General features: G+C 38.6%; 92 protein-coding genes, 2 tRNA genes and 2 pseudogenes (1 of these 96 running past the window's edge). 14 read left to right on the top strand and 82 right to left on the bottom strand.

Annotation, left to right across the window (positions count from 1 at the left end; genetic code table 11):
* From SCALIN_RS20665 to SCALIN_RS20470, 40 genes are all read right to left on the bottom strand, one after another.
* Positions 1-1,130 carry the 5' portion of a heparinase II/III family protein gene (locus SCALIN_RS20665; RefSeq protein ID WP_133112122.1) on the bottom strand. Its footprint begins 700 nt before the window's first position, so the window shows 1,130 of its 1,830 coding nt (coding positions 1-1,130); its start codon is at positions 1,128-1,130; its stop codon lies off the left edge, out of view.
* Positions 1,131-1,147: 17 nt separating this feature from the next.
* The gene (gene asnB, locus SCALIN_RS20660) at positions 1,148-3,022 is read right to left on the bottom strand and encodes an asparagine synthase (glutamine-hydrolyzing) (protein WP_096896328.1); all 1,875 of its coding nucleotides are present in this window, start codon (positions 3,020-3,022) and stop codon (positions 1,148-1,150) included.
* 43 nt (positions 3,023-3,065) lie between these two features.
* Positions 3,066-4,163 carry a glycosyltransferase gene (locus SCALIN_RS20655; RefSeq protein ID WP_096896327.1) on the bottom strand — a complete coding sequence of 366 codons (1,098 nt, stop codon included), beginning with the start codon at positions 4,161-4,163 and terminating at the stop codon, positions 3,066-3,068.
* Between the two features lie 2 nt (positions 4,164-4,165).
* Positions 4,166-6,049 carry an asparagine synthase (glutamine-hydrolyzing) gene (gene asnB, locus SCALIN_RS20650; protein WP_096896326.1) on the bottom strand — a complete coding sequence of 628 codons (1,884 nt, stop codon included), beginning with the start codon at positions 6,047-6,049 and terminating at the stop codon, positions 4,166-4,168.
* Between the two features lie 173 nt (positions 6,050-6,222).
* Positions 6,223-6,699, bottom strand: a complete 477-nt coding sequence (locus SCALIN_RS20645; RefSeq protein WP_096896325.1) for a serine O-acetyltransferase — start codon at positions 6,697-6,699, stop codon at positions 6,223-6,225.
* 140 nt (positions 6,700-6,839) lie between these two features.
* Positions 6,840-7,349: a YdcF family protein gene (locus SCALIN_RS20640; RefSeq protein WP_162532449.1), complete on the bottom strand. Its 510-nt coding sequence runs from the start codon at positions 7,347-7,349 to the stop codon at positions 6,840-6,842.
* 337 nt (positions 7,350-7,686) lie between these two features.
* Complete coding sequence (locus SCALIN_RS20635) at positions 7,687-8,838, bottom strand: glycosyltransferase family 4 protein (protein ID WP_096896323.1); 1,152 nt, start codon at positions 8,836-8,838, stop codon at positions 7,687-7,689.
* A 118-nt stretch (positions 8,839-8,956) separates the two neighbouring features.
* On the bottom strand, positions 8,957-10,414 hold the full coding sequence (locus SCALIN_RS20630; protein WP_096896322.1) for a hypothetical protein: 1,458 nt from the start codon (positions 10,412-10,414) through the stop codon (positions 8,957-8,959).
* 1 nt (position 10,415) lies between these two features.
* The gene (locus SCALIN_RS20625; protein WP_096896321.1) at positions 10,416-11,498 is read right to left on the bottom strand and encodes a glycosyltransferase; all 1,083 of its coding nucleotides are present in this window, start codon (positions 11,496-11,498) and stop codon (positions 10,416-10,418) included.
* 57 nt (positions 11,499-11,555) lie between these two features.
* Positions 11,556-12,425: an SDR family oxidoreductase gene (locus tag SCALIN_RS20620; protein WP_096896320.1), complete on the bottom strand. Its 870-nt coding sequence runs from the start codon at positions 12,423-12,425 to the stop codon at positions 11,556-11,558.
* Between the two features lie 10 nt (positions 12,426-12,435).
* Positions 12,436-12,885, bottom strand: coding sequence for a dTDP-4-dehydrorhamnose 3,5-epimerase family protein (locus SCALIN_RS20615; RefSeq protein WP_096896319.1), 450 nt, complete (start codon positions 12,883-12,885; stop codon positions 12,436-12,438).
* Positions 12,886-12,903: 18 nt separating this feature from the next.
* Positions 12,904-13,911, bottom strand: a complete 1,008-nt coding sequence (locus SCALIN_RS20610; RefSeq protein ID WP_096896318.1) for a GDP-mannose 4,6-dehydratase — start codon at positions 13,909-13,911, stop codon at positions 12,904-12,906.
* Positions 13,908-14,684, bottom strand: coding sequence for a glucose-1-phosphate cytidylyltransferase (gene rfbF, locus SCALIN_RS20605; RefSeq protein WP_096896317.1), 777 nt, complete (start codon positions 14,682-14,684; stop codon positions 13,908-13,910). Before rfbF ends, SCALIN_RS20610 begins: the two co-directional genes overlap by 4 nt.
* Positions 14,685-14,706: 22 nt before the next feature.
* A complete protein-coding gene (locus SCALIN_RS20600) occupies positions 14,707-15,951 on the bottom strand; it encodes an alkaline phosphatase family protein (RefSeq protein WP_096896316.1) in 1,245 nt (414 codons plus the stop codon).
* A gap of 1 nt (position 15,952) precedes the next feature.
* Positions 15,953-17,026 carry a nucleotidyltransferase domain-containing protein gene (locus SCALIN_RS20595; RefSeq protein WP_096896315.1) on the bottom strand — a complete coding sequence of 358 codons (1,074 nt, stop codon included), beginning with the start codon at positions 17,024-17,026 and terminating at the stop codon, positions 15,953-15,955.
* A gap of 3 nt (positions 17,027-17,029) precedes the next feature.
* Positions 17,030-18,523: an oligosaccharide flippase family protein gene (locus SCALIN_RS20590; RefSeq protein ID WP_096896314.1), complete on the bottom strand. Its 1,494-nt coding sequence runs from the start codon at positions 18,521-18,523 to the stop codon at positions 17,030-17,032.
* A 79-nt stretch (positions 18,524-18,602) separates the two neighbouring features.
* Complete coding sequence (locus SCALIN_RS20585; protein ID WP_096896313.1) at positions 18,603-19,466, bottom strand: class I SAM-dependent methyltransferase; 864 nt, start codon at positions 19,464-19,466, stop codon at positions 18,603-18,605.
* A 35-nt stretch (positions 19,467-19,501) separates the two neighbouring features.
* On the bottom strand, positions 19,502-20,152 hold the full coding sequence (gene udk / locus SCALIN_RS20580; RefSeq protein WP_162532448.1) for a uridine kinase: 651 nt from the start codon (positions 20,150-20,152) through the stop codon (positions 19,502-19,504).
* A gap of 90 nt (positions 20,153-20,242) precedes the next feature.
* Positions 20,243-22,063 (bottom strand): LIC12162 family transferase, encoded by a 1,821-nt coding sequence (locus SCALIN_RS20575; protein WP_162532447.1) that lies wholly within the window; start codon positions 22,061-22,063, stop codon positions 20,243-20,245.
* Between the two features lie 3 nt (positions 22,064-22,066).
* On the bottom strand, positions 22,067-23,068 hold the full coding sequence (locus tag SCALIN_RS20570) for a PseG/SpsG family protein (RefSeq protein ID WP_096896310.1): 1,002 nt from the start codon (positions 23,066-23,068) through the stop codon (positions 22,067-22,069).
* A gap of 2 nt (positions 23,069-23,070) precedes the next feature.
* Entirely contained in the window at positions 23,071-24,081 is a 1,011-nt protein-coding gene (locus SCALIN_RS20565; RefSeq protein ID WP_096896309.1) for an N-acetylneuraminate synthase family protein, read from the bottom strand.
* A gap of 108 nt (positions 24,082-24,189) precedes the next feature.
* Entirely contained in the window at positions 24,190-25,530 is a 1,341-nt protein-coding gene (locus tag SCALIN_RS20560) for a B12-binding domain-containing radical SAM protein (protein ID WP_096896308.1), read from the bottom strand.
* Positions 25,531-25,890: 360 nt separating this feature from the next.
* Positions 25,891-26,904, bottom strand: a complete 1,014-nt coding sequence (locus SCALIN_RS20555) for a radical SAM/SPASM domain-containing protein (RefSeq protein WP_096896307.1) — start codon at positions 26,902-26,904, stop codon at positions 25,891-25,893.
* 15 nt (positions 26,905-26,919) lie between these two features.
* The gene (locus SCALIN_RS20550; protein ID WP_261341061.1) at positions 26,920-27,597 is read right to left on the bottom strand and encodes a cytidylyltransferase domain-containing protein; all 678 of its coding nucleotides are present in this window, start codon (positions 27,595-27,597) and stop codon (positions 26,920-26,922) included.
* A gap of 13 nt (positions 27,598-27,610) precedes the next feature.
* Complete coding sequence (locus SCALIN_RS20545; protein WP_096896305.1) at positions 27,611-28,909, bottom strand: aspartate aminotransferase family protein; 1,299 nt, start codon at positions 28,907-28,909, stop codon at positions 27,611-27,613.
* Positions 28,910-28,923: 14 nt separating this feature from the next.
* Entirely contained in the window at positions 28,924-29,928 is a 1,005-nt protein-coding gene (locus SCALIN_RS20540) for a radical SAM/SPASM domain-containing protein (protein ID WP_096896304.1), read from the bottom strand.
* A 12-nt stretch (positions 29,929-29,940) separates the two neighbouring features.
* The gene (locus SCALIN_RS20535) at positions 29,941-31,638 is read right to left on the bottom strand and encodes a carbamoyltransferase family protein (RefSeq protein WP_096896303.1); all 1,698 of its coding nucleotides are present in this window, start codon (positions 31,636-31,638) and stop codon (positions 29,941-29,943) included.
* A 17-nt stretch (positions 31,639-31,655) separates the two neighbouring features.
* Positions 31,656-32,351 (bottom strand): WbqC family protein, encoded by a 696-nt coding sequence (locus tag SCALIN_RS20530; protein ID WP_096896302.1) that lies wholly within the window; start codon positions 32,349-32,351, stop codon positions 31,656-31,658.
* Between the two features lie 12 nt (positions 32,352-32,363).
* Positions 32,364-32,993, bottom strand: coding sequence for a PIG-L deacetylase family protein (locus tag SCALIN_RS20525; protein ID WP_096896301.1), 630 nt, complete (start codon positions 32,991-32,993; stop codon positions 32,364-32,366).
* A 346-nt stretch (positions 32,994-33,339) separates the two neighbouring features.
* Positions 33,340-33,693: a MarR family EPS-associated transcriptional regulator gene (locus SCALIN_RS20520; protein ID WP_096896300.1), complete on the bottom strand. Its 354-nt coding sequence runs from the start codon at positions 33,691-33,693 to the stop codon at positions 33,340-33,342.
* Positions 33,694-34,108: 415 nt separating this feature from the next.
* Positions 34,109-35,110: an NAD-dependent epimerase gene (locus SCALIN_RS20515; protein ID WP_096896299.1), complete on the bottom strand. Its 1,002-nt coding sequence runs from the start codon at positions 35,108-35,110 to the stop codon at positions 34,109-34,111.
* A gap of 459 nt (positions 35,111-35,569) precedes the next feature.
* The gene (locus tag SCALIN_RS20510) at positions 35,570-36,724 is read right to left on the bottom strand and encodes a tetratricopeptide repeat protein (protein ID WP_096896298.1); all 1,155 of its coding nucleotides are present in this window, start codon (positions 36,722-36,724) and stop codon (positions 35,570-35,572) included.
* Positions 36,725-36,788: 64 nt separating this feature from the next.
* A complete protein-coding gene (locus SCALIN_RS20505; RefSeq protein ID WP_096896297.1) occupies positions 36,789-38,330 on the bottom strand; it encodes an O-antigen ligase family protein in 1,542 nt (513 codons plus the stop codon).
* A 163-nt stretch (positions 38,331-38,493) separates the two neighbouring features.
* Positions 38,494-40,701, bottom strand: coding sequence for a GumC family protein (locus SCALIN_RS20500; RefSeq protein ID WP_096896296.1), 2,208 nt, complete (start codon positions 40,699-40,701; stop codon positions 38,494-38,496).
* 248 nt (positions 40,702-40,949) lie between these two features.
* Positions 40,950-42,101 carry a polysaccharide biosynthesis/export family protein gene (locus tag SCALIN_RS20495; RefSeq protein WP_096896295.1) on the bottom strand — a complete coding sequence of 384 codons (1,152 nt, stop codon included), beginning with the start codon at positions 42,099-42,101 and terminating at the stop codon, positions 40,950-40,952.
* Positions 42,101-43,543 (bottom strand): tetratricopeptide repeat protein, encoded by a 1,443-nt coding sequence (locus SCALIN_RS20490; protein ID WP_162532445.1) that lies wholly within the window; start codon positions 43,541-43,543, stop codon positions 42,101-42,103. Before SCALIN_RS20490 ends, SCALIN_RS20495 begins: the two co-directional genes overlap by 1 nt.
* Before the next feature lie 76 nt (positions 43,544-43,619).
* Positions 43,620-45,572 carry a hypothetical protein gene (locus SCALIN_RS20485; protein WP_096896293.1) on the bottom strand — a complete coding sequence of 651 codons (1,953 nt, stop codon included), beginning with the start codon at positions 45,570-45,572 and terminating at the stop codon, positions 43,620-43,622.
* 85 nt (positions 45,573-45,657) lie between these two features.
* Entirely contained in the window at positions 45,658-46,182 is a 525-nt protein-coding gene (locus tag SCALIN_RS20480) for a hypothetical protein (protein WP_133112120.1), read from the bottom strand.
* Between the two features lie 296 nt (positions 46,183-46,478).
* Positions 46,479-46,988, bottom strand: a complete 510-nt coding sequence (locus SCALIN_RS20475; protein ID WP_162532444.1) for a carboxypeptidase-like regulatory domain-containing protein — start codon at positions 46,986-46,988, stop codon at positions 46,479-46,481.
* A gap of 757 nt (positions 46,989-47,745) precedes the next feature.
* The gene (locus tag SCALIN_RS20470) at positions 47,746-48,234 is read right to left on the bottom strand and encodes a UpxY family transcription antiterminator (RefSeq protein ID WP_096896290.1); all 489 of its coding nucleotides are present in this window, start codon (positions 48,232-48,234) and stop codon (positions 47,746-47,748) included.
* A gap of 171 nt (positions 48,235-48,405) precedes the next feature.
* Between SCALIN_RS20470 and SCALIN_RS20465 the strand changes: the two genes are divergently transcribed.
* The 6 genes and pseudogenes from SCALIN_RS20465 (at position 48,406) to SCALIN_RS20435 (ending at position 52,014) form a co-directional block, all read left to right on the top strand.
* A tRNA-Arg gene (locus tag SCALIN_RS20465) sits at positions 48,406-48,482 on the top strand.
* Between the two features lie 210 nt (positions 48,483-48,692).
* A pseudogene (locus SCALIN_RS24230) lies at positions 48,693-48,918 on the top strand (aquaporin); the annotation flags it as partial.
* A gap of 174 nt (positions 48,919-49,092) precedes the next feature.
* Positions 49,093-49,770, top strand: coding sequence for an SOS response-associated peptidase (locus SCALIN_RS20455; RefSeq protein ID WP_162532443.1), 678 nt, complete (start codon positions 49,093-49,095; stop codon positions 49,768-49,770).
* 3 nt (positions 49,771-49,773) lie between these two features.
* Complete coding sequence (locus tag SCALIN_RS20450) at positions 49,774-50,196, top strand: LexA family protein (RefSeq protein ID WP_096896288.1); 423 nt, start codon at positions 49,774-49,776, stop codon at positions 50,194-50,196.
* Positions 50,193-51,479: a Y-family DNA polymerase gene (locus SCALIN_RS20445; protein WP_096896287.1), complete on the top strand. Its 1,287-nt coding sequence runs from the start codon at positions 50,193-50,195 to the stop codon at positions 51,477-51,479. Before SCALIN_RS20450 ends, SCALIN_RS20445 begins: the two co-directional genes overlap by 4 nt.
* Before the next feature lie 461 nt (positions 51,480-51,940).
* Positions 51,941-52,014: transfer RNA gene (locus SCALIN_RS20435), tRNA-Lys, on the top strand.
* On the opposite strand, the gene SCALIN_RS24225 is transcribed toward SCALIN_RS20435, so the two are convergent.
* A complete protein-coding gene (locus SCALIN_RS24225) occupies positions 51,980-52,222 on the bottom strand; it encodes a hypothetical protein (RefSeq protein WP_420885451.1) in 243 nt (80 codons plus the stop codon). The genes SCALIN_RS20435 and SCALIN_RS24225 overlap by 35 nt on opposite strands.
* Between SCALIN_RS24225 and SCALIN_RS22920 the strand changes: the two genes are divergently transcribed.
* Positions 52,136-52,414, top strand: coding sequence for a hypothetical protein (locus SCALIN_RS22920; protein WP_203415596.1), 279 nt, complete (start codon positions 52,136-52,138; stop codon positions 52,412-52,414). The genes SCALIN_RS24225 and SCALIN_RS22920 overlap by 87 nt on opposite strands.
* Before the next feature lie 204 nt (positions 52,415-52,618).
* Positions 52,619-55,237 carry an adenosylcobalamin-dependent ribonucleoside-diphosphate reductase gene (locus SCALIN_RS20425; protein WP_096896285.1) on the top strand — a complete coding sequence of 873 codons (2,619 nt, stop codon included), beginning with the start codon at positions 52,619-52,621 and terminating at the stop codon, positions 55,235-55,237.
* Between the two features lie 564 nt (positions 55,238-55,801).
* Here the strand turns inward: SCALIN_RS20425 and SCALIN_RS22465 are convergent.
* On the bottom strand, positions 55,802-55,951 hold the full coding sequence (locus tag SCALIN_RS22465) for a hypothetical protein (protein ID WP_162532442.1): 150 nt from the start codon (positions 55,949-55,951) through the stop codon (positions 55,802-55,804).
* Positions 55,952-56,087: 136 nt separating this feature from the next.
* Here SCALIN_RS22465 and SCALIN_RS24220 point away from each other — a divergent pair.
* Positions 56,088-56,315: pseudogene (locus tag SCALIN_RS24220) on the top strand (IS1634 family transposase); the annotation flags it as partial.
* Positions 56,316-56,518: 203 nt separating this feature from the next.
* On the opposite strand, the gene SCALIN_RS20415 reads toward SCALIN_RS24220, so the two are convergent.
* The 26 genes from SCALIN_RS20415 to SCALIN_RS20285 form a co-directional block, all read right to left on the bottom strand.
* On the bottom strand, positions 56,519-57,769 hold the full coding sequence (locus SCALIN_RS20415; protein ID WP_096896283.1) for a tetratricopeptide repeat protein: 1,251 nt from the start codon (positions 57,767-57,769) through the stop codon (positions 56,519-56,521).
* Positions 57,770-57,854: 85 nt separating this feature from the next.
* On the bottom strand, positions 57,855-59,075 hold the full coding sequence (locus SCALIN_RS20410; RefSeq protein ID WP_096896282.1) for a tetratricopeptide repeat protein: 1,221 nt from the start codon (positions 59,073-59,075) through the stop codon (positions 57,855-57,857).
* 229 nt (positions 59,076-59,304) lie between these two features.
* Positions 59,305-61,050: a hydrazine dehydrogenase gene (hdh, locus tag SCALIN_RS20405; RefSeq protein WP_096896281.1), complete on the bottom strand. Its 1,746-nt coding sequence runs from the start codon at positions 61,048-61,050 to the stop codon at positions 59,305-59,307.
* Positions 61,051-61,429: 379 nt separating this feature from the next.
* Positions 61,430-63,118 (bottom strand): cytochrome b N-terminal domain-containing protein, encoded by a 1,689-nt coding sequence (locus tag SCALIN_RS20400; protein ID WP_096896280.1) that lies wholly within the window; start codon positions 63,116-63,118, stop codon positions 61,430-61,432.
* Positions 63,119-63,164: 46 nt separating this feature from the next.
* Entirely contained in the window at positions 63,165-63,719 is a 555-nt protein-coding gene (locus tag SCALIN_RS20395; protein ID WP_096896279.1) for a Rieske (2Fe-2S) protein, read from the bottom strand.
* A 281-nt stretch (positions 63,720-64,000) separates the two neighbouring features.
* Positions 64,001-64,810 carry a tryptophan synthase subunit alpha gene (trpA, locus tag SCALIN_RS20390; protein WP_096896278.1) on the bottom strand — a complete coding sequence of 270 codons (810 nt, stop codon included), beginning with the start codon at positions 64,808-64,810 and terminating at the stop codon, positions 64,001-64,003.
* 25 nt (positions 64,811-64,835) lie between these two features.
* Positions 64,836-66,068, bottom strand: coding sequence for a tryptophan synthase subunit beta (gene trpB / locus SCALIN_RS20385; RefSeq protein WP_096896390.1), 1,233 nt, complete (start codon positions 66,066-66,068; stop codon positions 64,836-64,838).
* A gap of 100 nt (positions 66,069-66,168) precedes the next feature.
* The gene (locus SCALIN_RS20380) at positions 66,169-67,740 is read right to left on the bottom strand and encodes a multiheme c-type cytochrome (protein WP_133112118.1); all 1,572 of its coding nucleotides are present in this window, start codon (positions 67,738-67,740) and stop codon (positions 66,169-66,171) included.
* Positions 67,741-68,109: 369 nt separating this feature from the next.
* Positions 68,110-70,533: a hydrazine synthase subunit alpha gene (gene hzsA, locus SCALIN_RS20375; protein ID WP_096896276.1), complete on the bottom strand. Its 2,424-nt coding sequence runs from the start codon at positions 70,531-70,533 to the stop codon at positions 68,110-68,112.
* A gap of 120 nt (positions 70,534-70,653) precedes the next feature.
* Positions 70,654-72,726 (bottom strand): hydrazine synthase subunit beta-gamma fusion subunit, encoded by a 2,073-nt coding sequence (hzsBC, locus tag SCALIN_RS23645; protein WP_096896275.1) that lies wholly within the window; start codon positions 72,724-72,726, stop codon positions 70,654-70,656.
* Positions 72,727-72,765: 39 nt separating this feature from the next.
* On the bottom strand, positions 72,766-73,344 hold the full coding sequence (locus SCALIN_RS20365; RefSeq protein ID WP_133112116.1) for a hypothetical protein: 579 nt from the start codon (positions 73,342-73,344) through the stop codon (positions 72,766-72,768).
* 262 nt (positions 73,345-73,606) lie between these two features.
* Positions 73,607-74,983: a sigma-54-dependent transcriptional regulator gene (locus tag SCALIN_RS20360; RefSeq protein WP_162532441.1), complete on the bottom strand. Its 1,377-nt coding sequence runs from the start codon at positions 74,981-74,983 to the stop codon at positions 73,607-73,609.
* 58 nt (positions 74,984-75,041) lie between these two features.
* Positions 75,042-75,950 (bottom strand): formate dehydrogenase subunit gamma, encoded by a 909-nt coding sequence (locus SCALIN_RS20355; RefSeq protein WP_096896272.1) that lies wholly within the window; start codon positions 75,948-75,950, stop codon positions 75,042-75,044.
* Positions 75,943-77,049 (bottom strand): hypothetical protein, encoded by a 1,107-nt coding sequence (locus SCALIN_RS20350; RefSeq protein ID WP_096896271.1) that lies wholly within the window; start codon positions 77,047-77,049, stop codon positions 75,943-75,945. The genes SCALIN_RS20355 and SCALIN_RS20350 overlap by 8 nt, the downstream gene beginning before the upstream one ends.
* Positions 77,050-77,182: 133 nt before the next feature.
* Positions 77,183-77,929: a multiheme c-type cytochrome gene (locus tag SCALIN_RS20345; RefSeq protein ID WP_096896270.1), complete on the bottom strand. Its 747-nt coding sequence runs from the start codon at positions 77,927-77,929 to the stop codon at positions 77,183-77,185.
* Between the two features lie 365 nt (positions 77,930-78,294).
* Positions 78,295-79,641 carry an acetyl-CoA carboxylase biotin carboxylase subunit gene (gene accC / locus SCALIN_RS20340; RefSeq protein WP_096896269.1) on the bottom strand — a complete coding sequence of 449 codons (1,347 nt, stop codon included), beginning with the start codon at positions 79,639-79,641 and terminating at the stop codon, positions 78,295-78,297.
* A gap of 326 nt (positions 79,642-79,967) precedes the next feature.
* A complete protein-coding gene (gene accB / locus SCALIN_RS20335) occupies positions 79,968-80,423 on the bottom strand; it encodes an acetyl-CoA carboxylase biotin carboxyl carrier protein (RefSeq protein ID WP_096896268.1) in 456 nt (151 codons plus the stop codon).
* A gap of 3 nt (positions 80,424-80,426) precedes the next feature.
* Entirely contained in the window at positions 80,427-80,954 is a 528-nt protein-coding gene (locus SCALIN_RS20330; protein ID WP_096896267.1) for a TIGR00725 family protein, read from the bottom strand.
* A complete protein-coding gene (locus SCALIN_RS20325; protein ID WP_096896266.1) occupies positions 80,954-82,486 on the bottom strand; it encodes a tetratricopeptide repeat protein in 1,533 nt (510 codons plus the stop codon). Before SCALIN_RS20325 ends, SCALIN_RS20330 begins: the two co-directional genes overlap by 1 nt.
* A gap of 453 nt (positions 82,487-82,939) precedes the next feature.
* The gene (locus SCALIN_RS20315; RefSeq protein ID WP_096896264.1) at positions 82,940-84,403 is read right to left on the bottom strand and encodes an aldehyde dehydrogenase family protein; all 1,464 of its coding nucleotides are present in this window, start codon (positions 84,401-84,403) and stop codon (positions 82,940-82,942) included.
* A gap of 349 nt (positions 84,404-84,752) precedes the next feature.
* Positions 84,753-85,661: a VWA domain-containing protein gene (locus SCALIN_RS20310; protein WP_162532440.1), complete on the bottom strand. Its 909-nt coding sequence runs from the start codon at positions 85,659-85,661 to the stop codon at positions 84,753-84,755.
* Positions 85,662-85,874: 213 nt separating this feature from the next.
* On the bottom strand, positions 85,875-86,459 hold the full coding sequence (locus SCALIN_RS23250; RefSeq protein ID WP_096896262.1) for a hypothetical protein: 585 nt from the start codon (positions 86,457-86,459) through the stop codon (positions 85,875-85,877).
* A gap of 232 nt (positions 86,460-86,691) precedes the next feature.
* Positions 86,692-87,714 carry a vWA domain-containing protein gene (locus SCALIN_RS20300; RefSeq protein WP_096896261.1) on the bottom strand — a complete coding sequence of 341 codons (1,023 nt, stop codon included), beginning with the start codon at positions 87,712-87,714 and terminating at the stop codon, positions 86,692-86,694.
* Positions 87,715-87,893: 179 nt separating this feature from the next.
* Positions 87,894-89,303: a hypothetical protein gene (locus tag SCALIN_RS20295; RefSeq protein WP_096896260.1), complete on the bottom strand. Its 1,410-nt coding sequence runs from the start codon at positions 89,301-89,303 to the stop codon at positions 87,894-87,896.
* Positions 89,300-90,154: a DUF58 domain-containing protein gene (locus tag SCALIN_RS20290; RefSeq protein ID WP_096896259.1), complete on the bottom strand. Its 855-nt coding sequence runs from the start codon at positions 90,152-90,154 to the stop codon at positions 89,300-89,302. The genes SCALIN_RS20295 and SCALIN_RS20290 overlap by 4 nt, the downstream gene beginning before the upstream one ends.
* A 170-nt stretch (positions 90,155-90,324) precedes the next feature.
* Positions 90,325-91,341: an AAA family ATPase gene (locus tag SCALIN_RS20285; RefSeq protein WP_230406670.1), complete on the bottom strand. Its 1,017-nt coding sequence runs from the start codon at positions 91,339-91,341 to the stop codon at positions 90,325-90,327.
* A 729-nt stretch (positions 91,342-92,070) separates the two neighbouring features.
* Here SCALIN_RS20285 and mtnP point away from each other — a divergent pair.
* A complete protein-coding gene (gene mtnP, locus SCALIN_RS20275; protein WP_096896257.1) occupies positions 92,071-92,931 on the top strand; it encodes an S-methyl-5'-thioadenosine phosphorylase in 861 nt (286 codons plus the stop codon).
* Positions 92,932-93,347: 416 nt separating this feature from the next.
* Here mtnP and SCALIN_RS20270 read toward each other — a convergent pair whose 3' ends face one another.
* From SCALIN_RS20270 to purH, 5 genes are all read right to left on the bottom strand, one after another.
* Positions 93,348-93,608 (bottom strand): SemiSWEET family sugar transporter, encoded by a 261-nt coding sequence (locus SCALIN_RS20270; RefSeq protein WP_203415595.1) that lies wholly within the window; start codon positions 93,606-93,608, stop codon positions 93,348-93,350.
* 266 nt (positions 93,609-93,874) lie between these two features.
* Complete coding sequence (locus SCALIN_RS20260) at positions 93,875-94,063, bottom strand: addiction module toxin, HicA family (protein ID WP_096896256.1); 189 nt, start codon at positions 94,061-94,063, stop codon at positions 93,875-93,877.
* Positions 94,064-94,299: 236 nt separating this feature from the next.
* Entirely contained in the window at positions 94,300-96,621 is a 2,322-nt protein-coding gene (locus tag SCALIN_RS20255; RefSeq protein WP_096896255.1) for a nitric-oxide reductase large subunit, read from the bottom strand.
* A gap of 456 nt (positions 96,622-97,077) precedes the next feature.
* Positions 97,078-97,899 carry a 3D domain-containing protein gene (locus tag SCALIN_RS20250; RefSeq protein ID WP_096896254.1) on the bottom strand — a complete coding sequence of 274 codons (822 nt, stop codon included), beginning with the start codon at positions 97,897-97,899 and terminating at the stop codon, positions 97,078-97,080.
* Positions 97,900-98,074: 175 nt separating this feature from the next.
* Entirely contained in the window at positions 98,075-99,646 is a 1,572-nt protein-coding gene (gene purH / locus SCALIN_RS20245) for a bifunctional phosphoribosylaminoimidazolecarboxamide formyltransferase/IMP cyclohydrolase (RefSeq protein WP_096896253.1), read from the bottom strand.
* A gap of 412 nt (positions 99,647-100,058) precedes the next feature.
* Between purH and ppdK the strand changes: the two genes are divergently transcribed.
* Both ppdK and SCALIN_RS20235 read left to right on the top strand, forming a co-directional pair.
* Positions 100,059-102,812 carry a pyruvate, phosphate dikinase gene (gene ppdK, locus SCALIN_RS20240; RefSeq protein WP_096896252.1) on the top strand — a complete coding sequence of 918 codons (2,754 nt, stop codon included), beginning with the start codon at positions 100,059-100,061 and terminating at the stop codon, positions 102,810-102,812.
* Between the two features lies 1 nt (position 102,813).
* A complete protein-coding gene (locus SCALIN_RS20235) occupies positions 102,814-105,153 on the top strand; it encodes a tetratricopeptide repeat protein (RefSeq protein WP_096896251.1) in 2,340 nt (779 codons plus the stop codon).
* 134 nt (positions 105,154-105,287) lie between these two features.
* Here SCALIN_RS20235 and SCALIN_RS20230 read toward each other — a convergent pair whose 3' ends face one another.
* From SCALIN_RS20230 to SCALIN_RS20205, 6 genes are all read right to left on the bottom strand, one after another.
* Positions 105,288-106,073, bottom strand: coding sequence for an ElyC/SanA/YdcF family protein (locus SCALIN_RS20230; RefSeq protein ID WP_096896250.1), 786 nt, complete (start codon positions 106,071-106,073; stop codon positions 105,288-105,290).
* 141 nt (positions 106,074-106,214) lie between these two features.
* Complete coding sequence (nifU, locus tag SCALIN_RS20225; protein ID WP_096896387.1) at positions 106,215-106,589, bottom strand: Fe-S cluster assembly scaffold protein NifU; 375 nt, start codon at positions 106,587-106,589, stop codon at positions 106,215-106,217.
* A gap of 91 nt (positions 106,590-106,680) precedes the next feature.
* Positions 106,681-107,415 carry a hypothetical protein gene (locus tag SCALIN_RS20220; protein ID WP_096896249.1) on the bottom strand — a complete coding sequence of 245 codons (735 nt, stop codon included), beginning with the start codon at positions 107,413-107,415 and terminating at the stop codon, positions 106,681-106,683.
* A gap of 20 nt (positions 107,416-107,435) precedes the next feature.
* The gene (hisJ, locus tag SCALIN_RS20215) at positions 107,436-108,254 is read right to left on the bottom strand and encodes a histidinol-phosphatase HisJ (RefSeq protein ID WP_096896248.1); all 819 of its coding nucleotides are present in this window, start codon (positions 108,252-108,254) and stop codon (positions 107,436-107,438) included.
* Between the two features lie 49 nt (positions 108,255-108,303).
* Positions 108,304-108,492: a hypothetical protein gene (locus SCALIN_RS20210; RefSeq protein WP_096896247.1), complete on the bottom strand. Its 189-nt coding sequence runs from the start codon at positions 108,490-108,492 to the stop codon at positions 108,304-108,306.
* 989 nt (positions 108,493-109,481) lie between these two features.
* A complete protein-coding gene (locus SCALIN_RS20205) occupies positions 109,482-110,153 on the bottom strand; it encodes a PEP-CTERM sorting domain-containing protein (protein ID WP_096896246.1) in 672 nt (223 codons plus the stop codon).
* A gap of 955 nt (positions 110,154-111,108) precedes the next feature.
* Between SCALIN_RS20205 and aepX the strand changes: the two genes are divergently transcribed.
* Positions 111,109-112,716 (top strand): phosphoenolpyruvate mutase, encoded by a 1,608-nt coding sequence (gene aepX, locus SCALIN_RS20200; protein WP_096896245.1) that lies wholly within the window; start codon positions 111,109-111,111, stop codon positions 112,714-112,716.
* Positions 112,717-112,718: 2 nt separating this feature from the next.
* Here the strand turns inward: aepX and SCALIN_RS20195 are convergent, their stop codons facing one another.
* From SCALIN_RS20195 to SCALIN_RS20185, 3 genes are all read right to left on the bottom strand, one after another.
* Positions 112,719-113,243 (bottom strand): TlpA family protein disulfide reductase, encoded by a 525-nt coding sequence (locus SCALIN_RS20195; protein WP_096896244.1) that lies wholly within the window; start codon positions 113,241-113,243, stop codon positions 112,719-112,721.
* Between the two features lie 73 nt (positions 113,244-113,316).
* Positions 113,317-113,739, bottom strand: a complete 423-nt coding sequence (locus SCALIN_RS20190; RefSeq protein ID WP_096896386.1) for a Fur family transcriptional regulator — start codon at positions 113,737-113,739, stop codon at positions 113,317-113,319.
* Between the two features lie 81 nt (positions 113,740-113,820).
* Complete coding sequence (locus SCALIN_RS20185; RefSeq protein ID WP_096896243.1) at positions 113,821-114,069, bottom strand: hypothetical protein; 249 nt, start codon at positions 114,067-114,069, stop codon at positions 113,821-113,823.
* A 326-nt stretch (positions 114,070-114,395) separates the two neighbouring features.
* Between SCALIN_RS20185 and SCALIN_RS20180 the strand changes: the two genes are divergently transcribed.
* On the top strand, positions 114,396-115,061 hold the full coding sequence (locus SCALIN_RS20180) for a LexA family transcriptional regulator (RefSeq protein WP_096896242.1): 666 nt from the start codon (positions 114,396-114,398) through the stop codon (positions 115,059-115,061).
* The last annotated feature ends 282 nt before the right edge of the window (positions 115,062-115,343 follow it).

Genomic DNA, 115,343 nt, shown 5'->3' with positions numbered 1-115,343 from the left:
AGATCAAGTAAAGGATGGGTAACCTCTTCTACCCATATTGCTCTCTTTAAGAATAAAGCCGAAGCTAATTGTAGACTTGGTCTAAAATCTCTATAAGGTGTTCCGTCAAGATTGAACAGGTGGGTACCATCATTAGATCCCAGGTTTGGAGCATCACCACTTTGAATATCCATCATTCCATAAAACCATTTAACCGCCAATTTTGCTCGACTGTAATATGTGTCACTGAATTCAGAAATTTTGAGTCGAGAGCGCATCAATTCCGTCAAAGACAAAACATCCAGTATCGAACGATGATAGGTCACTGAATGCATGGAAAAGCTGCCGTCTGCTAATATCAGGTGTGCAACTCGATTCTCCAACCGATACCGCCCCTTGCGTGCCCACTTGCTTCCTTGTTCTATTTGCTCCCTGTTCCCATTCTTAGACAAATAGTGTCCAACAATAAACAGTGTCGCTGCTTCACTGATACCGTGATTGTTATCCTGCGCCATGGCATAATAGACAGTCGGTACTATTCTTTGCAAATGGATATAAAGTAACTTTAAAAAAGCCGGATGCGGTGGATCTTCAAAAACACGATTAATAGCCAATGCACCCACCAGCAAATTAAGACAACGCAATGAGGCCTCCTGCCCGCACTTCCAGTTAATTCCCCCATTCACTGGGTTACGGATAGCCCAGTCCCGCAACCAGAACTCTAATCTTTTCAAAGATTCGGTATCACCTTGTTGATAAGCCCACGCCATTTTCGGCAACCAATCAAAACGCGAAGCCTCCCAAACTGTTTTAATATCACCCAGTTCCGGTACAAAGTCCGGTATATCTGACCAATGGCAGCTAACATTCTCATATCTCGAACCACTCCAGGGATTGACAAACCAATCTGGCGGTGATGATACTTCCATTTTATGATATAAAAAATAATACAACAATACACTTTTATCGGTTAGCATTGCTTCATCACTATAGAGTGATCCTTCCAGTGGCAAGCCAATCAAAAGCCGATATCGATAATAGCCAATTCGTTTAAGAACACGATAAACGAGTACAATGACAATATTTATTAAGCCAAGTCGAAAAAATGTAAGTAACTTAATTCTGAGCTTTTTAATTCGTACCTTACTCACTTTTTTTGGTCAATTATTTATACGGTGCTATCGATATATTGGTGATTAACCTGTAGCCATATTTCAAGAGCCATAGGATTAAATATTTCTCTATACCAAACGTTACCTTTATGATCTTTTTGCTGACAGTAATCCACATATTTCTGAAGTAATGCCTCTCTATTAATAATCTGGTACTTAAATATTAAGGCATCTTCTGAAAACAACTTCAGTATTTCCTCTTTTAATTCTTTTTTTAGCCACTGTTCCTGAGGTATGACAAATCCTTGTTTATCCCTGCGCCATGTGATTTGTTTAGGTAAGATGTTTTCAATTGCCTTCCTGAAAACATACTTAGTCCAACCATTTTTGAGCTTATAAGCAGTTGGTAGATTAACAAACAACTCCATCAGACGATAATCGAGAAAGGGCAATCTTATTTCACGAGACCAGGCCATAGACATTCTGTCTTCATAATGCGTTAAAAAAGGCACTGAGTATTTTCTCAAATCATCAGCCTGGCGTTCCTGCATCGTTTGTTTGCCAGTCAAGCCCAATTGTTTATAATGATAAGATTTTAACTTACTTCCACGAATATCAATATCTTTTTTATGCCAAAGCGAAGGTAAGTAACGCTTTGCTTCTTGAAAATTAAATTGTGTAATGACACTGCGGTTCAATAGGAATCCTGTAATTACCAGGATGACTTTGAAATATTTTTTAGTTCTAAGCAAAAACTGTAAATAAAACCCAAGATACTTTTTGTATCCGCATAGTAATTCATCAGCCCCCTGCCCACTTAGAATAACCGTTATTCCTAATTCACTGGCTTTTTTCATTAGCAAATAATGAGCAACATTAGAAAAACTCCCTAATGGTGAATCATTATTCCAAGTCGCTTTTTTCATAAGAGTCATTGTGTCTTTAGGATTCCATCCCAGTTGAACCTTGTAAACCTTGTTCTGTAGATGCTCAGCCATGATGTCTATAAACTCAGACTCATCGTGATCTGAGCCTGGAGAGACAACTGATAAGATATTTAACTGCTGCTCTTCAGCCAAGAAATTTTTCATGACGGCGGAAATGGCCGATGAATCAACACCGCCTGATAATGTAACCCCAACAGGCACATCACTGCGCATCCTTAGCATTATTGCATCGAAAAATAGCGATTTAGAACGGGCTTCAATACCTGACAAATCAGATGACAATTTTGCATCAAGTACATCCCAGTATTTTATTAGATTTATATTAAGGTCAGAACCGGACAAATCAATTTCAGCAAAATGTCCTGCTGGAATGATGTTTATGCCTTCAAAAAATGTTTGATCTGTTGAGCCTTGTAATGATTGACAAATATATTCGCTAATAACCTCAAGATTAATGGCAAACGTTGAACCAATCCCCTTTAGAATACCTTTTATTTCTGAAGAAAAATAAATACCGCTATCTTGAATAGTATAATAGAGTGGCTTTATTCCTGCCCGATCTCTAGCAAGATAAAGTTTTTTTTCATCAGTATTGAGCCATGCAAAAGCCCACATTCCATTAAATTGATTTAGCGCCGTTTGAATCCCAAATTTCTCCAGAATCTGAATTACTATTTCAGTATCAGTCGAACTTTTAGCGGTGAAATCCAGAGACGTTTTTTTTAACTCTTTATAATTGTAGACCTCTCCATTGTAAACTATTACAGTTTTAGATGATGCGGACCACATTGGTTGTTTCCCTGATTCGCTTAGATCCAGAATAGACAAACGTTGATGTCCGAGACCGATTAACCAGTCACCAACACCAACAATTTCTCTCCCTTGATAGTCTGGTCCCCTATGTATTTGAGCCGTTTCTGATTTCTTCAAAAATTCAGAAATAAAACTTTGATTATTTGAAATAGCGCCAGATATTCCACACATATATCACCACATTAATTTCTTTAAGGTCCCCAAAAAAAAATAACTATATTTTTTTATTAACGATAGCATTTAGGCAGTGTTTTACATAGCGTTTGTTCCAAATTTTATTATCAAACCGAGATGCGGTTTTTATGGCTTCCATTTTTAATTTTTGAAAAAACACACGGTCGTTAACTAAACGTAACATGCTTTGACACAATAATGGTATGTCCTTTGGAGGAACGAGAATGCCATTAGATTCATGAGTTATAATCTCCGGTATTGATCTCCACAGGGTAGAAATTACAGGAACTCCACATACTAACGCTTCAAGGATAACGCCTGGATAACCTTCACCTTCATAATAAGTTGGAAGTAAGAGCGTATCGTATTCTTGCAGGGTCTCATAAATTTGATCATAGGGAACAATTCCTTTATATGTAATAATAGGATTGGCATCAAAGTCAGCCAAAGTGATGTTGCCCACCAGTGGTCCAAATAAATGGATTTCAACACTTGTTGGGTCACATTTTTTAGATGCTTCAATAATTTCAAAAATACCTTTTTTACTATCAATTCGCCCAATATAAATGAAGCGGAATTTTTGGAAATATTTCGGTTCGCTCCCGATTTCCTGTATAACCCTGCTGTTAGAAAACCAATGAATCTTAGCTTCAGGAAATTTCACACTGAAATAATCAGTTAGTAGTTTTGTTTGTAGGAGTATGTTGCCACTATGAAAAAGTCTACGTAAAAAAGCTTGTTTTAAAATACCACAATTTTCCCAATATATATCCAGAGAACCACCAAACACTCTAAAAAGAATTGGTATATTAAACAATTTACAGACATAAGATATCAGTGTGCCAAAAACGAGAAACCCCTCATTAGAAAGATTCAGAGCAACAACATCGACTAATGGAATTTTGACAACACTTCTTATTAGACACGACATTCCAATCACAAAATTAGCAAGTAGACTTTTCTGCTGCGATCTAGAAACATTTATAACAAAAGTATTAATAGAGGTATCACTGGAAATACCCTCTACTAATTCATAGAACGAAGTAGTCGTGCCACCAACCGGAGGTGGCAAAGGCCCTACAAGTAATATCCGTGTACAGGGTTTAATTCCAATATTCTCCTTTGATTTTAAAGACATAGTTAAAATCTATTTTTATTAGCCCAAATAGAAATATTTAGAACTTTCCAGAGCAGGAATTCATGATTCCTTCGTCCTTCACAATGTTCTCTATGCAAAAACTTTATGTTATCATAATCAAGCAGTCCGGATCCTTTTTTTTGTAATTCTTCAATTCTTTCAATAAAATATTTCTTAAGGGATGTTTTTAACCAATACCCAAAAGGAACGCTAAAACCAACTTTAGGCCCATAAAGAATCTCATCAGGGACTAAACCACTTAAAGCTTTTTTTAGTAAAAATTTCTTCTTTGACTTTTTAATTCTAATTTTACCGGGAAGCGGCAATATATAGTCAACTAAATCGTGATCAAGAAAAGGCACCCGCACTTCAATACTGAACGCCATTGTAGCTCTGTCAACTTTTTCAAGAAAAATATCTGGTAGAATTATTTGTGTGTCTGTCATTAACATCTCATGAACAGGATCAAGCCCAGAAAACCGTTCATGACACCGCCTGTAACGAAGAAACGGATCCCCCATGGATACAAGTTTTCTTGACTCTTTTGAGAATATTTTTAATGGATTATTTTGTACATCTTCAACTGTCAATAAAAGAGCCATCTGCACGGCAAAGTCATTCTCACTTAAGGCATTTAAGTATCTACGTCTAGAATAATAAGAGCCTTTTTTTTGACGAATGTTGTTAAGAAAAGTTACCATCTTAATAAATGGTTGCCAAAGAGCACGCCAATAAAGCGTATTATAACGTCTATAGCCACCAAATATTTCATCACCCCCATCCCCCTGAAGAATAACCTTCGAAGAACCATTTACTTTGCCACATATTAAGTAAAGAGGAATATTTGCTGCATCAGAAAAAGGGAGATCATGATGGTCTATTAGTGTCTCAATAATATGCGGCACATCCTGCCCGCTGATATGAATTTCTTGATGGTTTGTTTTATAGCGCTCTGCGATTAATCTGGCTTTAGGTAATTCATTAATACCATTTTCATAATCAAAACCCGCGGAATATGTGTTAATTACTCCAGCGTAATGTCGTGAAGCAAAGGCGGTAATGGCTGAAGAATCAATCCCTCCGGAAAGAAAAATACCGACCGGCACATCACTGACAAGTTGCCTTTTCACTGCCGATTCCAGCAGATCACGAGTTGTATTAATAAGTTCATATTCAGTTTGTAATGGCGCTTCAGGCCCCAAGAGCATTTCTGGCTTCCAGTAAAAGTATTGCGAGCCCTCCCCAGTCCTCAAGTTAATCTTGTAATAACTCCCCGGCAAAAGTTTTTTTACGTTCTTAAATAATGTTCTTTCTCCTAAAGTATTTCCGTAGTAGAGCCACTCGTGAAGCGCTTCATAATTTAATTCAAGAGATAACAGAAGGCACTTTTTGATCGCTTTAATTTCTGACGAAAAAACTAAAGTGTGTTTATCTTCATATATATAAAGTGGTTTAATCCCAAAGCGATCTCTGACTAGATACAAGAGTTGTTGTTTTTCATCGAGAATTGCAAAAGCAAACATTCCATTGAAGCAAGCAAATGCCTTTTCCCCCCATTTACAATATGCTCGCAAAACGACTTCCGTATCCGTCTCCGAACGATAGGAGTTTGAGGCAATTTGAGTTTTTATTTCCTTATAATTATAAATTTCTCCGTTGTAGACAATGTGATTAGGAACATTGATATCTGTCATTGGCTGATGACCTGAACGAGAAATATCAAGGATACTCAACCTTGCATGTCCTAAAAGAGTTCTATCTATAGCAAGTTCACCATGATCATCTGGTCCCCGGTGATTAATAGTTTTCAACGCAGAATTGAAACGGTGTCTAGTCGCTTCGTCAATGTTGTACTTCTTATTTAACATACCAAGTATGCCGCACATACATGTAACTCCTTTAATATACTTTTACATTCTCTCATTATAATTTTTAAAGAGATATATGTATTCGCGAGATCATAATAGAAAAATGGGAACATCCCGGCCTTGTACATATTTTTTCTGCATAATTAGAACTACAAGGCGCCACTTATCAATCTGGCATTACAAAAAAACTACTATGTATTTCTCCTCTTCTGCCGGTGATAAAGAAAACTGTTTATGTCAATTTCTTCTTTTAGAACCTTGGCGGGTACTCCTCCAACAACGCAACCAGAGGAAACATCCTTGACTACGACTGCATTAGCGGCCACCAAGCACCCCTTTCCTAAACGAATTGGACCAAGTATCTTAGCGCCAGCACCGATGTAGACATCGTCTTCAATAACAGGATCTCCAGCCTCTGTAGCATTGCCGCCAACAACTACGCCAGATCCTAATTCAACATTATTACCAATAATTGCTTTTGAACCAATCACTACACCTAACCCACCATAGCCAAGACTGGTATTCTTTCCAATTATTGCCGTTGCAGGACACCAGCAGGAAAATAAAAGACGAACGGTCATAGTAATCACTATTGGAATTATGGGTACGCGCCTTTTATAAAAAAAATGTGCTAAACGGTAATAGCTTAGAGGGTTTCTTAAGTTCATAGTTTTCAACTAGCGCGCAGATACAATAAATTGCTTAAATTGGTATAAGTCTAATGATAACAACAAACTGATTAGTTAATGCATAGGTGCTATAAATAGGCTTCTTTTTATTGAGGCGATGCCCCAAACCCCAATGTTTTTTAGAAATTTTCTGTAACAAATTTGTAACGATACAGTAATATTTTTAACCCTTCTGAAACTACATTTAATAAACTACCCTCATCTTTCCACCACTTACCAGGGTTAAACGGATCGTAAGGATCAGATAGAACAGAAATTTCCACATCTGTATCTTTAAATATCTCCTGGAATGTGAATTTTGCCCTGCGGGAATGTACAGGAGAAGTAACCACCAGCAGTTTATTAAAGCTATTACTCTGCCAGTACTTTTGGAGAGTGAGGGCCTCTTCTAAAGTGGAAGTCAGCCATTTACCAATTACACCTATCCTGTGATCTTCGACACCTTTTACAATAAGCAATTTACGCATTACATCTTTATTTAGAGGGAATTCTACCCCAGCCTCTTCAAGTATCTTACTGTTAAAAGGTATTTCAGCCCAGGTTATCAGGATTTGTGCCTTTGGGTAACGGTGAGCAAGCTCAGCAGTATACACTACTCGCCCAAAATCACCTGAGAGGTTGAGAATCACATCAACTTCACCTGTAGGCTGTTTATTAACTACTAAAAAAAAGGAAATGTATAAAACAGGGAGAAGCAAAATAAAATTATGCTAATTATAAAAAACGTAAGAAAATAAAAATACTTTTTTCTATTCATACTTCTATTATCGACACACCTCAAGCCTTTCATTTTAATATTTACCAGAACCAAGTATGTTGTAAAGAATCAGATTTACCACAGCGACACCCTTAAAAGATTATGTACTTTTTTAACGAACAAAATCATAATGGTATCAAAGAAATGAATGGTGTCTTATGCAGAGAGTACTAAACAGGAATGAGTATACCAGTGTCGTAATCTCTTCATCAAAAATCACCAGTAAGCATATTTTCAAAAAGTGTAATCATTTCTTTAGTTCGCCGTTCCACTCGAAATTCCTCTGCCCGTATACGTCCTTTTGAAATAGCGTTCTCCATTGCTTCCGGAGTTCTTTGTAGTACTTCGAGAACTGCCTTACGTAACGTGTCAGGGCAATCAGGGGGGACCATTATCGAATCAGTCTCCTTCAGCACTTCTGGAATTCCATCAACATTGCTACTCACTACTTGCAACCCAGTTGCCATTGCTTCAACAAGAACAAGACCAAAGCCTTCAGTTTGAGCAGGATGCACAAGAATATCGGATGATGCCATTAATCTCGCCGTGTCTTTACGAAATCCAAGAAACTTTACACGCTTTTGTACTCCAGCATCTTCTGTTTTCTTTTTTATGAGTTTAACTAATTCATCAGAGCCACATACATTCAAATAGGAAAGACCTATATATAAAAGATAACAATCATTTTCTTGCAAAAGTGGACAGACTGCTTCAAAAAGCGTATCAATACCTTTTTCCTTTACCAACCGTCCAACATAGATAATAATTCTTCCTTGATCTGATATTTCTAATTCCTGGCGTACATCACTTCTTGCCGAACTCACTTCAAAGTACTCCCGGGAAATACCGTTATAAATAGTCCGGCAGTACGACAGAGATGTATTAAAATAGCTGATCCATCTGCCCGTAACAAAATTTGATATACCATAAAAACGAATCTGAGAGTTGCAACGAACAGAAAATCGCCAAAAGCGGTGGTATAGTGAATTCTCACGATCTTTGCTATATACACAGTGCAAACCGACTAAATGCTTAGTTCGCTGTCCCCATGTGGCCCAAGCCGCAAGAACTGTCGGAGAAATATTGGAAGTTTCAATAATGTCATACTTTTCCTCACGCAGTAAGTTCCTGAGTTGTACTATCGCAGGGATCATACTAATAATCGGCGGATGGATTCTCAACCCGAGGAAAAACACTCTACGAATACCTCTTGCCAAGAGGGAAGTCTTTATCTCTTTTACACCATATAGATCCTCAGTATACATACTCAGAATATCAGCATGGATCCCGAGGTGATTCAACTCTTCTGCCAGTTCCACAGCAAGGCGCTCTGCACCATTAAGTTGATAAAACTGTGTCACAAAAATTAAAACTTTGATCGTGATTTCACCTTAATAGAAAACATAAAACGAATTTAAAATATTATTAACAATTATTGAAATTCCTATACATCAACAGCCAAACTTTATGCGAATAGTTTTACAATTTTAGTAATAACCACCCCACATGCACCAATATTACAATAGCATACCACATAAGTGAAATTTTACGTAATAACCGCAAAGTACCGGTTTCTCTTATGTCAGGTAATACCGCAAGAATTAATAAAGCTGGGAGAAATGGCACAAAATGTCGTTGCTCCAATGATGTAGCAACCACTGACAAGATTCCAACTAATGAATAAATAGCAAGATAAAACAGAGAATCAGCAATTTGATTTTTTTGGCGACCATACATTCTATGGAACACCATGAATATTCCGCCAATAACTAAAGGCATAATTATTATCTGGTAGATGCCATTAAAATTTTTTATTAAATGATACTCACTTGCGCCAAACTTAAGTGAACACCAAATTGGGATGGGACTTATGGCCATCGTGGCACAGCCAAGCACTAACTTTATTGGTAAAGGTTGGTTCACAACCAATTTCATTCCTAGTGAATCTTCCGTTGCATGATCTTTTATATGCTCTAAGTAATTCTCACTTACCTGCGATTTGTAATTTAGCGAAATATCAGAAAATTGACGTATATAGCCAAATCCAAGCAAAATACCAAGAGTTATAACGATTACGAAAACAGGTTTTTGGAATTTCGAATCCATATGCCGTATCCTAACAATAACTGACATCATAAAAAATAATCCAAACAGAACTACGGCCTTCTGTCGAAGATAAAAGGTTGCGTAACTTGCAATTCCTGTAATGACTATGCCGAAAATAAAATTTTTTACAGACGGCCTATTCATCCAGACAACCCATCTCCATAGAACCATAACATTTATAAACAAGATAAAGCAATCACGTATTAAGATAGCACCAAAAAGCCAGAACAGACCACAACATGATACCAGGATACTAAGACGCCTCAGTCTCAAGTGATCATTTCCAAATACCTCCCTGGCTACAGCCACGGTTGTAGCACCAGACAAGCCTACAACAAAAGCATTACAAAGGACTCCCGTATAAAGCCCAAACTTCATCCCAAGCAACCATGCCAAGGCATAAATTCTCTGCCAAATTAAAATAGCCAGGGGAGAATTAAAATTAACAGGTATATCCTGCATAGTTGTAAAAGGGGGCGATTCCGAAATGAGCGGGAAAAAAGAGTTTGCGGCGTCACGCGTAGATTGCAATTCACCGAAAGTGATTAATGAGTAATTTTGTGCCACACCTGCCACTAAGACACAAACACTAAAAGACAAAAGAAATGAACGTAATTCGTATTCTCCTTTTGAAAAAACCATAGCACATACAATCAGCCCAAAAACCACAAACAAAAAGACAGCCAGGAAAGGAGCATATGTTTCGTTTGCAATACTAAGCAGATAACTGCCGATTAGTAGAAGGGGTAACCAGAATATACTCGTAGCGATTATATCGGAAAACAGAAAACGGTGTGACGATAATGGTAAATCTTGTTTATTCAGGTACATATTACTTCTCATTAACAAATGCCTTTAGAACTTTAAAGTCTGTAGTCATAGGAGGAATAATTTTCATGTTACGATACAGCCAAGGGCTGATAAGAGATCCAAAAAAATAGAGAATATTATAGCTAAAGCAAAACAGAATATGTGCAAAAAAACCTCTGAAAAAGCCGTAATTCCCTATAAGTCCTTTCGCTATCGCACGATTAAGAGGGCGAAAATATAAGCGCCGGATAACGGCAAATGTCGTAAGCGCTAACGGAAGACTTAAGATCCCTGGTGCAAACCAGACAATACATAACAAAAGAGGAAAAATGGTCATGAGGAACTGTTCTAAGAAAAGGAACACCACCTTCCAATGCATTTTAGATTTTGAAGCTTTGGCACACAAGTTTGACAAAATAGCAGACTTCCATTCGGTACGCACACTTTTTATTACCGTATCAGGACGCTCATGAAGGACAACTGCCTCTGGAGCAGGAGCATAAGAAAAACGGCCACAAATCCTTTCATGTAATGTAGACTCATCGCCGCGTGCAACAAAGTTTTCATAAAATCCCCCGACTTTATCAAATATCTCCTTGCGGAACGCCATATTACACCCAACGAAATGCCCTTCGAAAATGTGTGGACCAAAGAACTGCCGGTTGCGAGTACGTTGCAGGAACCTGGCTACGCTAGAATCTATATTGAGGAGATTGATCCGCCCTCCCACATAATCAGCTCCTGAGCGCAAAGGTTTCACAAGTTCCTCAATCCAGGTTGGCTCCGGCACAGCATCACCATCGATATAAGCGATAAAATTTCCGCTCGCATTACGAATTCCTATATTTCTGGATACCGACAGATTTACGTGTTCAATGCAGAGCATACGCATATTCGGAGAATTCGGAGGCAAAGAGCGAATATACGCCTCACCTATTTCCCGGGTACGATCCTTTGAAGCATTTTCAATGATCAGAATTTCGTATCCATCATTCGGATATGTTTGATTTAAGAGCCCGTCAAGGCACATCCGAAGATATTTTTCTTCATTAAAAACACAGACAACAACTGAAATAAATAAGTGTGGAAAAATGTTCTTGTCCAATTGTATCTAATTTTCCAAAATATCTACCGAAACAATAACGGTTAATAGTGTTTTATTTTATAATATTTTGTTCTTAATCAAATGCACGTAGCGAGCCAGCGCCTCTTTCCACGGTTCCAGCAGGGGCACTCCGACGTAAGACAAATTGTAACTCGTCAGAATTTCGCAATCCGGCACATTGGCCTTGCGTGGAAAATGGCTGGAGTCCACCTCTTCCACCGGGACATCCAGACCGAATGCATGGAGTATCTCCCGCACATACTCCGCGCGCGAGCACCCACCTTGATTCGATACATGATACACGCCGTACTGGTCAGCATCCAAAAGAGACAGGAGGGTTTCACCCACGTCAAAGGTATATGTAGGCGACCCGTATTTGTCGCCTGCACTATGCATCACATCCGTTTGTAGCGCCTCTCGATAGCGCGCAACAATAAAATTCCGCGCGTGATGCACCTCCCCTCCATACAACCAGCCCAGGCGTAAAATGTAGTGCTTGTCACAAATACGAGACACATACTTTTCCCCCGCGTATTTAGAGCGAGCATAAGAGGTTTTCAGCACAACCGGGTCGTATTCATGGTAAGCACATATCGTGTCACCAAAAATCCCACAAGTACTAATCTGTATAAGTGTAGCTCCAAAATGCTGGCATGTCTCGGCAAGCAATTTTGGTCCCCAGGCATTGATCGCATACGCAGTCTGCGGTACATCCTCACATGGTTCGACATGCAAACAGGGTGTATTTATCACCACATCCGGGCGTTCAGGGCTCTGAAAAAATGCCTGTACCTGATCGCGACAGGTGATATCCAGCTCATGCCGATCCACAGATCGAACATCAAACGGCTTATCCAAAAAGAACGCCGCAAGATCAGTTGCCAACATGCCACGCCCACCTGTAATCAGAATTTTTCGTTTATGCATTCATAGTTTCCTATCTATGTTTCAAAGCCCAGTCATATGGAATACTCGGATCAAAAGGGTCCAGCCGTTCCATCTCGTCCGGCGAGTGCGGTACTGTAGCACAGTTAGCCACAATGGATTGTTTTCCCCCGTAACCTTTAAAGCCATTATATACCCCGGTTGGTACACGCACCAGGCAGTAGTTGTCTTCCCCCATGAACACTTCCTGCAGTTCACCCCTGGTAGGAGAATTCTCTCGAATATCGTACAGGACAAATTTGATCATACCAGATACAACTGCATAATTCAGGACCTGTTTGTGATGCAGGTGCCAGGCCTTAATCGAACCCGGATAGACTACAGAAAAATAAATCTCACCAAATTGCTCAAAGTGTGGGGCGTCCGCTCGCAGCATGTGCATGATTTTGCCACGCTCATCGCAAATCTGTCTCAAAGGATGGATTTGTACGCCATCAATCATCTATATCTCTCCTTCTGATTAAGCCTCGGTTTGTAAATAAGATTCATACCATTCAATGGTTTCCCGCATACCGGCTTCCAGGGAAAACTGAGGAGTCCATTGCAGGGTTTCCCTGGCACGTGTAGAATCCAGAAACTGGGATTTGATCTCACAACTTACTTTGTCACGAATATCCAGTTCGATATCCGTTTGGTGCATCAACTTCTGAATCAGATCTACGATCTCCAGTACATTCATGGGGCGCTCCAGGCTGAAATTGAAGGCATTTCCCCGAACCTGTGGATCCTGGATACACTCTGCCAGTCGCATATAAGCTCGGCTGATATCCTTCACATACACATAGTCACGTATGAATTTCCCGTTGCTGCGAATCACTGGACTTTCTCTTGCCAGCAGGGCACGAATCGTCCCAGGTACTATACGGCTCCAGTTCAGATCTCCACCACCAAAAATATTGCCACATCGCGCAATGGCGAGCGGCAGATCGTACGTGTTCACATATGCCTGGGAGATCAAATCCGTGCAACTTTTTGACACGTCATAGGGATGCCGACCTATTAGAGGCATGTCTTCATTGTAGGGGAGGTGCGGCTGATCTCCGTATGCTTTGTCACTCGAAGCTATCACTACTTGCCGAATAAGGTTACCGTAAACACGACACGCTTCCAGAACGTTGTATGTACCTCGAATATTCGCTTCCATACAGGCCAGGGGAGAGCGTAGCGCCGTACCAACGATGGTCATAGCCGCCAGGTGAAAAACAGTATTCACCTCGTGTTCGTTAATAGCGCGTTCCACCGTGTCGTAGTCTTCAATCCTGCCATTTACAATAGTGGTCTTGTGGTAGTCACCAGACCGGAAAAACTCAGTCTGGTAATCACTGTCACGCACTAAGGCAATTACTCGTGCGCCCGCTGTTAACAAGTCTTTCACCAACCAGGATCCAACCATACCGGTAGCACCCGTGATCAAAGCTGTTCGATCCTTCCAAAAAGAACAGTCCAGTCTGATGGATTGTTCACTCATTTCCATACCCTCCACTCCGCCTGCCCCTTGTTCCACATAACATTCAGTTCAATACTGTCGCGGTAGGTATCCATACAGTGCCAGAACCCCTCATGGCGATACATAGACAGTTGACTATCAGCAGCCAGTTTTTCGAGTGGTTCTTTTTCCAAGTCACACTCAGGGTCATCAGACAGATACTCCAAAAACTCAGGTTCAAAGACAAAGTAACCAGCATTAATATAGCCAGCAAGAATTGGTTTTTCCTTCCAAGACAGGACGCGACCATCGACATCTGCATCGACTGAGCCAAATCGGGACGGCATATGTACTCCGGTAAAAGTACCAATCGTACCCGCTTTTTTATGAAATGCCAGAAGTTCTTCGATATTGATATTGCCAACACCATCCCCATAAGTCACCATAAAAGGTTCGCCATCCAGATGGTGTTTGATGCGGGCGATGCGAGCACCCTTGAGCGTTTCTTCTCCAGTATCAGCCATAGTCACTTTCCAATCCATAATGCCCTCTTTCAAATGATCGGTAATTTGCCCTGTACCAAGTTGAATAGTAAAATCGTTGTGTAGGTGCTTAAACTGAAGAAAGTATTCCTTGATACAGAAACTCTTGTAACCCAGGGAAAGGACAAAATCGTCACAACCATAGTACGAATACCCGCGCATAATATGCCACAAAATGGGTTTTCCTCCGATCTCCACCATCGGTTTTGGCCGGTATTCAGTTTCTTCTCGTAAGCGTGTTCCCTTGCCACCACACAATATAACAACTTTCATCTTCTTCTCCTCTATAATATTATCATACTCCTACACTCTGTCTTAACAATTCAAACACCGTAGACAACGGTAGTGTTGGATAGGTTTTGAGTGCCACTCCTTCTCCCCAACGGATACATACGCCCTGACTTTTTTGAATGTGCGGGTTATAGCCATGCATACCCTTGCAAGGTGCAATACGATGAAAAAAGTCTGGAAAAACCAGCACACCTGGATTTGCCAACCAGAGATGATCTCCATAACGTCGATCAGGCCACGGCACATGGTAGCATTCGGCAGTTCCAACATCCATCCATGTTCCATAAGCTGAAAAACCTGAAACATTCTGTAGCAGCCCGGGCAACGTTTTTCGAGCCATATCGTTCATCGCCCATAAACGCACCATAGTAGAATCCAAAAAATACAAAACATCCTTTCCCTTTTTCAGGCGAGCAGAATGTAAGATATTTTCGATTTCACTTTCTGCATTGAAACGCTCTGTCACAGTCAGCATACCATGATCCCCGACGAAAAGAAATCGATTCTTGGAAGAAGCTGCCTCCGCTTGTCCGACAAATTGTTCCAGCATTTGGTCCATATCCAGAAGTATTGTACGGAATTCTATACTTTCCGGACCGTAAAGGTGTCCATACGTATCGGGGATGGAGACATAGACAAGGTAAAGGTCCTTCTTGCCCTCACCCAGATCTCTGACTACTGCATCCAATCGTTCCTGGTCAGAAGCATATGGCGTGGCAAGCCCCAGCGCAGTGAATGAGTCGTAGAAGTATGTCTTCCCTGCCTCGGTCAAGAGGGTAAAAATGGAAGGTCTCGAAAACGCGTTGGTCCATCGCAGATCCATACGGTCTTCAGTCAGCGCAAAATAACGAAGCCAGGTAAATGGAATCAAAAATGATGGCATTATGATACCTTGCTGTCGAAAATACCACTGTACATATGAGCGTAGTCGCTTTTGGATTTTGTTACCAAAAGTTTGAGGAACAAATTTTAAAAGAAAAAGAACTACCTGCTCTGCAAAATGCAAAAAAGAGAGACCCTTGGCAGTTGCGTAAGGACTGTTCAGCGTATCAAAACCGATAGCGGTGAAAAAACCTGACTCGTCTCCTCTCATTCCGGTTAGTATCTCCGTACGCTCACAGAATCCAAGGCTCTGCACAACTCTCTCGTAGTGTTCACCTTCATGTGCACACTTCCAGAGAAAGGGAGTTGTTTCTTTTGAAAGATAGTCACAACGGAATGCATCGAGCAACAAAAGAATAGTAGACATTTTATGCCTCCATCCTCAAGCGTACCGCTTGAAGTCGTGCCTCATCCCAATTCATTTCAGTTGACAATTGAGGATCCACTGTCCGCAGCAAAGCTATACCGCGATTAAGGTTTTTTATAATAATATTTTCAGGGTTCCAGGCGGCAGCAATATAACATTGCGCTATTTGTATGGAAATTTGCCTCTCTACCTGCCATCCACAATAACGAACAAACCAATACAACCGCTTCATAAATGAAAGAGGTTGCCATTTCATGCAGAACTCAATATCTTGAGGGTCATTAAGATTCTTGCAAAAGTGCAGGCTCAGGGAGTTATACATTTCTATGAAGTAGTGATAGTGAACAGATTGGTACATCCTGCGTATTTCCTGTGAACTCATTTCTGACGACTGAGGTCGAAGTTTTTCCTCAAGTGCCCAGCGGCCCAGCACAAGAAATTCTTTTTTTTCAGGATAAAGCTCGTTTACCTTTTCGACACGTTTACAGTAACTGGCATCGTAAGCGCCTTTAGCCAAGAGCAGCACATCAACTATTGCCAGGATAGCTTTGGCCATTTGATTACGAAAAAAACGGGATGTTTCCCCCCTAAGGTTTTGGTCAAGCCCATTCTTGTCCAACGAGCCAAGTAAAGTATATAGTCGAGTAAAGAAGAGGATCTGAGCTTCTTTCATTGGAAGCGCAGAGGCTTTTATTTCTGGAATAAGGTCAAGTACCATTTGATCCCCATAAATAACTTTTGAAGCATATTTAAAATCATAATTCAAGATACTGGGACAAAAACACCTCATTTCCTCTGGTGAAAACTGTCCCAAATCAATCCAGTTAATCCCCACCTTACGGGCTAGTCTTTCCTTCACTTTCTTTACATCCCCTGGCAAAGCTTTCCGATTTGCAACAATACAAATATCATAATCGTTATATGGATGCCAACTGCCATGTTGATCCTGATACATACTCCCCTCATCCCTGCCGAAACTACCATAAAGTATAATGGACTGGAGATCAGGAAGTAGATTTATACATGCTTTTATGATATAACCCATGTGTTTGTTAAGGACTTGATCATATAACAATTTCTATATTCCTTTAGTCTTGCCAGTAGTATATTTGGCAAATTGTGTTTTGTATTGTAGCAACAATTGAGAAATCTTCCGTATCTCACGTTCCTCAAGTACCCGGAAGAGCAACAATCCAACCAACACAATCAATGGCAGCATTCCCATACGAATAGTGAGTGTCCATAAGTCTGAATTGAATTCCACATGTGATAATCCAACATATGCAAGCACAAAGATTATCAGGATCTTGATCAGGCGACCGTACTGGTATGGAATGGGATACAAACGTTTTGATACTATAAAACAAATCGAGAGTTGCAAGAAGTAGGCCATCATAGTAGAGAATGCAGCTCCTTTAATTCCGTATCTCGGGATAAGTAACAAGCATAACCCTATATTAAGGGCTGCGGCAGAACCGTCAATGAGCGGGAGATACTTAGTTTTCTTCATAAATGCAATTCCCTGAACATTGAAATAATACATCGCTCTGATGACAACACCAATAATTATAAAACCCACTACGGAGCCTGCTGCAAAGTAGTCAGGTGTTGTTACAAGGTGAAGTACAGGATAGGCGGCAAGCGATAGTGCTACTCCAATTCCCATTACAACAAACAGAAAATAAGTGCCGACTAACGAAAACAGTTCAATGCCCTCCTCCGTTTCCGCCTTTTTATAGAAAAATGGCTGCCATGCTGTCAAAATGGCAACCACAAAGAGATCCAGGATAAGGCCAAACTTGAAGCCCAATCCGAACAGACCTACTGCTTCAAGAGATATCAACCATTGTATAATCAAGATGCTGGACAAAGAGAGAAACCACATCGAAAGTCCGCTTGGAATTAATGGGAGTCCGAAAGAAAGATATTTTTTCAAATAGTGAAAATTAAGGTTCATTTTAATTTGTCTTAAAGCAATTACCACATAGAGTATTGCAAAAATCGCAGAATTTAACATTAGAGCGAAAAACTGCCCCTTTGCTCCAAGATGTAAGACAACAACAAACAAAATGATTAACGAAGTAACGGAAAGGAATTGAAGAAATTGAATAGTAGAAAAGGTGATGGCCTTACCACGGATGCGTAATAAAGCCATAGGGACAACGTTGGTTGACTCAATAGCTACAGTGGCAATCACCAGAAACGCAAAAGGAAATATAGGAACGGAGGGGAAAACAAACTTCCATGTGAACGGACTTATAAAAGCCAGTAATACTGTAATGCCTAAGGCCATAAGAACAAGAAACACCCAAGCTGTACCGTGTGCAATCCTGCGCTCTTCATCACTGTGAAGCTCTGCATCATATCGCATAACTGCACCGCTGAGACCAAAATTATAAAAATACATCAATATCGCTGAGAACGACGCAAGGGTATTAATAATGCCATAATCCGATACTGTTAATACGCGAGTGTATACAGGGATAAGGATAATCCCCAATGACCTTATCAGCATTTGCCCGGAACCATAGGCAATGGTTTGTTTTATTAAACTCAGAATATCTTTGAACATTATGTTTCTTTATCCTGTTTTGATGAACTGCGTCAAAGCACGTCTACTCTAATAATTACTACTGAATAGCAGATATGGTCTAATCTACGTAATTTATATTTAGCTTCTCTAATTCAGCCGTACGATGTTGGTGGTCTATAGCCGCATTGTATCGAAATTTACTTTCTTCCACTTTCCTGGCTTCAATGACTAAACCAACAGCAAAAAGAGATGGGTATCGCTTCCAAAGATGAAATATTTTGTTACTCTTGGATAAGACATTGACAGGCGTTGGGCGTACAGCATGAAGGAGTTTTCTAAAACTGAGTTTTCGGTCCCTCTTCTGTTGGATAGTTTCTGTGCTGACAACTGTCTTCATTACTCCTTTGATTCTAATATGTCCAAATCCAGTTAACTGCATCATCTTCATAATCTGACGTTCACAATAATAACGAATATGTTCATCTACTATCATCCCATTACCATGAAAATCTGAAACCCCACCAGTAACCAGGTGATAATATCTATAGTAAAAGTAACCACTATTTGGTATCGTGACAACAATCTTACCATTCTTCTCAAGTACCCGATTTAGTTCTGCAAGTGCATGTACCGGATCAAAAAGGTGCTCTAAAACTTCAACAGCCATACATCCCTCAAATGAATTACTTTCCCAAGGCAAATTTTCACTATCGATGTTAACGACCCTTAAATCTACTTTGCCTGAAGCATGAACTTCTTTTTTTGCAATTTTAATGGCTTCTGCAGAGATGTCAGCACCTGCCTTCTGAGCAGATGAAGCCCTATTTAATAAAACACCGCAACCACACCCTAATTCGAGAAGAGATCTGCAATTCCCTACATATTCGATTGCCAACAAATCACGGTCTCTTATCTCCAACGTACGATTGGATTCTGCGCTTTTATGCCATTCATCATAAAATTTTTCAATACTATTTGTCATGATTGTTTAACTCCATTTATCTTGTCTATTGATTTCTAAATAGATCCTTCATTTGAAATAGCATTTATAGCCTGCAGCATCTGCCTTACAGACTCCTGCACTGGCATATCACCATGCAGAGAGAGATCCGCATGGTATTGTGTAGGTGCAATGTATTTTTCATACATAGGTAATACCGTCTTATAATACTGCTTTTTTACACTTAGATAAGAACGACCGCGGTATTGAACATCACGTTTAATTCGCCTTTGTAAGCAAATAACTGAATCTAAATTAATGAAAACCTTTAAATCATATAGTTTACTGATTTCAGACCAATACAGTGCAAAAAGGCCATCAACCAGAATCACCTTCCCCCTTGCTTGAATCTCTTCCCTGGAAACGGAGCGAGTATGAGTATGGAAATCATACAAAGGCATATAAACTACACCACCAGAAATGAGCACCTCCAGGTGCTCTCTAAACAACTCATAGTCGATGGCATCCGGATGGTCAAAGTTGGACCTATGACGTTCATTTAAGGACAAATAAGAGAGGTCCCTGTAGTAACAATCCATTGGAATGATCAAACAATGCTCAGCGGTTAACTGTGCACGCAAATGGTAACAAAGATGTCCTTTACCGGAACATGATCCTCCGGCAACTCCAACAACGCATAATATTTTTTCATTGTTTAAAATCTTCAAAATATGGCCTCAAGATAAATTAAAACAGTGTCGTCCGATTAGGTTGTAAGGATAAAAGAAACCACCAGATATAAGAAACAATTTATTCGGTTAACGTTTTTTCAGAGAATCTTCTCTATTTATATAACCCGGATTGTTAAGAATATTCTTAAATGTATCCACCCACTTTCCAAAACAATCTTTATCTATCATACATTGGGAGTTAATGAATTCCTTACGCGCCTGCTGTCGGTCTTTATGCATCCACCATCCCTTAACATCATCCCAGATCAAGTTTACCTTACTTGCTGCCTCTTTCGGATCATAAAAAAGAATCCCTGACTGAATTAAAATGTCGAAACTCCTTTCCGCACCTTTCCGGTTTGCATATTGGTTGTCCCAGAAAATTATTGTTGGTGTATTTACCACGAGGGCTTCCATAAAACTTGTGCCCTGATGATCACATATATACAGTTTGACACTTTTCAGCAACTCTATTAGTTTACCTTTTTGATTAATCTCTATTTCAGGATATTTTTTTATTAAATCCAGCTCCTTCTCCAACCAACCATACTGGTTGAAGTGTGGGCGATATAACAAATGCATTCGAACATCAGTGTCAAGACTTGAAATAAAAATTTTTTTGAAATCAAGGTACTTATATATCATGTGTGGCATACCAGGGTATTCTTGAAACCTCATAACATGCTTTGAAGTTGAATTTGACACAAATAAAGCCATTTCACTCTTTTGCTTATATGTATCCATCACCTTTGAATGTAGAGGTTGAGGAAGAGGCACTGTCTTTGCGCCTGGATAATGCGTATCCCTCCATCCCCAGGTAATGTAAAAATCGCACTGTCTCCGTTCCCAACACTCTACAAACACATTATTAAGTTGACCATATCCACCGCCATGTTGCTGAAAAACGATTCTCGCACCTTTGAGCCTGCCCAAAGATGCAGCATATTGAAAGACAATGCTAGACAACATAATGTTTCTTGAATGGTAAACTTTATAATTACTATACTTCTCAGCAGCATCTATGTATGAAAAACAATCTTCAAGAAAAATACGGGGCATAAGCAATGGCAGTAGACTGACAAGAATTTTTTCAAATCCATCTTCTGCTGTAATCGATAATAACTCTGCTCTATTCACAGATTTTGACTGTGTTTTTATTTTTCCACATACATGAAAATAAGATGCCTTCAATTTAATGGCAAATCCTATATTTGCAAAACCACTAAAAACAGGTTGATCAATTAAAACCATTTCACCCCTAATGACCCTTGACGGAAGAAGGCAAAGACATTTATTTATTGTTAAATTAACAATTTTGCTTAAAGTTGTTTTTAAAAAGACATTGTTCCTCTTACCTCCGCTATTCAAATCAGGATTAAGGCAATCTTCAAATCCTGCAACGGTAATACCCAGCTCTTTTGCTATTAAACCGTAAAGAGCAGAAACCTGCCGTTCGTCCTTCAAATATTCATAAGGAAATTTTGGAAAAGAGTCAAATGGTGTAATTTTAGTATTACAAGTCAGAAGTGTTATATTATCCCTACCATACCTCTTGATAGCACATTCAATTCTGTTATATTGATCATAAAGAATTTGTATGTAATAAAACAGCCAGGATCCAATAGGTAACTCCCAGAATCCAGCACCGTAATTCTGCCCATGAATCGTCTCTAATCTCTTGCCAATCTCCAAGGAAATATTCCAGTAAATTTTTTCAAGGTACACATGGACATCTACCAAGCTTTCATTGCTACTCCAAACTTCCGGCAAGACTTCAAAATCCCGAATTTTTAATCTTCTCTTTACAGCGTCAGTTATGCAAGCTTGTGAAAGAAAAACAACCTTGCGGTCAATACGGCCCTTGGGCAGGAGTGAGGTTCCACTAAGATAGTATTTCTTACAAATCACTATTTAATTTAGTAAATTCAAAATTCTCTCAAGGCCATGACTATCAACCAGACGTCGACTCGTTTTAAAAATTGATCTACGAAGATTTTTGTTTTCAGTATATATTCTCATGGCATTCATTATTTTTTCAGGGCTGGAAACATCCCAGAGACCAATATCAAAACTGCCTGTTAACCGTTCGTATTCTATAGATCTTAAAGCCTCAAATTCTATAGTAGGCACTACTATTAAAGGTCGCCCTAAACCAGCACATTCATATAACGTACGACCGGCAGCAGTAATAACAACATCTTGTTGACTTAGAAGTTCAATAAAATTGTCAGGATTTTTATAAATTTTTATATTTTTAAAATTTACAGTAAGATTAGAAACTTGTTCTTCATCAGTAAAAGCCGGCCCCATTACAACATGAACATTATAAGCGGTTAAACATTCTGTTAAGGAACTCAGGATCTTCAATGTTAATCCTGCCGGATCGGAACCACCCATTGTAATCATTACCTCTTTTACATTATCTCTTATGGGTATAATTTCAGGTAAACTCTCCGTAAAGAAAAACTTTGGACCCAGACATAATTTTGTACGATTAGTTAAATGAGGATACTTGGTAAATTCCTTAACAAAAGAATCGTTAATCAAAATATCAGGTACCCCTGTACAATTACCCAGAATATCAAAAACAACAGTTTGAACATGCCTCTCTCGTGTATAGTCAAAAAACATGTTATATTTAATTGAACGAAGATCAAAAACGACTTGTTTTGGAGAGTATTTTTCTAGAAAATTAATTAATGAATTATCGCTATCATCATCTACACCTATAGTTTCAACTTCATAACCTTGCTGTTTAACAAAGAAAACACCGTCCTGGTAATTTTTCATAATATAGATAATCTTGTTTTTTCTTGCCAAAACGGAAGCAAGAATAAGAGACCTATAAATATGACCAAAAGAGATTCCCCAAACCTTGCCACCATCTACTCTAAATAGTATGGTTTCTTTCATATTTAGTAAACATCCTTAAGGCTTATAGGATGCATTTTAGCAATATCTCCTTTTAACCTTCTCCCTCCTATATAAGGCCAATCAGTAACGCAGCTACCTTCTGTAGAAGGAGCATAAAACAGTACATTTTCTTTCTCTAAAACAGTTCCGGACTTCAGATTGGAAGCCGCATAAATTCCCCTACGTTTATATCGACGAGGTTCAAGCTCTTCTGGAGCAGGTTCCTTGCGACCATGCCCCATAGCACATTCTATGTCGCGAATATTGGAAACCAATATCTTCAGGTCAACAGGATCCACCGAGCACTTTTGATCAGGTCCAGGTAGTTTTCTGTCAATAGTAAAATGTTTTTCAATAATATTTGCCCCTAAAGCCACTGCGGCAAGAGGTATATGAATACCCTCCGTATGATCGGAAAAACCAACCGGGCAATTCAATATTTTTTTCATAGTTTGAATTGCTGATAAATTGCACGATTCCGGAAGTGACGGGTAACATGACACACAGTGCAGAACAATATAGTCATTATTTCCAGCCTCTTCAACCCACCTCACAGTGCGCAATACTTCTTCCATAGTGCTCATTCCAGAAGAAAGGATAATCGGTATTTCCAGGGACGCAGACTTCTGCACTAATTCCTTATAATTAAAATCCATGGCCGCAATTTTTATTAAGACAGGTTTCTGTTTTTTTATAAACTCCAGACTTAGGAATTCTTCAGGCGTCGAAAAGAGATTAATACCATTCTGCCCGGCAAAATCCCATATCTCCAGTTCCTTTTCATGGGGAAGCTCCGCATTAATGTCGTAATTAAATCCGGGGTGGCTTGGATGGAGAAATTTTTCAGTAATGAATGTTTGAATTTTAACTGCATCAGCACCTGATTCCCATGCCGCCGCAACCATCTCTTTTGCGAGGCTGACATCGCCGTTGTGATTAATTCCAATCTCAGCAATGACATAAACTGGATGGCAATCTCCTATTATTTTATTTCCTATATGTATAGATTTCATTGTGTAACTATCAATAATAAAGGTAAGATTGGATATTGTCTTAGTGGAACCCGCTGGATTGAATGATAATTATGCTTTTTTAGAAAATCAATAACTGATGTTAATTCTTCAATCATTATTATTTGCCTTATTTACACTTCCTGCATTGCTAATCATTTCAGTCCACTTAATTAGCTGATCGTCTGTGTAGTCTGTAAGATTAGTATATGGATACACATAAACTGGTCCCAGATTATCACAGTATTCGTCTTCATTTGTTATCAACCCCTTGGACCTCGCGATCTCATAAAGCACCGTGTCAGGAAAGAGAGTTAAAATCCCCGCATTTATATTTTTTACGCCAACATCCTGGATAAACTCTAAAGACTGTTCAATTGTTTTGTGTGATTCACTTGGCATACCAATTATAAAAGATGCATGTGTATCGAGTTCTGAAGGAAGCATTTTCAGATTTGCTCTGGCTCGATCCAGGTTAAGCTTCTTGTCCATTTCCTTGTGAATTAACATTGATCCAGATTCTATACCAAAAGAGATATCATATAAACCTACTTCTACCAGTGCAGATGCTAAGGAAGGATCTAAACGATCAGCTCTACCCTGAAATCGCCACTTAAATTTAATATCGCACTCTTTTAAAACATTATAGAATTCCCATATTTGTTTCTCTGTATTAAGAAAATTGTCATCTACAAAATTAAATCGATTTACTCCGTAAGATTTGTAGAAATCAATCATCTCATTTAATACGGATTCTGCGGACTTCATTGTAATTTTCCTGCCAAAAACAAGCTTACAATATACACAACTCCCAAAACAACCACGACTTGTACAAAGTTCCCAACAACGATTTGTTGAATTTACGTAATCAACATATGTCTGTGTTTCAAACAAATCATACGCAAGATATGGCTGATTATCTAAATTCTTTAATCGTGACCGAGCATCTGTCTGAATAATTCTCTGCCCACGCTTGAAACATATACCCTTGACCTTGGATAGGTCATCATTCGAATCAAGACATGCCATCAAATCTATAATTGTGTCTTCTCCTTCTCCAATCACGCAAATAACTTGTTCATCATCACCTTTAGTATTTTTTAATATCAGGTGAGGTATTGTAGAAGCCATCGGCCCACCAATAATAATCTTGCATGAAGAAAACGTTTCATTATGATTATTAATAAATTTTTTAAGATAACGATACTGATAGTTCCCTAAAAAAAGAGATAAAAGCACGCAATCAACTGAATGGTCAGAGATAAAAGCAAATACATCTTCGTCTTTTAAATTTGCAACATAATTATCAATTGTAAAAAGATTGTCATTTCTGTGTTTCTTAATCTCTGCCGCAATGATTGCCAAACCTGTTGGAAATTGAAGTGGTTTCATGTTTTCTTGAGTGTGGTCTTCACCATAGTCCCAATGCAAATTTGCAAATAAAATATTCACAATCCTTCTCCTCCCGATTTAATGCTTATCTGCTCAGTAGTCAGCTTGTAACATTGTTGATAGAAAAGGACAACCATTGTTTTTCCTTTTGATTGAATCTGTCTATACATTCCCATCATCCTTACAGGCTTATTTTAACAGCCTGACCGCTATATATGCTCTTTTGTTAAAATGTTGAATCAGTCTCGATTAAATTTGTAACCGTAAATTCAATAGTATTTATTTAAAGGATTTTTCAAAATACCAAGATATAAACCCGGCAAATATTATCACCACTGTAATAGAAAAACCAGGTTTCTTTCACCCTGCATTATGGTCGACACTCATATTCTCAAGCAAATTTCCGAACAAAAGGGTTGCCTATTGTTCACCCTCCGGTTTGTTACCAATCTGTTCTGTGGATGGTCTATGACACCTTTTACAACAAGGAATAGACATTCTTTTCCTGTTTCTCTGTATCTGCCTATAGTTCTCCATCTTCCTTCCTTCCCAAACTTCTTTAATAGTTTGTTTTCTTAAATCTCCTATAGCTGTAGCACCATTCCAGTCTGATATACATAGAGGTATTTCCCCATTCCACATAATGGTTATACGCTGCCAGGGGTATTGACAGATAAAATCATTATCCTGAGGTACATCACTCAATGAGTAGTCATTCTCTGGGTCGAAATCAATTTTGTCTGTAAAATCTTTGAAATGATTATAATAGGCTGTTGGGTCTTGTTTTATATACGTCCAGATAGCCTGAATTTTTATACGAGGAAACCCACCACCAATACGATTTTTAAGATTATAAAAATCTCGAAGTTTTTCTGTAATTTCTTCATATGTGTTCGGTTTACGTAACTTATTATAATGCTCTTCCAAACCATCAACCGATACGGTAATGTAATCCAAACCAGCCCTTATCAAGCCCTCTGTAAGATCACCTTCAAGCAATCGTCCATTTGATATAAACGACACCTCTTTAATGCCCTTTTTTTTAGCGTATTCAACCATCTTAACGAGATTAGGATTAAGTGTAGACTCTCCCCTCCAACTTAGTCTTATTGAATACAAACCATTATCGGCGCACTCATCAATCCCCTTTTTATAAAGATCAAATTCCATATCACCATAATTTTTCTTATCAATATGGGGCCTGAAGCACATCGGACATTTCAAGTTACAATTAAAACTTGCTTCAAAATCTACATGAAGTGGAAATGGAGAAACGTAAGACCATTTGGGATAACTAAACCACTGAAAACGATTGACACAGTAGTCCGCAAAATGACGTCTGCGCTCATCCCATAGACGCTCACGTTCATATGAATCAAGAGAAAATTGATGATGATTAATTTTCATTTCCTTTTGAGCTTCATTTATACTCATAAAATCTGTCCTTTATTATTTGATTAGTACGTTAATCAATTCTTTAAATGTAAACTGAAACGGTAACCCTTTTTCCTTAAAAAAAGAGCGAATCTGCTCTAATTCCTGATGCGTGTCGACAGAAAGTTTAAAACGGGAGTAATCCACTCCTAAATTGTGATTATAGTAACGAATTCTATATTGGGATGGTCGATCTAAGAAAAAATAATTAATATGTTCACGTTCCTTCTGTTTCGCCGCATTTCTGGCAGCATCCTCCAGTATTTCCCGGCTGAAGATCTCCACATCCATGCCCTCTGGAAAATTTGTAAATTGCCTGTTGCTCAAGTAGTCTATCTTCGTGCTATTATTCAAATAATATTTAATCATTTCATCAACAACCTCCGGAATAATCAGTGGGCAATCGGAGGTAATACGAACAACAATATCAATACCATACCGCTCTATTACTTGGTAAAATCGGTCGAGACAATCTGCTTCGCTCCCACGGAAATAGTGGTATCCACTATCCTTCACCCACTCCTCAAGTTCGTCATCTTTGTTATTTGTTGTGGTAGCTACGATAATCTTGTCAGCTTGCTTACCGCTCGACAAACGCTTTAAAAGATACCCCAGGATGCTATACCCTTCTACAACCTCCATTAATACCTTTTTAGGCAACCGTGTTGACCCCATCCTTGCCTGAACAACAATTCCGACTTGTGGTTTAGTATCTCTTGAAAACGTCAGTTGAGATTTCCCCCTTTAACAACGACTGCAGATTACCCCGATCCAGCGCCTCCCTGATAAGCGCAAAAGCATCAGAAGCTATATCAACAGAGTGTTCGATATCATTCTCTGTGTGAGAAAAAGAGATGAATTGACCGTATCCCAGGAACACTCCTTTTTCGAGACACTCCTGTCTAAAAAGAGTTTCTATCATTTTACCGGAACAATCTCCAACATCATCAAATAGCAAGAAGGTCTTGTGAGGCATACCCTCGCATACCGCACTCACATTATTTTTTTTTATCACTTCATTAAGACCATCTTTCAGTTTTTTCCCAAGCAAGAGGATATAATCGTTTACTTTCTTTTTTTTCAAAATCTCTAATGTCTTGATAGAAGCAGTAATAGACAACAAGTCTCCCCCATATGTGGATGAAATAAAAACGTTATCCTCAACAGCGTTCATAATATCTCTATTGCCAACAAGTACGGATATGGGGTAGCCGTTAGCCATAGACTTGCCAAAAGTACTCAGGTCTGGTGTAACAGAAAAATACGATTGGGCACCTCCCAAATCAAGTCTGAAACCCGTGATTATCTCATCAAAAATCAGTAATGCCCCATTTTTTCTTGCCAGCGCCGCAACATTCTCTAAAAAATTGTTCTCAGGCTGGTACATCCCTACTGGCTCTAATATTACAGCTGCAACCTTGCCCGGATTCCGGTCAAAAACTCTTTGTAAAGAGTCTAAGTCATTATACTTGAACTCCGATACCAAATCTTTTAATGAGGCCGGAACACCGTGATTGCGTGTCGTCCTTATAACTGTCCAGTCGTGCCATCCATGATAGCCGCAAACAGCAACAACCTCTTTCCCGGTATAGGCCCTTGCAATACGAACGGCTGCTGATGTTGCTTCAGATCCACTTTTTAATAATTTAACCTTTTCCGCTGAAGGTATTATATCGCACAATAGTTCAGCCAGTTCTATTTCCAGCCTGTTTGACAGGGAGTACAGAAATCCTTTAGATATCTGCTCTTTCACAGCATCGTCTACTTCATCAAAAGCATAGCCCAGCACTATTGGCCCTAATGCCATAGGATAGTCGATGTAACGGTTGCCATCGTAATCCCACATATATGCGCCTTTTGCTTTATCTATGTATGTGGGACAACTCCCGAATGTTATGTATTTGGGAGACTTAGAAAGGGTCTGGACCCCGTTTAGAAACAGACTTTCTGCTTTCTCCCAGAGTTCATATGATTTACGATATTTGTTATTCTGTTTGTTTGACATATTATAGATATTATCTAAAGATAAAATTCCTTTCTTTCAGTAAGCCACTCTGTCAAATCACCAATTGATACCCATACAACACAGTCTTTACAAACATGATATTTATCATAACACTTATCAATCTGGGACTTCCTGGCATCCTTTAACTCACGCGAATTCCATATCTCGTGAATTGATTGGTTTTTTGCATCACCTATTTTTATCTCCGTATTCCAGTCAACAGAGCAAACTGTCGATTCTCCATTCCAGTTTATAACCAATGCATACCACATGATAACACAAGGATATCTCACCGGAGAAGCCTCATCAGTCACAGCTACCCCTCCTATCTCCCCACTCCAGGAATGTATCCCAGTTACCTGAACTTCATCAGCTATACCATTCCATTTTTTAAAAAACTCTCTAATTTCGTCCTTTGAAATTTCATCAAACTCCATAATCTTTACACGAACAAAAGGACGATCTAATCTCATTTTTTCCCTCTTATCAAAAAATGAACGTACCTGCCTTTCAACCCTTTCAAGGCAATCAGCAGCCTTATGTTTATGGAATGTTTCTGGCCTTGCAGCATCGATGCTGACGGTAATATCGTCGATGCCTGAATCCAGAAGCTCATCAATCATCCTGTCCGTCCAGCAGATAGCATTCGTATTCATATGAATCGTCTTAGCCATATCCCTCTTTTTAGCATAGCGGATCATATCTATAAATCTGGGGTGTAAAAATGACTCACCATCCTTATGGAGGTTAAGGATAATCAGCTTTTCGTACTCAGAAGCTTCATCAATTATCCTGGTGTACATATCCCAGTCCATTATACCTATCCCCTTATCCGCACGCTCTCTTGGACAATACACGCAAGCAAGATTACATTTGTTAGTAGGTTCAATGTTGAGGATATTCGGGAAGTCAACATTAACAACCCTTTTTATTGTAGAAGGTTTTAAACATGTAAGCGTACCTTCCACATAGTCTTCATTTAACACTTTATAATATTCTTCTGTCGGTCCTCTTCCCATTTTATTTCCGAATTATTTAGATTTTACAATACGATAATTGCCCATATAAAGTTCATGAATACCCGTCCCATAGAATGTACGAACAGCCTCTTTTGGCGAGCAGACGATTGGCTCATCATTATCGTTAAAGGAAGTATCTAGTACTACTGCAACACCTGTAATTTTTCGAAATTCATCAATCAACTTCCAGTAACGTTTATTGGCAACCTTGGTTACAGTTTGAAGGCGTCCGGTACCATCATTATGCACGACAGCCGGAATAACATCATGCTTATCCTTACGAACAGGGTAAACCATCTGCATAAAAGGACTGTGGTGATCTATTTCAAAATAATCACCTTGATACTCTTCCATAACAGACGGTGCAAATGGACGATACCATTCACGGTGCTTAATTAACCCATTAATCTTGTCCTTCATCTTCGGGTCCCTGGGATCCGCAAGGAGAGAACGGTTACCCAAGGCACGCTGACCATGTTCCATTCTACCCTGGAACCAGCCTATAACCTTATTATCCGCAATAGATTTAGCCGCTTCACTCTCAGGGTTTTCAAGATACTCATAGGAAACAAGTGAATTGTCAAGAACACTCTTAATCTCGTCATCAGAGAAACCTGGCCCCCAATAATCATGCTCCATTATAAAACTACGGTCATTACCAAGAACCTGATTCCAATAATAGAAGCAAGCCCCCAGGGAGCAACCGGCATCATCAGCACTCGGCTGTACCCAAACTTTGGAGAAAGGTGACTCATCAAGTATACGACCGTTCATTTTACTGTTCATCGCTACCCCACCCGAAAAGCAAAGATTATCCATATCTGTCTTTTCTGCCAGATAAGTACACATATCCAGCACTACATCCTCTATCCTCTTTTGAAAACTTGCCGCAATATTCATGTGCCTATCCGTAATTTCATCATTTGGATATCTTTCCGGACCGAACATATTAATGAAAACATCCGTATAACGCCTGGGAGTCCATATGTAATATGAAAACAGGTCAAGGTTAACGCGTAGCTCCCCAACATCCTTGTCAAAGCGAATAACTTTTGCAAAACGATCATAGTAATCCTGATTTCCATAGGCAGCTAATCCCATAACCTTCCACTCGTCACTGTTTGCCCTATATCCAAGGAATTGTGTAACTGCGGCATAAACATGTCCCATTGAATGAGGAAAAAGGGTTTTGCCTACAGGTTCAAGCTTATTGCCTTCCCCAATAAAAAACTTGTGCGTAATATCATCACCATAACCGTCAATTGTCATAATTGCCGCTTTCTCATAAGGCGACACAAAAAAAGCCCCGGCAGCATGTGAGTGGTGATGCGGAACGAAACGGATACTCAACTCACCTTCATTGAATTCGATTTTTTCATCAATGGACGCAATCCTCTTATTACTTTTATCGCCCCCTATATGTCTAAGTAAATTGTTAGGAATGTAATGAAGAAAATGCTTATGATCTCTAACAGCAGCAGAAGAACACTGTGGTTCGAGTTCATGTCCGGGGTTCCATGCAAAAACAATATAGTCCAATTCTTTTATCCCTATACCAGCAGTACTCAGACAATAATCAACCGCTTTCGTAGGATATGAATCAGAAAATTTAATTCTGTCAAACCGTTCTTCCCTGGCAGCTGCAATTAACTCACCATCTTTAATTATGGCAGCCGCAGAATTAGAATCGTTTAAACCTAAAATATACATATATCAGTCTCCCTCCATTAAGTCGGTTTCATTATAATCCCTAAGCTCTTTGACCCATAATTAAATAACAAATCCAATATCGACATATAAGGTGTAAATTGCTGACACAGTTGTTTATAAACAGGGGGCTGATAGTCTAACCACTCAATTACAATACCGTTCTTATCGAAATTTTCCACATTCAGATAATCCTTACCGGAAGCTCCACATAGGTAGGTATTGGCGTTATTAACCAGGCAAATTTTTAAAATAAGGTCAGAACCTTCTGAACTGCCTACATCCATACTGGATGAAAAGAGCATAGGAACGGTAATATCCAACTTTTTTCTAATAAAATTTATTATTTCCATATTCAGATCAATTAATTTATCGTATTCTCTATCGTCAAGTAATGACACAAAATCATGATAATATTCTTCAAAGTATGGCGCACTTCTGTAACAATGCTGAATCTTTGTTAACATTTTGCTTTTCCACTTCTGGTCATTATCAATTTCAACCTCATTAATTGATTGAGTATATTTCCCTTTCGTTTTTACAGGTACATTTATCCAACTAGTATCCCCCGATTGAAAAACAATCTTATTCCTGTTTTCAAAATATCGCTTTTTAAACTGTACGTGATCAAACACAACATATAAATCAGCCAGTATCATTTTATAGAAAAAACCTAACCAAGGTAGAAATTCAGGTTGATGAATTGCTATTTTCATGATAACTCTAGCTCATTTCCAAAACATTTTTACAAAATGGAAGGTTTCGGCAAACTGGACACCAACCTTAGCACCAGATGCAAAATTTTGTTTCTTTACAAAGTCTATCCATGAGTAATTTACCTTTTTCATTTCCGACTCATAAACACGTATAAGATCCATCTTTTGTTCCATAAATGGAGAAATATCAACATAAAAATTATCTTCTTGCGTACCATCAGTCATATACCAATTACTTCGATATAACAAAATTTCATCATACTTTCGACATGCACGTAAAGATACATAACCCACCGCTGCATGATCTGCATGAGAATCACCGGGTCTATGTGTATAGACACGATCAGGCTTAATTTTACTGACAATATGTTCCACTTCTAAAACAAATTTCTCTGTGGGGACTAAAACTGTAGGCTCTTTGTCGCAGCAAATTAAAGAAGCACCTAACATCTTAGCACATTTTTCACCTTCTTGTTTTGCCTGATCTTTTAAGCGAACAGAATTAGTTGTTGGACTTTCATAACCTGAGTGAGTTATCACAATTATGGAAATATCATCCCCCCTCTCTTTATGTTTGAGTAGAGTACCCCCACATCCTAATTCGACATCGTCAAAATGAGCGCCTATTGCTAAAATTTTCATAAAACCAGAATAATAAACCTATATTACGATATTCCCAATCATCAAGAAAAAAACAAGTTTTTCATTTTAAATCTATTAGTGTAACATTTCAACAAACACCTGACAATTAACGACGTTGAAGACCTTATACCTTTTGCAAAGAAACCCATGACGCTCAATGGCAATACTGCAGAACTCTCAAAAGAGCAGGAATCTGTAACGTTGCAATAACTTCTGCTTTTGTCTCACAAACAAAGTGCTTTCCTATTAATATAGCTCGATACCAGCCGCTACATTTAAAAGAGTAAAGACAGCCCTGAGTTTAAAAAAAACAAAAATCATGAGTAGCACTACATCCTATAACCAATTAACATATCTTATTATTATTCCTTTTCTCTCCAGCATTATCTAATTCAATTGAAAGAATCTGAATTTCCTCTTGAAGCCTATCGTACTCATTCAATTTTTGCTTTAAAAATATTCTCGTTATTTCAGTTTTCTGCTGTATTCCTTTTGGTGTAAGGAGATACAGATACCCAGCCTTTTTACTTGATTTTTTAAATCTTTCCAGTTTGATGGTCCCTCTCTTTGTGAGTGTTTTAATGAGATAGTTAACCTTCCCCAAACTAAAATCAAGTTTTTTCACCAGTTCCCGCTGAGTCGAATCAGGATTATCTTGAATATGATTAAGCAATTTTACTGTTTCTTCAAGATATTTCATTAATCCGTTTAAGAAGGCACAAAAAATAAAAAGTAAAGAGATAAATTAAGGGATTTATCTCTTTATCCAGAGAGCCAGATGCCTGAAACCCAGAGCCTTGAAGTTTACAAAGCTCCGCCCTCTCAGTTACGTAATACCTGGAGCCAGGCAGAACTGTCCCTGTTTATTTGTTCAATACATGAACGCATGTTTATTCTATTATCGCGACATGTCATAGTCAAGGAGAAAACCGGGATAGTTGATTCGTTGAACCGGTAAACATGAGGCAAGACAAAAGCACTAGAAAAAACGCTTGATACACAAAAAAACATACTACTGACACAAAGCACACATTATGCAAAGGAAATAGCACAAAGTAAATTTGCTATTGGCAAATACTTAAATCTATTTTGTACACATCGGAAGATTCACTTTATTAATAATACTCCCAATACCATTCCACAAACTTCTTAATCCCTTCCTCAATTTGAACGGAAGGTTTAAAACCAATATCGTTAGTCAATTCATCTACATCAGCATATGTACCTGGCACATCACCAGGTTGCAGTGGTAGAAGATTTTTCTCTGCCTTCCGCCCAAGACAATCCTCTAATACCTCAATAAACTTTATGAGTTCAACAGGATTATTATTTCCAATATTGTACAATTTATACGGAGCATAACTTGTCGCGGAGTCAGGTTCATCACCGTTCCAACTCGGATTTGGCTCCGGTACCTTTTCGATTAACCTGGTAACACCTTCCACAATATCATCTATATAAGTAAAATCCCTCTTCATCTTTCCGTAGTTGAACACATCAATAGGTTTACCTTCCAATATTGCCCTGGTAAACAAAAACGGGGCCATATCAGGCCTCCCATACGGACCATATACAGTAAAAAATCTTAGTCCCGTACACGGTACTTTGTACAAACTCGAATAAGTATGGGCCATAAGTTCATTTGCCTTTTTTGTAGCTGCATAAAGGGAAACGGGATGGTCTACATTATGGTGAACTGAAAATGGCATTTTTGTATTAGCCCCATAAACGGAGCTTGAAGAGGCAAAAACAAGATGTTTGATATCATTGTACCTGCACCCTTCCAGTATATTTAAGAAGCCAACAATATTACAGTCAACATAAGCATGAGGATTAGAGAGTGAATACCTTACTCCGGGTTGAGCAGCCAGATGCACAACATAATCAAACTTATTTACCGTAAATAACTGTTCAACCCCTTCACGATCCACCAAATCTAATTTACAAAAAGTAAAGCCCGGATCTCCTTTAAGTTCATTCAGCCTGGCATTTTTCAGATTGACATCATAATACTCGCTGAGGCAGTCAACCCCAACAACGCTTTTCCCTTGCTCAAGCAAACGCCTGGATAAATGATAACCTATGAAACCTGCAGCACCTGTTATTAAATATGTCATTGTGTTCTTTCTTGGGGATGATGAAATGTTTATAATTCTCTTGGCTTTAATGAAAATTTTTTATGTATTCTATGTGTTTGCCACTGTTTGTCAAGGGGCAATTGCTATCTACCAACAGATAATATAAGAACCAGAAACGATATTTTTATCGAGTATCCGAAGACTCATTTATATTTTTTTCTACTTAGTTTTTGTTGCTGAAAGAAAAAAATAGTTGTATCTCTCCAGCGCAGTTTTTATCATACCCTTTTCATAAGGAAATTGTAAAATTATATATATTTCGTCCATGAATTAATGGTTATTTACTATTTTCTTGATTCTTTTTTTATAATTGGAGCACTTTATCCAGTTTGTATGTACCTTTCACTGTGCATAATCTCATTTGCACTCTTTACCGTTTAATGAATATTATCTTTCTTGCCAAAGAATGCAGTAACCTGATTACTAACTGGATATAATCTATAATTTGCTTTTAATGGCTCTACTGAGTAGTTCACTTGCCTCTTTATGGCCTGGTTTTAGTTTTAAAACCTCTGTATATTCATGAATAGCCTTCTCACTTTTTTTTACAGCTTCATATGATTTAGCAAGAAACAAATGTCCATTTACATGATCAGGTTTCAGGGTTGTCACCTTTTCCAAAACATTAATCGCCTCATTGAACATGTTTTGTTGATAATGTCCTTGACCCAACCAGTAAAATGCTTCATAACTATTTCTGTCGAAAATAGTAATCCTTTCAAGAAGCTTTCTGATTTCATCCCATCTTGATAAGAAAACACGATTTTTTGCCCCTATAATGTGTTTAACCACACTAAAAAGAGTTGTAAAATCCTGTTTAATAAAATAGCTGTTTATTAATCTAATACTACTTTCTGAATGTCTATAATTTTCAATTGCTTTATTAAGCTTACATGTCATCATATACAAATCGCCAAGGTTTCTGTATGTTCTCCGACTCTTTGGAATACCTAACCGCAGTACCTCACCCCATTCCCTTTCAGCAATATTTATAAATGTCTTAGTCATAATTCCGTCAATCAAACGCTCTTCATAAAAGGGAATCGTCTGCTCCGGATTATTGTACATCTTTACAAGGAAGTCCAAATCTTCAATCCTGAAAACACTCTGTGCACGATAGAGGGACCACCTTGCATAAATCTTGTGAATAAGAGCGTCTGTTCTTGACAAAGTTGTTGATCTTTCAAAATAGTTGATCGCCATGCCAGCATCTCCCTGATTACCAACCACACGCGCATATTCTGCCAGATAGTAGCTATTGCCAGGCTGTAGCAAGATTGCCCTGGTTAGAAATTGCTCTGCTTTCTTGAATATTTCCAACTGTTCCTCAAGAGAATCAGCGGTAAACGCTTTATTGTGATAATATTTCCCCAGTTGATAAAAAGTATCTGATTTAGATGGAATAAACTTTGCCGTTTTGTCTTCCAGAATGGCAATACTATCCTCATCTCTCTGAGGCAAACCTTCCCATTTATGATAGTATAGATTGCCAGCAAAATTTTTAACAACAAAGACAGACACTAATATTGTAAGAACAATAAGAAAGAAAGTGAGAAATATCTCTGGCCTGAGTATTGATTTTGTCCTAAGCATCTTAAAATTATCATAAACAACAGTAAAAGAAATGTCTATAAGGAGATCAGGAGACTATTAATTACTAATTCTCATTATAACTACTTTCCCGATTGACAGCGTTCCATGTAAGGCCAAGAAGAAAAGAGAGGAAAAGAGCATTGGCCGGAATATGCAGATTAAAATCCGTAACACTGTGGCAAAGGATCGCAATAATCCCGCAAAATCCTCCGAGTGTAACACCTTTAGCAAAAGAGTCTCCCCTTTCCCACCATCTAACCAATATCTTCCTGATAAATATGATAATACTGCCTATTATTAAAATAAACCCTATAAGACCGCTATCTGATAAAAGTTCGACATAATCATTATGTGCATGGTCATAAAATTGTTGCCTCTCCAGGGTTTTATATTTCGGAAAAAGGTGCTGAAAGGTACCAAGCCCAGACCCAAGAAGAGGAAAATCTTTGGTCATATCAATTGTATCTTGAAAGACTTGATTCCTGTCAGGTGACGAAATATCAGACAATCTTTCCATGACAGGACCAATACCAAGCCAAACAAGAAGTATAAAAGCCAGAAACAACGTAATGATCGTTACCTTGCGTCCTTTACTTATAATACTCCTGGTTTTTCTACTGAGACTGATAATGGTCACAAACACAACTATTGTAACAGCAAATGACAATATGCCTCCACGTGACAGCGAAAGGAATAAAGCAGAAACCATAATCATAATGGCGAATACCAATAAACCGTTACCAAGAATATGAGATTCAAATTCTGTAAAAATTACTCGCCATGTCATAGTCTTATGAAATGTAATACTCCCAAATCTGGAGATCAGCAAACCCAAAGAGAGTGGTATTACCATTATTATATAACCGGCAAAATGGTTACGATTTATAAAAGAACCAAAAAAGCTCGGACCAGGTGAATCTAATAACCAGTATATCTTATCAGCACCAGCAAATTTCTGTAAAATACCCAGAAAAGAGACAAAGAATCCTACACCCATAATAATAAGCAAAAAACGATCTATTCTTAAACCTGGTGTATTCGTAACAAGGAAAAACATGCCTATATATGCAAGGATCATGATAAACTCTGATTTAGTAGCGTAGTGATAGATAGTGATTGGCAACCAATCACTGATTTCAGACCGCTGAGTTTGGATGTCAGGTTGCTCATTGGAGATTGGTAATTTTGTAGGTGAAATTTCTAAGTTCTGGTTGCGGGTTGCCGGTAACGGGTTGCTGTTTTGATATAGATAATACGTATTGGCACTTAGCAGTTTGAGAGCACCCGGCGGAAGCGGTATAAGCTGAAGTATAATAAGACCAACAAACAATATAATTGGAATATTCAGAGGAGTTTTTACAAAACCGAAGCGATTGATAATTATAGAGTTTGGAATTCGGAGATCAGAGTTTGCATTTATCGCAATTATAATCCGCTTAAGTAACCATATTATTACTAAAACGAATATTGTTATCTCTATTATCGTGTAGACCCAAAGGTGCAGAAGACCATACCTTGTTGGTAACGCAAGTGGTGTAAATACTAAAAGAAAGATAATACCCCACTCTATGACTCTATCGGCAATTAAAGGAAATCTTGTTAACATTAGTTATTCGTTCACGGTCAGTTAAAGTTGATGTGAAACAAAATTACGGCTACGCTGTCATATGACTTACATCTGCCAAAGGTCAATCCTTACGACTTGAAACTACCAGCACATACATCAAACAAGAAACAAAATTAAAATCATATTAAATACGAATTCGATTTCAGGTATTTTCTACCTTTTCTTTTCCCTTCGTCCACTTCATTCTCTCTATTATTCCCTTTTTCCCCTTTTCCTCCACACCATACCCATACCCATACCCATACCCATAAAAGTCGCCCCTGGCAGCATCTACACTATTTATAACTACACCCAACACTTCAGCCTTTTTACCTGCAAATTGATGGAGAGACCTTCTGGCAGATTCTTTTGATATCTTACCTGATTTGATTACGTAAATTATTCCGTCAACCATGTTAGAGAGAACAATTGTATCAGTAACTGCCATAGCAGGAGGTGTATCAAGTATTACAGTATCAAACCTATCCATTATCTCCTTACAAAATTTTTCCATACTGTGAGACCCCAACATCTCCGAAGGGTTTGGCGGAATAAGGCCGCATGTAATAACACTGATGTTAGGAATGGCCGTATGTTTAATGATTGAATCCAAATCATTATCTCCAAGAATATGATTAGTTAAACCAGGCATCATCTGAATATTAAAGGCTTTATGCACCCTGGGCTTACGAAAGTCACAATCCACAATCAATGTTTTCTTGCCGGTCTTAGCTATTACAATAGCAAGGTTACTCGCTACAAATGTTTTTCCCTCACTGGGAGTCGTGCTTGTAACCAGCATTATCCTCTTGGGATTATCTGCAGATGACAGCATGATACCGGTCCTTACATTACGCACTGCTTCCGCAAATGTTGACTTGGGTAATTCGTGCAAAATGGTATCAAAGTTCTCCACCTCATCCCTCTCCACTTCTACCTTCTCTAATACACCTAGTACTGTAGCATTAAGATGTTTCTCAACATCATCTGCGCTTTTAATTGTATTATCAAGGTATTCTAAAAAGAAGGCAATACCTGTTCCCATTACCAACCCTACAACCATAGAGAGGAACACATTTAACCTTTTTTTTGGTTTAACAGGTCTGGTAGGCAATGCCGCCCTATCAACTATTTGAACATTTGTAGTCTTTATTTGTGACGATACGGTTGCCTGCTTCATCCTTTGAAGCAGCCCTTCGTATAGCTGTGTATTTGCATCCACCTCACGTTTCAGCACCTTGTAACTGATTGATTTCCCTTCCAATCGATTGTTTTCCCTTTTAAGCTCCTCCAGGTGCTGCCGAAGACCTTTTTCTTTACCAACAGCCTCCTGATACTCTGCCTTAATTGCCTTCCCCAGCCACCCCTGTTCATCCTTTATCTCCTGTTCGATAAGACTTTTTTCAGTCTTAAGCCTCTGCACCAGCGGGTGATCTTCCTTGACTCTGCCAAGCTCACTGGCATACTTTGCATTAAGCCTCGTATATTCCAACTTCAATTCATTAATTAATTTATTATCTGCTATCCCCGGTAAAGAAGAAAGGTCGTCACTATTCTGTACTGCCAGAAACCTGATCTCTTTGCCAATACGTTCTGCCTCCGCCCTTGTCAATTCATCTGAGATTGTAGTCAGTTCTTTCAAAATTATACTTTGGCTTGCATCCATGGCAACGATATCATTCTCACGTGCATATTTATACAATTTTTTCTCTGAATCTTCGATCTTTATCTTAATCTCTTTCAATTGTTCAACTATCTCATCTGTTGCGCCCGAAGTAGTCAGAACTTTGTCTTCAAGGTTCTTTTTAATGTACTCATCTGCTATAGTATCAGCAATTTTCTTACATAGTTCAGGATATCCTGTGCTAACTTTAATCTTCACCAATTGACTATTTCTGACAGACAATATTTCTGTCCTCCCCAAAAGTTGTCTTGCCAGTCTGTCCATACTAACTGATTTATTAACACTTCCATCTAAAGCTTTGCTATTGCCTATGAACTCCGGATCCAAGTCAAGCCTTAAACTGTCAACCACCCTCTTGGCAAGTGTAAGGCTTTTTAATACCTCACATTCAGTTTTGTAGAAATCAGTCCGTCCTCCTTCTGTACTCATCACCTCTTCGAAGGAGAGTACCTTTGGCGCTTCTTTAAATATCCTGATAGTTGTAACTGCCTGAAATATAGGTTTCTGTTTAAACGTATAGAGCGTAACCAACAGCACTGTAATTGTAAAAATGGCAACAATTACCCATTTACGGTGCATAACCACGCGAAAGTAATCCCTGAGATGTATCTCATCAAGAGAGGAAGTCTTGCCGCTATAATAATTAGAAGGGTCTTGGGTTTGATTTAGAAATGAATCGTTATTCATAGGATTTAGCTCTCTATGGTTGCTTGTTTCCTGGTTCTGCTAAACATAATTCAAAAAGTAATTAATTATTTGTTGCCTGGATAAAGTGAATGAACACCTATCTAAATAAATAAACAACACATATTGAACATCAAATAATAAATTCGGCTCACACAAAGACACAACAATATCCCCCTAAACTCGACAGACCTACTGTCATTCAAACGGACATGTCAGGAACTCGCAATAAGTGGTAGTTTCCTATAATATCAATCTCGGAAACTGTCGTATGCATAGGCAGTTGTAAAGGCCGTAACGGCAGAGTTTGAGAAGGCCAATAATTGATTACGCACCTCTTTAAAACTACTCTTACCGACAAGAAGAACATCTCCACCAATAATTCTAACATCTTCATCCTCACCTTTTGCTAATCGCCTAACATCTAAAGTAGTAATAATTTTCTCTCTATTCTCAAGATCTTCTCTTATCAATTTGATTTTATTTTTTGCAACACTTGAGAAACTGCCAGCCTGTGATAAAGCCTGTAATGCAGTCATATTCGTTTTTAACTGAAAAGCGCCTGGTTTGTCCACTTCCCCAAATACAAAATAGAAAGATGCAGGAGGAACGCTTATCATATCACCAGGCAGAATATCCACGTTTGAAAGAGGATTCTGATATTTAACCAGTTCTGAGATATTTACAGTAATTACCTCATCCCTGGCCTGTAAATAGTCTTCTTCATCCCAACTACCATTGGACCCATGGACATCCTCAGTTACTCTTCCATAACTTCTATCATCTGTGTTACTATAATGAACCGCATGGGTATCATCACTCCTGCCAGAAGCGTCATACTGTTCTGTATGGCGTATTATATAAATCAAATCTCCGGCATCTTTAGTAACACCACCACACAAACTTATCATCTCCAGAAGATTACTACTGTTTCTTGTCATTTCCAGCAATTGCGGGTTTTTCACTTCACCCAGTACTGCCACCCTTTTACTGTGAAACTCCTGGACGTATACCGAAATCTGGGGATTCTGCAAATATTTCTTTGAATATTCATAGGCCATGTTAAACTCCAGCTCAGAAACGTTCAAGCCACCGGCGATTATACTGCCTATCAACGGTAATGATATATAACCATCCCCCCCAACACGTACCGTTCTGTTTAAATCCTCCGAATCAAATATTTTTATGTCAAGCACATCTCCGGGCCCAATCAAATAATCCTGTCCCAGTAATGAGTTGCTATTGTATCCAACTCCACCCGGAACACCTTGAGTAGATTGTGAATGTTGAGACATGTTATAGACTGTCTGAGCGAAAATACAGCTACAGTAAGAAAACAACAAACAAACAATCATAAGCCCGCAAATTGTTTGCCATTTTAACCTTGTTAGAGATTTTCTCATTATAACCCCTCCTTCTTTGCAAATAATACTGCCTGATAATTATTAAGCGCCATTTGATTTCCGGGATCAACCCTCAATAATTTAATATATTCAGATTCTGCCTCTTCTAACATTCCCTGTTCATAATAAGCCAAACCTAGATTATTTCTCGCCATAGTGTTTTTATATTCTATCTCAATTGCTTTCTTATATGCAGTTATAGCTTCATCATACATCAATTTACTGTGATAAGCAATACCCAGATTATAATAGGCATCAGAATAGATATGGTTATAATCCAAAGCCTTCTTACACTCAAAAATAGCCTTATCGAATAATCCTTTTTGGATATATATACCACCTAAAATGCAATGAGCTTCAGGATTAATACTATTGATTTCTATAGCTTTCCTCAAATGGTCTATCGCCTCTTCCTGTTTACCCTTTCTGACAAGCACCATACCAAGGTTAACATGGGCCGCTCCATTAATCGAATCAAGCCTGACGGCCTTACTTAACACCTTTATTGCGTCATCCAATAACCCCTTGCCTGCATATGCAACACCAAGGCGCGTAAGTGATTCCGGGTCTTTCCGGTCTATTTTAACAGCCTCCTTATATTCCAAAATAGCTTCATCTATCATTCCCTGTTCACTGAATATAGAACCAATCAGCAGGTGTCTGGTCGCGTTCTCATAATCGACTTCGAAGCCATCTCTATATAAACCAATTATTTGTTCAAGACAGCTCTTTTTTAATGAAGTAACACCTTTATTAAAATCTACAAACTTTGTCAATCTGATTAGCTTGCTGTTTCTATCATCAAACCGGAAAACAGTATGATTGTTAACCGATATATTCATAACAGAAGTAGAGTCACGGACGTGCAACGCCCCAAAAGCATGGCCCAACTCGTGGGTTAATATTAACGACATTATGTGATAATCAAAGCCTTTCTTTCTGTCTGCTCTTACAATGACATAATCATTAAACGGCAGTGCAATCCCTAACGCTGGACGACTGAAAACACATTTAAGAGACTTTGAAACTTGTCTAGTAAAACCAACAACTAATTCGCTACCATCCTTTCCAACATTATTACTTAGCTCTTCTAGAAGAGACTGAATATTAAAGGAATTATTATCCGAAATCCACTCACCAATCAGTTTCAAATTAAACTTAATACCAAATTGTTCTTCATAAAAAGCAGATGTTCTTTTAAAACTCTCCACTATCACATCTACCCACTCATCACTTGCCCTGAATTCTTCATCGGCAACAACCTTTACATTAATTACCCTAATGTTATTATTTCCTGCATATCCGAGTACTGCACAGAAAGCAATAAAAAAGGAAATCACACTGACAATTGTAATTAATACTAGAAAAGAATTTCGGATTGTTTTAATCAAAGAAAAAGATTTTAAATGGCCGCTAACCTGTCTATAAGTTTTGTAAGTCATAAACCTGCAACAAGAAAGCAAACCGTACTGACGGAGTGTTGGAAAACCGATGGACCTGATTTTCATGTTTGTGATATTAGTTTTCTACCAAATTATTAGCTACAAAACCGGCAAACTGAAATCTATTGAATGCACTGTGAATTTCGAAAGAGTTAAATGTCTTATATTTTGAATATGAACCTACTATTAGTAGTGAATCATTCGTATGCAGTTCATATAATTTATTTTTTCTTACAATCTTGATCTTACAATAGTTATTCACATCAATCTCCGTTTTAACCTGTTTTGGACCTGGAAAGGTTATACTCAGAACATCCTGAAAAAGACGAAATGACACGGAAAACACACTACCATCAGAATCTTTAAACCTTATTGAGCTCCAATATTTAGTGCTCCCTTTCACCTCAAATTCAAATGAAAACTCATCAGGAAATTGTATATCACGACTGGCAACTGAAAAATCATCAACATCCGAGGTTAGAAAATATTTATCACTTTCATCTTTTCTGACAACCAGGCCTTCACCCCACACCTGAAGAGGCTGTCCATCATCATAGTTTGTAAAGTCTTCTTCGAAGAAAACGGTACCATAATCAGCAGCCCCGAGCGATGCATGTTCTTCTTTTATATCTACATCAATTTTTGTTTCAATTTTTCCAGTATCAAAACTTGCAACTTTATGTTTTTCACTCAACAATTTTGCCAATTTCTCATCCTTCTCAATATCAACCGCCGCAACACCAAACATAGAACCAGTCTCTGCGGTTATTACACGGGTATTTAATTTTATGCTGTTACCCAAATCTGTAATAACCCCTTTAACTATGCAATTTACCCCAAGAGATTCAGCAAGTTTTTTAGAAGACTCAGGATAAGGCAACTCCTGTAAGGAGATATGATGCTCCTTTATAAATTCATTGATAATATTATTGTCTACTATTTCAATCTTTTTATTGTTAGCAAGAAAAAGCCTTGTTACTAACTCCTGAAATAAGAATTTACTAAATGTACTGGTCTTTCCATTCATATCGGTAAATTCAAGCAAGACTAATTTATATTTTCTACCTTGTTGCAGACAATTAACTATCTGCCCAGCCAGGTCATCAATTTTGGAATACAAATCATCCCCTTCAGATTTGACACTAATGGCTTTATGTTTCTTTTCCATCAACCTCTCTATTGCCTTATCTTTTGGCAACGATGTTGAAACCGCAGTAACAATCATACCTGTTCTTTTTAACATGAGACGCGCGTTTACCTTAACGTTATCTTCAAGACCCATAACTGAGCCTGTCACTATTGCATCGATCTTTGCACTTTTCTTGCCAATTTTACTTGTGCTGCCTACCACTTCAAATTTAGGATTTGATGAAAATAAAGTAACCAACTCCTCATATAAATAAGTGGTAAAATCTGTAGTCTCGCCATGAAAATTGGAAAATTCAACTATTGATATTTTCAATTTTTCTGTCGCAGGTACTGCCATTGCTATCTGCGTAACAAGGCCCTTAATCTTATTCTCGACACTGGCAGAACCGTTATTCGACCTACCACTTGCATTCAAAGGATTTGATCTCGCTGTTGAATCAGGGTGTTTATTTATAATAACAGATTTTGTTTTATTTGCTAATTGAGGCCCATTGTTATCCTTTTTCAAATTACGATTTCTATTCTCAGTATCGTTGGTTAAAGAAATGTTTTGAGAATGTGTTACCGCAGTACTTTTCTCGCTTTCTATGACAGAACGCCTTCTCCTGCCAAACCCTTTTGTGTTATACGATGTTTTAGAAACAGAATCACGATTAACACTACTTGTGTTATTTCTATAACCAGCCCCATCTTCATTATTACTACCACCTGTATCGCTAAAGAAGTCATCCTCATCTGAAGAGTCCGCTTCATCGTAAATACCACTACTACCTGTTCTATTCTTAACAAATGCCTTGATACCGTCTTTACAACCGTATAACGGTACAATCATGAAAAGTACAATGAGAATATACGATAATGGTAAATTTTTATGAGACATTTATCATCCTTTACTATCTGAGGTTTATATAACGGTGCTTGTTAATGATAATTGAGTGTTCTTTGTATGTCTTTTGAAGCTATCTTCAATCTGCTTTAAACTTCCACGAATTGAAAGTATTCCTAAAATCAGAAAGATACTCTCTAAAATCTGACTGAAGACTCTGTCCAGTAAAAGCATAATGTTTTTTGTTATTTATAGTGTGATATTGAACAGCCTGGAATGAATACCCTGCATCTGAATATTGATATATTATCTCACGCCATTTTACATTTTCTGTATACACATCCCGCTCAAAAAGGAATTTTGCATCAGGAATTGTAGATGTAACTATATTTACCGCATTCTCAACTACCTCTTTTATTGTACGACCGACAGGCCTGTCACTAACAGCAACCAATATAATAGGTGTTACCTCCGCATCTATCTCTTTTGTAAAAGCTGCTATTACCCCTTTTATATTCATAGCACCCATCTCTACCCATTCATCAGGCACTTCAAACGAAAAATCATCTCGCTTATATTTCCCAGCAAAAACACTAGAAAAAACAGGGCAGATAACACCACAAAACACCACGACAACAATCATCAAACGGAGGAATTTTAGCATACATCCTTACCTTAACTGTTAATTTATTAATCCAGCGTCCTTTCACAGGAAAGAACACCGATCAACCCAAACTATAAGCACCATAAAATATGTTAAAATATTACAGAAACAGAATCTGTTTATAGAAATAAAGCCCACCTGTCTAATTAGTACTAACAGGTGGGCTATTATTATATTACCCAACTAATATATTTAATCTCATAAAACAGATACTAACCACCAAAAACATCTAATCTAAAAAACTTTTACTCTAGTAAGCGTACCGCAAAAAAAGCCACACTATATTATATTGTGTATCATGGTGAAGCAAGTTGCTGACGCAAATCATCCAAATCATCCGAATTATCATCCGCATCATCTTGAGCATTAACAGCTATGACGATTCCAGCAACGGCTGCCGCAACAGACAAACCCACAACTGCAACCAATCCGGCACCCATACCCCCAAAAGCTGTATAACCCTTTTCAGGCACCTGAAAGTCAACTTGTGTAACAGGAGGAGCCATTGCAACCTGTACTTTTTTCGCCGGAGCATTACCAGCTATAACCCTGTACTCACCTACAGGCAACTGAGAAACTGCAAATGTTCCATCCTTCTGGCTTCTGACGCTTTTCACCAGCTTGCCATTGAGATCCGTAACCTGTACATCTACATTACCCATTGACGCATTAGTCCTCTGCCCAGTTACCTCACCCCTAATAACACCAACGCTAGCCGCAAATGTATTTCCGGCATAACCTAAAATTGGAAGCATACCAACAGCACACATTATCACTAAACGAAAAACATAAGATTTTCCCAGCATTTCAAATTCCCTCCATCCAATTGAAATAAAAATTAACATTCCCTTGTTATACATCAACATTAAACACACAAAAACTTCTAAATGATATCGCCAAGAAGATAGGTATATAGTATAAACATGCTCATAAGACAACAGAACATTTCATAACTAAGTAAAGTCCTTATAACAAAAATACAATAGCAAGTCAACTGTTTTTATCAAAAACAGTACTTATTATTTCTTAATTTCTTAATATTATTCTTAAGCAAACAGAATACCATTCACTTGGCAACCGGAATGCCCTAGAAAAAACACTTTAAACATTTTAATTATAAATGAAAATCTGGATTTACCAGAAACCTTTTAACTGTATATTCTATAATAGTTTAATTTAAAAATATAAAGTAAATTTTAAATCATGATCTTAACCATATACCTCTTTTGAAATGAGCTTTTTTGAGACAACTCAAGGCGATGGAAATATGAGGAGCATTTCATTACGAATCATATGTAAAATATAATGCCCGAAAACTATACACAAAAAAAACAAATATACCACAAAAACCGCACAACGCAACAGAATTTACACCGCGATGACCTTTTTCCCTCCACAAACAACTTCTTACTTGCCGGATTCAGTGCTGTATCGTTATCAGTGCCCAACTTAGACTCTGATCAACAAACTTAACCGTGCCTTGGCCGATAAACACCAAACCTGTTTTAACAGCAATACTAACACCTGTAACATACGCCAACACAAAACAACCAAGCGAAAAACTTAAACAGGCTCAACATCTGAAATAAATACTTCTGCAGCAGCACCTTTCTGAAGAAGGTCAATCTGTATTACGAGCTTATAATGACCTTTTCTCTCAACAAGAACCCCTTCTAACCCCTTGAGAGGCCCTGATTTCACCCTTACCATACTACCCTTTTGAAGGTATGGAAACGGGTCCAGCTGAACATCGCTTTCCAAGATAAACTTTATATCCAGTATCTGTTTTTCCGGTATTGGTGTAGGCACATCCACATCAGTGCCAATTATCCTTGTCACACCTCTCGTATATTTAACATCAAACAGGCGCTCTTTATCCGCATATACGAACATATATCCGGGAAAAAGAGGTATATCAACATACTCTTTCCGGTCCTTCCTCCGACTGAGAGTGTGAACAAGTGGCAGAAATGTCTCTATCCCTCTTTCACCAAGAAATAAATCTACCTGCTTTTCGTGTCTCGATCTTGTATGTATTGCATACCATTTCATAAGAAGTCATGATAAACACTCAAACAAAATTGTTCAAGCTATAAATTATTTACCCTCCTGTTCATATTATATGAGGAACTGATATTCACCAAATCACTAACTATTGATAAACTATTAAAAGTTGACATTAAACGCTTGAACAAGTATATTCTGGAATCTAAAAGAAAAAGAGCGCCCGTAGCTCAATTGGATAGAGTAGTGGACTTCGAATCCAATGGTTGCAGGTTCGAGTCCTGCCGGGCGTGCCATTTAACTGACGTCTAGACAAAATTCTACAAATTTACTATAGATATAATGTAATTCTTTTTCTCAATCATTACAATTACGAAGGCGTAATTGTGCCCTTAGCTCACCCAGGCAGAGCAACTGACCATTAATCAGATTCTGGACATTTCGCCAAGTAGTTAAAAACCAACACAAGTCATTTAAGCACGTAACTTTAACCATTGTTACTGTAAATTATATTAATTGCTACTGACAAAAGAGCCAAGCAGGGCTCTGCGCCTATTGAGATTGGTCTTGGATTAACACTGATTCACATTATCAGTATTCCTGCTACCAATACTTCAGTAAATCCTGCAAAAAGCACTGGAGCGGCACTCTTCGCTGGCAGTTGGACAATATCACAATTACGGATTTATGGCTGCTCCAATTGTTGGCACAATCTTGGCGGGTATTGTCTAACGCTGGTTAGGAAGCCAAGAAAAAAACTCATAATCGTATTAGCTCAGGCTGGCATAAGCGGTAGCTCGTACCAGCCGTTAGATTGTTATATTAATAAAGGATCAATTTCCTTTATTTTTTATTCCACCAAACTTTTATATTCTAATAAAACTAAACCGACTCGATTGGATGATTATGTGTGGTAGATTTGTATTTGTTGACATAGGTGCTATTTTTTCAAAATTCAGGATCACCATAACAGAAGATATCATCAAAGAGATAACGCCTCGTTATAATATTGCACCTTCGCAATATATTCCTGTTATTTATCAGAATAAAGAACAGGAATATAAAATGGAAATGATGAAGTGGGGTTTAGTTCCGTTCTGGGCAAAAAACCAAAAGACAGCAAGCAGAATGATTAACGCGCGAGCAGAGACTATCACAACAAAACCGTCATTCAAACATATTCTGAAAACAAAACGATGTTTAGTACCCGCTTCAGGTTTCTACGAATGGAAAAAGATAGATAATAAAAAAGTACCCTATTATATAGAACTGAAGAACAATAATAGTTTCAGTTTTGCCGGGCTTTATGATATCTGGAAAGATAGTGTTGGAAATGAGCTTAAAACTTTTACTATTATTACAACAGATGCGAATAATACAATAAAACCAATACACGATAGAATGCCGGCAATTTTACATAAAGAAGTTGAAGGACAGTGGCTTAACGTGAAGATTCAGAATCCTGAGTCAATAATACAACTGTTAAAACCTTTTCCTGCTGATAATATGAAAACTTACGTTGTATCAAACGAGGTAAATAATCCACGGAATGACAACGCACAATTAACAAGAGAGGTTAATTGAAAAATGGCTGAAATTTATAAATCAAAAATAGAGAAGGAAATCAAACTGCCTTTATATGAATTTCCTGTATCTGCAGGATTTCCAAGTCCGGCAGATGATTATATTGATAAACACATTGATCTTAATGAATATATAATAAAGCATCCGGCAGCAACTTTTTTTGTAAGAGTCAAAGGGAATTCCATGGAAGACAGTGGTATTTCTAGCGGTGATCTGGTTGTTGTTGATCGTGCTCTTGTACCTGCTGATAACACTATTGTTGTCGCGTTACTGAATGGTGAATTTGTTTTAAAGAGAGTAAAGGTAAATGGAAGAAATCTGTCTCTGGTACCCGCAAATCCCAGTTATGAACCAATAGAAATTACAGAAGAGATGGATTTTCAGGTGTGGGGTGTTGTTACCTATTGTATTAAGGAAATAAAATGAATAAAGCTTTTGCACTCGTTGACTGTAATAATTTTTACGTTTCCTGTGAACGCGTTTTCAACCCCAGACTTAAACATGTCCCGGTAATGGTGCTTTCAAATAATGATGGATGTGTTGTCGCACGTTCTAATGAAGTTAAAGCGCTTGGAATAAAGATGGGAACACCCGCCTTTAAATGTAAGAAACTAATAAAAGAGCATAATATTCAGGTATTTTCATCAAACTATACGCTCTATGCCGATATGTCACACAGGGTAATGGAGACACTGAGGCAATTCACTCCTGATCTGGAAATCTATTCTATAGATGAAGCATTTCTTTCATTTACCGGTTTTGATTTAAGAGACTGTGAGAGGTACGGGCAGGAAATCAGGAAAACGGTTTATCAATGGACGGGTATTCCCGTCTCTATTGGCATAGCAAGGACTAAGGTTTTAGCAAAGGCCGCGAATGAAATAGCAAAAACACATGACAAATATTTCGGGGTTGTAGATTTTATCAATTGTTCTGCAAAAGAAATTGACTCTTGTATTGAACAATTAGATGTGAATGATGTATGGGGTGTCGGTCAACAATATACAAAGCTTTTAAAATCTAACAATATTTATACTGCAAAAGACTTAAAATATGCAGAGACTAACTGGATACGCAGGAGAATGACCGTAATGGGAGAAAGATGTGTTTACGAATTAAATGGTACTTCCTGTTTTGAGCTCGACAGACACCCCGCACCTAAGAAGGGAATTTGCAGTTCAAAATCTTTTGGTGTACCTGTTATCTCAAAAAATGATTTAGAGGAAGCGGTTGCATCATACGTAAGCCGTGCTGCTGAAAAGCTCAGGAGTCAGTACTCATACGCCAATGTTCTTATCGTTTTTATTACCACAAACAGGTTTAAAAGAGATGAACCACAATATTCAAACTCAGCATACATCAGATTAAAAGAACCAACCTCAAGTACAATTGATCTAACAAAGTCTGCTTTATCCGCTCTCAGTAAGATTTACAGACCTGGTTATAAATATAAAAAAGCGGGGGTTTTATTAGAAGGAATTCATCCAGATAGTCAGATACAGTTAAACCTTTTCCACTCTGTTAACTGTGTAAAAAAAGAGCAGACAAAAATGCTTATGAAAACAATTGATAAAATTAATAAAAAATGGGGGCGTGATAGCCTGAAGTTGGCTACAGAGGGTACTAAACATTCATGGAAAATGAGGAGGACAAGGCTTTCCAGAAGATATACAACTAACTGGAATGAACTATTGGAGGTTTGTGTTTAAATTATTTGTTATACGTTCAATATTCCACGTTACCCGCAATTTTAGCATTCCACACCCATTTTTTTCAATAATGATGTGGCAATTTTCCCTGCCGTAAAGAAAAATATCCCTGGTGATTTCTACATCTTTATTGCAATAGCTAATAACATCATCAATCCGCATTAGATTCATTGCTGGAGCAGAGAACACATAAAGAAAGGAGAGATATTTTCTAAATTATGTATTTTTGTTGAATTAAGCAGAGATGATTAGTAAAATTGCTCTTTTGGAATATATGTATACAAAGGCCATAGAATTGGGATATGTTCAAACAACTCCTGCAAAAACGGTAAAATTATTCAAGAAACCACCTGGCCGTCTCATATATCTAAAATATCAGGAGGTAGACAATAGAAGAACATTCCAGTAAATCATGGGACATAAAACAATAAAAATGTCGTAAGTGGTTGTCACAACTAAATGCGCCCTTAGCTCAGCCAGGCAGAGCAACTGACTCTTAATCAGTGGGTCGAAGGTTCGATTCCTTCAGGGCGCACTTTATTCCCCAAAGACTTATGACAATTTCCTTCACCTGAAATTGCTGCTTTTCTCCCTACTGTAGTCAGATTGTAGTCAGCTTCTAATATATCAACTCCGCCTCTCAAACTATCAGGGCAATGGTGAGCATAACGTTGAGTCGTCTTGATATCCTTGTGTCCGAGCAGTTTGGATATCTTATAGAGATCGTATCCACCCTGCGCCAGGTGAGTAGCAAAGGTGTGCCGCAGTCAATGATACGTAAAGACCTCAATCCCTGCCTTACCCATTGCAATCACAAATGCCCGTCTAAGGTTATGCTTGTCGATCTTTGTTCCACTCTTACTGTGGAAAACAATATTGCTCTTGATACTTATAACCATGGCCTTACTCTTCAGGATACCAAGAGTAATTTCTAAATATGTAGTTTGTGAAAAGCAGTACATATTGTCAATTTTTTTGAGAATATACAATATATTGTATATTTGACTTGACAATTAATATTGTTTTGTTAAAGTTGTAAAGCACACTTTGTTACAAGTAACTCCAATTACTAAATTGTTGTTACATTTTCCGTAGTCGAATTATTGGATCAGATAGAACTCTTTTAAGCTAGGACTTTCATGACAGAAAAAACAGCACAACAAATAAATCTCTCTTTTGCAGACAAAAACCCATCAACCGAAGTAATAACAGACCAAAAAATAGAATCAAAGAGCGAGAAGAAGATATTTTCATTTGAAGAGGCGTTAGAGGCTTCGTTGGAATATTTTAAAGGTGATGCATTAGCTGCCAGAGTTTGGGTTAATAAATATGCATTAAAGGACTCATTTGGAAATATCTACGAGTCAACTCCGGATGACATGCATAAGCGTCTGGCTAGTGAGTTAAGCAGAGTTGAAAAGCAGTATTCCAATCCACTCGCCTTTGATGATTTTTATGAGTTAATAAAAGACTTCAAATACATCGTTCCTCAAGGCTCACCAATGACCGGTATTGGTAATAACTTCCAGATCGCGAGCCTTTCCAATTGCTTTGTGATCGGACACAAAGGCTTTTCTGACTCTTATGGTGGTATTATGAAGATTGACCAGGAGCAGGTCCAGTTAATGAAGCGTCGCGGAGGGGTCGGACACGACTTGTCTCATATCCGTCCTGCCGGAAGCCAGGTGTTAAACAGCGCACTTACCTCAACAGGAGTCGTTCCTTTCATGGAGCGTTATTCAAATTCAACACGCGAGGTAGCCCAGGATGGCCGCAGGGGTGCGCTCATGCTCAGCATCTCCATAAAGCATCCTGACGCAGAACGATTCATTGATGCAAAACTGGAAACGGGAAAGGTAGCCGGAGCAAATATCTCAGTAAGGATTGATGATGAATTCATGAATGCAGTTGTGGATGGTACAATGTACAAACAGCAATACCCTGTGAAGGCTGAAGATCCATCTTACTCACATGAAATAGACGCCAGACAGCTATGGGCAAAAATTGTACATAATGCCTGGAAATCGGCTGAACCGGGAATGCTATTCTGGGATACCATTATTAAAGAATCAGTAGCGGACAGTTATGCAGATGTTGGGTTTAATACCGTATGTACAAATCCATGTGGTGAGATTCCGCTGTGTCCCTATGATAGTTGTAGGTTGCTTGCCATTAACCTTTACAGTTACGTTGAAGATCCGTTTACAGACATGGCTAAATTTAATTGGGAAAAATTCAGGATGCATATTGGATTAGCCCAACGGATTATGGATGATATCATTGATCTGGAACTGGAAAAGGTTGATGCTATTCTTGACAAAATTGTTTCAGACCCTGAAGACAGAGAGATCAAGCAGGTTGAAATAAGTTTGTGGGAGAATATTAAACGTAAAGCTGTTGAAGGAAGAAGAACAGGTTTGGGAATTACTGCTGAAGGAGATATGTTGGCAGCGCTTGGATTAAGATATGGAAGCGAAAATGCCATTGATTTTTCAGTGGAAGTGCATAAAACAATTGCCCTCGAAGCGTATCGATCATCTGTGGAACTGGCGAAAGAGAGGGACCCTTTTCCTGTATTTGATATCAAGAAAGAGAAGGACCACCCTTTTATCAATAGATTGGCAAAAGAGGATCCGAAATTAATTGAAGATATGAAGAAGAACGGAAGAAGAAACATATCTCTGCTTACTATTGCCCCTACAGGCACTACCAGTCTGATGACTCAAACCACATCAGGTATTGAACCAGTCTTCCTGCCTGTCTATAAGCGTCGCAGGAAGGTAAACCCAAATGATAAAGAGGTAAAAGTCACTTTTGTTGATGAGATTGGTGACAGTTGGGAGGAGTATAATGTATTTCACCATAATTTCATTACCTGGTTAAAGGTAAATGACATGGATCCGGAGGAGATTAAAAACTTTGATGATAAAGAGCTCAAAGAACTAGTCAAACGCTCTCCTTATTACAAGGCCACCTCGAAAGATATAGACTGGATGCAGAAAGTCAAAATGCAGGGAGAAATACAGAAATGGGTAGATCACTCTATCAGCGTAACAATAAATTTGCCGACAGAAGCAAAGGAAGAGCTTGTTGGAGATCTGTATATAAAGGCATGGGAAAGTGGTTGCAAGGGCGTTACCGTCTATCGAGAAGGATCTCGAACGGGAGTATTACTTGCTAAGGGTAATAAGGTAGACGAAAAGATAAAATTTCCCACAAAAAGGCCGAAAGAACTCAATGCGGACATATTGAGATTTAAAAATAATGATGAGCATTGGATCGCTTTTGTCGGTTTGATTGAGGGAAAACCATACGAAATATTTACAGGTCTCAAAGAGGATGATACTTTCCCCATACCTAAAAATGTTTCAAAAGGAAAAATCATCAAGCATAAACTGGAATCCGGAGAAAAAATATACGATTTCCAGTACATTGATAAATATGGTTATAAAGTAACAATGGGAGGGCTGTCTCATCAGTTTAACAGTGAATTCTGGAATTACGCAAAACTGATTTCCGGAGTGCTAAGGCACGGGATGACAGTAGTTGATGCGGTCCATCTGGTCTCTTCACTGCATCTGGATAATGCTTTCATTAATAACTGGACAGCAGGTGTTGCACGGGCGTTAAAGAAATATATCGTAAATGGCACAAAGGCCAAGACGGGCCAGAAATGTAGTGAATGCAGCTCTTCCAATATGATTTACCAGGAGGGTTGCCTGCTCTGCACAGACTGTGGCTCTTCAAAGTGCGGTTAAGAACATATCTGAATTTGTAAGAAAGAGGTTGTCTTAAAATCAAGAGACAACCCCTTTTTTTACTTCTTCTTTAGTATCCTTTATATCGTAGTAAGCGACTTAAATCTTAACTTTCTACCTATTGCCTGTCTGTGTTTAATTCTTTAAAATATTTAGTCAAAACTTTTGTTGTAATATTGATTTATATTCCCCAACTGTTAGTCTAAACTAACAAGAATCCCTACCCATATAATGCTCCTTTAATAAATTACCTAAATCAGCAACAAACTTGGACTTCAGAACAAGCGATTAAACTACATCTTAAATAGCCAGTAAATACGTCTAGGATCGCATCCAACAAGCACAAATCAACTTATTACGTATTATTGTAAAGAGTAAGTTTTATGGTAGGGCCGATTGTAGTCAAAACGTAGTCAACTCCATCGTAACCAGTAGGACTATACAGGAATCAACAGGAAAAGTACAAATATATAAGCCATTGTAAGTTAATGTGATAGCGACATAACAGACACAGAATCAGGCAGTTATGTAAATTGTTAAAAATGGTCTTTTAGCATCTCTTAATCAGTGGATCGAAGGTTCGATTCCTTCAGGCCGCACCATATACCCCAACGACTTACGATAATTTTGACGTGTCTCACCCTCTGGAACTGTGTCAGAATTGTACCATTTTTTTGATACATTGTTCTCATTCTCCTCCCTCAGTCTGTCCAAAACATGAACCTCCTTTCTTTTGTGCCCCGGTGATAGATGCGAATACCTCATTAGTCATAGTGAGCGATTTATGCCCCCAACAGCTCCTTAACCGAAGTTCGACAAATTATTCTAAAAAAAGGGCAAAAAGAGATATATACAACATCAGCTTATAGAATCAGTACGCACCACAGCAGGCCCGAGACAGCGAATAGTTTTAAATCCTGGACAGCTTCACCTACCTGAAGACAAATGGAAAGAACTTGCCAATTGTATTGAAGAATTGTTAACCAATCAAAGACGTTTATTGCCTCAAGACTCTGAGGTGGAAGCGAAAGCGAGACATTATGCTAATCAGATAAGACAGGAGCGATTGGCCAATGCTTAAGAAGATGTAGTAGATCGTAAAGACGTTGCAGTAAAAGAAGATGCTTGGTTAAGACTCAAAGATGTAGTGCCGAAAATTGAGACGCGGAAAACTTAATTGCCTGCAATTATTAGAGATACAACTTTTGTTTGTCGAACTTCGGTTAAGACTATACATCATGAATAAAAATAGTAACCCTATGTGTTATCTTGGTAGATTTATCAATTTTTTAGCTTTTCTGCCTTCTCTTTTTCTCTTAATGCTTCCGCTTCTTTCAATGCCTCTGCTTCTATTTTTTGTTTCTGGAATTCATCATCCCTTTCAGCCGCACCTGTAAGTTTTGCGTCAAATTCTAACAGGCTAGGTGAGCCACCGGCCGTTTTCCTTATCATTCTATATTTTTCAAATTCATCACGTGCTTCAGCATCTCTGCCCAGTTTTTCCAAAGCTGCGGCCTTATTATAATAAGCATCAGCAAATCCACGATCTATAAGAATTGTTTTGTCATATTCTTCCATAGCCTTATCAAACAACTCCTGCTTATGGTAGATAGTACCTAGATTAAAGTGTGCGTTGGCATATTTCGGATCTACAGCTATTACCTTCAGGTTCTCTTCTATTGCCTTTTCATAGTCATTCTTACTGGCGTAAATCACTCCCAGATAATAGTGGGCATCTGCCTTTGCAGGGTCTATTTCAATAGCTTTTCTCAGATTATCTATCGCCTTGTCCATCATACCCTTAAGATAATAAACTAAACCAAGATTACAAAATGTATCATCATTACCCGGTTTTAAATCGTCCGCTTTTTTCAGCTCTTTCAACGCCTTATCAAATTGATCTGTAGCAATATAGGCAATACCCAGATTAAAATGCGCCTTTTCATATCCTGGCTTAAGTTCTATAGATTTCTCATAAGATGATATGGCCTTCTCAAGTAAGTTAAGATCCTGATACGCGACACCAAGATTATAATGAACACTTGGATTATAAGGATCATATTCCAGTACTTTATTATACTGCTCAAAGGCAAGGTCCATTCTCTTCAACCTCTGATAGTAAATACCCAGTCTTATTCTAGCTTCTGAATTCTTAGGCTCTTTCTCGATCGCATCTGTGTATATCGCAAGCTTATCATCAGGTACACCAATTTTTGCATATGTCTCAGACAGCTTTTTATGAGCATCTAGAAAGTCCGGACGCAATTCTATCGCCTTTCTATACTCTTTTACGGCCTTTTCCAACATCTCTTTTTTGGAATAAATATCACCGAGCTTATAATAAACTTCAGCCGCACTTATATCCAATTCAACAGCCTTTCTATACTCTTCAATGGCTTTTTCATGTTTGCCCTCAAGCACAAATTTGTCCCCAAGGTCAATATGATTTTGCGCATTGTCACAGCTTATGGCGATACAAACCACAAATATCACAAACAAATAATTGTATCTTACTAGAAATTCAAAAAACATCTATGTTAACTCCTCCCAAAAAGGCTCTCGAAAGAGAGGCCAGTTATGTTTATGCAAATATATACACAAATTTTTATTAAGAAGCCTAATCATCATATTCTAACAACCAATCCTTGAAACTTGGAATCATATATCTTTGAACTTTCTCTTTGTCCTCTATACCTCGCAATGCAGTCGCCGCTGCCTCAGAACCAGTCTTTGCCTTTACAATTTTACTATAGGATATATAGTCACTATACGCTTGAGGTGTATTACCCTTAGAGGCATATATCTGACCTCTGTTGTAATACGCATCCTCATAATTCTTATCTATCTCTAGAGTTAAATCATACTCTGCTATAGCCCTGTCTAATTTCCCCTGTTTATGGAAAACTACCGCTATGTTAAATTGAGAATTAATATGCTTGGGATCAATATCCAATGCTTTTTTATTCATTTCTAAAGCTTTCTCATAATTCTCCTGGAATGCGTATACAATTCCCTTTTGATAATAAGCCTCTACAATTTCCGGGTCAATTTCAATCGCCTTATCATAAAACGCTATTGCTTCATCAAATTTCTTATCCTGAAGTTTTATCATACCATAATCAACATAAACCTTAGCATATTTAGGATTTAGTTCCAATGTTTTCTTATATTCACTCATTGCGTTCTCAAGTTTATTTGTCTTGAGATATGAGACAGCAAGGTTATAATGTGCATCATCGTATTCAGGATTCATTTCAATCGATTTTAAATAAAGAGGGATTGACTTGTCTTCATAAAGCCCCATATCTTGATATGCTACCCCAAGATTATAATAAATAAATGGATTATCAGGATCTAACTGAAGGGCTTCTTCATACTCTTCAATTGCCTTTCTGGTCTGGTCCCATTTATGATAAAAAACAGCAAGATCGATACGAGCCATAGGATTATCAGGATCTTGCTCAACAGGTTTATACTTTCTCTGAAATGCGTCATCAGGATTACCTATTGCTATAAACGTTTCTGACAGTTTTTTATATGCATCTACAAATTTAGAATCCAGGTCAATTGCCTTTCTATAATGCTCTGCCGCATCTTCAAGCATCTGTTTCTCTGTATATACATTACCCAATCCGAAGTGTGCCCTCGCAAGATTTGGGTTTTTTTCAATAGCTTTCTTAAATTCAACTGACGCCTCTTCAACTTTCCCCTGTTCCAGTAATGCTTCTCCTACTTCCAGATGATTTGTCTGCTTCCCACAGCCGGCAAACGCCACTAAAACTACTAATAGTATTAAAATCAATGGATTTTTAATTCTCTTCTTAATTTTTGTCAACATGCATTCCCTACCTGAAAAAATATAAAAAATGTTTATTACTTATATAATAATATACTAATATACACAAAAAAAACATAAATAGTTAACACTAAATATTCTTATAAAAAACCCACCATTAAGGTGGGTTTTTTTATAAGAACTCCACAAAAAAAAGGGGAGCCAGGCAAAAAGCCCGGCTCCCTTTTGTACTTCTAATACTTATCTAAATCTATCTATTTAAAACATTAAATTAATGTTTTTTCATAGATCTTGCGCCTGGATCATGATCATGACTGTGCTGCTCATGTGCAGAATGATGCCCAGCCTTCATGCCCAATGAATCCAACATTCTGTTGATGTACTCAACTTCTGCCGCTGGTGCATGATTTGTATCCAACCAGCCCGGCTCAGGACATAGATCAAATATAGTCTTGCCTGGGAACTCCTTAACAATCTTCATACCAGACAACTGATCTAAGTAATCTCCCTTTCTCCAGAACTCAGCAGGTACCCAGTTGATTCCAGCCTTCTTCTCCAATGCAGTAAATCTTCTCGCCTGCTCTGAAGCTGCCTTTGCCTTCACCAACCATCTGTCCATACCAAAGGATCCATCACAATATGTCGCATCATTCCATGAACCATGCGCCATTCCTTTGAATATGTAAGTCATCCAGTATCCAACACTCTCAAAACATACTCTTTCTATGTCTGAACAGTTAGACATTCTGAACTCACCTGACTCACCCTTCTTACCACCATACTTCGGACCATCATGATAAGCACCAATCTTCAAACTCCAGATGTGCTGACCACTCCAGTCTGGTGCCAGATCCTTAGGCATTGGTTCGCCCATTCCATCCAGCATCAAATTCTCTGCTACTTTAAATGTTTCTGTATACTTCAGACCTGCATCCTTACAAGCTTCGTCCATTGCCTGCAAGTTCTCCCTTGCAAACCTTGGTGAATGACAGTCGTCACATACTGATACCCAGGTGTCTCTCTTTTCTTTCCAGAGAGGCGCACCCCTGTCTGCATTTGACATACCCATACTTGTGTATACAGTTGAAAGCCTCTGTACGTTGTGATGACCGCCTCTTAAATGACAGTACTGACAAGTCGGCCCAACGTAATCAGCATCAGACAACTTCTTGGTTAAATCAAACTGAGTAGGATCCCATTTGTTGGTCTGCCATACAACACCGTGTATTGAGATGTCATATGCTTCCCAGTCCCTGTGGTCTTTTCCCCAGTGACAAGTCTTACACTGTTCTGACTTTCTGGCAACTACCGGATTAAACTGATGCCTCTGATGACATGTGCTACAACGCTCTTCTGAACTTGTGTGACAGAAAGTACATCCCGCAGTGTCTCCAGGAGGTCTTTCGATTGACCATGCACACTCAATCTGTGCAAAGCTGGAACATGAAGCGTGTGAACCTATACCACCCTGTGAATTCTGGATGTACTGTTCTTCATGACAATCACTAACGCCACAAGCCTTTGAACTTGGCATAAGCAACTTCTGATGATTGTTACCATGACAGGTATCACAACCTGTTGGACTAGGTTCTGCTTTCGCATGCGCACTCTTTTCGTAATCTCTTACGATACCAGGTGTGACTACTGAATGACAACCCAGACACTCCTTCAGTCTGAACTGACCCTTGATTGGGTTTGAAGGCCTTACTTCATCCCTGTTGTACATATAATCCGGGATGTAGTAACGATATGCAGGGAGTGTTCTCCAGAATCTGGAATATTTTCCAGGATATGGAGGCGCGCCCTTTGGATATCCCATGTACTTCGCGTACAAACCTGAAAAGAAAACCTTTCCAGAGTTGTCAGGGTCTCCAGGCATACCATAGACTTCGTGCGGCACCCAATGCGTGATAATTTCTACCGCATCAGCGTCTTTACTGGAAAAATTCGCGTAAAAACAGAATGCTGCTACGAAAACCAGTAATGCAATAAATAATGTATTAAATTTCCTTAACATTTATTCTTACCTTCTCCTTTCCACTTCTAAAAATATAAAAATAAATAACCTACTGTAATACAAACGTTTGTGATGTTTTTGTTAAACAATTCTTTGTAAAAAAAACACCCCATCTCCTTCATTACTCTATATACCTCTAAAGTAAAGCGAAATTATATAATTTTTTACAAAAATGTCAACAAAAACTTGGCAATATCAGATATTCAAAAAGTAAGATTTTCGTTAAACAACGATACATCAATCAATTAATATCCGTAAGTTCTTAATTAAAATGGCCAAAGTTTCATTTATCCTAAACCTCAAGAATAAATATACCGGATTAAGAGAATTTGGAATTTAATACAATAGTATGTAAAAATCCAAAAAAACAGCACCAATATCAGTTAGTTTTTTTTCTCTTATTTTGGAGAAAGAATACTATATTATCTATCTCCTGCTTTGAAAGCTTATCTTTAAATGCAGGCATAGCGTTTAATTGACCAAAATATTTTTTTTGACCAGGGTCTTCAATAATACCTCGTAGCCACTCGTCAGATGCAAAATTATCCAACACAGGAGCGGTTTCGCCTCCCATTCCATCATATGTGTGACAATTATAACACCCATTCTCCTCTAATAACATCTCTCCTGATTCTTTCAATTCAGGATCAATCTCTTTACTCTTATCAGCCTGCGCTAGCAGAAAGTCTACCAGATCAGACAATTCTTCTTCCTCAAGGTCGTACTCTGGCATTACGTCAATCTTGGTATTTCCATAATATTTAGGAGCATTTGGATCAGAGAAGAATCCAACAAGCCAGGGCTTTGTATTATACGCTGTTAAATCAGGGGCGGTATTACCTCCAGAACCTTCAAAATTATGACACCCAAGACAGTGTTGACGAAGCAACTGTTCTCCTGAATACAGAGGATCATTCTGAAATACTGATGTTCCTCCCTGAGGCGGTATGCCATGCTCTGCCAGTTCTACAGCAATAAGGGCCATTTTTTCTGACTCTTCTCTCTGCTTTAAAATCCTTTCATCTCCGGAATCACTTATCGCAGACATCACTGTCAGAAAAATAACACCTGCGAGACCAGCACCAAAGCACCCCATCACTGGCAGTCTTTTTAAAGGATATCGACTTTTCGCCTTGTCAATAAATGGAAGAGCAATTATTAAGGCCGCAAAAATAGATGGGAGAAAAATGGCTCCAACAACTTCCATCTCACCTTCAAAATACTTTAAAAGCTGAAACAGAAAGAGAAAGTACCATTCCGGTCGAGCAAGAAAATTAGAACTAGGATCTGCAGGGGATTGTAATTCAGCACCACCACGATACCAGACAACTATTATCATGGAAACAAAAACAGCTATAGCAACAACAACATCTTTAAAGAGCTGATCCGGCCAGAATGGCTGTGTCTTTTTCTTGAGTTCCTGTTCACCGGGCTTCCAGTGCGGAGTGACACCATGTCTTCTAAACAGATAAATATGTGCCGCCATAAATGCTATAAGGCCGGCTGGCAGAAAAAAAACATGAAAGCTGTAAAACCGAGTCAGTGTCAAGTTACCATAATCATTTCCACCCTGAACTAAACCCTTAAGAAACCCTCCAATACCCGGAGACAACCCCATAATACTTGTAGCAACTTGAGTTGCCCAGTAACCCTTCTGGTCCCATGGAAGCAGATAACCGGTCAGGCCAAACCCAAGAACAAAGAAGAGCATAATAACACCGGTAATCCAGTTTAATTCACGAGGCCTTCTATAAGCACCATAAATCAGTGTCTGGCCCATATGTAGAACAGCAAGTACAATCATTGCACTTGAGCCTATGTTGTGCATACCCCTGACAAACCAACCGGAGAACGTTTTATGCTGAATATAATATACACTTCCCCATGCATCCGTTGCAGACGCCGAGTAACCTGTAGCAAGAATCACACCGGAAACTACCTGCATAATAAAGACAAAAACAAGGGCGCTACCAAAAACATATGACCACTTAGCCCCCCCTTTCACCGGTTCATCCATCATCTTGTCGAAAAGAGCACTGATACCGGTCCTATCTTCCAACCATTTCATTTTCAACCTCTAATTTTGATAAGGATTATTAAATATATACTAAGATCTATGCGGGCATTTTCTCAGAAACACCTAATTTCATTTTACGGTACTCTACAAATATCTTTCCATCTTTAATCTCTGCTTCAAGGGTATCCATCCCACGTGGAGATGGCCCGGAAAGGACTCTTCCCTCGATATCGAAATAACTATCATGGCACGGACAGATGAATTTCCCTGAATTATTGTCCCAATCAACCCCACAGCCCAGATGAGGACAAATTGAAGTAAAGACGGTAAATTTCTTGTCCTTACCCAGTATGACCCAGACGGCACCAATTTCTGTAGGAGGAAACTTAGTCCAAGCATCTACCTTAGTATCCACAATTTTCACCTTCCTTGGCACATTTACTACGCAATCACCTACACTTCCTACTTCTATCAAACCGGTTGAACCGGAAACAGTTTCCTGCAAAGCCGGGCTAATAAATGCGCGTATCAATGGAACAGCATAAGCTATACCTATTAATGAAGACAGTACCACTGAACAAATCTTTAGAAAGTTTCGCCTTCCCTGATTTGTATGTAGTACTGTCTCCTCTTTACAAACCTGATTATTCATATTAAAACTCCTAACCTGTCATACTGAAAGTTGATCAAGACAGCTCTATTTAATCAAAACTGTATTATCTCAATGTTCTACTCGGTACTTAACGATACCTATTTTCATAAATAAAATTCATGTGTTTATCGCAATGAAGGGAAACTAGTAAAACAAAATACTACGTGGTTTTTTTTAAAAAGAATCGGAAGGACTTGATAAATTGATTTCCAAAATACTTTACCAGCAGTACATTAGTTTTTTATACACCCCCCTGAACAACAGGAACAGTGATAAAATAACTAATGTTGACATTTCGTACTGTTCACTAATTCTCCCACAAACCCTCCTACTTCATTAACCAATACACTGTTACCTTGATTGCTAAATCTTTCTATCTCTTTTACTATGGCACTTCCTACAATAACACCGTCTGCAATTTTCCCGGCTATTCTCGCCTGCTCAGGAGTTGAAATTCCAAATCCCAAGGCAACCGGCAAATTTGTTAGCTTTTTTATTTTTTGAATATTATTTTTTATCTCATCAGACAGTTCGTTTTTAGAACCTGTAATCCCCACTACTGAAATATAATATAAAAAGCCTTGAGATTTTTTTAATATTAAGTCTACGCGGTTATCAGTTGTGGTTGGCGCAATGAAACATACTACCTTGAAATCTTCTTCTTTTTCAGCTTCAATTATCTCTCCTGCTTCCTCTATCGGAAGATCCGGTATCGTCGCCCCGTCTAGACCCGCACTGACTGCATTCTTTACAAATTCTTTACATCCATACTTGAAAAGAATGCTCTGTGATATCATAGCGATAATCGGTATCTCAGATTTTTTTCTAATATCCTTTACGAGCTGTAATATATCTGAAAGCTTAATTCCTGATGAAAGTGCCCTATAATAGGATGCCTGTATTACAGGGCCATCTGCAATAGGATCAGAAAACGGAACACCCAGTTCTATCATATCAGCACCCTTTCTGTCAAATTCTAATATCAACTCTTTTGTAGCATCCAGATTCGGGTCTCCCGCAGTTAAAAATGGAATAAACGCAGGCATGTTTTTCTCTTTCAATTCTTTAAATTTAGCATCAATTCTATTCACTTAATCAGACTCCTGTTATTACTAGTCATAAATTTATTCCCATCTTGGCGGCAACCTCAAAAGAATCCTTATCTCCACTACCTGAAAGATTTAATACGATAATTTTATCTTTATCGATCGTTGGGGCAATTTTAACAGTATATGCTATCGCATGGGATGCTTCAAGTGCAGGTATTATGCCTTCCAGGCGTGTACACAAACCAAATGCTTCTACTGCTTCATCATCAGTGACGGATACATATTCAGCTCTGTGTAAATCTTTTAAGTAGCTGTGTTCCGGCCCAACTCCGGGATAATCCAGTCCAGCTGAAATTGAATGAACTTTAGACGTCTGGCCCTCGTCATCCTGTAAGACATAACTTAAGCTGCCATGAAGAACACCCCTTTCACCCTTCGAAAGCGAAGCAGCGTGTTCTCCAATTCTAAAACTCTGACCGCCTGCCTCTACACCAATCAACTTCACATCCGTATCTTCAATAAACGGGTAAAAAACCCCAATTGCGTTACTTCCACCGCCAACACAGGCTATGATATAATCTGGTAGTCTACCCTCTGCCTTCTCTATCTGCTTCCTCACTTCCTGTCCAATTATTATTTGAAAATCTCTAACCATCATTGGATAAGGATGCGGACCAACTACAGAACCAATAATATAATGTGTATTCAACACAGAAGACATCCAATCTCTAAGCGCTTCATTAGTTGCATCTTTCAACGTTTTTGATCCTGTTTTCACAGGTATCACATTTGCTCCCAGTAATTTCATTTTAAAGACATTTAAGGACTGACGTCTTATATCTTCCTCACCCATATAAACGTCACATTCCAAGCCAAACATTGCTGCTGCTGTTGCAGTAGCAACACCATGCTGGCCTGCTCCAGTTTCAGCAATAATCCGTTTTTTCCCCATTCTAATAGCCAGCAAAACCTGTCCTATCGTATTGTTTATCTTATGAGCACCAGTATGATTTAAATCCTCTCTCTTAAGGTATATTTTTGGACCTTTTAATTTATCCGTTAATCTATTAGCAAAATATAGCGGAGACGGTCTACCCACATATTCATTTAAATAGTATTTTAAGTCTTCATTAAACTTCGGTTCTTCTTTTGCCTTAATATATTCCTTCTCTAACTGCTCCAGTGCAGGAATTAACGTTTCCGGAACAAAACTCCCACCATATTCTCCAAAGTGCCCACTTTTATCAGGAATGTTTTGGCTATAAAGCGCTTCACTCAAATTTATATTTTCTTCAGTCATGGTATTCATAATTAATTCTCCTCGGTACAAAAAAAGGGTAGCACAGTTTAGAAATCTCCGTGCTACCCTTCTAAAAACTACAAAAATTACCTAATGAAGATTAATGCTCTTCACCGAAACAAGGATGATCGCCGTGATCACATGCATCTTCGACTATATCGCCCTCTTGCCTCTTATAACCGGTAAGCAAATCTGTATATTCTCCATGCTTCCAGAAATCAAAAGCCTGATGCTCTATACCAACCTCTTTTTCAAGAGTAGAAATTCTTCTCAGCTTAGAAGCCTCATCTTTGATCTTAACAAGCTGTCTGTCCATAACAAACGCACCTGCATTGTAAGTAACATCATCTGTTGAGAAATGAGCTGCTGCTTTGTATACACCAGTTACCTGGTAAACAATCATCTCAACGGCAAGTCTTTCAATGTTTGAAACATTGTAGAACCTTGGAGCACCACCTGGTAGTAGATTCATTGTGTGACCACCAGTGTAGTCAGGTGCCAGGTCAGCCGGCATTGGATCAAACAAGCCTTCAAGATATAACCCAACAATCACGCCAACTGCTTCACGCCATTTAGTGAAACTGATATGAATCTGTTCATCCATAGCATACAATTGTTCAGCCGCAAATCTTGGTGAATGACAACCCTGACATCTTTTTATCCATCCATCCCTCTTTGCTTTATGCTGTGGTGCACCTCTGTCTAGCTGAAACATACCCATATGTGCATAATCTGTTGACATATGTTGTACATTGTGATTACCATCTTCACCTATATGGCAGTAAGCACATGTTGGTGTACGGTAATTCTTAGGAGTCATCTTCTTATCCCAATCCCAGGTGTCACCTTCCATCATATAAATCTTACCATGAAAAGAGTTGTACCAGAACTCGTATTCAGCATGGTCTACACCCATGTGACAAACACCACATGTATCTGGTTTTCTTGCTTCTGATGGTTTGAACTGATGCCTTGTATGACATCCGTCACATCTGTTCCCTGCGATACCATGACACTGAGCACATCCGGCTACTTCTTCAGCAGGTTTTCCAATTTGCCAGGCAAATTCGGTTACAGATATATCCCAAATAGTATGAGAGCCATGTGAACCCTGTCCACCGGAAAGATGTTCACGTTTTTCCTTTGCATGGCATTTACCACAAGTGGTAACGCTGGGCATTGTCAATTCCTGATGGTTATTACCATGACATGCATCACATCCTACTACCTGCTCCGCTTTCATCGCAGCTGTCTTTCCACCTTTTGAGTGTTTGCTTGCTTTCCAGTCAACTACTATTCGAGGCGTCTGGATTGAATGACATAGAACACACTCATCAGACTTAAACTCTCCCTCAACCTTTTGTGTTGATACATAGTAATCATCAGGGTTATAGTACAAAGCTGTTACAGGTAAGTAATTAAATATATTTTTAAACTTACCTTCACCCGGTAATACTCTATCTGGACCTGTGTATCTGGCTGTCAATCCAAAGACATACATTGTTCCATCATCATCATCTCCAACAGCCTGCCCATAAATTGATGACGCTACATCCTGAAACGTTGGTGCCGCATCATCAGCATTTGCACTTTTGCAGAAATTCATCGGCAACAAAGTGCAACCGGCAATAATTGCCAGCATAAATAACAAACCTCTTACTGATCGTATCATTCTTCTTCCTTCTCCTTTCTTCTTAGTATAAAAAGATACAATAACAACATCTTGAAACACTGTCACACACTAAGTAAGCTTTTATACTCTATAACCTTTCAGCACTAAAAAAAATTGCTATATTAATAAGCTAGTACCAAGCTCACTTATTCTGTAAGTACTTACTACCTTAAGATATAAAACACTAAACCAGAAACATCTTCTTTCTTAAAAAGAATATGAATTATACTAATAACGAAATACTTGTCAAGTGATTTTAGTAAATATAAATAAAAAAAAGCTGGCATAGTTTTCAAACTCCTACTATGCCAGCTTTAAACTAACTAAATGCTCAAAAAAAAGCACTTTTCCTGAATCTAAAATCGATTCTTATTTGTTACCACGATATCCTGGGTATGGGTCAGGACCTTGAATATTGTCCCACTGTGCACCCATGTCTACCCATTCAACAAATAAGTATCTCTCTTCTGGTGTTAAGATTTTGTTATGCATAACCCTTCCTGCAACAGGCATAGGATTAGCCCTTGGTGCGAACTGTGACAGTTCTTCTTCATAAAGTCTCCAGACTAGAAGACTGTTTATAGCAGCACTTGGGTTAACATACTTACCACCGATGTTAGTGTCTCTACCTCTCTGAGGAGCCAGAAGACTGTTATATGATTTGCTGAAAGCGGCTATGCCATCAACAGATACCAGATCAGTACTTCCACTCAGATTAGGAGACTGAGAAGAATTGTGACAAGAAGCACATTTAGCGTCAATGATCGGCTGAATGTCTCTTCTGAAGTCAACAGTTCTCAACTTATCAATGTTCAATCCTTCAACTGCTGCTGAAGTAGTACCTGAAGCACCACCGTAATATACATCGGCAGGAACAACTACGTCTTCACCATGTTTCACACCAGCATATTTACCATTTTTGTCAACTCTCAAGTTAGCCCACATAAATGGTGAATCATAATGGCTCAGGTCACTGAACCACCAGTTATAAAGTGCTTTTGTGTGAAGGTTCAAATAACCCTTCTTATCATAAGAACCCCAATGACATCCAGTACATATTCTGCCACCATATGGTCTTACATATGCCCATGACAACTGAGTCTGAACTGACATACCATTATCATCCAGAATCTGCCAGCAATAAGCTTCATCACCAGGATGTGAACTCACAACTGAACCATCATCTTCTACATACTGATACCCGAACATACGCCTCTGAGAAAAAGACGATCCAGAGTTAGTACTTGACTTAGCGCCACCAAGAAGGTGTGCACCAGCACCCTGAAGATATCTCTTAGGATCAGGCTCATCCGGGAGGATTACATTTAATGCCCTGACAGCTTTGATGTCACCATGTGCAACTTCCTTTGCCCTCTGATGAGGATAAGGACCAATTGGTAGATTTGTCAAAGTTGTATCAAAACATATTGTTGTACTCCATGAGTGAGGATATCCTTCAACCCTAACCTGGTCAAACGGCTGATAGGTCACTGTTGTAACACCAAATTCAGCTCCAGCTGTAAAGGAGTTTATCCATCTTGGTTTGTAACGTGGATAAACTGGCTGTGGCTGATGATCGTTCCACTCAGGATCATCATATACTAACTCAGATACAGTACCTTTGTCAGCACAGAAGTAGTAAATACCAAAATCCTGCCTTTCAGCAGAAGACACCATCAAACGTCCGTCTGGCATTGGATGTGGACTTCTGTAAAGTCTTCCATCATGGTTCAACCTTGACTGAGTCTTAGAATGCGGAGTAGTCCAGCTAACTCTTGCAAGATTACCTATACCAGAATTGCAGTCTAATGCCTCGATGTAATAAACATATCCATCTGAAGCCTCTCTAGCCGAAACCTTAGGATCATTTGGCTGCTCATCAACCTCGTTACCATAGATATGTCTTGGATATGAACCATCCCAGTTATCTACGAGAAGGCATGTACTGCCCTTGGAGTTGTTATGAGTACCATTACCCTGTGTGCTGCTGAACATAATATTACCGTCACGTGTTAATGTAGGATCAAAATTCGAACTAGCATTGTAAGTAATTTTGTCCATAACAGTATCAACGTTTGGCATAGTAAGTCCAACCAGTAAATGACCACAGATTCTATCCATAGACTTTCCACCCTGAGGATCAAGTCTGTAGATGTCAAAGTTATGATCTCTACCAAACTCATCCTTTGCACCGTCAGGTGAGTAAGCAAGCATCAGGAAACCTAACTTATCAACATCACCACGATGGTTCCAGTCACCTTCGAAGTATCTGTCTCTAGATATAACTCTACCTTTACCTTCTTCAATAGCTCCGGCTGCATAATAGAGAGGACTTCTTGATGTACCAGGGGCATCAGTTAACTGCCTGAGACCTGAACCGTCAATGTTTATCTCCCAAATCTGACAACCGCCACCGTTTTTGTGAACTCCTGCAAATGCTAACTTCTTACAATCCCAATAAAGACATGGATCGAAAGCGCTCTTGAAGTCCTTTGTAAGAACTTTCAAGCTTCTTGTCTTCGTGTTGTATGATACAATCCTGCTATCATTAGAAACATAATTAGGGTATTGGTGATATGGGTCTCCAGCGCTTGTCGGCTTAGACTGAGTGAAAACTACAGTATCAACCTCACCCTGAATTTCTCTAGCCATACCCCAGTAGTCTCCCCAGATCGCCTTGCCAGGTTTAGCTCCACCTGTCATGATTTGAGCCTGGGAGTCGGCACTGCTGAACAGCCCCCATATAGCAACAACACCAACCAGGGCCATAGACTTCAAAAATCCCTTCTTCATAAGTTGGTTTACTCCTTTCCTTTTAATATTAAAATGAAACACTAATAAGTCTTTTTACGTTGAATCCACAACTGATGATAGTCTCCTTAACAGCTGAGACTATCACCATATTAATGAATTTTATAAAGCCTTCATAAACTCCACAAGATCCTGCAACTCCTGGTTAGACAGATGTGATGTAATACCATGCATGTCTTTTGTTGTGCAAGTGTTGTCAATAGTATTCATCAAAGTCTGCGCACTACCATCATGGAAATATGTACCTGAAGCGTAGATATCTCTCAATGTTGGAGTATCAAACTCTTTTACAAGATCAAGTCCGATAATTGGCACATCGTACTCTTCACTATAAGGCTCTACACCTGATTCAAGAACAGTAGTATTAAAAACAGCTCCAGGTGTTGTCCTGAAACCATCTCTACCGACTCTTCCGGTTCCGACATCATGAGTCTGAGCATCACTAAACAGAGCCCTTGGATTCTTAGGATCTCCAGGATGACACTCTATGCAACCAACCTTTGGATCACTAAATACTTTCCATCCTCTTTTCTGAGCTTCAGTCAACGAACCATCATCATTTCTGAACGGACTTCCTGTGAACTCTAAAGACCTGATGTAAGCAATCAAAGCCTCAAGTCTTTCAGGAGAGAAATTCTCACTTCTGAACACAAATCCAGGGTCACGACCACATACCCTGTCAATTGATGATGTTGCACCAACGATTTCATCAGGATGTCCTGTGAAACCTTCGTGTCTGAACGGAGGAAGATATCTTCCACCCCTGATGTACTTCGTGTTCTTCCAGCTACCCCAACCTTCATCACCAAGGTCCCAGATCGTGCCTGTTGTCTGACCTCTTTCATAGTGGCAGCTTGCACATGAATACTCACCCTGCAGCGTCCATGATGCTTCATTAAACAAAAACTGTCCATATCGTACTAATTCACTCTTATATGGAGAGTGCTTCACTCTGTAATGTACTTCTGGAACTGTTAAAGGCTCACCTCTTTCGAGTGGCTCCCAATCAGGACCTGTTTTTATTGTAGCTATTACTACAGGCTCTTCACCTACCTGAATAACTGATACACTGTTTGTGAAATAGTTAGCAGTGTACAATGTTTTACCATCCGGTGAAAGAACAACTGAACTTGGACCCAGACCAACATTTACTCTGTCTACCAGATAGTCAATCATAAGAGTCAAGTCATTCTTCATATCGTCAAGCTCTTCTTGTGTGCTTGAAACAACGATGTCCAACAGCTTTTCCAGATCAAGAATTGTTATCCTGTGCATACTTCTAACACCTATAAAAGCATACTTTCCGTCTGGTGATACTGTTACACCATATGGATTTCCGTCATAGTTGTTGTGCTCATCAAGCGGCATACTTGCTACCTTACCACCTTTTTTTGTCTCTACAACTGCAAGGTTGTTAGAGAAAATCTGAGCATTTTCTGCTTCACAAACAGGCAACCAGTTCTTTGGCTGTTCCATTGTGACAAGAACGTACTTTCCATCAGGTGTGTACTCTACACCCCTCAGGTTACAACTCTGATAGATATTTCTGTGCTCAATAACCCTTCCTGTTGCAAGATCAACGAAATCAACACCCCTGTTGATCTTACCTGTTGTATCCAGGATTACAGCACCAGTTTTTCCATCAGGTGAGATAGCGATATCTCTTGGACCGTAATCAGTAGTTCTGATTTCACCTACTTTGTTGTTCATAGCGGTGTCGATAATATCTACCGTATTCCACATACTACCTGAACAACATACATAAGCCTTTGATCCGTCTTTTGACAACTTTACACTACAAGGCCAGTCACCAACTTTAATTGTTTTAACAACAGCCTTATTACTTACATCTATAACGGAAACAGTGTCACTTTCAGCATTACAGACATATAAAGTGCGACCGTCCTGTGTATAAACACTAGCTTCCGGCTGTACCTGTACAGGCACCTCTCCGGTCACCTTTCTTGACCTCGCATCAACAAACGTCACGCTATGTCCCGACTGATTACAGAGGGCCAACTGACCTCCATCAGGCGAAACTGCTACGTGGAATGGGGATGGATGCTCTGTCCTTACCCTTGTGCCCTGTATAAAGCCAGCACCAGCACTTTGAACCAGCGCCAAGCTTAGTATTCCCGCACTCAGGAATCCCAATATCCAAGCCTTTTTCTTCATTCTTCACCTCCAAAAACATAAAATTATAAAATTACTACATTAAAAATCTGGTTCATGCGGACATGTACCAGACATTTTACAAACAGTTTCAAGTTCTTCACCACAATCTTCACACTTACCAAATGTAAGCAAATGCTCAGCATACTCTTTTTTATGATCGATCTCATGGCCTGCACCTGGCTCGCCATACTCTTTGCCACACTTCTTACAACCAAAATTTAATTTTGCCCTGATTGCAGTACCTGTCAAATCATCATTGCAAACTTCACAAAATCCGATATTAAATGCGTAGCAAGCCTTAGAATTCTCGCATTTGTCATTAACGCAATTATATCTTGTCCTGATACATGACCAGGATTTCACCATCTTATGTTTAGCAACTTCTTCACCAGCCTTATGTTCTTTGCTATTCCAGATGTATTTCAGGTTACCACATTCACTCCAGGTAAATATCTCCTTACATTCTGTACACCAATACAAAAGCTCGTTAACTTTCTTCGGACAAGGCCCGCCCTTTTCAGCAGAAGCAACTGTAAACTGCCCACCTATCAGCGCAAACATTGACACAAGTATAGCCAGACACAAAATCTTTCCAAAACTTCCTTTTAATGTACTCAAATCTTCACCCCCTTTCAAATTTCGTTTTCCATAATATATTGAACAACACTATTGAATCAATGTGAAAACATGCACATAGCGTGCCATAATACCATCCCACTAAAACAAACTACATAAGCCAATAAACCGCAGAAGCTTGTTACAAAATCATTTGTGACTATACCAATAATACGTATTAAAAAGTGGCTGAATTCTACCAAATCATTACTTCAATCTGTCAGCAAACTACCAAAGAAAAGATTGAATGTCAAATTATTTATTATCAGTTATTAGCATATTTTTCAAGCCGATATCTAAATGTTCCTCTGCTAAGCCCCAACAATTTAGCCGCCTTAGTTTTATTATTCTTGCTTTTTTTCAATGCCTGCAAAACCAGATGTTTTTCCAACTCGTCTATTGAAATACCCTCTGGCGGCAAATCAATATTCATCATCTGACATGACTTATCCTTACTATGCCCACAACTTGAAATAGACTCCTTAACTAACGAAACAGGAAGATGATCCTCTGTAATAATATCCCCCTTACACAATATAACAGCCCTTTCAATACAATTCCTCAGCTCCCTTACATTACCGTCCCATTTGCTAGAAATCAATAGGTTTTCAACATTCTTAGACATCCGAAGAGACAACTTGCCCATCTTCTCAGAAAACTGAGAGACAAAGCTCCGCGCCAACTGTAAAACATCCTCAGGTCTTTCCCTGAGGGGTGGCATCTCTATGGGAAACACATTTAATCTATAGTATAAGTCTTCCCTGAATTGACCATTTTTAACATATTCTTCAAGATTTTTATTGCTGGCACAAATTATCCTTACATCTACTTTTATAGTTTCTGATCCGCCCAGCCTTTCTAATTCACGCTCTTCTATCAATCTCAGTACCTTGGCCTGCACAATAGGGTTCATCTCCGAGATTTCATCAAGAAACAACGTCCCACTATTAGCCAGTTCAAATCGTCCCTTTTTGCATTGCTCTGCACCAGTAAATGCGCCCTTTTCAAAACCGAATAACTCGCTTTCCAGCAATGTTTCAGGTAACGCGGCACAGTTAATCGATATCAACGGGCCACCTTTCCTCAAACTATTAAAGTGAATTGCCCGGGCTACCAGCTCTTTCCCGGTGCCACTTTCTCCGCAAATAAACACAGTTGAATCAGTCCGGGAAACGTCTCCTGCAAGCAAAAGAACCTCCAGTATTTTTGGCGAATTACCTATAATATTGCCGAAATTGTAATGAGATTCCAACTCTTTACGAAGATATCTGTTTTCCATAGCAAGAGATCTCATTTTAAGCGCTTTATCAACAGCAACAGACAGAGATTCACCTTCAAACGGCCTTACAATATAATCAAACGCACCCTCTTTCATCGATTCTACAGCTGTCTCAATGGAATCATCTCCAGTAACAACAATCACAGGCAGCTCAGTATCCATAGACTTAATCTGTTTAAGAAATTCCAGCCTGCCCATCTTTGGCACTCTCAGGTCTGTAATAATTAAATGAAGTTTTTCACGCTCAACAAAATCCACAATAGAAGTCAGGTCTTGCGCTTTAACAATCTCGATATTTTCGAGCTCATCAAATATAACCTTTATATTGCGAATCGTACGCTCTTCGTCATCTGTTATTAACACCCTACTAATCACCCAGAATCATCCTCAAAAAAAAGAAGGAAAACAGCATTCTATATTATCAAAAAGCAAATATACTAAATATATCAAAATGGAGGTTTTTAGTTAATTCCACAAAAAGATATGCCAGAGAACATACTACGGATGACAGCATAAACCCTACCATCAGCAACCCAACAGCAAGAAGCGGAACTCCCATTAACCTGGAAACAAATTTTGCACCGGCAGAAGATGCCGGAACCCTCAGACTCTCTAACTGACCCTCTTCCTTCATTCTTTCATAATAAGCACCTCTTTCATGCTTAACATGCGCCTCATCAATTTTACCGGTAAACATTGCCTCATCTGTTGGAATATTTTCAGGAAGCATGTGTGTATGCAGGAAATGAATTGAAAAGATAAAACCTGCCGCCAGCAACGCTTCGTATCTATGAGCAACCAGTGCTATACTTGGGATATCAACATATGTCGCAATGCTGGCAGGCACCAGATTCGCTGTTTGCACAGGAAACCAGAGAGCAAAACCCGTAACCGCCATAACCAACGTACCCCACATTAGCGAAAGATATTCAAATTTTTCCCAATAAATATATCTTTCAAACTTCGGCCTTTTCGCCAGCCTGAAAAACCACAAGATATCTCCCAATATATGCAACACATCCTTTGGTTGTATCAAAAGAGAGTCCGGCCCCCAGAAGATACCCTTATCCTTCCTTATTAATGTCTCAAAGGCAAGATATGCAAAATGAAGAAATGCCGCAAAAAAAGTAATAAGCGCACATATCCTATGAATATTACCAGCCGTAGGATAACCTCCCATCAGGCCGTACAACCATTGAGCCCATGCGTAATCCTTAAACACCAACGGCATACCTGTCAGCACTAACCCAAAAAAGCTTATTATTGTTAGCGTATGGCCAAATCTATGAAATTTACCAAATCGCATTAACGTTGTAGTGCTATTAGCCATGATCAGCACCCCCCTCCTTTCGATCGTCTAGTATTGATGCCAGCCACGAGAAAAGCATATGAGTACCAAACTGTATAAACGTTACCACTAAAAGACCCACATAAGCCAGAAATAGCACGGTTAGTAATGTCTGCGGGCTCTTCACGATTGCTTTGATTTCCCCGGGGTCCTTCCTGATGTTCTTAAGAGCTACCAATGCAGACTTATAATATCCAATATCTTTGTATCCAGGATGCGCGACATGCTTAACAAAACTGTCCCCAGCCCCAGGATGACACTTACCACACGTCTCCTTTGCATTCTCCGGTCCTAATGTAGACTCCGGGTCTGACGAATTAAGTATGGTATGCTGCCCGTGACAATCGACACATGTTGCTATATCTGTGCCCAAATGCCCCATTGCAGTAACTTGACCGTGGAGGTTATTGCGATATGATCTATAATAACTCTCGTGGCATCCTCCGCATTTTTCTATAGTGTCTCCCCTATGCTCCAGATTATCAGCCCGAGGAGTATTCATCTTAGACTTTTGACCTGTATGACAATACTTACAGGTAGGCAGCTGAACTCCTTTTTCCTGCATTAAACTCGCATGACTACCCTCAAGAAATGTTGCAGCAGGGTCATCATGACAGAACGTCACACAATCCACCGGTTTCAAATTAGGATAATGTTCCCCTTCTGTATCCTCTAAATCTGCATGACAGTCGATACAGTAGAAATCCTCACCACCGTGAGCTGATGCATGGTATTCTTTTTCATCAACAACCATTGATACAAATTCTACTTCACCGGTTACGTGATCCACCCTTACCTTAGAATCTACCGCCGATGGATCTGTATGGCACTCCATACAGTCACTATTTTCTTGAGCAAAAGCGTTATTTATTGATGAAATTGAAGATATGAAAACAAGACATGAAACGAAACATATTAATACAACAAGCTTACGAATTTTACTATCTTTAGATACCCTTAACGTTGACTTTGACAATGATACCACTTTATGATTTCCTCCTCTTATGTTTAAAGAAAGATAGTACTTATATTGTGGGCGAACTCTAACTTCAGCAGCATATCCTAACAGCAGGCCCCACATTCAATCTCCCCTCTCCCAGAAAGAGAGAGAGGGGAGCAGAAAAACACTTGTTAATGTCGCTATTTATAAAAAAGCTACGAATGTGAAGCTTTAATTTACAAACCATTTACAAAAGCAAAACACGAGACAATAATTATTTAGCATTAGGTGGCTTTGTCTTAAACCATGGATCCTGTTCCAAATAACCCTTCCACTTCTTTTTATCCGCTTTAGGCGCAACGTCATCTATAGCGTCATGGTCTCTGTGATCATCCCGTTTAATGTAATTTTTAGTGAACAACCTATCCTGACCTTCACTATTTTTCTTACCTTCGCACTTAGGACATTTATTTTTAGCATCAGGAGTATCCCAGTGGCACTGCAGGCATTGTTCTTGTATTGTTTTAGTGTTGATTCCCGCAACAATCATCCCTGCATCATATTGAGCCTTCCTGGCAGCCATAGGATCATTTTTCAACAGATCCTTGAAGGCATCCTTACCCTTGTTCATGTAATTTTTCTTTACTTTAATGTAACCTTCACCAGGGCCGTGACACGCTTCGCAACCAACATTTTCAATAAAATCCTTACTACCCTGCTTTGACTTGCCTTTCTTAATCTTCATTCCCAACCCGGTAGCGTGACATTTCAGACACTCAGGATTACTCTTATCTTCGTCAGTTTCCAACCTTTGGAAGGTGTTGTAATGCTGATTTTTCATCTTCTTATACTCTTCACCTTCAAAGCAACCTTTAGACATATGGCACTTGCAACCTGAGTTACTCATGAACTTCCACTTCTGTTTTTTTCCTGCAAAGCCCTGGCCACTACAAACGATCACAAGTGACAATGTAATAGCTGCGGACATCAGAAAAAATCTACTTAAATTTCGGCCAAACATATTGTAACCCCCTTCTCAATATCTTAAATTATGCTGTAATAATTAATACTCTTGCCATGACAATTAACACTTAAAACCACATAACACATAAAGGCAAGAAGTGTGGAATTTTATCAAGACCATTTTAGTGTGTCAAGAAAAAACTATTAGATACATTTTATAAAGAACCCAGTCAAAAAGCAAATTTTATAAATACTTTTTATCGATAGATAATGACACACTCAAGACGCTATAAATAACAATCTTTTTTTAGTCCTACAGTGTTTAAAACACTAATAAATCATTGCTAAATCCATGTATTAATTAGACACCAAACCTATTCATTAATCTTCTTTGAACAGGTTTAGCAAGTATTTTCCAAATTCCTATTTCTCATCTATGAGATTTTCAACAAAATGTGTATCAACATCGCCAGTTGCAAACCTTGAATCTGAAATAACCTTTAAGTGAAGAGGTATCGTCGTCTTAATTCCTTCAATCCTGTATTCACTTAACGCCCTCTTCATACAGGCAATAGCCTCTTCCCTTTCTTTTTGATGAACTATCAATTTGCCTAATAATGAATCATAATACGGTGGCACCTCGTATCCGGCATAAACGTGTGAGTCAACCCTGACACCCTTACCCCCAGGGACACTGCACATTGTAATTTTACCGGCATATGGCCTAAACCCATTATCAGGGTCTTCCGCATTTATCCTGCACTCTATTGCAACCCCTTCGCTTTTTATCTTCTTCTGCCGCAAGTTTAATCTCTCGCCATAGGCAATCCTGATTTGCTCTTTAACCAAATCGATCCCAGTAATCATTTCCGTCACTGGATGTTCAACTTGAAGCCTGGTGTTCATTTCAATGAAATAAAATTTTCCCTCCGAGTCAACCAGGAATTCCACTGTCCCAACATTTGTATAACTAACTGCTTTTGCAAGCTTTATGGCAGATTTACATATATCTTCACGCAATTGATCTGCTAAATTTGGCGATGGAGCCTGCTCCACTAACTTCTGATGCCTTCTTTGAATTGAGCAATCCCTCTCTCCCAGATGCACTACATTACCATATTTATCAGCAACTATCTGGACTTCAATATGCCGCGAAGGCTCTATGTATTTCTCAATATAAATAGAAGAGTCGTTAAAAGCCACTTTAGCTTCACGCTGTGCAACCGCAAGAGCATTGACCAGACTGATATCATTATGAGCAACCCTCATACCTCGGCCACCGCCACCGAATGAAGCTTTTATCAAAACAGGATAGCCAATTTTGTGTGCTACCTCCAGAGCCTGCTGCTGGTCGTTTATAGTAGAGTCACTACCTGGAATTACAGGTATCTTATTCTCAATTGCTATATTCCTTGCAAGGGTTTTATCACCCATTTTATTCATTACCCCTGAATTCGGTCCAATAAATACAATATTAGACGATTCACAAACTTCAGCAAAGTGACTATTTTCAGCCAAAAAGCCGTATCCCGGATGTATAGCCTCTATATCCGTGATCTCTGCAGCACTTATAATACTTGGAATATTTAAATAACTTTCTGCAGATTCCCCAGGACCGATACAAACATGCGCATCCGCAGATTGCAGATACAAGGCATCTTTATCAGCCTTTGAGTAAACGGCAACCGTTTCAATACCAAGTTCTTTACAGGTTCTTATTATCCGTAAAGCTATTTCACCCCTATTTGCGACCAATATCCTGGAAAACATAAGCTATGCAAAACCCTCCTGATTTCCACCTTCTTCATAGTAGAATATAAAATCTATAATTTTATTTTGGTTAATTTTTTTATCAACGCAAAGCCAAATTATGAGAAAAACTCGCACTTGATTATACCAGCGCGACCCATAAAAATATTATTATTGTTACTATCGCACATTACGATGCAAGGCAAACTCAGAGGTTTGACCGCACTCAAGAAATCGCAAGACAACACAAACGGTAAAGTAAGCCGGAGTCATACAACACAATCCTTCACCCGCCAAGTCAATCTCTTGTCATTTTATACAGTTAAAAAAGATTGCCCTAAGTACAACTAGTTTTCTTCTCCAGATGGCTCAACACTAAAAAGAGGCTGTCCATATTCAACAGCAGTGCCATTTTCCACCAGGATCTCAACAATTTTTCCTTTTGTCTCTGCTTTAACTTCGTTCATGATCTTCATCGCCTCAACGATACAAACAACGGTCTCTTCTCCAACTTCATCTCCAATATCTACATAAGGTCCGGCACCAGGAGCACTAGTGTAAAATGTTCCAACCATTGGAGCTACGACCTCAGAAGTATTTGATTCATCCTGTGATGTTAGATATTTAGTTGCACCTTCCTGCAATGAAGATTTAACATCAGGCAATTGAATACTCGTTTGTATAGAATCCATGCTGTTCCTTTTTAAACGTATCTTGGTTGCCTCTTCCTCAACCTCCATTTCAGCAAGACCATTTTCATTCATCAACGAAATTAATTTTTTTACTTTTTCAATTAGTTCCATTTATCAATTCTCTTTATTTTCTATGATAGCAAAGGCCCTATCCACTGCTTCCTTCGCATTTTCACACCTTATAACACTGTCCCTATAAACCAGTTCTTCGAAGGCAGACATTCTACCAGATAACTGTTCTAAATTCCAAGTCTGAATCCCAATTACAGGTTTCTTTTTTATAAGAGCATAACTGATCTCGGTAAGAGTGCCTAATCTGCCACTTACCGCAATTATAGCATCCCCGGAATATGCAACCAGAACATTCCTCGCAAAACCCAAACCTGTCGGTAACGCAATATCGATAAAAGGATTTGCACTGCCAGGATCTTCATCCGGCAAAATCCCAATCGTAAGGCCACCTATTTCTTTAGCACCTTTAGCCGCTTCAGCCATCACTCCACCCAGACCGCCACATATCAGAACCGCACCTCGACTTGCTATCTCCCGTCCCACTTCGTTCGCAATTTTAGAAATTTGAGGACTTAACAAATCATCACCACTACCACTTCCTATCACGGATATACAAATTTTTTTTGACATTATTTATTTGCAATTTTATCTTCCAGCATCACAAAATCGATATCAGCAAGAAGTTCCAGACAAAAACCAATTTCCACATTACTCTCTCCAAGTACCTTTGCAAGCCTTACCGCTTCTTCCTGAGTCAAGCCAATTGTTACCGCTGGCAACAACTTTCTCCTATTCACTACTAGCATATTTTTCTCCTTTGCACAAGCAGGAAGCACAATTGAAAAACCCTTATCACGTTTACCTAGCTCTTCAAGCGCTTTTTCATGTTCAGCTATTGAGTCACGGAACGAACCTTTCTTTTTATAAGATACAGACAAATCATTATGTATATTCCCATAAGCAGGATCAATACTTGCCAACTCCTCCCATGTATAAATCGCCTTATCAAGATCATCCTTAAAGTAAAATGCCAATCCAAGGTTATATAGCCCTTCCAGATAATCCGGATTAATCCGTCTTAACTTCCAAAATAGTGAAATAGCCTTATCATATTGCCCCTTCTGAATGTGAATAAGCCCAAGATTATTTAGAGCAGAAACGTTATCAGGTTGAATGCCAAGAACTTTTTTATACTTATAAATTGCCTTATTAATCAGCCCCCAGTTTTTGTAAGCAAGACCTAAACTAACAAGGGTATCTATATCATCAGGGTTTGATGTTAAAATTTGCTTGAATTCGCTGATTGCTTCTCTATACATCTTATTTTCAGAGTAAACAATACCGAGATTATAGCGAGTGTCCAACATGTCCGGATTTATTTCAAGAGCCTTTCTCCAGACAGAAACCGACTCGTAAAACATCCCCTTTTTATCATAAGCGTTCCCAAGGTTAAAATAAGCATCTATAAAGTCAGGATCAATCTCAATTGCATTTTTCCATGCAGTTATAGCATCATCAAACAGACCCTTATCAAATAAAATTGAACCTATATTATTGTAAGCATCAGAATATTTATTGTTTATCTTAATCGCATCTCTATACGATGCAAGTGCGGCATCCAACATATTCTTGTCATAATAAGCATTTCCCAGAATATAGCAGGCCCCTGCATGGTCACGACGTAATATCAAAGTATTTTTTAATTCTTTGATTGCATTATCCAATTCACCGATATTCATAAATACAATACCAAGTAAATAGTGAATTTCCGGATCATCAGGGTCAACTTTTACTCCATATTTGAATACATCTTTCGCCTCAGTGTACATACCCTGTCTAGTATATGCTACCCCAATATTAAAATAGACATCAATATCAGAAGGAGTAAGTTCTAAAACCTTTTCCCAGGAAGAGATAGCTTTCATCAACAACCCTTTTTCCTCGTAGACATTCCCAAGGTTATAGTATGCTTCTACAAATGCCGGATTAACTAAGACAGCTTTTTCCCATGCTAAAATAGCATCATCTATATTACCTTTCTCGTAATGAGAAATGCCAAGATTATAATAATAACTATGGCCATCAGCACTAAAAAGAATGTTTTTTGGAAGAACAAAAAATAAAAAAATAACCAATATCTGAACTATGCGTTTTGTTTTCATTGTTACCACTATCTTAATTTGTGCTTTTTATCCTGATTGTCTTAGTCTAATACTAGAAAAAGAAATGACTTACTACAAATCATGGCCTACGTATAGCTATAAACCAATACGTTGTAGTTTTTCAGTGTGGGATGTATTTGTCCGGTCTCTAAATAAAAAATCTGCATATTATAAAAGACCTGTGAAACAACTCTTATATCAAATTAGAAAAAAAACTCAATATAAATTTTTACAGAAATTGCTGTTACCAGTATTGTAAGTACCACAAATTAAAGCTTTTCCATCTCTATCAAACAAAACCATATTGATTAAAAAGTTGGTTTAAAGCCCTCGGCTAACCTTGAAAATACCCATGCAGCGCAGCTAGGGTTCTGAATATAACCAAAAAGCATATCTCATTCTAAACCAATACCTATAATCAAACTTCATGTTACTAAGTTATTTAACAAACGTTTAGCTGCCAAGGTTTATCCACACACTTTTTACCTGTGTATACAACTCTAAAGCATGAACACCCAGCTCTCTACCAAAACCACTCTGTTTAAAGCCACCAAAAGGCGATGCAGCATCAAAAGCATTATAAGTATTGATCCATATTGTACCAGCCTTCAAATCTCTGGCGAGCCTGTGTGCCTTTTTTATATCCTTTGTCCAGACAGCAGCAGCCAGGCCGAATATCGATAGATTACTCTGCCTTACCATTTCATCAATATCATCAAAACTGATTGTCGAAACAACTGGTCCGAAAATTTCTTCTCTCGCTATCTTCATATTGTTATCAACCGCGTCAAAGATAGTAGGCTTAATAAAATACCCTCTTTCACCACATCGTTCACCGCCTGTTACCAGTTTTGCTCCCTCCTGTTTTCCAGCATCGATATAACCTAATATCTTATCAAACTGTTCTTTAGAAACCTGCGCGCCCATCTGAGTGTCGGCATCTACCGGGTCACCAACACGCATACCAGCAGTTTTATCTGATAACTTTTCTACAAATTCATCATGAATACTCTTTTCGATAAACAATCGGGAACCGGCACAACAAACTTCACCCTGATTAAAGAATATACCGGTCATAGCGCCGGCAACGGCACTATCAATATCGGAATCTGCAAATACAATATTTGGAGACTTTCCACCTAACTCCAGTGAAATTCGTTTCAAATTCTTTGATGCAGCCCGCATTATGATTTGTCCAGTAGCATTTTCACCAGTAAAAGCAATCTTATCAACATCCATATGCTCAGCAAGGGCCGCTCCTGCCGTAGGACCATAACCTGGCACAATATTCAGAACTCCATCCGGCAATCCTGCCTCCTGGCAAATCTCACCTAGCCTCAATACAGTTAATGGCGTCTGTTCAGCAGGCTTAAAAACCACTGTGTTGCCACAGGCCAGAGCGGGCGCTATCTTCCAGGCAGCCATTAGAAGGGGGAAGTTCCATGGTACTATCTGTCCCACAACACCAACAGGTTCTCTCGTGGTATAATTAAAGTACTCTCCTCTCACCGGAATTGTCTCACCATGGATTTTGTCAGCCCATCCCGCATAATACAACAAACAGTCAATCACAAGTGGGAGATCAGCATTCGTTGTTTCACTGATTGGCTTACCATTGTCCATAGTTTCAAGCAGGGCCAATTCATCCTTATTCTTTTCTATCAATTCCATGATTTTTAACAAAATCTTACCTCTTTCACGTGCATCCATTTTTTTCCATGGCCCTTTTTCAAAGGCCTTACGAGCAGCGGAAACAGCTAGATCAATATCTGCCTTATCTCCCTCGGCAACAGATGTTAATACCTCTTCCGTTGCGGGATTTAAGACATCAAAAGTTTTACCTGAAACAGAATCTACCCATTTGCCATTAATAAACAATTTTCCAGGTTTTATTTGTATATCCTCTTTTGAAACCATATTATTCACCCTCTCAATTAATTAGTCACACTATACTTTAGCGGAAACATTCTTACCTGACGGATTATTTGACAGTCAGATTTTGATCTATCCAACTTGTCATTTTCAAAATAAAAGCGGAAACCTCTTATCGCACTATACCAGCGCCATTGTATATAGTCAAATATGTCATAGAATATGAAAAATTTCCAGATTATTTTAATAACATTATCAGTAAACACGGAAGGAGAAACTCGTTGAACTTATCTACTGAGGAGTCGGCCTGAGAAAAGTAAAGAATTATGAGTATAAAAGAGAAAACATCAAAGCGTTATAACAGGCAAACGATTATCGTAAAGAACACCTCGCCTTACAACAACAAAAAAAATACGAGAAAAATCAACACACCACCTAGAAAGTATTGCGAAATATCTTTAACGGTATTTCTGGTCTTTACCCCTAAAACTTTTCTATGTTCCGCTATAACTCCCTCAAAAATACCCTTAAGCTCATCTCCAGTCGCATCATGGATATATCTACCACCGGTTACATCCGCAATTTCCTGTAATAATTCAGGATCAGGCCTTGTCATAATCGTATTATCCTCTATATCAAGCTCGTAACCAATTGTATGTCCATTTTTGTCCTTTTTAGGGATTGGAGAATACTCCTGCAGGTCTCCAATTCCTATCAAATAAACCGAGATATCCTTCCTCTCCATAAGCATCTTTACCGCTTCCGCCACCTGGCTTCTAACTGCCAACTGCTCCTCTCCGTCAGTAAGAAAGATAATTACCTTCTCTCTCTCCTCCTTGCTGAACGACTCAATTGCAACAAGTAGAGCATTTCCAACATTTGTACCGTACGGGACAAAACGCGCGTAGTTCTCATTAATCATACGCAAAATTCTCAAATAAATGCTATCATAATCTGTTGTCAGATAAGGAAGCATGGAAAATGCCCGTCCTGCAAATACTACCAGACCCAAATAATCATTCTCAAGGCCCTTAATCAAGTTTTCCATCTCAATTTTTGCCCTTTGCAGTCTGTTAGGTTTTACATCCTCCGCCAGCATACTCAGTGACACATCCAGAACAAAGACAATCTCCATACCCTCCTTCTCAAAATACTCTTCAGTAGTCTGCCACTTCGGCCCAACCAGGACCATACACAGACCGCAAAATGAGGCGCTGATCATTAAACCTTTGGTGATATTGCAGGTTGTATTCGGTATCCTGCTGAATCTCTGTAAAATATCTAGCCCGCCAAAACTCTTCAACCAACTCCTCTTCCTCCCCATGGAATAGAGATAGGCAAGAAAGATAAGCACCACGCCAGGGAGTATGTAAACTAAATATTGTTGTTGTGAAAAGAATAGCATTTTTAAGAGTAATATTTTATGGTGAATTAGTGCTATTGTCGAATAATGATAGAATGTATCTCGTTCTAGAGAATTCCAGAAATTTAGTCCTCTCGAAAGCGAGGTCTGTCCTCACCACCTGATCTTCTGTTCTCCACTATGTCTGTATTTATTACCCCACGGAATGAGCTTCAAAGACTGGATCCTCTCCTCTCTCTCCTGTTTGACCTGAGAAAACAGTGTTGAGAGTTGTTTTTGCCCCAGCCGCATTCTTTCAAGGTTCTTTTTCGCCTCAAAATCGTCAGGATCTATCCCGAGCACCTTTGAATACTCTTCCGCCGCCGTAATAAAATCCATATTTGTTGCTATTATATTCGCCCTGTTATATATGGCATTTTCTTTAATTGCTTCGTTATCTGTTCTGGCAGCCTGCTTGAACTCTACCCCCGCACTTTTAGTGTCACCCATCAGCATCAAAACTACACCGGTATTGTACGCAACATATGAATCTTCTCTATCAAGATATTTAGAAAGTCTGTATAATACCGACCCTCTTACCTCTTCCAGAGTATCAAGCGCTTTATTATATCTTCCCATTTCTACGTCTTTTTTCACATCCTCAGCAAGTCTGCACTGACTCAAGTAGCCCCGCCCACAGGTAATCAATACTATTGCCATGACTAGAAGTGATATTTTAATAATGTTGATTCTGTTCATTGATATATTTTCCTGATTTCACCAAACATCCTTTAATTTGCCTCTCTTGCTGAATATCGTAACTTTAATATTACGACCCATTTCTTTTTTCGCCAGTTGTACCAATTCGCACCTGCGCACAAACCATTTATCAATGACATTCTAAACAAAATACGTAGTCCCCGTTTTCCAAACAGGCCTCATATATAAGTCCGTTTGGGAGACAGACTATACATACTTACCGTCAGTCTTATTACGGAATCTTCAACCATATACTTTCTATTACTATCATCCCTAACAGGAAGCATATACTTATCGCCGTTGGAACAAGGAAGAGATCTTTCTTCTTTACAACAGTTTGCATTATTATCTTTTCCTTTTCTATTTTGTCAATCTCTGAATAAAACCTTTCAACCTCCTCATAGTTCTCCGCTTCAAACAATTTCCCACCTGTTGATTCAACACCCTTCCTTAACGATGCCGTTCTTTCAGCAGCTTGTTCATGCTCTACACCTGTCTCAGCAGAGGCAGGCACGGAGACTACGTGTACTTTTACCCCGAGCCTCTTAATAAAACGAAGAGGCCTTGTCGGGTTTATACCCACATTATATATGCCGTCTGTAAACAGGATTATAACCTTGTTTTTCATCGAGCCTCTTCCCTGTACCATTTTCACAAAATCCAGAGCATACTTACCAAGCCCTTCATCCCTGTTAATACTTTTTCTCAATTTTTTGATTTCAAAAACCTGCCCCATGTCCCTTTCAATAAGTGCAAGAATTGAAGTAAAAAGTCCCTCTCCGATAGCTGTCCTCACACCAACATGATGAGGTTTGATCCTGTCTAACGACTTCTCCAGCAACTCTGTTTCCCAGGTAGGAAGCACTACAACTACCGCGTCAGTTCCGTACATGGTAATCCCTATCATATCATGGCTTCTTTTCCTTATAAAATCTTTTGAAATGTCTCTGACTTTTTCCATAGCCTCACCGGTCATACTGAACGAAGTATCTATAGACAGTATTATTTCACGTCCCTGGTATGTGACTTCTGCTTCATGATAGCTGGATTGGGGCCTCGCAAATGCAAGTGCTGCAAATAATACGGTAATGAAGCAGAGTATTTTTGGCAATCGTCTCACATAAGTCTTAACGCTTTTAGTCTCTTCTATATGCCTTGTGCTTGAATAGCCTAAATATTTTCCTTCTCTTCTTAAAAAAATCAAGACAATAAAAGGAATCAATACCAGTAGAAAAATAGGATTTCCCAGATTCATGTTTTATATGTTCTGTAATATGATAACATTAGATTTTTTGGTCTTCCTCCATCACATTTCAATCTGAGTGAGGGACGACCAAAGAATCTTTCAAACGTTGTCTATAACAAATATTCAAATTGTAAAATTTACTAAAGGCAAATACACAAATTAATAATAGATGCCACAAAATGAATTATCTAATAATACCCCCGCCTTCTCGACTCTTTCAGAATCTCCGGCACTTCATCCATAGCCTGCTTAATTACATCTCTATTGACCTCACCAAATATAACGGAGTCAAATGATTTAAGTACATTGTCCGCGGTATCAACTATTTCATCCGCCAACTTTTTATCCCTGATTATAGCAATTAGTTCATCTGTAGTTACAGAGCGCACTACATTTCCGGGCATCTCTTTTAACGCGCCCATAAACCCCCTCAATGTACAATCAACCATTACAACAGACCGCCTCAAATCATCATCTTCCGCACCAATGTCAAAACTGTTAATCAGTGTTTCAATCCTCTCTGCATACGCAAGAGGAGACATAGCAATCCTTTCTCTAAGAATCGCGGACATCCTGTATGCAAGCTTCTTGATTTCATTTGCCCCAAGTGCAATTATGATAACAACCCCGATAATTACCGGCAGGTGGCTTCTTAAGAATTTATCCTTCCGTGAATAAACTAGTGGCCCCTTTGACCCTTCAAGTGGCACATCAATTCTTTTTAATAAGCTATTAATTAAAACAGGTATTGCCGGAGCGCCTACTCTTTGAGTTACAGGAATCTTTGCATCCTCTTCCTCAAAAACATCTACTTCACCCTTGTTAAAATACAATACGGGTATTGAAGGAATTTCAAAATTCTCTTCTTTATCCGGTAAATCGTAAATCGAGAGCTCATATTCTATAGTGGTCTTTCTCAGCTTTCCTTCCGCTTCCTCATTGATCCTGAAATCTATTAATTTAAACGGACTGAGATTAAGTTCCCTCATATTCTCTTTAAGTATCTGTATATACTTTTCATGCCAGACCGTAAGTGTATATTTAAGTGTATCTCCAATGTTAATTATATCTCTATCCAACTCTGTCTCTACCAGAATGGGAACCTTCTTTAAAGCCATGGAAGAGGATTGTACCTGCCCGGAACTCTTATTTGCCTCGTCATTGTACGAAATGTAGAATGCGGGTACCGTGTATATTCCCACTTCCGCATCATCAGGCAGAGAGAGGATGTATGTTATGACACAAAAGTCACTATCATTATTAAATATCTGCCTCTCCCCAACTGTCACCTTTTCTATGCTGAAAGGCGAAAGATCAATCGAATTAAATTCCTCCGTATCTACACTGACACCCAGTTTCCACACCATCTGCAGGGTCAAATGAATCATTTTACCGGTAACAAACCGATAGTCACTTACAAACAGCCACAACTCAACGGCCTCATCCATTTCAGGTATCAGTGTATCTATATCACGCGGCTGGACGGAATCTCCATACTCATGTTCACGTCCATAATCTGATTGCCGTGCCTTGCAAGTGTTAATAGACATAATAAACACAAATGTACCCAAAAATATTAATAATAAAATTCTCTTCATCTTTTTATCCGGCTTCTGCGCCTGATTCTCTTATCAAAAAAATCTGACAGAGCGCCTGTCCATTGTTCTTCGTTCTGATCGGTCTTCAACGTAAGGTAATCAAGATTAAGCTTATTAAACAAATTTTTATGTTGTGGTTTCGTAAAGAGATCCTGAGACAGATCCAGATACTTTACTTTTTGAGTTTCCAAATCCTTTACTGCCACAAAACCTCTTGCCTTAGGCAATACTTCTTCCCTTATGTCAGACAATACTATTGGAATAACATCGTGTTTTTTTATAAGGGATTTCAATGAACTCTCATAATCAAACGGTGCAAAGAAATCAGATAATACAAAAACAAGTGAAGGAGCGAATTGCAAACTGTTCAAAAATCTGAATGCGCAGTTGATATTTGTCTGTATGCTTTCCGTCTTATCAATGATCATATTCCTCGCTAATTTTATACCTTCTCTCTGGCCGGCTTGAGGCGGGATATAGTTCTCAATCTTATCAGTAAACGTTATAAAGCTTACGAGATTACCTGTTTCTGTTGCTGATTTGACAAGTATAGAAACTATGGAGGATTGAATTTCTTCTTTTGTAAAATGTGCTGAACCAAACTTCTTTGAACCACTTCTATCGATCAAGAAGAATATATTAGTCCTTTTATCGACCAGTTTAAGCCTGACATGCAAGTTCCCGGTCCTGGTAGTAGCCTTCCAATCGATAGACCTGAATTCGTCACCAGGCTGGTATTGTCTCAGCTCATCAAGTTCAATACCTCTTGTTGAGTTCAAGTAACTGGAGAAAGAACCTTCAAAAAGGTTCGCTACCATTCTCTGAATATGTAACCTTATCTTGCTTCTCAAAAAGCCAGCCTCTTCCGAATCAAATAGATAGAGTTGTAAAATAGAGAGTTGTTAGTGCGTATCAGTTACGGAAAATATATCTTTAAAAATGTATGGGTGTTTCCCAATAAGCAAATCATAAAGTTTGTTTGGAAAACGAACCCTATAAAAATTGCTTTACGCAACAGAGACTAATGAGAAGTATCTGTTTCCAGAATGGGCACTTTTTTCAATATATTGTTTATTATATCGTCCGGATCACTTCCTTGAGCCTCTGCCTCATGTGTTAATATGATCCTGTGCCTTAAAACAGGATATGCCATCTTATGGATATGTTCCGGAAGGACCATATTGCTCCCTGAAAGGAAGGCACACACACGTGCCGCTTTTGCCAGGTAAATAGAAGCGCGAGGCGAAGCACCATACATGACCATATTGCTTATGAATTCGTCTGCATCAGAGTTCGGCCTTGTCTCTCTTACAATGCGTGTCGAATATTTCACGATTTCCGATTCTTTATACAATGGGATCATTTCAGCCATGAAATGTCTCAACGTTATAATTTCATCAGGGCGCAAAACCGTGTTCAACTCAGGTTCTTCGCCGCCAATCTGTCTCTCCGTAATTTCTCTCTCTTCATCATAAGAAGGGTACGACACCCTTATCTTAAACATAAACCTGTCAACCTCAGCTTCCGGCAGGAGATACGTACCGGATATCTCCAACGGATTTTGAGTTGCAAGCACAACAAATAACTTTTCCAACTCAAACGTCTCTCTACCTATAGTTACCTGTTTTTCCTGCATACTTTCCAGTAAAGCACTCTGGACTTTCGCGGGTGCTCTGTTGATTTCATCTGCTAATAATAAATTAGTAAATACCGGCCCTTTCTGGACCGCACTTTTCCTTGTTTCAGGATCGCATAGCTCAAACCCTGTAATATCACTTGGTATCAAATCCGGTGTAAATTGTACCCTCTGGAATTTTGCATCAATCGTCCTTGACAGTGTCTTAATAGTCATCGTTTTCCCAAGGCCCGGATAACCTTCCAGTAGAATATGACCATCAGAAAAGAGTGCAATAATAATTGCCTCGATCATATCATCCTGACCTACAATAACTTTTCCAATCTCCTTCTTTATATTCTCAAATTTCTCTTTTATATATTGGACATCCTCAAAACCCTCAGACTTCTTACTTTTAGCCACCCTTATTTCTCCCGTGTTGAATATCCCAGAAACTTTCTAATTTTTGATTCGGGTAATTCTGTATAAGTATAAAAACGCTGGCAGTAATTATATAATATAATGTGTTTTACTGTCAATAATGATTAGCAGATAAAAGAATAATAACATTGGTCCTTGTGGATCGAGAATGGAGGACTAATACGCGGTAGGTCAGGTCAAAAAAATCTTTAATAAAAAATCACACCTGAGTTGCATGGCCAAATGTTATTTATCCGTAATATCAATATGCTACGTTCATTACTCAGACAAACGAGTTGACCATGCCACCAGAATACCAGGATAAAACCCGGAAGCATGCGGGAGAAAATCTGTAAATTTCCGAACATTGATTACGTTGAAATGCTTAAAACCAGAACATATTGTTAATAAACATCTTATTTGTGATTGTGTGAGCACAATATACAGTGCGATAATACTTTCTTCCTTCAAATTACATTTTTTAATTTTCATAGTAATCTTTACTGCTTTTTTGAATCGGTTGCCGTTCTGATCGCAATATGTCCATACAGTATTTCTCAGAAACAGGCTGTGTATAAATAAACTCTGATTACAAAGCCAAGCAAAAAGCATTTTTTGTGTTCTTTCGTGTTTTTTTAAATTTCTATACGTTTAAAATAGTTCTTGACGGTACAGGATGCATCGTTAGAATAACACGTTTTTAATAGTAAAGTGTATATTAAGGATATAAATATGACTAACGGAAGAATAGGAATAATTGGTGGAAGTGGCTTGTATAATATCGAAGGAATATCTGATGTTGAAAACGTAAAAGTAGAAACACCTTTTGGAGACCCATCTGATCAATTTATTACAGGAAAACTGGAGGGCAAAAGCGTTGTCTTCCTCCCGCGACATGGAAAAACCCATAGTATATTACCATCTGAGTTGAATTTTCGTGCTAATATCTATGGCATGAAGAAGCTTGGAGTCGAAAGGATAATTGCCGTCAGTGCGGTAGGAAGTATGAAAGAAGAGATAAAACCTTTGGACATAGTGATTCCTGACCAGTTCATTGATCGTACACAAGGCAGGATCGGCTCCTTTTTCGGTGAAGGGATCGTTGGCCATGTAAGTCTTGCGGACCCTATCTGTTCAGTCCTGGCAAATACACTCCACAAAGCAGCAAACAGCGCAGGAGCGACCGTACACAAAGGAGGAACTTACATATGTATAGAAGGTCCCCAATTCTCTACGAGAGCAGAATCACTTACCTACCGCCAATGGGACGTAAGTGTTATCGGAATGACAAACCTTCAGGAAGCCAGACTGGCCCGTGAAGCTGAAATCTGCTATAGCACACTCGCACTTTCCACTGATTATGATTGCTGGCATGAAGGTGAGGAAGATGTCACGGCAGAAATCGTCCTTCAGAATATCATGAAAAATGTTGATACGGCAAAGGCCATAATAAAACATGCTATTCCAACAATTGAAGGTGAAAGGAATTGCGGATGTGTAAATGCGTCAAGCAATGCCATTGTAACGCGTAAGGAAAATATTCCGGACGAAGTAAAGGAGAGGTTGAGTCTTATATTCGGAAAGTATTTATAGATATTATCAATAATATTGCGTTTTCAACTTATTAACAAATCAGTTCGCCATTGTTGAAAAATCATCCTTCGACTCTGCTCAGGATCACGTCGCACTGAGCGGAATCGAAGTGTTATCAACATTGAAACACCACAGATCAAATTATATAATCAAAGATATTTTATAATTCTGACCCGGGAGATTACTCGGTATTGCTTTGACACCTTTAACAAGGGATGTAGTATTCTCCTACTCTTTTTATGGTAAATGAACTAAAAAACTCTTTACTGAATAGTTGGAAATATATTTTTTTAATCGCTTTATTGGATAAGCCATTTAGTACGAGAAGCCTTAAATTCAAGCAGATTCGATTTCTTATTGCTTGTTGGAATGAGAAAATCAACTTTAAGTCCCTGTTGGTATCTGAAAAAGCAGAGTTATCTTCGCCTGATATATTTAAAACGTAAAAACACAATAAAAAGACTGAATGCTAACCCTGCCGCATTAGCCGTAATAATTATCATGTCATCAATGTGTATGCCATAGGACAACCACAATGAAAGTCCGAGAATCAGGAGCATGTACATTACAGGCGAGATATCATCCAATCTCTTTGTACGCATTCCTCTAATTATCTGAGGTATAAAGCCAGAGGTTGTACATACTGCCGCAATTATACCTATAATTTTCCACTCCATCTAAATTAACTCCTTTCAGCCTGCCTGGTAAACGGCAGGCAGAGGTTCAAAAGGGTCGATCAAATCGTTATTTTATGATTAGACTTCTATCGTTTCCAGATGGGCTCCTTCCGGAACCACACACTCAGTCTGAAGCATATCTTCGATTCCGATACGAAGTGACTCTAACAGTTTCACACGTATCTTTTCCTGTGCATTTACACCGGGAATATCTACCTACCAACCAACCCACCAATTGTTTTTTTCCTGTATAATGGCTCTATACTTCATTTATTCCTCCAATCCTGAATTTCAAGATCTTTGCATATCTTTGAAGCAAGTAAATCTACAATTTCATTATGCCTTGGAATTTCTGTTTTTAACTTTCCTTTACCAAAAATTGTATGCCTTCTTCCTTCTATAACAACGCAGACACCATGTTTATGCAACCAACTGATAAATTTTTTCCTCTTCACTAAATTAGTATTAAATCAAAAAGTCCCCGGTTAAAAACGCCTTACGTCAGAAGTGAACTCAGCAGTATCCGGTCAGATTTAGTCACTTTTAACTAGCGTTGGAGACGTTGAGATTGTTCGGCAAAGCTGAGCTTACATTGTTCCTTCCTCAGAATTACATACTGACTTGTAATTCTGAATGCAGCCCTGGCGGGGAAGATGAATGAAGAATCTAACCTGGTCGTGGCTTTGGCCAATTAAGCTACCTGCACATCACGCTCCGGTAGCTCTTCTGTAATAAGGACCGGCTCTTCTGATTTCTGTGTTGTTGCAGCAGCTTTGAGCGAGTTCAGTCGTGATACCATGAAATAGAGTAACGGTATCACTCCGGCAAAAAAGAGCACACCGCCTACCGCACGCATCCAGGTCAACACCTGAAAGGCACCGCCAAGAATAAATTCCTGTGAGCGAGCTACCCAGTAGCCATTTTCTACAACCGACCTGAATTGCAACACTCCGGCGGGAAAGGTATCCATCAGCACCATCAGTAAAAGTCCCACATTTATTGCCCAGAAGGTCGAACGCAGCAGCCTTACATTCCAGCGCCTGGAAGTAATGACATGTCTACTGCAAAACAGTACAGCAGCTATCGAAAGATTACCGTAAACACCCATCAAAGCAGCGTGGCCATGATTGACTGTTAGATAGGTACCATGCTCGTAGTAATTTATTATCGGAAGGTTTATAATCAAACCAAACACACCGGCACCGAAAAAGTTCCAGAAATTTACGGCAATGAGGAAAAGAAATGCCTCTGAGAATCCAAAGGAGGAGCCTGTAACGGCTGAATCTTCTGATCGTCTAATAGAATATCCCGGAATCCGAACAAATTTCCATACTTCAAGCGTCAATAGTACAAGAGGGATGACCTGGAGGGTTGAGAAGACACTGCCAATTGCCATGAGAGCTGCTGGTTTCGCATTCCAATAAAAGTTATGGGATATACCAAGAAGACCGGAACCCAGAAACAGTAGCGTTGCCAGGTAAATTACCCTGGTAGCACCCTGTCGGGAAACCAGACCCATGAATACCATGTAGCAGGCAATAACTATTGTAGTAAAAACCTCAAAAAAGCACTCTGCCCACATGTGAATGACGCACCAGCGCCAGAAATCTGCAATAACGAAATTTGTATTCTTCCCGCCCACAAAGCTTGACAGGAATAGAATAGTAATAGCTACAACAGAGTAGAGAATCCAATACGGCAGAGAGAATGCGGATTGTCCCTTCAAAGCCGGTTTTACCCCTCGGTAAATAATGACTGCCCACATAATGAGCGCTGCAAAGAGAACAATCTGCCATACCTTCCCAAGTTCAACAAATTCCCAGCCCTGATTGCCAAACAGTCTCCAATTGTCACCAAGAAGGTTCTTCGGCCCCAGAAAACAGCCTACTAACATACCTACAACCACTGATACAAGTAAGCCGAAGAGTACATTGATAAGGAGAACCTGACGGTTTGGCTCCTGGCGGTGTATTCCGGGAAGAAGGAATATGGAACCGGCTATCCAGCAGGTTGCTATCCACAGAATAGATAACTGTACATGCCAGCTTCTGGTAATAGTTATCTGTAGAAATTCAGAAATATTGTAGCCAAAAAAAGTTGTAAATCCAACGAAATCGTGAATCGTCAGGACACCAGCCACGATCTGGATGAAAAGCAGTGCAACCGCAACTACAAAAAACTTGTAAGCTGCACGTTGAGTGGCCGTTGGAATAGAAGCTTCAACGCTTTTGTTGTTAACAGGATTTTCTTTCACCTGTAACTGCGAAGCTTTGGAATAATAGCTGTAAGTACAGAGGACGGCACCCAGACCGAAAATCAGAAACAGCATCCCAATAACACTCCACAATATTACTGACGGTGTTGGAACATTCCCGGCATATTCATCAAAAGGCCAGTTATGTGTATAGCTGGACTCGCCACCTGGTCTCTCTGCCGCGCAAACCCAGGCGCCCCAGAAGAAGAACGCAGAAAGATCATTTAGTTCTGAATCGTCTGTAATATAACCTGCCGGCTTAAAAGCCTCCTTGTGATTTCCCTTAAATTTGAGTCTATAGTAATCGACCAGCTGTTCTGCCGCGTACGCATATCCCTCAGTAAGGACTACAATATTTCTCTCCATGTCGTAGCGGTTTTCTTTGAGCTCTCGCCTGACTTGAACAGAAATACCATCTTTTTCTATTTGAGACAACTCGCTCAGATTTCCATCTGTAACCTGCCTGCCGTAATAATTATTCATATCAACCGCTATACGGTGGAGCGCTTCGGCAGTAAAGTCCGGTCCACGGGCAGCACCATCTCCAAACATGCTTCCGTACTCCATCAATGCGTATTTCTGGAAGACCAGTTGTCCACGTTCGACAGCAGACTTTTGAACAATTTCCACACCTTCAGGTGAAATATAATCAGGTTTTGGAGGAGCGTCTTTATATGTACTGAACCCCATAAATATAACACCTGACGCACCCACAACGAGAACTGCAAGTAGATATTTCCACCAATTAGTACTCTTCATAATCTTATATCTAAGAATCCTTCTGATTTACTTGTTGATTTTCAGGAAGCCGTTGTCTACACTATCCTTAGATCGTTTTAAGGGCTTCTCTTATATTTTTTTATTATATCAAACCACACACTAAATAAATAAAAAAATGAAAGACGGTGACAATTAGTAAAGTGTTTATACACAAACCGTCTCACAGTTGTTTATCATTATTTTCTAATGTTTAAAACATAAGCATTCGATTTAAATATGAGAAATAAAGAGCTTAATGTTATCACATACAATATGTAAGTTCAAGTGTCATATAGTCCGAGTACCTGAAAAATTTTTATAATTTCTCTCATATGATAGACATTAAATAAATAGTAAGTGCTATTATCAATCAGTCAAAATGCAACATGCAACAAAACACCTCAATACCCGTCCCCACATTAAAGTGTGGGAACGGGTACGGGCAAATTCATTAACTTACCGTTTTAGAAGGTAATAGAGCTTTCCGGTGGTATTAAAATTCTCCGCCTTTTGGATAGCATTTTTGCCTATCCCAAAGAAAATATCTGCCCTGTCAGCCGTTTTGGCAGTACTCCTTGAATCATTTGCCAAGACAAAAAATGATTTTCCCGATTGCCTTTTATCCTGATTGAGGTTTGTCGACCCTTCTATTACCACAAAGGCGAGTCCGCCAGGAGGCAAAACCTTATCATCGGTTGCAATACTACGCATTGGAGTGACATGTAAGCCTAATGAACCAAAATAGACTGCAGTATTCCAATCATATGCAAGACTTGTACGATTTGTAACATTTTTGTCTGAAATTGGAAATCCATAACCTTTAAAATGGACTTCACCTCCATGTTCCTTTCCTGTTGCCTGAAAGATCCTGAAATTTTTTGCAATAAATTCTGTCAACTCCTGCGGGCTCTTGCTACTAACATATCCATCCCTGAAAAGCTTTAAGGTCTCTACCTGTTTTTCAGGGGTAAAACCTATAGATTTAAAGGTGCCAGGATATGACTTGACTTTTTCAAAATATAACCTGCTATTGTCTACTGCGTAAAGTAATTCTATTTTGCCATAATCATCTTTAAAATCAGGAATTTTGTTTGTATCGGTAATTTCTGTCAGACCCGTACCGGATATTCTTTTAGAAGGAGATGATGCTGTTTTCAACGCTTCTGTTGAAGAAAGAGATGTTTCCTGCACCGTAGTTGTCGCACACCCTGTCAGGAAAAACACTACCAGGAGGGCAACTCCAAGTAAACAATTAAAAGTGTTATTTTTTTGTATCATGAATATAATACTCCTTTCTGGAATAATAATGATGTTAAGTGCTTGATAAAAAATGAAGCGGTAACAGTAGCATTAGAACTGCCATAATTTCGTATGTCTGACTGTTCTACTGTCGGATATTAGTCGTCAATTTGTAAAAAAAGTTATCTATTATGTTTAGTGTAGATTCTTGTATTTAGTGTTTAAAGTGCCTCTCACCGGTAAATACCATTGCAATTCCATGTTCATTTGCCGCGTCTATCGATTCCTGATCCTTTTTTGATCCACCAGGTTGTATTATAGCAGTAATTCCAGCCTTAGCCGCAATGTCGATACAATCCCTGAAAGGGAAAAAGGCGTCAGAAGCCATGGCTGTCCCGGCAGTCCTGCCACCAGATTTACTTATCGCGATATTTGTAGAGTCAACGCGGCTCATCTGGCCCGCACCCACACCAACAACCATCTTGTCTTTTGTAAAAACGATTGCATTGGATTTAACATGCTTGCAAACCTTCCACGCAAACAGCAACTCATCTATATCATCTTCTGATGGAGCTTTTTTTGTAACCACCTTCAACTGATCTTTATCTCCGGAGTTCATATCTTTATCCTGAACCAATAAACCGCCCACAACACCCCTGAAATCAGTTATTCCCTTCTTTACGGATAAATCGCCAAGCGAGTCCAATTTCAATAATCGAAGGTCCTTTCCCCAACCACGCTTTGTAGTCAAAATCTCAATCGCCTTATCTTCGAAACCCGGCGCCGCAATCACCTCAACAAAATGACCTGGCTCTGTAATGGCCTCAGCCGTCTTTTCGTCAACCGTCCTGTTTAAACTCAATATGCATCCAAAAGCCGAAACTGGATCTGAACGGTAAGCATTTGCAAAAGCGTCTTTCAGGTCTTCTGCGCATGCTACACCACAAGGATTAGCGTGTTTTATTAATACAGCGGATGGTTTTTCAAATTCCTTAACGATTTCAATGGCAACATCGGTATCCAATATGTTATTAAAAGACAAAGCCTTACCATGTAACTGTTGAGCATTTGAGATACAAGGCACATCAACGTTTTTATCAACATAAAATGCTGCTGTCTGGTGTGGATTTTCGCCATATCTTAAATCCTGCTTTTTATCCAATACTCTACTTAGTGTTTCCGGATAAGCTTCTTTATTATCCCTGTTGAAATAATCAAATATTACCTTGTCATACTGGCTGGTATGTTTGAATGCCTCGGTAACCAGTTCATAACGGGTCTTATATGTGAGATCACACTCTTCTTCTCTGAGTTCATCTAATAAAGCGTCATAACGATCAGGGTTTACTACAATTGCAACGTGTTTGAAATTCTTCGCTGCAGACCTTATCATAGATGGACCGCCAATATCGATATTTTCAACAGCTTCTTCCTGAGACACATTTTCTTTGCTGATAGTCTTCTCAAACGGATATAGATTAACAACTACAAGATCTATTGTGCCAATCCCTAAATCCTCTATCTGTTTCATGTGACTTTCGTTGTCCCTGACAGCAAGCAAGCCGCCATGGATCTTTGGATGCAGCGTCTTTACCCTGCCATTCATGATCTCTGGAAAACCCGTATATTCAGATACATCCGTAACCGAAACACCGCTTTCCCTGATAGATTTTGCGGTTCCACCTGTCGACATAATCTTAACACCAAGGTCTGCCAGACCCTTAGCCAGATCTATGATTCCAGTCTTGTCAGAAACACTTATCAAAGCAGTTCTTATCTTTGCCATTTACACTCCCTTCAATTGTTGATCTTTTTATCTTATTTCAGGCGTTTATACATAAAATAAATATAGTATCTAAAAGTATATATAACTTATTGAATATTTGCTATTTTAACTTTAATGTGTAATACTTGAGTATATTTAAAAAAACAAAGAAAAAATGCTACCAGAACAGCCTTATTATGTCAAAACAATAAGCGTAATAATTTTACTTGCTAGAGATAAACATGTTTGATAGTATCAAATCCCCCATCTCACCGTATAAAATACTAAATAATGTTTTATGGCTGAAACGATGTTAAGCTATATTGTATTGAAATACTATTGATTCTAGAATAGTAATTCTGCCAAAGCAGGATTGTGTTCACAATTCCGGGTAAGAATCGGTATTGTAATTAACTAAAAAAAGGTAAAAACTATGAAAAAGAAATATATTTATTTTTTTGGTAACAACAAAGCTGATGGTAATGCCAGAATGAAGGACCTTTTAGGTGGTAAGGGCGCAAACCTTGCTGAGATGGCAAATCTAGGTTTCCCTGTTCCTCCTGGATTTACAATTACAACTGAAGCGTGTGATGAGTACAATAGACAAAACAAAAAATTCCCTACAGGACTTCAATCTGAAATTGATAAAAACCTGACCCGCCTTGAACGTGAAATGGGCGCTAAATTAGGAGATCCAAATAACCCTTTATTAGTATCGGTAAGAAGCGGTGCCGCGGCTTCAATGCCAGGAATGATGGACACAGTTCTAAACCTGGGTTTGAACCCTGATTCCATACAGGGACTTATCAATAAAACCAATAACGAAAGATTTCCAAGGGACGCGTACAGAAGGTTTATAAATATGTTTGGCAATGTTGTCATGGGTATGAAACACCATGATTTTGAGGAAATAATTGCCCGACACAAAAAAAAGGCAAAAGTGGAAAATGATACGGATTTGAACGCAGAACAATTAAAGAATATCTGTAAAGATTTCATAGCGATATACAAAAAAAGGACCGGCTCTGATTTTCCCTTAGATCCTAAAGAACAACTACGTAAAGCTATTATTGCGGTCTTTGATTCCTGGAATAATCCAAGAGCTGTAAAATACAGAAAAATATATGATATCAGCGGTTTATTAGGAACAGCCGTAAATATACAGGCTATGGTTTTCGGCAACACCGGTAACAATTCTGCGACAGGCGTGTGCTTTACCAGAAACCCATCTAACGGAGAGAACAAATTTTATGGAGAGTTCCTGCTGAACGCGCAGGGTGAAGACGTTGTTGCAGGTATACGAACTCCGGAACCAATAAGCGATCTGGCAAAAGAATTACCTATAGCATACAAGAAATTGGTAAATATAAAAAACAAATTGGAAAAGCACTACAAAGACTTACAGGATATAGAGTTTACGATACAAGAAGGAAAGTTGTTTATGCTCCAGACTCGAAATGGTAAGAGAACCACTCAGGCAGCGGTAAAAATCGCAGTTGATATGGTAAAAGAAAAACTTATCGACAAAAAAACTGCCATCAACAGGATAGAACCAAACCAACTGGACCAGCTACTTCACCCAACGTTTAATCCAAAAGCAAAAAGAAATGTTATCGCATCAGGTCTGCCGGCATCGCCCGGAGCGGCTTCAGGCAAAGTAACATTCCACGCGGATGAAGCCGAAAAGCTGGCGGCAAAGAATGAAAAGATCATCCTAGTGCGAATAGAGACATCACCGGAAGACATTGGAGGAATGCATGTAGCACAGGGAATACTTACAACCAAAGGAGGCATGACCTCACACGCCGCAGTAGTTGCCAGAGGGATGGGAACATGCTGTGTTGCAGGATGTGGCGGCATTCAAGTAGATTATGAAAAAGAGGAATTTACCGTAGGCGAAAAAACCATTAAAAAAGGCGACTACATCTCTCTGGACGGTACACGTGGCGAAGTCATTCTGGGACAAGTACCCACAGTAGAACCGACACTCTGTGGGGACTTTGGAAAACTGATGAAATGGACAGATGAATTCCGCAGGCTAAAGGTAAGGACAAATGCCGATACGCCAGAAGACGCTCAAAGGGCCAGGGATTTTGGTGCAGAGGGAATAGGTCTATGCCGCACGGAACACATGTTTTTTGGCGAAGACCGGATTGATTATGTCAGACAGATGATACTAACAGCTGGAAACGTTACCAAACTGAAAATTTCAGTTAATGAGGCAAAAGCAGAGCTTAATAAAGCACCAAAGAAAAAACTCTCTTCACTGAACAACAAAAAAAATAATATTCAATCCAAGCTTAAAGAGTCACAAAGACTATATAAAGGTGCGTTGAATAAGTTATTACCCATGCAGAGAAGCGATTTTACAAAAATTTTCAAGGTCATGAACGGCTTTCCTGTAACTATTCGGCTTCTCGATCCGCCACTACACGAATTTCTGCCAAACGAAAAACATTTACAAATCGAACTTGCAAAAAAAATGGGAATGAATCCTAAAGAAGTAAAAGACAGGGTTGACAGTCTTCATGAAACGAACCCCATGCTGGGATTGAGAGGTTGCCGTCTCGGGATTACCTACCCGGACATTTATGAAATGCAGGTAAAGGCAATAATCCAGGCAGCATGTGCTGTAAAAAAGCAAAATATTAAAGTATTTCCAGAGATCATGGTCCCTCTTGTTGGCACGGATGAAGAAATGAAAGTGCTTAAAAACGATATTAAAATCATAGCGGAGAAAGTGTTGACAGAAAAAGGCGCAAAGATAAACTACAAGATCGGCACGATGATTGAGATACCAAGGGCCGCTTTAACCGCAGATCGCATAGCTAAATACGCGGAATTTTTCTCATTTGGTACTAACGATCTAACACAAATGACATTTGGATATAGCCGTGACGATGTTGGCTCTTTTGTACCACAGTACACCGAACGCGGGCTATTGGAGAAAGATCCTTTTCAGGTCCTAGACCAGGATGGAGTAGGACAGTTAGTTACAACCGGCATCAAGAAAGGACGACAAACCAAACCGGACCTTAAGATAGGAATTTGCGGAGAACATGGAGGAGAACCCTCATCAATACAGTTTTGTAATAGAAACGGTATGGACTATGTCAGTTGCTCACCTTTCAGGGTACCAATCGCACGTTTATCATCTGCTCAATCAGCAATAAAGGAAAAACAATAGTATGGATGATTTTCTCACAAAAAAAGACAAGAATTCCTCTCAACTGATCAGAGATAATTTCTTCTTTAAATCTATTAATTTTATTAAAGAAATATTCTCATGGTATTTTTATCAAAGAGAAACTCTAGAGGTAAAATTAAAAGAAAAAAGTACACAAATAGATGACCTGAAGGCACAATTAAACATTGTAAACCACATGTACGAAGAAGGAAGAAACCTTTTGAAGGAACAGAAAAGGGACCTTGAAGAGATGCTGAAAATGGAACGAAAAGGCGCTAACATCCCATCTCTGTTACAACTAGACAGAAAACAACCAAAAATATCTCAACGGTCTAAAATAAAGATTAATAAACTTAAGGCAAAGATTGAGAGACTGACAAAAGCAGGTATCCCTACCGCACTGGAAGGATATTATGAAATTGGACTTATCGACTTTTACAATGGCAGGATTGATGATGCAATTAAACAATGGGAAACAGTAATAGAGCTGGACAAAAACAATTCAAATACCAAACATAATCTTGGTATCGCTTATTACAGGACTGGAATGTATAACAAAGCTATTTCAGTATTACGTACAGTAGTCAATAATAAGCCAAAGGACCACACTCCATACTTTTGTATTGGACTAGCGCATAATAAAAAACAGGATTTTGCATCAGCTATTCCTGAATTTAAAAAAGCCTTAACATTTAATCCTAATGATGAAGCAATTTACTATAATCTTGGTTTATCATATGATCATATTGAAGAAACAGACGAAGCAATTACTACTTACAACAAAGTAATTGAACTTAATGCCAGACATTTTGATGCAACATTCCATCTTGGTGTCCTTTATAGAAAAAAAGGATTAATTGATAAAGCAATTTTCGAGTTCAAAAAGGTCATCAGCGCTGATACCTCTGATGTAAATGCATACTACAATCTAGGATGTTGTTACGAAGAAGAAGGAAATATTGCAGAAGCTAAGAGGATATATGTTAAAGCCCTTAAAGCCGATCAACAACATGTCCCTTCACTTTATAATCTCGGTCTCATTTACACAAAGGACGGAGATAATAAAGAAGCGGCCTCCAACTTCAAGGCCATCATCGAAATTGACCCTGATAACTATAAAGCACATTACAATATGGGTCTTCTGTACTTTAAGGAAGAGAGATACGATGATTCGATTACAGAGTATACAGAAGCATTAGAGACAAAGAAAGACAATGCGGATATTTATTACAACCTGGGGCTTGCTTATTCTAAAAAGGAGCTTTTTGAAGATGCGATTACGACATTCAAGAGTGCTCTGAAAATCAGGAATAAGCATGTAGAAGCCTTACACGAATTGGGCAGTTCTTACAACCGTATTGGAAAACATGGAAAAGCCATTTCACTGTTTAATAAGGTTTTAACACTGAACCCTGATAATGTAATTTGTCACTATAACCTTGGTAATGCTTACAAGGCAGATAATAACCCTAATGAAGCATACACCGCTTATAAAAAAGCCCTTGAAATCAATCCTGACTTTCCTGAAGCATGGAATGCACTTGGTATTATTTGCAGAATAAGAGGGAACCACTCTGAAGCTGTTCATGCGCATAAAAAAGCTTTAGAAACAAACCCTTCCTATGCAGAGGCATATAACAATTTAGGCGTTTTATGTGATGACAATGGAGAATTGGAAGATGCTGTTAACTACTACAATAAAGCCATTAAATTCAAACCGGATTATGACGAAGCATACAATAACCTCGGGATAGTGTTTTTTAAGCAAGACAACCCAGACAAGGCAATAGCATTTTATAAAGCAGCCCTGGACCTAAATCCGGATTACGCAGAGGCATATAATAATAGAGGAGTAGCGTATCACAGTAAAAACATGTTCAACGAAGCCATAGAACAGTATAAAATGGCGATTGAAAATAACCCAGAATATGCTGAGGCGTATAATAATCTCGGTACTACTTATGTGAAAAAAGTAATGCTCACTCAGGCAATTGCACAATACAAAAAAGCTTTCAAGATTAATCCTGAATACTCGGAAGCATACTTTAATATTGGCATTGCTTATAATAAGAAAAAAATGTATGACAACGCAATTGAATCGTTCAAGAAAACAATAGAATTAAATCCGGATGATGAAGCTGCACATTACAACCTTGGTATAGTTTACAGTAAAAGGCGAATGTACGATGATGCTATTCTTGAATATAAAAAAGTAATTGAGTCGAATCCGAGCCTGCCGGATGTTCATTACAATCTAGGGGTAGTATACAGAGAAAAAGGAATGCTCCTTCAGGCAAAGAGAGAGGTCTCTTTGTACAAAAAGTTGAATAGTCGTAATTAAACAACCCGAAGTTTGTTTCCAAAAATTATGGAATGAAGTAAGACTTGTATTCTCTACACCTTACATCATCACTTCAGAAAATGTAAGCCAAAAAGAGCCTGGTAACTTTTTTTCGAAACAACTAAGGTATAATCTCAAATCTGCCCCCTCAACTTTGCCCACACAAGCCCTAAATATTCATGGATAGCTATCTCTGATTTACGTAATGCTCCGGAACCCGGTAGAAATGAATTAATCCCTATCTTTCCTTTTGTAACTACATAATTGGCTGGGGCGGCGATAGGGTCCATTTTCTGCTTCCTAAACAGTGCCATAGACCGAGGCATATGATGCGCAGAAGTTACTAAGATAAACGGTTTATGACCAACAATTTTTTTTATTAAACGAGCTTGATCTTTTGTATCTCTGGAATCAGATTCAATCACAATGTCATTTTGATTGACCCCAAGAGATTTTGCAAGATTGGCCATGCCTAACGCTTCAGGGCAAGACTCACTACCACTACCGCCGGAGAGGACAAGTTTGCTTTGCGGATTGGCCCGATAGATCAGAACACCCTCCACTACCCGTATCAACGTCGAATCAGATAATAGACTGGTTATCGGAAGTGTAACATCCGTTTCAATACCGCCTGCAAGCACAACAACATATTTAACAGGATGGCGCTTCGGTGTCGCATTCTCTAAAATAGAATCGGGTGAATAAGTATGGTGTCGATTTTCCAGAAACGAAACAAAAAAATTTGGTATCGGATTATAACTGAGAATAGCAAGAGTACATAATCCAAAAGCAACCATAAACTTACCGGATCTTTGCCGTTTCGTAAACAAAACAAAAAACAGACCGACAAAGGCTAAAGTAAGACAGAAAGGTATGGGAAGTAAAAAAGGTGAAAGTATTTTTTTAAGAAGAAATATCATCTTTTTCTCATAACCTTATCAGCAAAATAAGAAAAGCAATATAGAGATTAGCACTGACAAGGCCAGGCTTCAACATCCGCCATATAAATGTACAAACGCCTGCCTGTTCTCCGACAGACAGACGTTTATTTACCATGTTTACTACTTTTTTTCCTTGTAGTTCTTAATCGCAGCCTCAATTGCTTCCTGGGCAAGGACAGAACAGTGCATCTTATTTGGTGGCAGGCCATCCAGTGCCTCAGCTACAGCTTCGTTTGTGACGTTTGAGGCTTCTGTTAATGATTTATCTTTAATCATCTCGGTAGCCATACTGCTTGTTGCAATCGCAGCACCACAACCAAACGTTTTAAACTTAGCTTCTTTTATTTTATCGTCCTCAACTTTTATATACAACCTCATCACATCACCACAAGCAGGATTACCCACGGTACCAACTGCATCCGCATCCTTTATATCTCCCATATTCCTGGGTTCCATAAAATGGTCCATCACTTTTTCACTATATGGCCCGTTCATATCATCAGACATAAATCAAACTCCTTTCAACAAAAAAAATGGAGGGTTTAACTATTATTAGCAGTCCACCACAACCTGCTGAATCAATCATTCAACCAAGCTCTTCAGAAGACTTCCACATCGTTAGTAAAGAAATCACAAACTGTATAAAAAAACCAATTACCGTAAAAACACCTCCAATAAATACGGTAATTGCAAAAACCGGCATTAATTTTGTTAACCACCAGGAGAACATATCCATCAACAAGGAACCAAAAGGAAAGATTAACAATACCATTTTAAGTTTCTCGTTAATCGGAGTAAACAAAAAAATCACTCCACTCAACGCGAAAATAACACCTATGCTGATTATATGGATATGACTTAGCGTTATAAGCCTGGATATTGAGATTCCTCTGTTAATTCTTGTAAAAATATCACTGACGGTTGACAAATTATCAAACGGCGCAAACGCTGCATCCCCACCAGCAGTATGACACCGCAAACATTTTTTTATTACGATACTCTTAACTTCATTCAATTTCTCTTTTCCAGCGCCCCCCTTTGCCCAGTTAATCAGGCTATTCCTTTCGTAATTATTCTCAAGATGTTCCCTCATTGTACCATTGAGTTTCGACTCGACAAGTAATACGTCAGGTTGACCGTAATAAGTGAGAACTAAATCCTGAAGCGAAAATCCACTTTTTCCATCAACCTTATTGTAAGTAAGAAAAAGATTTAACTGAGAAAAGACAAAACCTATTCCCACACAAACCAGAAAAAAGGTACATAATAATTTCCCACTCGTAGATAAGCTATTCAGCCTGAATTCACGCGGTCTAACCATTCAAAACTTTCAAGGCGTTGTTAACAACAGATTGGTTTACTAAAATCCAACCTGTGACACTGTTTTTTTCTATTATCAAACGTAACAAATTCCTTATAACCGGCCTGTTCCGCAAGTAACATTGCCTTATCAAAATCTCTACCAACATCATCAGGAGTATGAGCATCAGAACCGAAAACAATTGGAATATCATATTTTTGATAGACATTAAGTATGTCGCAAGATGGATATATTTCACTCACAGGTTTTCTCAGACCGGAAGTATTAATTTCTATAGCAACTCCACACTCTTTAAAAACCTTCGCTGTATCTTCTAAATCCTGTGAAATTTCGTTATTTGGACGATCTCCAAATTTCTTTACGAGGTCACAATGTCCGATAATATCAAACAGTGAAGTCCTGGCGGATTTACGTAATAATTCAAAATAATCCTTATAAACCAGGTCGACATCCTTACTATCCCATTTCTCACGTTCTCCCGGATGATCGAAAGCCCACTCTCCAATATAGTGCACTGAACCCACTACATAATCAAAATTATACTTATTTAAAAGCTCTCTGGTATAAGATACAGACTCCGGAGTATAGTCAGCTTCCACTCCCAGCTTAATTCTGATCTGAGGGAATAACTTACGCAATTGCTTGACCTCTTTTACATAACCAGGAAGTTCTTCAAGCCCCATTGCCAGTCCCAATACCTTACCGCTATCACCGTTAAGAGGCAAATGGTCGTTAAAACCTATTTCATCTATACCGCATTCTATTGCCTTCTTGACATAATCGATCATTTTTCCATCCGCATGGCCGCATCGACTTGTATGTATGTGATAATCTATCACTAATTAGTCCTTTCGACATTAATTCCCTCTATATCGTAACATGTGGTTGCTACACAAACTCGTCCAATATCTCTGCAAATTCTCTCCATCTTTTGTCCGGAGAAATGAGGTCAATAAACTTCAATTTATGATTTTCTACTTGCCAAAAAATCACAACCGCCTTTTCTTCTCCATCGAAGAAATCCTCAAAAAAGCCAATGTTATTAATTGACTGTGGATATGCATACTTTTGCTCCATTCTCAACTATTTGAACAACCAAATCGGAAGGTTCTCTTAAAGAAACAACTTCGAAAATGCTGTGTGGCTAGAGTTAAGGACAACCTTAATCATTCAGTTCAATAAGCGAAAACCCATTTTCTTCCATTGTATTATATATTATGAAATTCCTGTACTATGACGATTCATTCTACCTGTGAAATAAAGTAATAACAATAAGAAAATCAACGACCACCAGCTATCGGGCTGGATCAAAATTATGTTTGTCTTATCTAACTGTTCTCTAGATTAGATTAGTATAATGCATTTAAATGAATTATGAGAACGGCACAAATATAAATATGAATACACGTTAATGGAATCATGAAGCCTGATCATAAAACGATACCAAATTTTAGACGTAATCTAACAAAAATGCATTAATAGAAGTATGTAGACAATGTGTTACGTATTTATAAATTTGGATTTAATGAAGAAAATATACGAATATCAATAAAATGTAGACGGAAGACAAATAGTAGAAAGTATAAAGGGTATTGATGGAAGAGTTGAAGAAATAGTGTGCAGAGGCAAACTTAACACAAATTTAGAGATAGTAGCATTTCCAACCAGCTCTAACATATCATGAATGACAACCTTGGTGGTAAAGCAAGCACTAATACAGAGATTATGGAATTAAATAGCGCAATTCAGAAGCATCCGGGAATAACAGTTTTGTAGCATTAATTTGTAATGCGCAAAAACCTAACCGGACGCTTCTGAGTGAAAGTAAAAAAATATTAATTGAATTATAGCACAGCAATAATCCAAAGCTAAAGAAGAAGCAATTTTACTTAAATATAGACAGAAAAACAGATTAAATTGTGACACCGCCTGAAATGTCGTAGGTTTTGACAATATTTATACAATCTTCTTTATACCAGTTCAGGATTATCTCATCTGAATCAAAATATTTTGAACCAACTTTTTCTGCACTAAGCTCAGACTTACAAGGTTGATCCCATGGAGATTTAAGACTTAAAACTCGCAGCAGTAAGCGTCTTCATATAACGTCGGTATCCAAAGCCAATAATTCCAACAAAACCTAACCCAAGGAGAACAAAAGTGGAAGGTTCCGGTACGACTGTGATATCTAGATCCTGTAAGGCTGTGGTGGTGGTAAAACCTAGTTCAGAAAGACCAACTCCTTGTACGCTATTATTTAGTGTCGTCAGCGTTCCTGATAAAGCCCCGTTTACATCAGCGAAATCTAGCTCGTGCTTTGTCGATGTTAAAAATGCGCCTGTAGCAACGGAGAAGTTAAAATCCATTAATTCTGTTCCGGTACCGCCTGCACCTGAAAATAAGCTCAAATTCCAATTAGTCGGAGTATGAAAATAGTAATCCCATAAATATAGTCTGTCCAAGCTTTGTGACCCACTGAAATCAAACGTCAAAACCACTCCGGATGAACCATCTGCAGTGGTCCACCATGACGTACCTCCGCCTCCGTTTGAAGGACCTGGGGCAGAATAATTAACACCACCGTTTCCACTCGCATCACTTATCAGGAGGGACGGAGTATTATAAAAACCCGCCGCATTGGATATCAAACTCGTCGGCTGAATAAAGCCAGCAAAGGATGCATTCGTCCAAATCAAACCGAGTAATAATAAAGTAAAAATCTTGGTTTTAATATTCATTCATTCTCCTCTCTCATATTTACAAAAAATTTTGAGTTCGTTTAATCATTCTAACGCACATATTTCAATTATACCAATGTTATGATTAATAATTATTGTTTTGTTTAGAAGACTTATTAACGTTTAGCATTATATACAATATATTGAAAGCGTCAAGAAAAAAATTATTATTTCATTATTTCAAATATACCGAAACACAATATTATTTTACTTAGAACACCTATTAGTGTTTATATTTATATACGATATACAAAAAAACATCAAGAGAAAAATTATCAAAGTAATTGAAACTTGAGAACGGAATAACAAATCCACCTGTAAACAGGCGGTCTCAGAATTAAAGTTTACATCCTTACTATCTCTTTTAATTATCTACTTGAGAACAACCAGCATCCGAAAACTCTTTGCATTCCTTACCCCAAACTTCATTTGCAATTTAGACTTGTCAGAATCCTTAAATGAAATTTCGGTGTCTAAAGAATATGATATTGACAATGCAATAACGCATGCGATAATCTAAGAAATCGACTCATTATATTACTGCTTTGTTGATGTTGTGTGAACTACTCAACTCAGATTATTTGTAATAAATAAGTCTTCTTATATTTGTTAAAGTCTTTGAACTCTAACCACTGCCAAAAATGCAGGACTATTTTTTTCAGAAGCAAACCTGGCGTAAATGCGGAGAAGGCAGTGCTATCAATCTGCTTTAATATATCAAGAATTATGCATAAACTCCATTCTAGAGAAGGATGAAGATACATACAGTGCAGCATATAGCACTGTTAAATTATTAATATACTATAAATAGTATGCATGTTTTATTCGAGTTGAGTTTATGCGTAGGCTCTAAAGAAATAAAACCGTTTTACCTGAAGATAGACAGAAATATAAAAATTAATCGTGATACCGCCAGATAGCTGGTGGTTTACAGTACAGATGATTGAATAGTAATATGAAGAAAACAACTAAACTGAAACAGATGATACTGAGCACAGAACTGGAGTTTCTCATGGAAGCTCATAGTGGTATGTCAGCAAAAATAGTTGAAGAAGCGGGGTTTAAGGGGATTTGGGGCAGCGGTCTCTCAATCTCCGGTTCTCTGGGCGTTCGGGATAATAACGAGGCGAGTTGGACACAGGTTTTAGACGTTTTAGAATTTATGAGTGATGCCACAACAATTCCCATTCTCATGGATGGTGATACGGGATATGGCAACTTTAACAATATGCGTCGTCTTGTCAGAAAACTGGAGCAGAGAGATGTAGCAGGAGTCTGTATAGAAGATAAAATCTTCCCAAAAACCAATAGTTTTCTGAGGGAAGGAGCCCAGGCTTTAGCCGGTATTGATGAGTTTTGTGGAAAAATAAAGGCAGGTAAGGATATTCAAAAGGATGATGACTTTGTAATTGTAGCTCGTCTGGAAGCTTTTATCGCGGGGTGGGGACTCAAAGAAGCCATGAAACGTGCGGAAGCGTATCGCCAGGCAGGCGCAGATGCAATCCTGGTACATAGCAAATTATCTAATGCATGTGAAATTTTTGATTTTATGAAAGAGTGGGAAAACCGTGCTCCCATAGCAATTGTTCCAACCAAATATTACACGACACCTACCGATGAATTTAGAAAATACAATATTTCACTGGCCATATGGGCAAATCATATTTTTCGTGGTTCTATTCTGAAAATGCAGGAGATTGCGAGGCAAATCTACAAAGAGCAGAACCTGCTCAGTGTCGAAGATTCCATTGTTCCGGTCAAAGAAATTTTTAGACTTCAGGATGACAAGGAATTAGCCATGGCAGAGGAACACTACTTAAGCCCGAAAGCAGGAAACCAGAGAAGCGCCATTATCCTTGCGTCTACTCGCGGAGATCAACTGGGAAAGCTCACGGAATCCATTCCCAAAACTATGATCAAGATTGGGAAAAAGAGTATCCTTGAACGTGCAGTAGAACATCTTAACGAGCATCATATCAAGAATATTATGGTGGTAGCCGGATATAAAAGAGAGACAATAAATCTTCCCAATTTAAATATTATCGCGAATGACGACTATGAAACAACAGGAGAGATGGCCTCCCTCACCAAGGCTATTGACACTACACACGGAGAATCGGTTATTCTATTTGGAGATGTACTCTTTAAAAAATACGTTCTCAGCATTATGCTGGATGATCCGTCAGACATCGTCCTCATAGTGGATTCCGCATTTTCGCTTGAAAAACAATATCAATCTGATTTTGTTCATACATGTTCTATGGAGAGCAAATCATTCTTTCCCGAGGATAACTACTACCTTGAAAAAATTATTTATGATAAGCCCGGAACAGAATACTATGGAGAGTGGACAGGAATGATGAAGTTGACAGTGAAAGGACTGGAAATAGTAAGAGCTTTCATTCAGAAGTTTCGGAAAAGACCGGAGTTTAAAAAGATGGACATTCGGGACATGCTTAACCAATTAGTTCAAAGTGGGCATAAAGTGAAAATCCAGACGATCTCAGGTCACAGGATTGATGTAAACAACATTGATGATTTTACTTCAGCAGGTGAGTTTTAAGACTATTCGTTCAGCAATTTCTTAAGGAGCTTTTTGTCCGGCGGACTATTGTCCCTGTACACTATCACACCACTTTTATTCAGAACAACATTCAACGGTATGCCAACAACCTTATAGAGCCTGGCCACGTCAGCTTTAGAATCAAGGACCATCGGATAATTTATCTTCTTCTTCTTGATCAGAGATTTGACCTTTTTAGCACTTTCCTGAATATCAATACCCAACACATTGAGTCCATCATCTTTAAGCTCAACGTTGTATTCATTAAGGAGAGGTATTTCATGCCTGCATGCAGGACACCATGTAGCACCAAAAACCAGTAATGCAACCTTCTCTTTCGCAAAAGAGTCTAACTCAATCTCCTTACCATCTACAGTCAACAGTTTAAACGGAGCAGCCTTGTTTCCAACATCTACACCGATTTCTACCTCTGCAAATGCCTTGTCCTCTAAAACATTGAACGGTAGAACGAAAATTCCAAATATACATAGTAACGAAACTGCAAGCGACCTAAAAACCAAATCCATGAAAACCCCTCATTTTGTTTAAACTCAATAAGCGTCTTAACGATATAACTATGGGCAGCTGATTATAATTATACTATTGCCTGCTAAGACAATTTTTACAAGTACCATAGAAAGATACGTGGTATCTAACAGGTGTAAACTCTTCCAATATTTCATCTGGTAGTTGTGGGCTTACACTATCCGCATCAACGTCAGATATTTTATTGCACTCCAAACAGATAATATGATGGTGAGTTTCAGTGTTCGGGTCATAATGTTTTCTCTCATCATCGATTGTAATCTTTAGAATCTCACCCATTCTTTCCAGAATATCCAAAGTCTTATAAACGGTGGTAAAAGAGATGGTTGGATATGTTTTCTTAATTTTTTCAAAGATATCCTCTGCTGATGGATGATGCAGATTACCCTCAAGTATTTTAAATATTCCCAAACGTTGCGGAGTTATTTTATAACTTTTTCTCCTGAACTTATCTATCAGATTTTCAGATGTGTCCATTTCATTACCAAATAAAATTAACAACTACTTTATTGAACTATTTTATTAAAAACTACATAACTTATTAGACAATAATCATTACTAGTTGTCAAACCTAATTTCACATAAAATATCGTTGTTTATAATCTTTTTGGGTTTATATGGTACAGATTCGCTAATTCCTGGCTTATCGCCAGACAGTCTGCAAGTGGGTGTAAACGATATTTTATTATCATCTGTCAAAACCCAATTCTGAGCAATAAATAGAAAAATCAATACTATAAAAACAGTCATCATACCTTCTAAAATGAGCTTACCCATGTCTGAACCAATATTTACATTATTTCTCATCCCCCCCCCTTTCTTTGAATTTATCAGTAAGGACTTTTACTCATTACTCTAGACCGGATATCGATCATAATTTCTGTAATTTCGAAAAATTTCGAAAAATCCTTCATCCTCAAATCTGACAATAATTAAACTTAGACATTGAATTTGAAGAGAAAAAATTTATAATCTGCTTTAAAATAAAATAAGAGGTAAATCTGTGGGTTTTATCCTTATTAAACTTTTCGTATGGCAATATTTATTTTCTAAGTTGAATATTAAAAATATATATTTCATGCGAATATTAGCGAATTTAAGCGAAATAATCAAGTATTTTTTAGTAATAAATCATGGATATTTTAAAAAACCTTGATAAGTTCATAAAAAAACAGCACTTAAAGAAATGCGAGTTTGCGAAAAAAATTTCTCTTTCAAACAGTTATGTATCTGAAATTCTCAGTGGAAAGCGTAATATTTCAATTAAATTTAAAAAAGGATTCCAATCTGAATATGGTTTTCCTATCGAAGAACTTCCTCAAAGAGTCGAAATTCCACCGGAAATAAATCCAGACGGAGAAAACCAGGACAACGCTATTTATTGCAAACTTCCACTATTCAACATCAAAGCATCAGCCGGACATGAAAAGTTTGTTAATAACGATAAAATAGGCGCAGATCTAATGTTCCGAAAAGACTGGTTGCGAAGAGAACTCAGATCAACCCCAGACAATCTATTTATTCTCAGTGCTGAATCAGACTCTATGGAACCAACGATCAAACATGATTCACTCCTTATTGTAGATAAGAGTATCACCAGGATCATAACCGAGGGAATATATATTTTACGCAGAGGAGATACAATCCTTATTAAAAGAATCAGGAAGCTCTCAGAAGACACAATAGAACTCATCAGCGACAACCCTGCTTATGGCAAGGAGACAATACAGCCGAACAGACAGCCGGAAATTACCATCCTTGGCAAGGTTATTTATATCTGGAGTGGAAGAAAGATATAAAAGAACATCGCTCTTTCGACATTCTTCTCGTCTACACACAAATACTTGTTAAATCTACTATTCACTTAAGATTTTCATAAAGGAATATAAATGATGATCAAGTCTTTGCTATGGAAATGACAACCGTGCTGAGAAATTATGCGCATATAAGGTTTGGAAATTTACTTCCACCACAGGAAGATTTGCAAACTATTTTTACCAATTACAACAATATCCTTGAGGGATTGGCAGATGACTTCGGGTTCTTCTTTATTGATCTTACATCCCATATGTCCCGAAAAT

It is taken from the genome of Candidatus Scalindua japonica (assembly GCF_002443295.1).
GTDB lineage: Bacteria > Planctomycetota > Brocadiia > Brocadiales > Scalinduaceae > Scalindua > Scalindua japonica.
The sequence above is the reverse complement of the archived record's forward strand: the minus strand, read 5'-3'. Positions and strand labels throughout refer to the sequence as shown.

What these genes read in the sequence shown, in the direction of transcription:
- SCALIN_RS20535 (WP_096896303.1), bottom strand. Translation starts at nt 31,638, where the DNA reads ATGTATATTTTAGGTTTAAACGATTCTAATTCTGCGGCTGCCATAATT.
- SCALIN_RS22920 (WP_203415596.1), top strand. Translation starts at nt 52,136, where the DNA reads ATGGTGAGCATAACGTTGAGTCGTCTTGATATCCTTGTGTCCGAGCAG.
- SCALIN_RS20490 (WP_162532445.1), bottom strand. Translation starts at nt 43,543, where the DNA reads ATGACTTACAAAACTTATAGACAGGTTAGCGGCCATTTAAAATCTTTT.
- mtnP (WP_096896257.1), top strand. Translation starts at nt 92,071, where the DNA reads ATGACTAACGGAAGAATAGGAATAATTGGTGGAAGTGGCTTGTATAAT.
- SCALIN_RS20230 (WP_096896250.1), bottom strand. Translation starts at nt 106,073, where the DNA reads ATGATATTTCTTCTTAAAAAAATACTTTCACCTTTTTTACTTCCCATA.
- ppdK (WP_096896252.1), top strand. Translation starts at nt 100,059, where the DNA reads ATGAAAAAGAAATATATTTATTTTTTTGGTAACAACAAAGCTGATGGT.
- SCALIN_RS20525 (WP_096896301.1), bottom strand. Translation starts at nt 32,993, where the DNA reads ATGAAAATTTTAGCAATAGGCGCTCATTTTGACGATGTCGAATTAGGA.
- SCALIN_RS20630 (WP_096896322.1), bottom strand. Translation starts at nt 10,414, where the DNA reads ATGTACCTGAATAAACAAGATTTACCATTATCGTCACACCGTTTTCTG.
- SCALIN_RS20455 (WP_162532443.1), top strand. Translation starts at nt 49,093, where the DNA reads ATGTGTGGTAGATTTGTATTTGTTGACATAGGTGCTATTTTTTCAAAA.
- SCALIN_RS20180 (WP_096896242.1), top strand. Translation starts at nt 114,396, where the DNA reads ATGGATATTTTAAAAAACCTTGATAAGTTCATAAAAAAACAGCACTTA.
- SCALIN_RS20315 (WP_096896264.1), bottom strand. Translation starts at nt 84,403, where the DNA reads ATGGTTTCAAAAGAGGATATACAAATAAAACCTGGAAAATTGTTTATT.
- SCALIN_RS20350 (WP_096896271.1), bottom strand. Translation starts at nt 77,049, where the DNA reads ATGTGGGGCCTGCTGTTAGGATATGCTGCTGAAGTTAGAGTTCGCCCA.
- SCALIN_RS20270 (WP_203415595.1), bottom strand. Translation starts at nt 93,608, where the DNA reads ATGGAGTGGAAAATTATAGGTATAATTGCGGCAGTATGTACAACCTCT.
- SCALIN_RS20590 (WP_096896314.1), bottom strand. Translation starts at nt 18,523, where the DNA reads ATGTTCAAAGATATTCTGAGTTTAATAAAACAAACCATTGCCTATGGT.
- SCALIN_RS20445 (WP_096896287.1), top strand. Translation starts at nt 50,193, where the DNA reads ATGAATAAAGCTTTTGCACTCGTTGACTGTAATAATTTTTACGTTTCC.
- SCALIN_RS20545 (WP_096896305.1), bottom strand. Translation starts at nt 28,909, where the DNA reads ATGTCAAACAAACAGAATAACAAATATCGTAAATCATATGAACTCTGG.
- SCALIN_RS20530 (WP_096896302.1), bottom strand. Translation starts at nt 32,351, where the DNA reads ATGAAAATAGCAATTCATCAACCTGAATTTCTACCTTGGTTAGGTTTT.
- SCALIN_RS20400 (WP_096896280.1), bottom strand. Translation starts at nt 63,118, where the DNA reads ATGAAATGGTTGGAAGATAGGACCGGTATCAGTGCTCTTTTCGACAAG.
- SCALIN_RS20195 (WP_096896244.1), bottom strand. Translation starts at nt 113,243, where the DNA reads ATGGATTTGGTTTTTAGGTCGCTTGCAGTTTCGTTACTATGTATATTT.
- SCALIN_RS20610 (WP_096896318.1), bottom strand. Translation starts at nt 13,911, where the DNA reads ATGAGTGAACAATCCATCAGACTGGACTGTTCTTTTTGGAAGGATCGA.
- hdh (WP_096896281.1), bottom strand. Translation starts at nt 61,050, where the DNA reads ATGTTAAGGAAATTTAATACATTATTTATTGCATTACTGGTTTTCGTA.
- SCALIN_RS20515 (WP_096896299.1), bottom strand. Translation starts at nt 35,110, where the DNA reads ATGACATATTTAATAACAGGTGCTGCAGGTTTCATAGGTTATCATTTA.
- SCALIN_RS20185 (WP_096896243.1), bottom strand. Translation starts at nt 114,069, where the DNA reads ATGAGAAATAATGTAAATATTGGTTCAGACATGGGTAAGCTCATTTTA.
- accB (WP_096896268.1), bottom strand. Translation starts at nt 80,423, where the DNA reads ATGGAACTAATTGAAAAAGTAAAAAAATTAATTTCGTTGATGAATGAA.
- SCALIN_RS20210 (WP_096896247.1), bottom strand. Translation starts at nt 108,492, where the DNA reads ATGGAGCAAAAGTATGCATATCCACAGTCAATTAATAACATTGGCTTT.
- SCALIN_RS20345 (WP_096896270.1), bottom strand. Translation starts at nt 77,929, where the DNA reads ATGTTTGGCCGAAATTTAAGTAGATTTTTTCTGATGTCCGCAGCTATT.
- SCALIN_RS20615 (WP_096896319.1), bottom strand. Translation starts at nt 12,885, where the DNA reads ATGATTGATGGCGTACAAATCCATCCTTTGAGACAGATTTGCGATGAG.
- SCALIN_RS20300 (WP_096896261.1), bottom strand. Translation starts at nt 87,714, where the DNA reads ATGAATCTGGGAAATCCTATTTTTCTACTGGTATTGATTCCTTTTATT.
- trpB (WP_096896390.1), bottom strand. Translation starts at nt 66,068, where the DNA reads ATGACTGAAGAAAATATAAATTTGAGTGAAGCGCTTTATAGCCAAAAC.
- SCALIN_RS20395 (WP_096896279.1), bottom strand. Translation starts at nt 63,719, where the DNA reads ATGAATAATCAGGTTTGTAAAGAGGAGACAGTACTACATACAAATCAG.
- SCALIN_RS23250 (WP_096896262.1), bottom strand. Translation starts at nt 86,459, where the DNA reads ATGAACAGAATCAACATTATTAAAATATCACTTCTAGTCATGGCAATA.
- SCALIN_RS20470 (WP_096896290.1), bottom strand. Translation starts at nt 48,234, where the DNA reads ATGAAATGGTATGCAATACATACAAGATCGAGACACGAAAAGCAGGTA.
- aepX (WP_096896245.1), top strand. Translation starts at nt 111,109, where the DNA reads ATGAAGAAAACAACTAAACTGAAACAGATGATACTGAGCACAGAACTG.
- SCALIN_RS20410 (WP_096896282.1), bottom strand. Translation starts at nt 59,075, where the DNA reads ATGTTGACAAAAATTAAGAAGAGAATTAAAAATCCATTGATTTTAATA.
- accC (WP_096896269.1), bottom strand. Translation starts at nt 79,641, where the DNA reads ATGTTTTCCAGGATATTGGTCGCAAATAGGGGTGAAATAGCTTTACGG.
- SCALIN_RS20205 (WP_096896246.1), bottom strand. Translation starts at nt 110,153, where the DNA reads ATGAATATTAAAACCAAGATTTTTACTTTATTATTACTCGGTTTGATT.
- SCALIN_RS20655 (WP_096896327.1), bottom strand. Translation starts at nt 4,163, where the DNA reads ATGTCTTTAAAATCAAAGGAGAATATTGGAATTAAACCCTGTACACGG.
- asnB (WP_096896328.1), bottom strand. Translation starts at nt 3,022, where the DNA reads ATGTGTGGAATATCTGGCGCTATTTCAAATAATCAAAGTTTTATTTCT.
- SCALIN_RS20255 (WP_096896255.1), bottom strand. Translation starts at nt 96,621, where the DNA reads ATGAAGAGTACTAATTGGTGGAAATATCTACTTGCAGTTCTCGTTGTG.
- SCALIN_RS20510 (WP_096896298.1), bottom strand. Translation starts at nt 36,724, where the DNA reads ATGCTTAGGACAAAATCAATACTCAGGCCAGAGATATTTCTCACTTTC.
- SCALIN_RS20585 (WP_096896313.1), bottom strand. Translation starts at nt 19,466, where the DNA reads ATGACAAATAGTATTGAAAAATTTTATGATGAATGGCATAAAAGCGCA.
- asnB (WP_096896326.1), bottom strand. Translation starts at nt 6,049, where the DNA reads ATGTGCGGCATACTTGGTATGTTAAATAAGAAGTACAACATTGACGAA.
- SCALIN_RS20450 (WP_096896288.1), top strand. Translation starts at nt 49,774, where the DNA reads ATGGCTGAAATTTATAAATCAAAAATAGAGAAGGAAATCAAACTGCCT.
- SCALIN_RS20475 (WP_162532444.1), bottom strand. Translation starts at nt 46,988, where the DNA reads ATGCTGGGAAAATCTTATGTTTTTCGTTTAGTGATAATGTGTGCTGTT.
- SCALIN_RS20600 (WP_096896316.1), bottom strand. Translation starts at nt 15,951, where the DNA reads ATGTCTACTATTCTTTTGTTGCTCGATGCATTCCGTTGTGACTATCTT.
- SCALIN_RS20505 (WP_096896297.1), bottom strand. Translation starts at nt 38,330, where the DNA reads ATGTTAACAAGATTTCCTTTAATTGCCGATAGAGTCATAGAGTGGGGT.
- SCALIN_RS20220 (WP_096896249.1), bottom strand. Translation starts at nt 107,415, where the DNA reads ATGGTTAGACCGCGTGAATTCAGGCTGAATAGCTTATCTACGAGTGGG.
- SCALIN_RS20190 (WP_096896386.1), bottom strand. Translation starts at nt 113,739, where the DNA reads ATGGACACATCTGAAAATCTGATAGATAAGTTCAGGAGAAAAAGTTAT.
- SCALIN_RS20555 (WP_096896307.1), bottom strand. Translation starts at nt 26,904, where the DNA reads ATGAGTATAAATGAAGCTCAAAAGGAAATGAAAATTAATCATCATCAA.
- SCALIN_RS20500 (WP_096896296.1), bottom strand. Translation starts at nt 40,701, where the DNA reads ATGAATAACGATTCATTTCTAAATCAAACCCAAGACCCTTCTAATTAT.
- SCALIN_RS20380 (WP_133112118.1), bottom strand. Translation starts at nt 67,740, where the DNA reads ATGATACGATCAGTAAGAGGTTTGTTATTTATGCTGGCAATTATTGCC.
- purH (WP_096896253.1), bottom strand. Translation starts at nt 99,646, where the DNA reads ATGGCAAAGATAAGAACTGCTTTGATAAGTGTTTCTGACAAGACTGGA.
- SCALIN_RS20570 (WP_096896310.1), bottom strand. Translation starts at nt 23,068, where the DNA reads ATGAAAGAAACCATACTATTTAGAGTAGATGGTGGCAAGGTTTGGGGA.
- SCALIN_RS20330 (WP_096896267.1), bottom strand. Translation starts at nt 80,954, where the DNA reads ATGTCAAAAAAAATTTGTATATCCGTGATAGGAAGTGGTAGTGGTGAT.
- SCALIN_RS20250 (WP_096896254.1), bottom strand. Translation starts at nt 97,899, where the DNA reads ATGATACAAAAAAATAACACTTTTAATTGTTTACTTGGAGTTGCCCTC.
- SCALIN_RS20325 (WP_096896266.1), bottom strand. Translation starts at nt 82,486, where the DNA reads ATGAAAACAAAACGCATAGTTCAGATATTGGTTATTTTTTTATTTTTT.
- SCALIN_RS20485 (WP_096896293.1), bottom strand. Translation starts at nt 45,572, where the DNA reads ATGTCTCATAAAAATTTACCATTATCGTATATTCTCATTGTACTTTTC.
- SCALIN_RS20235 (WP_096896251.1), top strand. Translation starts at nt 102,814, where the DNA reads ATGGATGATTTTCTCACAAAAAAAGACAAGAATTCCTCTCAACTGATC.
- SCALIN_RS20295 (WP_096896260.1), bottom strand. Translation starts at nt 89,303, where the DNA reads ATGAAGAGAATTTTATTATTAATATTTTTGGGTACATTTGTGTTTATT.
- hzsBC (WP_096896275.1), bottom strand. Translation starts at nt 72,726, where the DNA reads ATGAAGAAAAAGGCTTGGATATTGGGATTCCTGAGTGCGGGAATACTA.
- SCALIN_RS20495 (WP_096896295.1), bottom strand. Translation starts at nt 42,101, where the DNA reads ATGAGAAAATCTCTAACAAGGTTAAAATGGCAAACAATTTGCGGGCTT.
- SCALIN_RS20425 (WP_096896285.1), top strand. Translation starts at nt 52,619, where the DNA reads ATGACAGAAAAAACAGCACAACAAATAAATCTCTCTTTTGCAGACAAA.
- rfbF (WP_096896317.1), bottom strand. Translation starts at nt 14,684, where the DNA reads ATGAAAGTTGTTATATTGTGTGGTGGCAAGGGAACACGCTTACGAGAA.
- SCALIN_RS20645 (WP_096896325.1), bottom strand. Translation starts at nt 6,699, where the DNA reads ATGAACTTAAGAAACCCTCTAAGCTATTACCGTTTAGCACATTTTTTT.
- SCALIN_RS20620 (WP_096896320.1), bottom strand. Translation starts at nt 12,425, where the DNA reads ATGCATAAACGAAAAATTCTGATTACAGGTGGGCGTGGCATGTTGGCA.
- SCALIN_RS20565 (WP_096896309.1), bottom strand. Translation starts at nt 24,081, where the DNA reads ATGAAATCTATACATATAGGAAATAAAATAATAGGAGATTGCCATCCA.
- SCALIN_RS20520 (WP_096896300.1), bottom strand. Translation starts at nt 33,693, where the DNA reads ATGAAATATCTTGAAGAAACAGTAAAATTGCTTAATCATATTCAAGAT.
- SCALIN_RS20480 (WP_133112120.1), bottom strand. Translation starts at nt 46,182, where the DNA reads ATGCTAAAATTCCTCCGTTTGATGATTGTTGTCGTGGTGTTTTGTGGT.
- SCALIN_RS20415 (WP_096896283.1), bottom strand. Translation starts at nt 57,769, where the DNA reads ATGTTTTTTGAATTTCTAGTAAGATACAATTATTTGTTTGTGATATTT.
- hzsA (WP_096896276.1), bottom strand. Translation starts at nt 70,533, where the DNA reads ATGAAGAAGGGATTTTTGAAGTCTATGGCCCTGGTTGGTGTTGTTGCT.
- nifU (WP_096896387.1), bottom strand. Translation starts at nt 106,589, where the DNA reads ATGAACGGGCCATATAGTGAAAAAGTGATGGACCATTTTATGGAACCC.
- SCALIN_RS20355 (WP_096896272.1), bottom strand. Translation starts at nt 75,950, where the DNA reads ATGGCTAATAGCACTACAACGTTAATGCGATTTGGTAAATTTCATAGA.
- SCALIN_RS20540 (WP_096896304.1), bottom strand. Translation starts at nt 29,928, where the DNA reads ATGGGAAGAGGACCGACAGAAGAATATTATAAAGTGTTAAATGAAGAC.